The 112,746-nt window shown below is 72.2% G+C and carries 102 protein-coding genes (1 of these 102 only partly in view); 43 read left to right on the top strand and 59 right to left on the bottom strand.

The window, feature by feature from the left end; all coding sequences use genetic code 11:
• Positions 1–174: 174 nt before the first annotated feature.
• Positions 175–2,268 carry a RecQ family ATP-dependent DNA helicase gene (locus AB0C87_RS35010; protein WP_345185673.1) on the bottom strand — a complete coding sequence of 698 codons (2,094 nt, stop codon included), beginning with the start codon at positions 2,266–2,268 and terminating at the stop codon, positions 175–177.
• 432 nt (positions 2,269–2,700) lie between these two features.
• Between AB0C87_RS35010 and AB0C87_RS35015 the strand changes: the two genes are divergently transcribed.
• From AB0C87_RS35015 to AB0C87_RS35025, 3 genes are read left to right on the top strand one after another with little or no spacing between them, the layout of a single operon-like run.
• Positions 2,701–4,029: a threonine/serine exporter family protein gene (locus tag AB0C87_RS35015; RefSeq protein ID WP_345185670.1), complete on the top strand. Its 1,329-nt coding sequence runs from the start codon at positions 2,701–2,703 to the stop codon at positions 4,027–4,029.
• Between the two features lie 58 nt (positions 4,030–4,087).
• A complete protein-coding gene (locus tag AB0C87_RS35020; protein WP_345185666.1) occupies positions 4,088–4,414 on the top strand; it encodes a hypothetical protein in 327 nt (108 codons plus the stop codon).
• Between the two features lie 9 nt (positions 4,415–4,423).
• On the top strand, positions 4,424–5,575 hold the full coding sequence (locus AB0C87_RS35025) for a DUF6745 domain-containing protein (protein WP_360581364.1): 1,152 nt from the start codon (positions 4,424–4,426) through the stop codon (positions 5,573–5,575).
• 60 nt (positions 5,576–5,635) lie between these two features.
• On the opposite strand, the gene AB0C87_RS35030 is transcribed toward AB0C87_RS35025, so the two are convergent.
• The gene (locus AB0C87_RS35030; protein WP_345185657.1) at positions 5,636–6,178 is read right to left on the bottom strand and encodes a YdeI/OmpD-associated family protein; all 543 of its coding nucleotides are present in this window, start codon (positions 6,176–6,178) and stop codon (positions 5,636–5,638) included.
• A gap of 88 nt (positions 6,179–6,266) precedes the next feature.
• On the opposite strand from AB0C87_RS35030, the gene AB0C87_RS35035 reads away from it, so the two are divergent.
• Positions 6,267–7,265, top strand: a complete 999-nt coding sequence (locus AB0C87_RS35035; RefSeq protein ID WP_360581365.1) for a WYL domain-containing protein — start codon at positions 6,267–6,269, stop codon at positions 7,263–7,265.
• Between the two features lie 7 nt (positions 7,266–7,272).
• Here the strand turns inward: AB0C87_RS35035 and AB0C87_RS35040 are convergent, their stop codons facing one another.
• From AB0C87_RS35040 to AB0C87_RS35095, 12 genes are all read right to left on the bottom strand, one after another.
• On the bottom strand, positions 7,273–8,127 hold the full coding sequence (locus AB0C87_RS35040; RefSeq protein WP_360581366.1) for an STM4011 family radical SAM protein: 855 nt from the start codon (positions 8,125–8,127) through the stop codon (positions 7,273–7,275).
• The gene (locus AB0C87_RS35045; protein ID WP_345185650.1) at positions 8,127–9,407 is read right to left on the bottom strand and encodes an STM4012 family radical SAM protein; all 1,281 of its coding nucleotides are present in this window, start codon (positions 9,405–9,407) and stop codon (positions 8,127–8,129) included. The genes AB0C87_RS35040 and AB0C87_RS35045 overlap by 1 nt, the downstream gene beginning before the upstream one ends.
• Positions 9,404–10,204 (bottom strand): STM4013/SEN3800 family hydrolase, encoded by an 801-nt coding sequence (locus tag AB0C87_RS35050; RefSeq protein ID WP_345185647.1) that lies wholly within the window; start codon positions 10,202–10,204, stop codon positions 9,404–9,406. Before AB0C87_RS35050 ends, AB0C87_RS35045 begins: the two co-directional genes overlap by 4 nt.
• Positions 10,192–11,262: an STM4014 family protein gene (locus tag AB0C87_RS35055; RefSeq protein WP_360581367.1), complete on the bottom strand. Its 1,071-nt coding sequence runs from the start codon at positions 11,260–11,262 to the stop codon at positions 10,192–10,194. The genes AB0C87_RS35050 and AB0C87_RS35055 overlap by 13 nt, the downstream gene beginning before the upstream one ends.
• A complete protein-coding gene (locus tag AB0C87_RS35060) occupies positions 11,259–12,212 on the bottom strand; it encodes an STM4015 family protein (protein WP_345185643.1) in 954 nt (317 codons plus the stop codon). Before AB0C87_RS35060 ends, AB0C87_RS35055 begins: the two co-directional genes overlap by 4 nt.
• Positions 12,209–13,201 carry an STM4015 family protein gene (locus AB0C87_RS35065; protein ID WP_345185641.1) on the bottom strand — a complete coding sequence of 331 codons (993 nt, stop codon included), beginning with the start codon at positions 13,199–13,201 and terminating at the stop codon, positions 12,209–12,211. The genes AB0C87_RS35060 and AB0C87_RS35065 overlap by 4 nt, the downstream gene beginning before the upstream one ends.
• 106 nt (positions 13,202–13,307) lie before the next feature.
• The gene (locus AB0C87_RS35070; RefSeq protein WP_345185638.1) at positions 13,308–14,123 is read right to left on the bottom strand and encodes a MetQ/NlpA family ABC transporter substrate-binding protein; all 816 of its coding nucleotides are present in this window, start codon (positions 14,121–14,123) and stop codon (positions 13,308–13,310) included.
• A 29-nt stretch (positions 14,124–14,152) separates the two neighbouring features.
• Positions 14,153–14,809, bottom strand: a complete 657-nt coding sequence (locus tag AB0C87_RS35075; RefSeq protein WP_345185634.1) for a methionine ABC transporter permease — start codon at positions 14,807–14,809, stop codon at positions 14,153–14,155.
• Entirely contained in the window at positions 14,806–15,864 is a 1,059-nt protein-coding gene (locus tag AB0C87_RS35080; RefSeq protein WP_345185631.1) for an ATP-binding cassette domain-containing protein, read from the bottom strand. The genes AB0C87_RS35075 and AB0C87_RS35080 overlap by 4 nt, the downstream gene beginning before the upstream one ends.
• Before the next feature lie 400 nt (positions 15,865–16,264).
• Positions 16,265–17,065 carry a DUF4097 family beta strand repeat-containing protein gene (locus tag AB0C87_RS35085; RefSeq protein WP_345185628.1) on the bottom strand — a complete coding sequence of 267 codons (801 nt, stop codon included), beginning with the start codon at positions 17,063–17,065 and terminating at the stop codon, positions 16,265–16,267.
• Positions 17,062–17,709: a response regulator transcription factor gene (locus AB0C87_RS35090; RefSeq protein WP_345185625.1), complete on the bottom strand. Its 648-nt coding sequence runs from the start codon at positions 17,707–17,709 to the stop codon at positions 17,062–17,064. The genes AB0C87_RS35085 and AB0C87_RS35090 overlap by 4 nt, the downstream gene beginning before the upstream one ends.
• Complete coding sequence (locus tag AB0C87_RS35095) at positions 17,697–18,956, bottom strand: sensor histidine kinase (RefSeq protein WP_345185621.1); 1,260 nt, start codon at positions 18,954–18,956, stop codon at positions 17,697–17,699. The genes AB0C87_RS35090 and AB0C87_RS35095 overlap by 13 nt, the downstream gene beginning before the upstream one ends.
• 181 nt (positions 18,957–19,137) lie before the next feature.
• Between AB0C87_RS35095 and AB0C87_RS35100 the strand changes: the two genes are divergently transcribed.
• From AB0C87_RS35100 to AB0C87_RS35120, 5 genes are all read left to right on the top strand, one after another.
• Positions 19,138–19,689 carry a hypothetical protein gene (locus tag AB0C87_RS35100; protein WP_353834115.1) on the top strand — a complete coding sequence of 184 codons (552 nt, stop codon included), beginning with the start codon at positions 19,138–19,140 and terminating at the stop codon, positions 19,687–19,689.
• A gap of 94 nt (positions 19,690–19,783) precedes the next feature.
• Positions 19,784–20,353: a hypothetical protein gene (locus AB0C87_RS35105; protein ID WP_345185615.1), complete on the top strand. Its 570-nt coding sequence runs from the start codon at positions 19,784–19,786 to the stop codon at positions 20,351–20,353.
• Between the two features lie 40 nt (positions 20,354–20,393).
• The gene (locus AB0C87_RS35110) at positions 20,394–20,975 is read left to right on the top strand and encodes a TetR family transcriptional regulator (RefSeq protein ID WP_345185609.1); all 582 of its coding nucleotides are present in this window, start codon (positions 20,394–20,396) and stop codon (positions 20,973–20,975) included.
• A 79-nt stretch (positions 20,976–21,054) separates the two neighbouring features.
• Positions 21,055–21,804 (top strand): glucose 1-dehydrogenase, encoded by a 750-nt coding sequence (locus tag AB0C87_RS35115; RefSeq protein ID WP_360581368.1) that lies wholly within the window; start codon positions 21,055–21,057, stop codon positions 21,802–21,804.
• A gap of 38 nt (positions 21,805–21,842) precedes the next feature.
• Complete coding sequence (locus AB0C87_RS35120) at positions 21,843–22,532, top strand: class I SAM-dependent methyltransferase (protein WP_360581369.1); 690 nt, start codon at positions 21,843–21,845, stop codon at positions 22,530–22,532.
• A 334-nt stretch (positions 22,533–22,866) separates the two neighbouring features.
• Here AB0C87_RS35120 and AB0C87_RS35125 read toward each other — a convergent pair whose 3' ends face one another.
• From AB0C87_RS35125 to AB0C87_RS35145, 5 genes are all read right to left on the bottom strand, one after another.
• Positions 22,867–23,472, bottom strand: coding sequence for a response regulator transcription factor (locus AB0C87_RS35125; protein ID WP_345185599.1), 606 nt, complete (start codon positions 23,470–23,472; stop codon positions 22,867–22,869).
• Complete coding sequence (locus tag AB0C87_RS35130; protein ID WP_360581370.1) at positions 23,469–24,596, bottom strand: histidine kinase; 1,128 nt, start codon at positions 24,594–24,596, stop codon at positions 23,469–23,471. Before AB0C87_RS35130 ends, AB0C87_RS35125 begins: the two co-directional genes overlap by 4 nt.
• 39 nt (positions 24,597–24,635) lie before the next feature.
• Positions 24,636–25,280, bottom strand: coding sequence for an ABC transporter ATP-binding protein (locus tag AB0C87_RS35135; protein WP_360581371.1), 645 nt, complete (start codon positions 25,278–25,280; stop codon positions 24,636–24,638).
• 91 nt (positions 25,281–25,371) lie between these two features.
• On the bottom strand, positions 25,372–26,655 hold the full coding sequence (locus tag AB0C87_RS35140; RefSeq protein ID WP_360581372.1) for an alpha-amylase family protein: 1,284 nt from the start codon (positions 26,653–26,655) through the stop codon (positions 25,372–25,374).
• Between the two features lie 63 nt (positions 26,656–26,718).
• On the bottom strand, positions 26,719–27,882 hold the full coding sequence (locus AB0C87_RS35145; protein WP_345185586.1) for a lactate 2-monooxygenase: 1,164 nt from the start codon (positions 27,880–27,882) through the stop codon (positions 26,719–26,721).
• Between the two features lie 166 nt (positions 27,883–28,048).
• On the opposite strand from AB0C87_RS35145, the gene AB0C87_RS35150 reads away from it, so the two are divergent.
• Positions 28,049–30,538 (top strand): DNA topoisomerase IV subunit A, encoded by a 2,490-nt coding sequence (locus tag AB0C87_RS35150; protein WP_345185583.1) that lies wholly within the window; start codon positions 28,049–28,051, stop codon positions 30,536–30,538.
• Between the two features lie 93 nt (positions 30,539–30,631).
• Here the strand turns inward: AB0C87_RS35150 and AB0C87_RS35155 are convergent, their stop codons facing one another.
• Positions 30,632–31,006 carry a hypothetical protein gene (locus AB0C87_RS35155; protein WP_360581373.1) on the bottom strand — a complete coding sequence of 125 codons (375 nt, stop codon included), beginning with the start codon at positions 31,004–31,006 and terminating at the stop codon, positions 30,632–30,634.
• Between the two features lie 427 nt (positions 31,007–31,433).
• Complete coding sequence (locus AB0C87_RS35160; RefSeq protein ID WP_345185575.1) at positions 31,434–31,796, bottom strand: nuclear transport factor 2 family protein; 363 nt, start codon at positions 31,794–31,796, stop codon at positions 31,434–31,436.
• A 52-nt stretch (positions 31,797–31,848) separates the two neighbouring features.
• Here AB0C87_RS35160 and AB0C87_RS35165 point away from each other — a divergent pair, with 52 nt between their 5' ends.
• Positions 31,849–32,415 carry a thioredoxin family protein gene (locus tag AB0C87_RS35165; RefSeq protein ID WP_360581374.1) on the top strand — a complete coding sequence of 189 codons (567 nt, stop codon included), beginning with the start codon at positions 31,849–31,851 and terminating at the stop codon, positions 32,413–32,415.
• Here the strand turns inward: AB0C87_RS35165 and AB0C87_RS35170 are convergent, their stop codons facing one another.
• The 5 genes from AB0C87_RS35170 to AB0C87_RS35190 all read right to left on the bottom strand — a co-directional run bounded on the left by AB0C87_RS35170 (position 32,416) and on the right by AB0C87_RS35190 (position 36,960).
• A complete protein-coding gene (locus AB0C87_RS35170) occupies positions 32,416–32,778 on the bottom strand; it encodes a hypothetical protein (protein WP_345185568.1) in 363 nt (120 codons plus the stop codon).
• Positions 32,779–32,851: 73 nt separating this feature from the next.
• Positions 32,852–33,511, bottom strand: coding sequence for a response regulator transcription factor (locus tag AB0C87_RS35175; RefSeq protein WP_345185566.1), 660 nt, complete (start codon positions 33,509–33,511; stop codon positions 32,852–32,854).
• 14 nt (positions 33,512–33,525) lie between these two features.
• The gene (locus AB0C87_RS35180) at positions 33,526–34,638 is read right to left on the bottom strand and encodes a sensor histidine kinase (RefSeq protein WP_360581375.1); all 1,113 of its coding nucleotides are present in this window, start codon (positions 34,636–34,638) and stop codon (positions 33,526–33,528) included.
• Entirely contained in the window at positions 34,635–34,790 is a 156-nt protein-coding gene (locus AB0C87_RS35185; RefSeq protein ID WP_360581376.1) for a hypothetical protein, read from the bottom strand. The genes AB0C87_RS35180 and AB0C87_RS35185 overlap by 4 nt, the downstream gene beginning before the upstream one ends.
• A gap of 79 nt (positions 34,791–34,869) precedes the next feature.
• A complete protein-coding gene (locus AB0C87_RS35190; protein ID WP_345185556.1) occupies positions 34,870–36,960 on the bottom strand; it encodes a DNA topoisomerase IV subunit B in 2,091 nt (696 codons plus the stop codon).
• A gap of 211 nt (positions 36,961–37,171) precedes the next feature.
• Here AB0C87_RS35190 and AB0C87_RS35195 point away from each other — a divergent pair, with 211 nt between their 5' ends.
• The 3 genes from AB0C87_RS35195 (at position 37,172) to AB0C87_RS35205 (ending at position 39,494) form a co-directional block, all read left to right on the top strand.
• Positions 37,172–38,074 (top strand): ABC transporter ATP-binding protein, encoded by a 903-nt coding sequence (locus AB0C87_RS35195; RefSeq protein ID WP_345185553.1) that lies wholly within the window; start codon positions 37,172–37,174, stop codon positions 38,072–38,074.
• Positions 38,071–39,144 (top strand): ABC transporter permease, encoded by a 1,074-nt coding sequence (locus AB0C87_RS35200; RefSeq protein WP_345185550.1) that lies wholly within the window; start codon positions 38,071–38,073, stop codon positions 39,142–39,144. The genes AB0C87_RS35195 and AB0C87_RS35200 overlap by 4 nt, the downstream gene beginning before the upstream one ends.
• A gap of 119 nt (positions 39,145–39,263) precedes the next feature.
• Positions 39,264–39,494 carry a hypothetical protein gene (locus AB0C87_RS35205; RefSeq protein ID WP_345185546.1) on the top strand — a complete coding sequence of 77 codons (231 nt, stop codon included), beginning with the start codon at positions 39,264–39,266 and terminating at the stop codon, positions 39,492–39,494.
• A 176-nt stretch (positions 39,495–39,670) separates the two neighbouring features.
• Here AB0C87_RS35205 and AB0C87_RS35210 read toward each other — a convergent pair whose 3' ends face one another.
• On the bottom strand, positions 39,671–40,390 hold the full coding sequence (locus AB0C87_RS35210; RefSeq protein WP_353834127.1) for a GNAT family N-acetyltransferase: 720 nt from the start codon (positions 40,388–40,390) through the stop codon (positions 39,671–39,673).
• 35 nt (positions 40,391–40,425) lie between these two features.
• On the opposite strand from AB0C87_RS35210, the gene AB0C87_RS35215 reads away from it, so the two are divergent.
• A complete protein-coding gene (locus AB0C87_RS35215; protein WP_360581409.1) occupies positions 40,426–41,169 on the top strand; it encodes a peroxide stress protein YaaA in 744 nt (247 codons plus the stop codon).
• A gap of 418 nt (positions 41,170–41,587) precedes the next feature.
• Here AB0C87_RS35215 and AB0C87_RS35220 read toward each other — a convergent pair whose 3' ends face one another.
• The 3 genes from AB0C87_RS35220 to AB0C87_RS35230 all read right to left on the bottom strand — a co-directional run bounded on the left by AB0C87_RS35220 (position 41,588) and on the right by AB0C87_RS35230 (position 46,532).
• Entirely contained in the window at positions 41,588–43,237 is a 1,650-nt protein-coding gene (locus AB0C87_RS35220; protein WP_353834129.1) for an RNA polymerase sigma factor, read from the bottom strand.
• Positions 43,238–43,490: 253 nt separating this feature from the next.
• Positions 43,491–45,569, bottom strand: a complete 2,079-nt coding sequence (locus AB0C87_RS35225; protein ID WP_360581377.1) for a SpoIIE family protein phosphatase — start codon at positions 45,567–45,569, stop codon at positions 43,491–43,493.
• 381 nt (positions 45,570–45,950) lie between these two features.
• Positions 45,951–46,532 (bottom strand): HhH-GPD-type base excision DNA repair protein, encoded by a 582-nt coding sequence (locus tag AB0C87_RS35230; RefSeq protein WP_360581378.1) that lies wholly within the window; start codon positions 46,530–46,532, stop codon positions 45,951–45,953.
• Between the two features lie 117 nt (positions 46,533–46,649).
• Between AB0C87_RS35230 and AB0C87_RS35235 the strand changes: the two genes are divergently transcribed.
• The 9 genes from AB0C87_RS35235 to AB0C87_RS35275 all read left to right on the top strand — a co-directional run bounded on the left by AB0C87_RS35235 (position 46,650) and on the right by AB0C87_RS35275 (position 56,762).
• Positions 46,650–47,354, top strand: a complete 705-nt coding sequence (locus AB0C87_RS35235) for a molybdopterin-dependent oxidoreductase (protein WP_345183067.1) — start codon at positions 46,650–46,652, stop codon at positions 47,352–47,354.
• The gene (locus AB0C87_RS35240) at positions 47,341–48,120 is read left to right on the top strand and encodes a cytochrome b/b6 domain-containing protein (RefSeq protein WP_353834133.1); all 780 of its coding nucleotides are present in this window, start codon (positions 47,341–47,343) and stop codon (positions 48,118–48,120) included. Before AB0C87_RS35235 ends, AB0C87_RS35240 begins: the two co-directional genes overlap by 14 nt.
• A gap of 587 nt (positions 48,121–48,707) precedes the next feature.
• Complete coding sequence (locus AB0C87_RS35245) at positions 48,708–50,246, top strand: hypothetical protein (RefSeq protein WP_345183213.1); 1,539 nt, start codon at positions 48,708–48,710, stop codon at positions 50,244–50,246.
• 97 nt (positions 50,247–50,343) lie between these two features.
• Positions 50,344–51,996: an SseB family protein gene (locus AB0C87_RS35250; RefSeq protein WP_360581379.1), complete on the top strand. Its 1,653-nt coding sequence runs from the start codon at positions 50,344–50,346 to the stop codon at positions 51,994–51,996.
• 60 nt (positions 51,997–52,056) lie between these two features.
• A complete protein-coding gene (locus tag AB0C87_RS35255) occupies positions 52,057–54,081 on the top strand; it encodes an SseB family protein (RefSeq protein ID WP_360581380.1) in 2,025 nt (674 codons plus the stop codon).
• On the top strand, positions 54,078–54,446 hold the full coding sequence (locus AB0C87_RS35260; protein ID WP_345183074.1) for a hypothetical protein: 369 nt from the start codon (positions 54,078–54,080) through the stop codon (positions 54,444–54,446). Before AB0C87_RS35255 ends, AB0C87_RS35260 begins: the two co-directional genes overlap by 4 nt.
• A 107-nt stretch (positions 54,447–54,553) precedes the next feature.
• On the top strand, positions 54,554–55,306 hold the full coding sequence (locus tag AB0C87_RS35265) for a 5-oxoprolinase subunit PxpA (RefSeq protein WP_360581381.1): 753 nt from the start codon (positions 54,554–54,556) through the stop codon (positions 55,304–55,306).
• On the top strand, positions 55,303–55,917 hold the full coding sequence (gene pxpB / locus AB0C87_RS35270) for a 5-oxoprolinase subunit PxpB (RefSeq protein ID WP_360581382.1): 615 nt from the start codon (positions 55,303–55,305) through the stop codon (positions 55,915–55,917). Before AB0C87_RS35265 ends, pxpB begins: the two co-directional genes overlap by 4 nt.
• Positions 55,914–56,762, top strand: coding sequence for a biotin-dependent carboxyltransferase family protein (locus AB0C87_RS35275; protein ID WP_360581383.1), 849 nt, complete (start codon positions 55,914–55,916; stop codon positions 56,760–56,762). The genes pxpB and AB0C87_RS35275 overlap by 4 nt, the downstream gene beginning before the upstream one ends.
• 24 nt (positions 56,763–56,786) lie before the next feature.
• Here AB0C87_RS35275 and AB0C87_RS35280 read toward each other — a convergent pair whose 3' ends face one another.
• Genes AB0C87_RS35280 through AB0C87_RS35290 form a run of 3 tightly spaced genes read right to left on the bottom strand, consistent with a single transcriptional unit; the run spans position 56,787 to position 61,211 of the window.
• Positions 56,787–57,482 (bottom strand): histidine phosphatase family protein, encoded by a 696-nt coding sequence (locus AB0C87_RS35280; protein WP_360581384.1) that lies wholly within the window; start codon positions 57,480–57,482, stop codon positions 56,787–56,789.
• Between the two features lie 27 nt (positions 57,483–57,509).
• A complete protein-coding gene (locus AB0C87_RS35285; protein WP_360581385.1) occupies positions 57,510–58,595 on the bottom strand; it encodes a winged helix DNA-binding domain-containing protein in 1,086 nt (361 codons plus the stop codon).
• A gap of 54 nt (positions 58,596–58,649) precedes the next feature.
• Positions 58,650–61,211, bottom strand: a complete 2,562-nt coding sequence (locus AB0C87_RS35290; protein WP_360581386.1) for an AAA family ATPase — start codon at positions 61,209–61,211, stop codon at positions 58,650–58,652.
• Between the two features lie 257 nt (positions 61,212–61,468).
• Here AB0C87_RS35290 and AB0C87_RS35295 point away from each other — a divergent pair, with 257 nt between their 5' ends.
• Together AB0C87_RS35295 and AB0C87_RS35300 are read left to right on the top strand one after the other, a co-directional pair.
• Positions 61,469–62,218, top strand: a complete 750-nt coding sequence (locus tag AB0C87_RS35295; protein ID WP_360581410.1) for a ribonuclease HII — start codon at positions 61,469–61,471, stop codon at positions 62,216–62,218.
• Between the two features lie 81 nt (positions 62,219–62,299).
• Positions 62,300–62,932, top strand: a complete 633-nt coding sequence (locus AB0C87_RS35300) for an endonuclease (protein ID WP_345183090.1) — start codon at positions 62,300–62,302, stop codon at positions 62,930–62,932.
• 16 nt (positions 62,933–62,948) lie between these two features.
• On the opposite strand, the gene AB0C87_RS35305 is transcribed toward AB0C87_RS35300, so the two are convergent.
• From AB0C87_RS35305 to AB0C87_RS35315, 3 genes are all read right to left on the bottom strand, one after another.
• The gene (locus AB0C87_RS35305) at positions 62,949–63,611 is read right to left on the bottom strand and encodes a nitroreductase family protein (RefSeq protein ID WP_360581387.1); all 663 of its coding nucleotides are present in this window, start codon (positions 63,609–63,611) and stop codon (positions 62,949–62,951) included.
• 96 nt (positions 63,612–63,707) lie between these two features.
• Positions 63,708–65,225 (bottom strand): TerD family protein, encoded by a 1,518-nt coding sequence (locus AB0C87_RS35310; protein WP_360581388.1) that lies wholly within the window; start codon positions 65,223–65,225, stop codon positions 63,708–63,710.
• A gap of 119 nt (positions 65,226–65,344) precedes the next feature.
• The gene (locus tag AB0C87_RS35315) at positions 65,345–65,980 is read right to left on the bottom strand and encodes a TetR/AcrR family transcriptional regulator (RefSeq protein ID WP_345183097.1); all 636 of its coding nucleotides are present in this window, start codon (positions 65,978–65,980) and stop codon (positions 65,345–65,347) included.
• 120 nt (positions 65,981–66,100) lie between these two features.
• On the opposite strand from AB0C87_RS35315, the gene AB0C87_RS35320 reads away from it, so the two are divergent.
• Positions 66,101–67,525: an MFS transporter gene (locus AB0C87_RS35320; RefSeq protein ID WP_360581389.1), complete on the top strand. Its 1,425-nt coding sequence runs from the start codon at positions 66,101–66,103 to the stop codon at positions 67,523–67,525.
• A 41-nt stretch (positions 67,526–67,566) separates the two neighbouring features.
• On the opposite strand, the gene AB0C87_RS35325 is transcribed toward AB0C87_RS35320, so the two are convergent.
• The gene (locus AB0C87_RS35325; protein WP_360581390.1) at positions 67,567–68,616 is read right to left on the bottom strand and encodes a biotin/lipoate A/B protein ligase family protein; all 1,050 of its coding nucleotides are present in this window, start codon (positions 68,614–68,616) and stop codon (positions 67,567–67,569) included.
• A gap of 115 nt (positions 68,617–68,731) precedes the next feature.
• Here AB0C87_RS35325 and AB0C87_RS35330 point away from each other — a divergent pair, with 115 nt between their 5' ends.
• The 3 genes from AB0C87_RS35330 to AB0C87_RS35340 all read left to right on the top strand — a co-directional run bounded on the left by AB0C87_RS35330 (position 68,732) and on the right by AB0C87_RS35340 (position 70,904).
• Entirely contained in the window at positions 68,732–69,067 is a 336-nt protein-coding gene (locus AB0C87_RS35330; RefSeq protein WP_345183103.1) for a helix-turn-helix domain-containing protein, read from the top strand.
• A 138-nt stretch (positions 69,068–69,205) separates the two neighbouring features.
• Positions 69,206–69,793 (top strand): carboxymuconolactone decarboxylase family protein, encoded by a 588-nt coding sequence (locus AB0C87_RS35335; protein ID WP_360581391.1) that lies wholly within the window; start codon positions 69,206–69,208, stop codon positions 69,791–69,793.
• 145 nt (positions 69,794–69,938) lie between these two features.
• On the top strand, positions 69,939–70,904 hold the full coding sequence (locus AB0C87_RS35340) for a pirin family protein (RefSeq protein ID WP_360581392.1): 966 nt from the start codon (positions 69,939–69,941) through the stop codon (positions 70,902–70,904).
• A gap of 17 nt (positions 70,905–70,921) precedes the next feature.
• On the opposite strand, the gene AB0C87_RS35345 is transcribed toward AB0C87_RS35340, so the two are convergent.
• The 3 genes from AB0C87_RS35345 to AB0C87_RS35355 all read right to left on the bottom strand — a co-directional run bounded on the left by AB0C87_RS35345 (position 70,922) and on the right by AB0C87_RS35355 (position 74,288).
• A complete protein-coding gene (locus tag AB0C87_RS35345; RefSeq protein WP_360581393.1) occupies positions 70,922–71,950 on the bottom strand; it encodes a hypothetical protein in 1,029 nt (342 codons plus the stop codon).
• 92 nt (positions 71,951–72,042) lie between these two features.
• A complete protein-coding gene (locus tag AB0C87_RS35350; protein ID WP_360581394.1) occupies positions 72,043–73,206 on the bottom strand; it encodes an alpha/beta fold hydrolase in 1,164 nt (387 codons plus the stop codon).
• A gap of 179 nt (positions 73,207–73,385) precedes the next feature.
• Entirely contained in the window at positions 73,386–74,288 is a 903-nt protein-coding gene (locus tag AB0C87_RS35355) for a LysR family transcriptional regulator (RefSeq protein WP_345183113.1), read from the bottom strand.
• A gap of 126 nt (positions 74,289–74,414) precedes the next feature.
• Here AB0C87_RS35355 and AB0C87_RS35360 point away from each other — a divergent pair, with 126 nt between their 5' ends.
• Both AB0C87_RS35360 and AB0C87_RS35365 read left to right on the top strand, forming a co-directional pair.
• A complete protein-coding gene (locus AB0C87_RS35360) occupies positions 74,415–75,311 on the top strand; it encodes a serine hydrolase (RefSeq protein WP_360581395.1) in 897 nt (298 codons plus the stop codon).
• Between the two features lie 98 nt (positions 75,312–75,409).
• The gene (locus AB0C87_RS35365; RefSeq protein WP_360347871.1) at positions 75,410–76,105 is read left to right on the top strand and encodes a DoxX family protein; all 696 of its coding nucleotides are present in this window, start codon (positions 75,410–75,412) and stop codon (positions 76,103–76,105) included.
• Positions 76,106–76,197: 92 nt separating this feature from the next.
• On the opposite strand, the gene AB0C87_RS35370 is transcribed toward AB0C87_RS35365, so the two are convergent.
• From AB0C87_RS35370 to AB0C87_RS35380, 3 genes are all read right to left on the bottom strand, one after another.
• Positions 76,198–77,133: an NAD(P)-dependent oxidoreductase gene (locus AB0C87_RS35370; RefSeq protein WP_360581396.1), complete on the bottom strand. Its 936-nt coding sequence runs from the start codon at positions 77,131–77,133 to the stop codon at positions 76,198–76,200.
• Between the two features lie 86 nt (positions 77,134–77,219).
• Positions 77,220–78,161, bottom strand: coding sequence for an RNA polymerase sigma-70 factor (locus AB0C87_RS35375; RefSeq protein ID WP_360581397.1), 942 nt, complete (start codon positions 78,159–78,161; stop codon positions 77,220–77,222).
• A gap of 113 nt (positions 78,162–78,274) precedes the next feature.
• The gene (locus AB0C87_RS35380; protein WP_360581398.1) at positions 78,275–78,874 is read right to left on the bottom strand and encodes a helix-turn-helix domain-containing protein; all 600 of its coding nucleotides are present in this window, start codon (positions 78,872–78,874) and stop codon (positions 78,275–78,277) included.
• A gap of 102 nt (positions 78,875–78,976) precedes the next feature.
• Between AB0C87_RS35380 and AB0C87_RS35385 the strand changes: the two genes are divergently transcribed.
• Positions 78,977–80,449 carry an MFS transporter gene (locus AB0C87_RS35385; RefSeq protein ID WP_360581399.1) on the top strand — a complete coding sequence of 491 codons (1,473 nt, stop codon included), beginning with the start codon at positions 78,977–78,979 and terminating at the stop codon, positions 80,447–80,449.
• Positions 80,450–80,626: 177 nt separating this feature from the next.
• Here AB0C87_RS35385 and AB0C87_RS35390 read toward each other — a convergent pair whose 3' ends face one another.
• The 3 genes from AB0C87_RS35390 to AB0C87_RS35400 all read right to left on the bottom strand — a co-directional run bounded on the left by AB0C87_RS35390 (position 80,627) and on the right by AB0C87_RS35400 (position 84,978).
• The gene (locus AB0C87_RS35390; RefSeq protein WP_345183129.1) at positions 80,627–83,443 is read right to left on the bottom strand and encodes a vitamin B12-dependent ribonucleotide reductase; all 2,817 of its coding nucleotides are present in this window, start codon (positions 83,441–83,443) and stop codon (positions 80,627–80,629) included.
• A gap of 118 nt (positions 83,444–83,561) precedes the next feature.
• Complete coding sequence (nrdR, locus tag AB0C87_RS35395; protein ID WP_141583086.1) at positions 83,562–84,035, bottom strand: transcriptional regulator NrdR; 474 nt, start codon at positions 84,033–84,035, stop codon at positions 83,562–83,564.
• 607 nt (positions 84,036–84,642) lie between these two features.
• The gene (locus tag AB0C87_RS35400) at positions 84,643–84,978 is read right to left on the bottom strand and encodes a LysM domain-containing protein (RefSeq protein ID WP_360581400.1); all 336 of its coding nucleotides are present in this window, start codon (positions 84,976–84,978) and stop codon (positions 84,643–84,645) included.
• Positions 84,979–85,154: 176 nt separating this feature from the next.
• On the opposite strand from AB0C87_RS35400, the gene lexA reads away from it, so the two are divergent.
• On the top strand, positions 85,155–85,841 hold the full coding sequence (gene lexA / locus AB0C87_RS35405) for a transcriptional repressor LexA (RefSeq protein WP_353832695.1): 687 nt from the start codon (positions 85,155–85,157) through the stop codon (positions 85,839–85,841).
• A gap of 1,047 nt (positions 85,842–86,888) precedes the next feature.
• On the opposite strand, the gene leuS is transcribed toward lexA, so the two are convergent.
• Both leuS and AB0C87_RS35415 read right to left on the bottom strand, forming a co-directional pair.
• The gene (gene leuS / locus AB0C87_RS35410; RefSeq protein ID WP_353832704.1) at positions 86,889–89,351 is read right to left on the bottom strand and encodes a leucine--tRNA ligase; all 2,463 of its coding nucleotides are present in this window, start codon (positions 89,349–89,351) and stop codon (positions 86,889–86,891) included.
• 228 nt (positions 89,352–89,579) lie between these two features.
• Positions 89,580–90,194, bottom strand: a complete 615-nt coding sequence (locus tag AB0C87_RS35415) for a hypothetical protein (RefSeq protein WP_360581401.1) — start codon at positions 90,192–90,194, stop codon at positions 89,580–89,582.
• A gap of 291 nt (positions 90,195–90,485) precedes the next feature.
• On the opposite strand from AB0C87_RS35415, the gene AB0C87_RS35420 reads away from it, so the two are divergent.
• A complete protein-coding gene (locus AB0C87_RS35420) occupies positions 90,486–92,030 on the top strand; it encodes an AMP-binding protein (RefSeq protein WP_353832693.1) in 1,545 nt (514 codons plus the stop codon).
• A gap of 21 nt (positions 92,031–92,051) precedes the next feature.
• On the opposite strand, the gene AB0C87_RS35425 is transcribed toward AB0C87_RS35420, so the two are convergent.
• Positions 92,052–92,894: a helix-turn-helix domain-containing protein gene (locus AB0C87_RS35425; protein ID WP_353832692.1), complete on the bottom strand. Its 843-nt coding sequence runs from the start codon at positions 92,892–92,894 to the stop codon at positions 92,052–92,054.
• Between the two features lie 114 nt (positions 92,895–93,008).
• Between AB0C87_RS35425 and AB0C87_RS35430 the strand changes: the two genes are divergently transcribed.
• Positions 93,009–93,740: an SDR family oxidoreductase gene (locus AB0C87_RS35430; protein WP_360581402.1), complete on the top strand. Its 732-nt coding sequence runs from the start codon at positions 93,009–93,011 to the stop codon at positions 93,738–93,740.
• Between the two features lie 6 nt (positions 93,741–93,746).
• Here AB0C87_RS35430 and AB0C87_RS35435 read toward each other — a convergent pair whose 3' ends face one another.
• Positions 93,747–94,994, bottom strand: a complete 1,248-nt coding sequence (locus AB0C87_RS35435) for a cytochrome P450 (protein WP_345183146.1) — start codon at positions 94,992–94,994, stop codon at positions 93,747–93,749.
• A 146-nt stretch (positions 94,995–95,140) separates the two neighbouring features.
• Positions 95,141–96,532: an aspartate aminotransferase family protein gene (locus AB0C87_RS35440; RefSeq protein WP_360581403.1), complete on the bottom strand. Its 1,392-nt coding sequence runs from the start codon at positions 96,530–96,532 to the stop codon at positions 95,141–95,143.
• A 162-nt stretch (positions 96,533–96,694) separates the two neighbouring features.
• On the opposite strand from AB0C87_RS35440, the gene AB0C87_RS35445 reads away from it, so the two are divergent.
• Entirely contained in the window at positions 96,695–97,576 is an 882-nt protein-coding gene (locus AB0C87_RS35445; protein ID WP_345183150.1) for an alpha/beta hydrolase, read from the top strand.
• Here AB0C87_RS35445 and AB0C87_RS35450 read toward each other — a convergent pair.
• Positions 97,557–99,113, bottom strand: coding sequence for a GMC family oxidoreductase N-terminal domain-containing protein (locus AB0C87_RS35450; RefSeq protein ID WP_345183152.1), 1,557 nt, complete (start codon positions 99,111–99,113; stop codon positions 97,557–97,559). The two genes, AB0C87_RS35445 and AB0C87_RS35450, sit on opposite strands and share 20 nt — an antisense overlap.
• 179 nt (positions 99,114–99,292) lie before the next feature.
• Between AB0C87_RS35450 and AB0C87_RS35455 the strand changes: the two genes are divergently transcribed.
• Entirely contained in the window at positions 99,293–100,783 is a 1,491-nt protein-coding gene (locus AB0C87_RS35455; protein ID WP_345183155.1) for a tetratricopeptide repeat protein, read from the top strand.
• Positions 100,784–100,813: 30 nt separating this feature from the next.
• On the opposite strand, the gene AB0C87_RS35460 is transcribed toward AB0C87_RS35455, so the two are convergent.
• Positions 100,814–101,386 (bottom strand): TetR/AcrR family transcriptional regulator, encoded by a 573-nt coding sequence (locus AB0C87_RS35460; protein ID WP_345183157.1) that lies wholly within the window; start codon positions 101,384–101,386, stop codon positions 100,814–100,816.
• 89 nt (positions 101,387–101,475) lie between these two features.
• On the opposite strand from AB0C87_RS35460, the gene AB0C87_RS35465 reads away from it, so the two are divergent.
• On the top strand, positions 101,476–101,847 hold the full coding sequence (locus AB0C87_RS35465; RefSeq protein ID WP_345183159.1) for a DUF4267 domain-containing protein: 372 nt from the start codon (positions 101,476–101,478) through the stop codon (positions 101,845–101,847).
• 34 nt (positions 101,848–101,881) lie between these two features.
• Positions 101,882–102,376, top strand: a complete 495-nt coding sequence (locus AB0C87_RS35470) for a cupin domain-containing protein (protein ID WP_345183161.1) — start codon at positions 101,882–101,884, stop codon at positions 102,374–102,376.
• 69 nt (positions 102,377–102,445) lie between these two features.
• Here the strand turns inward: AB0C87_RS35470 and AB0C87_RS35475 are convergent, their stop codons facing one another.
• From AB0C87_RS35475 to AB0C87_RS35490, 4 genes are all read right to left on the bottom strand, one after another.
• Positions 102,446–103,711 carry a class I SAM-dependent methyltransferase gene (locus AB0C87_RS35475; RefSeq protein ID WP_345183164.1) on the bottom strand — a complete coding sequence of 422 codons (1,266 nt, stop codon included), beginning with the start codon at positions 103,709–103,711 and terminating at the stop codon, positions 102,446–102,448.
• 89 nt (positions 103,712–103,800) lie between these two features.
• Positions 103,801–105,168 carry an FAD-binding oxidoreductase gene (locus AB0C87_RS35480; protein WP_360581404.1) on the bottom strand — a complete coding sequence of 456 codons (1,368 nt, stop codon included), beginning with the start codon at positions 105,166–105,168 and terminating at the stop codon, positions 103,801–103,803.
• Positions 105,169–105,396: 228 nt separating this feature from the next.
• Positions 105,397–105,915 carry a DUF1707 and DUF4870 domain-containing protein gene (locus AB0C87_RS35485; RefSeq protein WP_345183168.1) on the bottom strand — a complete coding sequence of 173 codons (519 nt, stop codon included), beginning with the start codon at positions 105,913–105,915 and terminating at the stop codon, positions 105,397–105,399.
• Positions 105,916–105,950: 35 nt separating this feature from the next.
• A complete protein-coding gene (locus AB0C87_RS35490; RefSeq protein ID WP_345183170.1) occupies positions 105,951–106,733 on the bottom strand; it encodes a polysaccharide deacetylase family protein in 783 nt (260 codons plus the stop codon).
• A gap of 200 nt (positions 106,734–106,933) precedes the next feature.
• Between AB0C87_RS35490 and AB0C87_RS35495 the strand changes: the two genes are divergently transcribed.
• On the top strand, positions 106,934–107,305 hold the full coding sequence (locus tag AB0C87_RS35495; RefSeq protein WP_345183172.1) for a hypothetical protein: 372 nt from the start codon (positions 106,934–106,936) through the stop codon (positions 107,303–107,305).
• A 133-nt stretch (positions 107,306–107,438) separates the two neighbouring features.
• Entirely contained in the window at positions 107,439–108,308 is an 870-nt protein-coding gene (locus AB0C87_RS35500) for an alpha/beta hydrolase (protein WP_345183174.1), read from the top strand.
• A gap of 137 nt (positions 108,309–108,445) precedes the next feature.
• Here AB0C87_RS35500 and AB0C87_RS35505 read toward each other — a convergent pair whose 3' ends face one another.
• Positions 108,446–109,432: a DUF4192 domain-containing protein gene (locus AB0C87_RS35505; protein ID WP_345183177.1), complete on the bottom strand. Its 987-nt coding sequence runs from the start codon at positions 109,430–109,432 to the stop codon at positions 108,446–108,448.
• Positions 109,433–109,612: 180 nt separating this feature from the next.
• Here AB0C87_RS35505 and AB0C87_RS35510 point away from each other — a divergent pair, with 180 nt between their 5' ends.
• The gene (locus AB0C87_RS35510) at positions 109,613–111,664 is read left to right on the top strand and encodes a helicase C-terminal domain-containing protein (RefSeq protein ID WP_353832703.1); all 2,052 of its coding nucleotides are present in this window, start codon (positions 109,613–109,615) and stop codon (positions 111,662–111,664) included.
• Here the strand turns inward: AB0C87_RS35510 and AB0C87_RS35515 are convergent.
• Positions 111,661–112,746 carry the 3' portion of a pyridoxal phosphate-dependent aminotransferase gene (locus AB0C87_RS35515; RefSeq protein ID WP_345183179.1) on the bottom strand. 126 nt of this gene lie beyond the right edge of the window, so only the last 1,086 of its 1,212 coding nucleotides appear in the window; the start codon falls outside the window, past its right edge — the gene reads right to left on this strand; it ends in the stop codon at positions 111,661–111,663. The two genes, AB0C87_RS35510 and AB0C87_RS35515, sit on opposite strands and share 4 nt — an antisense overlap.

The raw sequence follows: 112,746 nt of genomic DNA on the forward strand, positions 1-112,746 counted from the left end.
GGCCCGTGCGCGGGGCCGCGCGCACGGGCCGGCCCGAGAACGTCCCGCCCGCGCCCACGGGGGCGCGCGGGCGGCACACCCCCGCCGGGCCGGCATCGGGGCCCCGAGGGCCCCGATGCAGCCACCGCAAGACCCGCCTACGCGACCGGGCGGGCGTGGGGGTTCGGGTGCGGGTCAGGTGGGGGTGGCCAGGGTCAGGGGGAGGGTCGAGCGGGCGCCGGACTCCTTCAGCAGGCGGGTCGCCACGGTCATCGTCCAGCCGGTTTCCATGCGGTCGTCCACCAGGAGGATGTGGCCGGGGTTGTCGGCCAGGGCCTCCGCCAGGTCGGTGGGGATGGTCAGGCTGTGCCAGACGGAGCGGAGCCGCTGGGCGCTGTTGTGCCGGCGCGGCACGGGCTCGCCGACGGGGACCAGTTCGCCCAGGTAGGGCAGGCGGCCGATCTGGGCGATGCGCTGCCCGAACGTCGTGACCAGGCGGGGGCGGGAGCGGGAGCCGATGGTGACGACGCCGGTGGGGCGGGCCGCCCAGTCCCAGGCGGCGAGGACCTGGACGACGGCGTCCACCAGGTCGGCGGGGACCTCGGTGTCGCCGGCGGCGAACAGGTCGCGCAGGCGGTTGCCCCAGCCGATGTCGGTGAGGCGGCCGAGCGCCCGCCCCGTCTCGGCCTGGAGCTCGGGCTTGATGCGGCCGGAGACGCCCAGGTCGTCCTTGACGCCGGTCGGCCACATGCGGCGGGGGGCGATGTCGACGCCGGGACGGTGCAGGCGGTCGCGGGCCCGGTCCGCGCTCTCCCGGGTGACGTCGGTGGGCCGGTGGCGGCCGGTGCAGTTGTCGCAGCGGCCGCAGGGGCCCGCGTCGGGGTCGTCCAGCTGGCGGCGCAGGAACTCCTCGCGGCAGCCGGTGGCCGCGATGTAGTCGAGCATCGCCTGCTGCTCGCGGCGGCGTTCGGCGGTGACGCGCTCGTAGCGCTCGCGGTCGTAGGACCAGGGCTCGCCGGTGGACGTCCAGCCGCCCTTGACGCGGCGGGCGGCGCCGTCCACGTCGAGCACCTTGAGCATCATCTCCAGGCGGGCCCGGTTGAGGTCGACCAGCGGTTCCAGGGCCGTGGTGGAGAGCGGGCGGCCGGCGGAGTCCAGGACGTCCAGCGTGCTGCGGACGATGTGCTCCGGCGGGAAGGCGAGGCTCGCGAAGTAGGCCCAGATGTCGCGGTCCTCCCGGCCGGGCAGCAGGATCACCTCGGCGCGGTCGACGCCGCGGCCGGCGCGTCCGATCTGCTGGTAGTAGGCCACCGGGGACTGCGGGGCGCCCACGTGGACGATGAAGCCGAGGTCGGGCTTGTCGAAGCCCATGCCGAGGGCGCTGGTGGCGACGAGGGCCTTGAGCTTGTTGTCGTGGAGGTCGCGCTCGGCCTGGAGGCGCTCGGCCTGCTCGGTCTGGCCCGAGTAGGCGGCCACCTCGTAGCCGCGGTCGCGGAGCCACGCGGTGATCTCGTGGGCCGCGGCGACCGTGAGGGTGTAGATGATGCCGCTGCCCGGGAGGTCGCCGAGGTGCTCGCCCAGCCAGGCGATGCGCTGCTCGGCGGTGGGGAGGCTCACCACGGCGAGGTGCAGCGAGTCGCGTTCGAGGGGGCCGCGCAGGACCAGCGCGTCGTCGCCCGCGAGCTGCTCGGCGACGTCCTTGGTGACGCGGGCGTTGGCCGTCGCGGTGGTGGCGAGGACCGGGATGCCGGGCGGCAGCTCGGCCAGCAGGGTGCGCAGCCGCCGGTAGTCGGGGCGGAAGTCGTGGCCCCAGTCGGAGATGCAGTGCGCCTCGTCGACCACGACCAGCCCGGCGCCCGCGGCGAGCTTGGGGAGGACGAGGTCGCGGAAATCGGGGTTGTTGAGCCGCTCGGGGCTCACCAGCAGGACGTCGACCGCGCCCTCCTCCACCTCGGCGAAGACCTGGTCCCAGTCGCCGGTGTTGGAGGAGTTGATCGTGCGGGCGCGGATGCCCGCCCGCTCGGCGGCGTCGATCTGGTTGCGCATCAGCGCCAGCAGCGGCGAGACGATCACGGTCGGGCCGGCGCCGCGCTCGCGCAGCAGCCGGGTCGCCACGAAGTAGACGGCGGACTTGCCCCAGCCCGTCCGCTGGACGACGAGGGCGCGCCGCCGCTCGACGACGAGCGCGCTGATCGCCGTCCACTGGTCGTCGCGCAGGCGCGCGTGGTCACCGGCGAGGGCGCGCAGGCACCGCTCGGCCTCGTCGCGCAGACCGTCCGAAGAACTCATGCGTCCTTGCTACCAGTGCTTCGGAGCACACCACACCAGAATCGAGTTCTGTGGAAAACAGCGGAGGCCCTCTTGGGGGGTCGGCGCCCGGCGCCCGCGCGGTGACGCCGACGAGTGCGGAACCGTGCGGGTCGTGCTCACCGATCGGGGAACCAACACCCTGGAGCGCCGGCCCACGTCCACGGACGGGCGCCGGACGGCGAACCAGCCGGTCACTCTTCTGGTTCAGCAGGTGGACGCGGCGGCACCCGGCGTCCCGGCCGCCGCCCGCGCGGGCGGTCGACCTCTGCGGAAGGGGTGGGACGCAGGCCACGGATTGGGGACACCGGGCTGGTGGGTAGCCTGCCAGTCAAGATCGGTTCATGGGCGGGAAGGGACACCGGCGGGGGTATGGGCGCGGCTGATCGCTTGCGGCGGACATGGCAGGTCCTCATGGACGGGTCGCCCCCGGAACCGCCCGAAGACGAGCCCGGCGAGGTCGTCGACCCGCGGGCCATCGACCTCGTCCTGCGGGTGGGCGAGCTCCTCCTGGCCAGCGGCGAGACCACCGAGCGCGTGAACGAGGCCATGCTCGGCCTGGGCGTGGCCTTCGAACTCCCCCGGTGCGAGGTGCAGGTCACCCTGACGAGCATCCTCGTCTCGGCGCATCCGGGAGGGGGCGCGGCGCCGATGACCAGCGCGCGTTCCATCCGGCGGCGGACCCCGGCCTACTGGCGGCTCACGGCGCTGCACCAGCTCGTCCAGGACGCCTCCATCGGCATGCTCGAACTGGAGGAGGCCCACAAGCGGCTCGCGGAGATCAAGAGGGGCGGCCCTCCGTACCCGACCTGGCTGCTGGTGGTGTCCCTCGGCCTCATCGCCGCCTCGGGCAGCGTGCTGTCCGGCGGCGGACCGCTGGTGGCGACCACCGCGTTCGTCGCCACGATGCTGGGCGACCGCACGGCCGCCGCGCTGGCGCGCCGCGGCATCGCGGAGTTCTTCCAGTTCGCGGTGGCCGCGGCGATCGGCGCGGCGGCGGCCGCGGGGGTGGTGGCGCTGGGCAACCCCGGCCAGGCCGCCACGATCGTCACCGGCTCGATCCTGGCGCTGCTTCCGGGGCGCCCGCTGGTGGCGAGCATCCAGGACGGCATCACCGGCGACCTGGTGAGCGCCGGCGCGCGGATGCTGGAGGTCTTCTTCATGATCGCGGCGATCGTCGCCGGGCTGGGCGCCGTGGTGTACGCCGCGGTCAGCATGGGCGTGCCGATCGACGTCCGGCACCTGCCCACCCCGTCGGCGAGCCTGGAGCCCGTCGCCGTCATCGCCGCCGCCGCCATCTCGCTGTCGTTCGCGGTGTCCCTGGCCGCCCCGCGGGACGTGCTGACCACCGTCGCCCTCGGCGGCGCGCTGATCTGGGTGCTCTTCGTGCTGGCCCGCGGATGGCACGTTCCACCGGTCCTGGCCGCCGCCGTGGCCGCCACCATCGTCGGCGTGATGGCGAGCTGGCTCGCCCGCAGGCACGGGGAGCCCGTCATGCCGTTCGTCGTCCCCGCCATCGGCCCGCTGCTGCCGGGGACCGCGCTCTACCGGGGCATGGTCGAGCTCAACACCGGTTCGCCGCAGGCGGGCGTGCTGAGCCTCATCGGAGCGGTGTCCGTGGCGCTCGCCCTCGGCGCCGGCGTGAACCTCGGCGGCGAACTCGTCCGCGCGTTCCAGCACGTCGGGCTGAGCGCGTCCGGCCGCTGGGCCCGCCCCGCCGCCCGCCGGACCCGCGGCTTCTGACCCCCGCCGCCCTCGTCGGGGGGCGGGTTCTGTCGGTGGCGGGCGTTACGTTCGCCGCATGTACCGACAGGGAGACGTCCTGATCCTGCCCGTGCCCGAGGAGACGGTTCCGCAGTCCGTCCGCGAGCTGCCGCCGTCCCCGCGCGACGGCCGGGGCCGCATGGTGCTCGCCCTCGGCGAGGCCACCGGGCACGCGCACGCGCTGGCCGCGCCCGGCACGCTGCTGCGCACCCCCGACCCGCTCGTGCCGGACCACCTGCACCTGCCGTCCGGCGGGCGCCTGGTGCACGAGGAGCACGCGGCGATCACCCTGCCCAAGGGCTGGTACCGGGTGATCCGCCAGCGCGAGTACGTGCCCGGTTCCGTCCGCGTCGTGGCCGACTGAGGAGGCGGGATGCTCACCGGAACGGTACGCGAGACCCACTTCGTCGTCGGCGACTGGCAGGCGGCCGGGTTCGCCACCGGCCCCGCCGACCGGGCCCGTGCCGAGGCGGGCGTGGCCGCGGCCTACGCCTCCGCCGGGCTGAAGCCCCCCGAGCGGTACCTGTGGGTGCCCTCCCCCGCGCGCGGCGCCGTCGCGGCGGCCGTCATCGCCGGGCACGGCGAGGCGCTGGAGGCGGCGGGGCTCGACGACCTCCTCGAACAGGCCCGCGCCGACCTCGGTGACCTCGCGGCCGGGCCGAGCGTCCTGACGGACGTGCGCACCCGCCCCTGGGAGGCCGAACGTGCGGCGGCGTGCTCCGAACAGGGGCCGGAGCAGTGGCCGCGCACGTGGGCCGACACCGGCGGGCTCCTGTGGGACCAGGTGCAGGCACTCGTCGCGCGCGTGCGCGGGGCGTGCGGCGAGCAGGCGACCGGCCGGTCCCTCGGTGCGCGGAGGAGGCGGTCGCCCCAGGAGAAGCGCGAGGCCGAATCGCTGCTGCGCGCGGCCACGCTCGACGCCGTCCTGGGCCAGCACGACGCACCGTGGCTGGCGTTGTTCGAGTCGCTCGGACGGCTCGACGGCCGGCTGGCCGGCCTGGCGGAGGTGGCCCGGTCCGCCGGCTGGTGGTGGCCCTACGAGCGGCTGGTGATCCTGTCGGAGAGGCCGAGCGAGCTGTACCGCGACGAGCCCGGGCGGCTGCACCGCGGGGACGGCCCCGCCCTCGCCTACCCGGACGGGTTCGCGCTGCACGCCTGGCGCGGCATGCCGATCCCGGCGGGCTTCGTCGCGTCGCTGAAGAACCTGACGCCCGACCGCATCTCCTCCGAGCAGAACGCCGAGCTGCGCCGCGTGATGCTGGAGATCTTCGGCTACGACCGGTACCTGGCCGAGACCGGCGCGCGTCCCCTGCACCGGGACGAGACGGGCGTCCTGTGGTCGATCGAACTGCCGGGCGACGAGCCGGTGGTCATGGTGGAGGTGGTCAATTCGACCCCCGAACCGGACGGGACCCACCGCACCTACTACCTGCGCGTCCCGCCGGACACCCGCACGGCGCGCGCGGGCGTCGCGTGGACGTTCGGCGTCGACGAGGCCGACTACCACCCCGAGAAGCAGACCTGAATCCGGCAAGCGGTTCCGGCCGGACACCGGTCGAAACCGCCACGGTTCCGGCGATCGGGCTTAGCGGTCCTGCAACTCGGAGAGCGCCCTGTTCAGGCGGGTGGCGCGCCCGGCCGGGGTCCGGGCCTTGAGCAGCGGCAGGATCATCAGGTAGCGGGACGTCTTGTCGAGCGCCTCGAAGCGGGCGGCGGCCTGCGGGCAGGTCGCGAGCGCTGCCGCGAGGTCGGGCGGGACGGTGGCGTCGTGCTGGGCGGTGTAGGCGGCCGCCCACCGTCCGTCCGCCTGGGCGGCGGCGACTTCGGCCAGGCCGGGCGGGCGCATCCGCCCGGCGGCGGTCAGCGCCTCCACCCGCTCGACGTTCTTGCGCGACCAGGAGCCCCCCTTGCGGCGGCGCGAGTACCGCTGCAGGTAGAAGCGCTCGTCGTGGGTCCGGCGATGGCTGTCGATCCAGCCGTAGCACAGCGCGATCTCCAGCGCCTGCGTGATCGTGACGGAGGCGGCGTCCGACCCCTTCTTGGCGATCTTCAGCCAGGCGCCGTCCCCGCTCTCGTGGTGCTCGGCCAGCCACGCCTCCCACTCGGCGGCGTCCGCGAAATGCATCATCGGTGGTTCCCCTCTCGGTGGGCGACGCCTTCCATGCTTCCGGGTAAAGTGCTCATCCTCTGAGCACTTTCTGCGGAAATCCGGGTTCATGCGCGCTGACCGCCTCGTCGCCGTCCTGCTGCTGTTGCAGGTCCGCGGCCGTGTGACCGCCGCCGACCTGGCGGCCGAGCTCCAGGTGTCGGTCGCCACCGCCCGCCGCGACCTGGAGGCGCTCGCGTCGGCCGGCGTCCCGGTCTACCCGCAGCCGGGCCGCGGCGGCGGCTGGCAGCTGGTCGGCGGCGCCCGCACCGACCTCAGCGGTCTGACGGCGGCCGAGGCGCGGGCCCTGTTCCTGCTGGTCGGCCCCGCCGCCGCCGTCTCGCCCGAGGCCAGGGCCGCGCTGCGCAAGCTCATGGGAGCTCTGCCGCGGACCTTCCGCACCGATGCCGAGGCCGCCATGGACGCGACGTTCGTCGACCCCGTCCGGTGGGGCGAGCGGGACCGTCCCCGGCCCGCGATGGTCGACCTGCTGCAGACCGCCGTGATCCGCCGCCTCAGGGTCCGCCTGACCTACGCCGGCCGCACCGGGGAACCGTCGGAACGCCTGGTCGACCCGTGGGGCCTGATCGACAAGGACGACGTCTGGTACCTGCTGGCGGGCACCGAGCGGGGACGGCGGACCTTCCGCGTCGACCGGATCACCCGGGCCGAGCCGACCGGCCTTCCCGCCGAACGCCCCGACGACTTCACCCTCGCCACCGCCTGGCAGGAGGTCACCGACGAGATCGAGAGCCGACGCTCGCGGACGTGGGCGACCGTGCTCGTCGAGGAGCGGTTCGTGCCCGTCCTGCGCGACCAGTTCGGGCGGCATTGCCACACCGACGGCGAGGCGGGCGACGGGCGTGTCCGGGTGCGTCTCGCCGCCCCGACCCCACTGGACATCGCCCGCCACCTCGCCGGCTGGGGCACGCTGCTCGACGTCGTTGAGCCGTGCACCGTCCAGCGCGAACTTGCCCGGATCGGCGCCGAACTCGCCGGCCGCTACGCCGCCGGTCCGGACGGGCGGAGCGGGCAAGACCAAGCTCCGGGTCAGGGCCGGGGGCGCTGAACGGCGGTCAGGGCTGGTCGAGCAGGGCGGGGATGCGTTCGAGGATGCCGCCGGCGAAGGTGTCGTAGAGGCCGAGGGGTTCGAGGTGCACGTAGCCGATGTGGCAGTCGCACGTGTCGAGGGGGCACGGGCGGGGCGCCAGGGCGGCACGGAACGAGCCGTCGTAGAGGTTGCCCAGGACGGACGGGACGAAGTGGCAGCGGCGCACCGTGCCGTCGCCGTCCACCGAGACGACCGTGTCGCCCGTCCGGCAGGAAAGGCCGCGGCTGGCGTGCGGGTGGCGGCTCACGGGGAACAGCGGGTCGATCTCGGTCCAGGAGGCGGCCTCGGCGTCGTCGTAGGTGCGCCCCTCGGCCGCGTTGACCCAGAGATAGGTGCCGGCGGGAAGGTCGGCCCGGAGGCGGCGGGCGGCGTCGAGGTGCTCCGGCTGGCCGACGATGCCGACGCTGAAGCGGACCCCGCGCTCCGCCAAGTCATGGCATTTGCCCAGGAACCGCTCGTAGGGGACCTGGCCGGGGTGGTAGGTCGCCCACAGCGCCAGCCGTGAGAGGTCGGCGTCGGCCGTCCAGGAGACGCGGTGGCTGAGGTTCGTCTGGATCGCGACCCGGTCCACATGCGGAAGGCGGCTGAGGCCGGTCAGGGCGCGCCGGTACCAGGAGCGGACGAGCCCTTCGCCCCACGGCGTGAAGAGGACCGAGACGCGATGGTCGCAGCCCGACACCCACTCCGTGAACCGTTCGAGCGCGGCGCGGTCGGCGCGGAGCTGTTCCGGGGTGTCGCGACGCTTGGCGAACGGGCAGTACGGGCAGTCGTAGTCGCAGCTGGCGAGCGGCCCCCGGTAGAGGATCGTCAGATGGTCCATCACCGCGCCTCGTAGGACGCCATCAGCGCCTGCACGCTCGAGGAGAAGAGCGCCGGGCCGACGGCGTCGGAGTAGGCGAGCCCTTCGGGGGTCAACCGGAGGACGTCTTCGGAGGTCTCCAGCCATCCCCGCTCGGCGAACGGCTTCAGGTCGGCGGGGAAGTCGTCCATCGGGTCGCTCCCGAAGCGCGCACGGTAGGCGCGCAGGTCGACGCCGGCCGCTTGCAGAAGGGACTGGACGAGATGCCGCCTGCGGCGTTCGTCGTCGTCCAGGGTGAATCCGACGCGGGCGGTGGTGAAGTCGGTCTCGCGCACGTAGTCGTCGATGATCGAACGGACCTGCCCGGCTCCGACCGCGTACTCGAACGAGTAGTGGAGGCGGGAGGTGTAGGAGCGTGCACCGCAGCCGAGGCCGACCATGCCGTCGGTCTGGCAGCAGTACTCCGTGCCGCCCGCGCCCGATGACGGCAGCCGGAACATCCGCATCGACACCTGCTCGTAGCCTTCGCCGAGAAGGTGGTCGCGGCCGAGCCTGTAGAGGGTGAGGCGCTGGTCGTCCCAGTCCTGGGCGCGGCGTCCGAGGCCGGTCAGCGGGCGGACGTAGAGCGGGTACAGGTAGATCTCCTCCGGACGCCATGTGAGAGCGGCGTTCAGGGAGTGCAGCCACGTCGCGGGTGTCTGGCCGTCGATGCCGTAGATGAGGTCGATGTTGAGGATCGGGAACCCCACGGCGCGGATGCGGTCCAGCGCGGCCTCCACTTCGGCGCGCTTCTGCGGCCGGACGGCCGCGCGCGCCTCCTCGTCCAGGAAGCTCTGCACACCGATGGAGACGCGGGTGGTGCCGTGTTCGGCGAGGACGGTCAGCCGGTCGGTGGTGGCGGTCGCCGGGGACGTCTCCACGCCCAGCGGGATCGACCCGAATCCGGGGAAGCGTCCGGCGATGCCGCAGAGCCGTTCCAGCTCGGACGCGGTGAAGTAGGTCGGCGTCCCTCCGCCGAAGGCCGCGGTGGCGAAGGCGGCGCCGTCCAGGGCGTCCAGGACGGCGGTCGCCTGGCGGTCGAGCGCGTCGAGGTAGGCGCCGGTCAGCTCCTCGGGCGCGCCGGTGCGGGTGAAGAGGTTGCAGAAGCCGCACCGCATCTCGCAGAAGGGGACGTGCAGGTACAGGAAGAGCGCGTCGAGCGACTCCCCCGCCCATACGTCGCGCAGCCCGGGCGCCGGTCGCAGCGGACGGTAGGCGGTCTTGTGCGGGTAGGCGTACACGTACGCCTGGTATGGATTCACGACAGAACGAACTCCCCGTACGGAACGGTCCAGACGACTTCATGGCCGATGCGGTGGCCCGTGTGGCCGTCCTCGCCGTACGCCGTTCCGTGGTCGGAGCAGACGATGACGAAGCACGGCCGGCGCATCAGTGCGAACAACCTGCCCATGTGCGCGTCCACATGCCGGAGGGCGGCGGCGTGACTCGCACGGGTGTCTCCGTTCGAGCTTGTGGCGCCGTCCAGGTAGAACCAGTTGGGCTGGTGCAGGGACGCGACGTTGAGCAGCAGGAACAGGCGCCGTTCGGCAGGCAGCCGCGCCACGACCTCGGCGATCCGGTCGATCTGGTTGGGCAGCGACTCCGGGTCGGTCACGCCGAACCCGCGCTCCCAGTGGCTTTCGGCGAACAGGGACGGCAACGCCGACCCGAGCGGTGTCAGCTTGTTGAAGAACCCGACGCCGCCTACGCAGACCGTGTGGTAGCCAGCCGACGCAAGGCCCGTCGGCAGGTCGGCGGCGTCGAACGTCCACGTGCCGGGGGCGGTGGTCTCGCTGCCCGGGAAGGCTCCGGCGAACAGGCGCGGATGCGGGCCGGGCGACGCGGGCGTCGGCAGGAAGCCGGCCAGCATCGCCGCGTGCGCGGCGTAGGTGAAACTGCCGGGTGTGTGGCGGCGCTCCCAGCGGCCTTCTGGAAGCAGCCCGGCGAGCGTGGGGGTCTCCCCCGCCGCGGCCAGTTCGGCGGCCACGTCATAGCGCAGGGTGTCGAGGGTCACCAGCAGCACGTCGTGGCTGCCGATGATGTCGTTCATGTCGTGCATGCCTGCACCAGCGACCTGACCTGGGCGCCGTAGGTGTCCAGGCCCTCGGCGGAGCTTCCCGGCAGGCCGGTCAGCCCGGGGAGCAGGTCGCCGAAGGCGTTCACCTCGCACACCGCGAACCGCCTCAATCCGAAGCCCACGAGCAGGTCGACGCCGACCATCGGGCTGCCCGGGAAACAGGCGGCGGCCCGCGCGCACACGTCCAGGGCCCGTCTCCAGCCGTCCTCCCCGAGCGCGTGCCGCACCGCTTCCAGGTCTCCCCTGGAGCCGCCCAGGTGCAGGTTCGTCATCGGGGTCCGGCTGGTGCGGACGACCGCGTGCGTGGGCTCGCCGCCGATGACGACGACGCGCAGGTCGAACACGCGCCCGCCGAGCGCCGCCTTGGGCAGCCACCGCTCGACGTGCAGGCCGTCCGGCGCGAGCAGGTCGATCAGCGTCGCGACCTCGTCCTCGGTCTCGTACGAGCGGACGCGCAGCGAGTTGACCAGCCGGCCGCCGGTCAGCGACGCCGACGTCACGGCCCGCACGCGGCCCGGCGCGGTCTGGAGCGCGACCACCCCGGAGGCGGAGGACCCGTGCGCCGGCTTCACGAACACCCGCCGCTCGCCCGCCTCGTCCATCCGGGAGCGGAGTGCCGCGTACCCGTCGACCTCGGGCAGGGCGACCGGGACGGGGACACCCGCGGAGAGCAGCCGGGCATGGGTCAGCCGCTTGTCGAACATGACCGCGATCTCCTCGACGTCGCCGAGGACGCGGGCGCCGGCGGCGGAGGCCGCCGACGACAGCCGCCGCAGCGCCGCCGTGAACGTCCGGTGCCAGCGCGCCCCGCCGCCGACCCGCTCGGGCGCGCCGGGGCCGCGCAGCAGCGCGTCGGCCCCGGCGTCCTCACCGGGCGAGTCGACGCGGACCAGTTCGCCCGCCTCGAAGGAGAGCGGGAGGCCGCGCAGCACGTCCGTCCAGGGGACGAGCCGGGGTTCGGGCAGCCCGGCGGACCGGCACGCCGCGGCGAACAGCGCGGGACGCCGGTCGCCGGGCGCGCCGACCACGGCGAGCGTCATTCCGACACCGCGACGTAGGAGTCGCTGAAGAGCCATTCCTGGTCCCGCCACGCCGGCTCGCCCAGCGCGTCGGTGAGATCGAGGTCGACGCCCGGCAGCGCCGCACGGAGCCGCTCGGCCATCGGCTCGCTCAGGAAGGCGTGGTGCAGATCGAGGCTGCGCAGGTGGGTGAGGGGCTGCCCGGACAGCAGGGCCTCCGCTCCCTGGTCGGACAGCATCCCCATCGCCAGGCTGAGGGACTCCAGCCGGGCGACGACCGGCGCGCTCGCCAGGGCCTCCGCCAGCTCGTCCTGGAACGGGCCGTTCTCCAGGCCGAGGTGCTTCAGGGAGGGGAACCGCTCGCCGGTGAGGAAGGGCGCGAAGTCCTCGGCCGAGGACGACCCGCCGTGCTGCTCCGAACCGATCCACAGGTCCAGGTGCTCCAGCGCGGGCAGGTCGCCGCCCGCGACCGCCCGCACGACTTCGGCCGGCAGCCCGCCGGACTCGATCCGCAGGGCCTTCAGCCGCTCGTGGCGCAGGGGCTCGAACCGCAGGTCGGACGCGCCCCGGATCTCGAAGTGCTCCAGCCCTGGGAAGGCCGCGAACAGCGGCGAGATGTCGCCGTTCTGGATCCAGGAGATGTGGCATTCCCAGTCGAGGATGTCGCCGAGGAACAGCGCGCGCAGGCGGGGGAAGCGCCCGGCGTTGTCCACCAGCCACTGCACCGGGTCGAACTCCTCGCGGGAGAACCCCCAGAAGCCGATGACGAGGTGGGTGACCTTGGAGGTGTCGACCGTCTTCAGGAGGAGGTCGAGGTTCTCGGGGACCTCCGCGCCCCACGCGCCGTTGTCGTGGACGTGGTGGTAGACGCCCCAGGCCACCTCGCCCGGGTCCGGCAGCGGGCCGTCCGGCTCGCCGTCGAAGGTGTGGACGGGCAGCCCCGCGAACGTGGACAGGCGTTGCTGGATCATTCGGACACCGCGATGTAGTGCCAGTCGCCGTCCGGCTTCTCCTGGTCGTCCAGGTCGACCTCGACGCCGGGCAGCGCCGCCCGCACCCGCTCGATCATCGCGTCGGACAGGAAGTGGTGGTGCAGGTCCAGCTTGCGCAGGTGGGTGAGCGGCTGGCCGGCCAGCAGCGCCTCGGCGCCCCGGTCGGTCAGGACGCCCATCGCCAGGCTCAGCGACTCCAGCCGGGCGACGACCGGCGCGCCGGCGACCGCCGCCGCGACCTCGTCCTGGATCTCGCTGTCCTCCAGGCCGAGGTGGCGCAGCGCCGGCAGCCGCTCGCCGGACAGGAACGGCGCGAGGTCGGCGACGGTGGCGTCGCCGCCGTAGTTCGCCTCGCCGAGCCACAGGTCGAGGTGCTCCAGGTTGGGCAGCTCGCTCGCGCCGACGGCGCGGACGATCCGCGCCGGCAGCCCGCCCGACTCGAAGCGCAGCACCTTCAGCCTGTCGCTCTTGACCGGGTCGAGGACGAGCTCCTGCGCGCCGCGCACCTCCAGCCGCTCCAGGTCGGGGAACGCGGCGAACAGGGGCGTGATGTCACCGTGCTCGATCCAGGAGATCTCCGCCTCCTCGCCGGTGATGTCCCCGAGGAACAGCGACCGCAGCTTCGGGAACGACGCGGCCGCCCCGGTCAGCATCTGCACCGGGTCGGGGACGTTCTCCAGCTCGTAGGACGCGCCCCAGTAGCCGATGATGAGCGCCGTCACCTCGGTGGTGTCGACGGTCTCCATGAACCGCGCCCAGACGTCGCCGAACGGCTCCTCGTCGAAGGAGGTGCCGACGAACCAGGCGGCCTCGCCCGCGGGCGGGAAGTCCTCCCCGCTGACGGGATCGGTGCCCGCGCCGCGGCCGTCGTCGTCCTCGGTGCCGTCCTCCTCCTCGGTGCCGGTGTCCTCGTTGAACGTGGCCACCGGCAGGCCGACGTACTCCTCAAGGTGCTGATAAATGGCCATGAGTCCCCTTCGCCTGATCGTCGGCACTTGTCCTATCAGGACCGACGGACAGTCCGCGCCGCTTTCCGGGGTTCGGAGACCGGCCCGGGCCTGGGACGAAGCCGGGTCAGGAGGCGATCAGCACCGACCCCTTGTACTTGTCCTCGACGAACTTCTTCACCTCGGGGCCCTGCAGCAGCTGGACGAGCTTCTTCACGCGCGGGTCGTCCTTGTCCTCCGGCAGCGTCACGATGCCGTTGGCGTAGGGGTTGCCCTCGGCCTTCTCGGCGGCGAGCGCGTCCCTGTTCGGGGCGAGCCCCGCCTCGATGGCGTAGTTCCCGTTGATGACCGACAGGTCGACGTCCTCCAGCGAGCGGGGCAGCTGCGCGGCCTTGAGCGGCTTGAACTTCAGGCCCTTGGGGTTGCTCGCGACGTCCCGCTCGGTCGCGCTGGTCGGCGCGTCCGGCTTCAGCGTGATCAGGCCGTTGTCGGCGAGCAGCTTCAGCGAGCGGCCCTCGTTCGCCGGGTCGTTCGGCACGGCGACGGTCGCGCCCTGCGGGACGGCCTGCAGGCTCTTCACCTTCTTCGAGTACACGCCGAGGGGCTCCAGGTGCACGGGCGCGACGAACGCCAGCTTCGTCCCGGACTTCTTCTCGAACTCCTCCATGAACGGCACGTGCTGGAAGTAGTTGGCGGTGACCTGCTTCTCCTTCAGCGCGGTGTTGGGCTGCTGGTAGTCGCTGAAGGTGACGATCTCCAGCTTGAGCCCGGCCTTGCCCGCCAGGTCGTCCTTGACGTACTTGAGGATGTCGCCGTGCGGGACGGGGTTGACCGCGACCTTCAGCGGGGCGTCCGGGTCGTCGGACGCCGACGAGGAGCCGCAGGCGGTGAGGCCCGCGAGGAGGACGGCGGAGGCCAGCGCGGCGGTGAGTCTGCGAAGCACGAGGGGTGCCTTTCTCTGTGGGGTCGGTGCTACTTGTGGGTCAGGCGGCGGGCGACGAGGTCCCCCGCCGCCTGGATGATCAGGACGATGACGACCAGCAGCGCCACGGTGGAGACCATGACCTTGGTCTCGAAGCGCTCGTAGCCGTAGACGACGGCGAGGTTGCCGAGCCCGCCGCCGCCGACCGTCCCGGCCATGGCCGTGTAGCCGATGAGCGCGATGACGGTGACGGTCAGGCCGGACACCAGGCCCGGCCGCGCCTCGCGCAGCAGGACCTTGCCGACGATCTCGCGCCGGGTGGCGCCCATCGCGTCCGCCGCGGCGAGGACGCCCGGGTCGACCTCGCGCAGCGCGATCTCGACGAGCCGCGCGTAGAACGGGATGGCGCCGACCGTCAGCGGGACGATCGCGGCGGCGTTGCCGATGCTGGTGCCGACGACCGCCCGGGTGAACGGGATGATCGCCACCATCAGGATCAGGAACGGCAGCGACCGGCCGATGTTGACCACGACGCCGAGCACGCCGTTGACCGGCGGCGCGGGCAGCAGCCCGCCCCGCTCGGTGATCACCAGCAGCACCCCGAGCAGCAGCCCGAGGACGGCGGTGAACAGCGTCGCGACGCCGGTCATGTAGAGGGTCTCGCGGGTGGCGGGCCACAGCAGCGGCATGACCTCGTCCCAGCTCATCGGGTGTCCTCCTGTACGGGGTTCGCGGCCTGCACCGGGTTCGCGGCCTGCACCGGGTTCGCCGCCCGCACCGGGTTCGCGACCTCCACGGCGAGGCCGGACTCGCGCAGGAACGCCAGCTGCGCGGCGTTGGCCTCCGGCTCGCCGGGCAGTTCGAGCTGTAGCCGGCCGAAGCGCTCGCCGCCGACCGTCTCCACCGCGCCGCCGAGGATGTTGACGTCCAGCGCGTACTTGCGGGCGAGCGCCGACACGAACGGCTCGTCGGTCGCGCCGCCGGTGAAGGTGACCTCGACCAGCGTCCTGCCCTCGCGGGGCTCGGCGGCGGGCAGCGGGAACAGGCCGCGCGCCAGCTCCGAGCCCGGACGGGCGAGCAGCGCGGGCACCGGCCCGGACTCGGTGAACCGGCCCTCCCGCATGACCGCGGCCGAGTCGCAGATGCGCTTCACCACCTCCATCTCGTGGGTGATGAGCAGGATCGTGAGGCCGAGCCGGCGGTTGAGGTCGCGCAGCAGCTCCAGGATCGAGGCGGTCGTCTCGGGGTCGAGCGCCGAGGTCGCCTCGTCCGACAGCAGCACCTTCGGCCGTCCCGCGAGCGCCCGGGCGATGCCGACGCGCTGCTTCTGCCCGCCGGAGATCTGGGCGGGGTGGGCCTTCGCGTGCTCGGTGAGCCCGACGAGGTCGAGCAGCTCGGCGACGCGCCCGGTCCGCTCGGCGCGCGGGACGCCCATGACCTCCAGCGGGAACGCGACGTTCCCGGCGACGGTCCTGCTGCCGAGCAGGCCGAAATGTTGGTGGATCATGCCGATGCCCTGGCGCGCCCGGCGCAGCTCCCCGCCGCGCAGCGCGAGCAGGTCCCGGCCGCCGACCACCACGCGGCCCTCGTCCGGGCGCTCCAGCAGGTTGACGCAGCGCAGCAGGGTGCTCTTTCCGGCGCCGCTGCGGCCGAGCACGCCGAAGACCTCGCCCTCGGCGACGGTCAGGTCGACGCCGTCGACGGCGGTCACCTCGCGGCCGCGGCCGCGGTAGACCTTTCGAAGTTTTTCGATCTGAATCACAGGGAATCACCCATGCGGACGGGGGCCGCCGGACGGGCGGCGGCGTTCGGGACGGGTCGGCGATCGGGACGCGCCGGGCGTCAGAGGACGCGCCGAGGAGGCGCCGCGCGGGTCAGGAGCGACCGGGCGGGTACGGCGCGTGGCTCAGCAGGTGGCGTTGGAAGAACATGCGCGACTCCAGGGGGTTCGGAGTTCGCTCGCTTCGGGGCGCGAGTCTCAGGCGGGGGCCCTCAGCGGTCACACATTCGCCGGCAACACGTACGCCGCATGGCCCGCCGCATCGGCGGGCGGTGCTCACGGCACGGGCGTACGGAAGGCATGCCAGCAGTTAACCGGCCGCACACCGATGACGCAAATCCGCCCGGTGTGATGCTCATCGCTCCGGATCGTCCCGTTCGCCCTAGTCATCGCGGTAGTCGACCCAGGTCTCGCCCGAACCGCTGCGGACGGAGATCAGGCGGGGCGAGCGGTCGTCGTAGACGGCCGGGTTGAGGTGGGCGTTGCCCGCGCCCGTCCACCCGGCGACCCGGTAGCGCGAGCCCGGCGGAACGATGATCTTCACGGTGCCCGAGCCCGCGGAGGCGTCGACCGAGCCCGGCGGCTCGGCGTAGCGGAGGTCGAGGGTGCCCGACGACACGTCGGCCTGCGTCTTCGTCGAGGCGAGCGCGCGGCCGTTGATCGTCCCGGACCTCGCCAGCAGCCGCAGCCGCCCGCGCGCCCCGGTCACGTCGATCTCCCCGGACCCGGTCCGCAGGTCGAGGTCGCCGGTCACCCCGCGCACGTCGATGCTCCCGGAGCCGGCGACCGCCGACACGCGCGCCCCGGCCGGGACCTGGACGTCGATGTCCGCCCCGCACCCGACGCCCAGCCGGTCGGGACCCGGGCAGCGGAAGGTGACGAACAGGATGTCGTCCACCAGCGACTCGGTGAGCTCGGGCTTGCTCAGCCCCCAGTGGAGGTCCTTGTAGACGCGCGTCCCGCCGTCCGATCCCGGACCGACCGAGATCTCCGCGTTGCCCACGTCCAGCCGCACCTCCCGGATCGGCTGCGGGTAGGGGGTCATGGACGTCGCCGTCCGCTTGACGGCGCGGCCGAACGCCGTGAGGCCGATCGGCGCGGCCACGACCAGCGCCGTCGCGATCGCCAGCGCGATCCAGACGCCGCGGCGGCGCGGCCGGTCCGGGGCGGCCGGGGCCGTCACCCCTCGCCGTCCAGGAAGCGCAGCACGGCGAGGACGCGGCGGTGGTCGCCCTCGGCATGCGGGAGGTCGAGCTTGGCGAAGATGCTGTTGATGTGCTTGGCGACCGCGCTCTCGCTCACCACCAGCGCCGCGGCGATGCCCGCGTTGGAGCGTCCCTCGGCCATGAGGGCGAGCACCTCCTTCTCGCGCGGGGTGAGCCGGTCGAGCGGGTCGCGGTGCCGGCGCAGCAGCAGCTGCGAGACGACCTCGGGGTCCAGGGCGGTGCCGCCGGAGGCGACCCTGCGCAGCGCGTCGAGGAACCCCGACACGTCCGCGACGCGGTCCTTGAGCAGGTAGCCGACCCCGCTGGTGCTGGTCGACAGCAGGTCCGCCGCGTACCGCTCCTCGACGTACTGCGACAGCAGCAGCACCGCGGTCTCGGGCGTCTCGCGCCGCATCACCAGCGCCGCGCGGACGCCCTCGTCGGTGAAGCCGGGCGGCATCCGGACGTCCACGATCGCCGCGTCGGGGCGGTGCTCGCGCACGGCGGCCAGCAGCCCCTCGGCCTCGCCGACGGCCGCGGCGACCTCGAACCCGGAGGTCTCCAGGACCTTGATCAGCCCGGCCCTCAGCAGGACCGAGTCCTCGGCGATCACAATGCGCACGGCAACTCCACGGTGACGGTCGTCGGGCCCCCCGCGGGGCTGGTGATCCGGAACGTACCGTCCACGGACCGGACGCGGCGCGCGAGCCCGGTCAGTCCGGTCCCGGCGGACGGGTCGGCGCCGCCCGCGCCGTCGTCGCGGACGGTCACCCGCAGCACGTCGCCGAGGCGGGCGACGCGGACGTCCACCTCTTTCGCGCGCGCGTGCTTGACCACGTTGGTGAGGGCCTCGGAGACGACGAAGTAGGCGACGGCCTCGACGGTGGAGGAGGCGCGCGGCTCGATGTCGACGCGGAGCCGGACGGGCAGCGGCACCCGCGCGGCGACGCCGGACAGGGCGGCGTCCAGGCCGCGGTCCTCCAGCACGGCCGGGTGCAGGCCGCGGATCAGGTCGCGCAGCTCGGTCAGCGCCGCCTTGGCCTCCTCGTGCGCCTCCACGATCACGCGCATGGCCTCGTCCGGGACGCCGCCGAGCGTCTCGCGCGCCAGCCCGAGGTTGAGCGCGAGGGAGACGAGCCGCTGCTGGGCGCCGTCGTGCAGGTCCCGCTCGATGCGGCGGCGCTCGATGTCGGCGGCGTCCACGACGCTGGCGCGCTTCTCGGCCAGGTCGTCGACGCGCCGCTGGAGCTCCTTCGCGCGGTCGGGGCCGAGCAGCGCGGCGGCGGCGCGGGCGTCCAGGCGCCGGACCCCTGCCGCCGCCCACGGCGCCGCGGCCAGGAGCAGCACGCCGGCCGCGGTGAGCACGGCGACGCGCTGCGGGTGGTCGGACAGCGGGTCGCCGGGGTGCACCGCCCACGCGTAGGTCCCGGACGTGGCGAGGGCGAGCCCGGCCGTCCACGCCACGGTGACGGCCAGCCCGCCGAGGGCGAGGAGCGGCCCGACCAGCAGGTGGTACTGGAGCACCCGCCACAGCTCCGGCGAGCGGAGGTCGCGCAGGACGTCCCAGGCGCGCCCGCCGTCGAAGTCGGGCATGCGCGGGATGTCGAGGCCGAGCATCGCCCAGCACCGCTCCCGCTGCCAGGACGTCAGCGGGCGCAGGGCGAGCAGCAGCAGGATCGCCGACACGCAGGTGAGCACGAGGATCGGCGTCACCCGCACCGGCGTCCAGAGCGTCCAGAGGGATCCGAGGATCAGCCAGCCGGCGAGCTGCAGCGGCACCCCGGAGACGACGAAGACCGTGTCGCGCCACGCCGCGGCCGACCACGGAGCGCGCACGCGGACACGCCGGGCCGCGGAGAGGGATGCCATGGGGAAACCGTATTGCCCCACTTCGGGCGCCGCCATGAGCCAGAGTGCAGGGCCGGGGGTGAACCCAGTGCCACCCCCGGTCGGAAGGGTGCGCTACTGATCCTGCGGCCGATCCCGGCGAGGCTTTGATCAGGCATCCGGACCGCGGATGCGCACCGATCACCGTCCGCAGGAGCCCCCCATGGTCGCCGTCCTCACCCGCCCCGGTCCCCCCTCGCCCCGTCCCGCGATCAGCGTCCGGCGCCGTCCGCGTCCCGGACGGTACGGGCCGCCGGGCGCCGTCGCGCGGCGCAGGGAGGGAGGACGGCGGCTCGGCTGGGCGTTCATCGGGGGCGCCGCCGCGCTGGTGCCCTGGATGTGCATGCTCGCCGCCACCATGCCGTCCACCGCCACGGTGTCGAACTGGTCCGCCGCCTGGGTGGGGCTGGACGCGATGGAGGCCGCCGCGCTGCTCGGCACCGGCGTGCTGCTCGTCCGCCGCGATCCGCGCCACGGCCTCGCCGCCGCCGCGGCCGGGGCGCTGCTGGCCGTGGACGCGTGGTTCGACGTGACGACCTCCGCGCCCGGCGCGGAGCGGACGGTGGCGATCGCCCTGGCGGCGGGGGTGGAACTGCCGCTGGCCGCCCTGTGCGCCGTCCTCGCCTCGCGGGCGCTCAGGCCGCGCGGGCCGGCGATCGACCATGAGATGAAGGACGGATGGCAAAGGCTTGTCGGGAGTACGCCAGACGGGTGAAACCAGACGAGCCGGACCTCTAGAGTGAACCTCACGTGGGGCCCTCTCGCGGGAGGGCCCTTTGCCCTGCCTGCACGATCAAAGGTCCCCCATCATGAACGACCACGAGGTGCACGAGGAGTGCCTGCGGCTCCTCCGGGACGGCCTTCCCGTCCCCGCTCCCGCCGCCTTCGCCGAAGGCCGGGACTACCTTCCGCTCGGGCTCGACAAGGACGGCGACATCGCCGTTGTCACGTTCCTGTACCAGTGGGGGGACTCCGCGTCCTCGTTCATCGAGGGCTGGACGTTCCACCGCCGCGACGGCGAGTGGATGGAGCTGGGCGGCGCGGGCGGATCGGCCCCCGAGGAACCGCTGGCGCGCCGCTCGTCCGGCGAGATGGGGCGCCACCTGCTCAAGTACGGGTCGGGCCGCACGGTCCGCAACGCCAACCGGCTGCTGCCGTGGGGCGCCAAGTGGGTGAACGAGGCGCGGCTGCGGGCCTCGGCCGAGGTCGCGCGGGTGCGGGTCGGCAAGCGGATCCTGGACGTCCCCGAGCACGGGCACGTCGTCGTGGTCTGGGGCGCCCGCCGGGGACCGGTCGTGGAGGCGCTCGCCGCCGACGGCGCGGTGCTGGACGTCATGGACCTGGACCGCCCGTCCCTCCCGATGCCGTCGCGGGCCTGATATTTGACCGCTCGTTCTTGAACGCTCTATCGTCGTCGGCATGGCACGGGCGAAGGAGTTCGATCCGGACGCCGCGCTGCGGCGCGCGCTGGAGCTGTTCTGGGAGCGCGGCTACGAGGCGACCTCCATGGCCGACCTGGTGGCTCATCTCGGCATCGCCCGGGCCAGCCTCTACGCCACGTTCGGCGGCAAGCGCGAGCTGTACCTGAAGGCCCTCGAACGCTACGTCCGCGACACCGACCCGAAGATCGCCGAGGCGCTGTCGCAGCCCGGGCCCGTGCTGCCCGCGGTCCGCGCGCTGATCGAGCGTTACGCCGCGGAGTCGGCGCGCGACCGGCCCCGGCTCGGCTGCCTCGTGGTGAACACCGCGGTCGAGCTGGCCGGGCGCGACCCCGAGGCCGCGCGCCTGGTCGAGGCGAGCTGGAACTTCCTGGAGGCCTCGCTCACCACGGCGCTGACCCGGGCGCGGGCCCAGGGCGAGCTGCCCCCGGACAAGGACCCCCGCGCGCTGGCCCGCCTCCTGCTCGTCCTGTTCCAGGGCATGCGCGTCCTCGGCCGCGCCCCCGCCGACGACCACCGCCTCCGCGACGCGACCCGCCAGGCCGCCGCCCTCTTCGCCTGACCCCGCCCTCTCTCCCCGAAGGCGGGCTTCTCTCGGCCCTTATTCAAGACCGTTCGTTCTAATATTCTGGGAGCTCGGCATGCGATTCGACAACAAGATCGTTCTCATCACCGGCGGCGCGGGCGGCATCGGCCGCGCCGCCGCGCACGCGTTCGCCCGCGAGGGCGCGACCGTCGTGCTGGCCGGACGCGACGAGGCCGCGCTGACCGAGGCGGTGAAGGAGATCGGCTCCGGCCGTGCCGACCACGTCGTCGCGGACGTGACCGACCCCGCTTCGGCCGCCGGGATGGTCGAGGCGGTCGCGCGCCGCCACGGCGGCCTCCACGCCGCCGTCAACAACGCCGGGATCTTCGGCGCCGCGGGCCCCGTCGCCGACATCGACGACGCCGCCTGGAACGAGGTCCTGGCGGTGAACCTGACCGGCGTGTTCCTGTCGATGAAGCACGAGATCGCCCACATGCGCGCCCACGGCGGCGGGACCGTCGTGAACGTCTCGTCCAACATCGGCGTGCACGGGCGCCGTCCCGGCCTCGCGGCCTACGCGGCCTCCAAGGCGGCGGTCAGCATCCTCACCCGCACCGCCGCCCTCGACCACGTCGCCGACGGCGTCCGCGTCAACGCCGTCAGCCCGGGCGCCACCGACACGCCGATGTCGCTGCTCCCGGGCGAGACGCCCGCCGGGCGCGCCGAGCGGATGCGCGCCTCCGCGCCGTCCGGCCGGGTGTCCGAAACCGCGGAAGTGGCCGAGACCATCCTCTGGCTGGCCTCCGACGCCTCGTCCCACGTCATCGGGCACGACCTGGTCATCGACGGAGGCGTCACCGCCTGACGACGCTTTCGGGGCGGCACACCGGGCAGACTCTCTGCATGGCCCTCACGCCCGACCACGACACCGGCCCCGAGCGCTTCCGCCTGGCCGCCAGGGTCATCAGGAAGTACCTGATCGGGGCGCGGAGCCTGCACGACCACATCGCCACCAAGCTGCTGGGCTCGGGCGCGTCCCGCGTCCTGGACATCGGCTGCGGGGAGGGCGCCCTCAGCGACGCCCTCCCCCACCCGCCGCCGTTCCGGCTCGTCGGGCTGGACGCCTCCGCCGAGCTCGTGTCCGCCCATCCGGCGCCCCGCCTGCGGGCCGACGCGCTGCGCCTGCCGTTCCGGGACGGGACGTTCGACGCCGCCGTGGCCGTGAACCTCCTCCCCCAGCTGGACGACCCCGACCGGGCGCTGCGCGAGGCCCGCCGCGTCCTCGCCCCGGGCGGCCTCCTGCTGGTCACCGCGATCTGCCGGACCGACAGCCCCGAGCTGTCGCCGGTGTGGCGCCCCGAGCCGACCACGTTCGACGCCGAGGAGGCCCCGGCCCGCGTCGGCGAGGTCTTCGGCGAGATCGAGGTGGAGCGCTGGGACGCCCCGCTGATCACCCTCCCCGACGAGGCCGCCGTCCGCGACTACCTGATCGCCCGCCAGGTCCCCCGCCCCCAGGCCACCGAGGCGGCCACCCACCTGAACACCCCGCTCCCGGTGACGAAACGAGGCTCCCTGGTCCTGGCCCGCCGCTGACCCCCCCGCCACCACCGCAACCAAGCGACAGCCTCCACCCATGCGATCGCACCCAAAGGCAGATTCGAGCGAAGCAAGAACCTGACCGCGCACCGACCCGCCAAACGAGCCGAAACGATCCCAGCGATCACCAACCTTCATCCACGACCCCAGCCACCACCGCAACCACACAACAACCTCCACCAATGCGATCGCGTCCGAAGGCAGGTTCGAGCTTGCGAGAACCTGATCGCGCAGCGAGCCGCCAGGCGAGACGAAGCGATGCCAGCGATCGCCCGCGTTTATCGACGATGGAGGGCCGCCAGGCCCGAAGAAGGAGAAAAACGCAATAAAACTAGAGCCAGCCGAGGTCTTTGGCGGTGCGGGCGGCGGTGTGGCGGTTGTCGGTGCCGAGTTTGGTGACGGCGGCGGAGAGGTAGTTGCGGACGGTGCCCTCGGAGAGGCCCAGGGTGCGCGCGATGCGGGAGACGGGGGCGCCGTCGGCGGCGGCGCGGAGGGTGTCGAGTTCGCGGGGGGTGAGGGGGCACTCCTCGGCGGCGAGGGCGTCGGCCGCGAGCTGGGGGTCGATGTAGCGGGCGCCGCCGGCGACCTGCCGGACGACCTCGGCGAGACGGCGGCCGGGGGCGTCCTTGCCGAGGAAGCCGCGGACGCCGGCGGCCATGGCGCGGCGCAGGTTGCCGGGGCGGCCGTGCGCGGTCACGATCACCAGGCGGCAGTCGGGCAGCTCGCGGGCCAGGCGCTCGGCCGCGGCGAGGCCGTCCAGGCCGGGCATGTCGATGTCGAGGACGGCGACGTCGGGCCTGAGGGCGAGGGCGCGCTCGACGGCCTCGTCGCCGCGCCCGACGTCGGCGGCGACCTCGATGCCGTCCTCGGTCTCCAGGAGCAGGACGAGCGCCTCCCTGATCAGGAGGTGGTCGTCGGCCAGCAGCACGCGGATCATGCGTCTCCCTTCGCGGGGACGGCGGCCGTCACCCGGAACGTCCCGTCGCCCTCGGGGCCCGCCCGGAAGCGGCCGCCGGCGGCCGCGATCCGTTCGGCGAGCCCGGCCAGGCCGCTGCCGGCGTCCGCGGCGGCGCGGCGCGCGGCGCCGTCGTTGACGATCTCCAGCTGGACGCGGTCGCGGCCGGCCCGGACGGTGATCCGGCACCAGGTGGCGCTGGAGTGCCGCAGGACGTTCGTGGCGGCCTCGCGGGCGACCCAGCCGAGCGGCTCGTGGACGTGGGCGGGCAGTTCCGGCGACACCTCGGGGCGCTCGCAGCGGATCCCGGCGGCGCGCAGGACGGCGGACATGCCGTCCAGCTCGGTGCGCAGGGAGGTGGCGCGGTAGCCGCGGACGACCTCGCGCACGTCCCGCACCGCGTCCCGCGCCATCGTCTGGATCTCGGTCAGCTCCTTGCGGACGCGGCCGTCGTCGCGTTCGACGAACCGTTCGGCCACCTCGGCGCGCAGCGCGACGGCCTGGAGGCTGTGGCCGAGGACGTCGTGCAGGTCGCGGGCGAACCGGAGGCGCTCCTCCCCCACCGCGGACCGGGCCAGTTCGGCGCGCGCCTCCCGGAGCTCCTGCACGACGTGGAACAGCCAGACCGTGACGTATCCGGAGAAGGCGGCGAGCGGCACGGCCGCCGTCTCGTACAGGACGGTCAGCGCGGGGAGCCCGAGGAGCACGCCGTAGGCGGGGGTCAGGACGGTCGCCGCCGCGATCACGGCGACCGCCTCGCGCACGGGGAGCACGACGGCGAGCAGCCCGGCGGGGACCAGGAGGGCGTTGCCCCAGCCCTGACCGGTGCCGAGCAGAGGGGGCAGCGCCCAGCAGACTGCCGCGACCGCAGCGAGCCCCAGCCTGTGCGCCGGGGCGGTGCGGCGCATCAGGTTCTGCCACAGGAGGCGGGCGTAGAGGGCGAAGGCGCCGCCAGTGCCGGCGAGGGCCAGGAGCAGGCGTCCGGCGTCCCGGCGGTCGACCGCCTCGTACCAGAGCGCCTGCAGCAGGGACCCGGCCAGCGTCAGCACGGTCATCCCCACGATGATCGCGGCGATGACGGTGGGACGGGGGATCCGGGGCTGCACGCGCCCAGCGTATGCGGCCGTCAAGGGGGGCGCGGGGGCTCAGGCGGCGCGGAGGCGGGCGGCGTCCCGTCCGGTGACCAGGCGGCCCTCGTCGAGGATCCCGACCCGGTCGGCGCGGCACGCCTCGCCCGGGTCGCGGGTCGCGACCACCACGGCGGCCCCGTCCGCGGCCACCCTCGCCAGGACGGACCACACCTCGCGCGCGGCGGCGGCGTCGAGCCCCGCGGTGGGCTCGTCGAGGACGAGCACGTCCGACCGTCCGACCAGGGCCAGCGCCAGGTCGAGCATGCGGCGCCGCCCCGCGGTCAGCCGCTCGAACGGCACGTCGGCGAGGCGGCTGAGGCCGACCAGCCGCAGCGCCTCGTCCCGGGTGAGCGGATCGAGGGTCCAGCGCCGCCAGGCGTCGACCACCTCGGCGACGGTCAGTCCCGGGAAGAGGCCCCCGTCGCGCCAGACGGCGGCGGCGCGCGCGGTGTCCCGGTCGGTGTAGGGGTCGGCGCCGCGGAGCCGGACGGTTCCGCCGGTGGGCCGCCGCAGCCCCGCGAGGATCTCCAGCATGGCCGTCTTGCCGGAGCCGTAGCGGCCCAGCAGCGCGTAGACCTCTCCCCGCGCCACGGTGAACGAGACGTTGCGCACGGCCTCGTTCAGGTCCAGGTCGCGTACCTCGATCACAGGTGCCCTCATGGCCTCCATGCTGTCCGGCGGCGGCGCGGGCGTGCAGTCACGGACGTCAGGAAACGATCATGAAGTTCTCAGGGGCGGCCCATGACAGATGTCATGGTTCGGCGATCGCCCAGCCGGCGGGCGGGACGACGGCGCCGTCCCCGGTGAAGGCCGCGTCACCAGCCACGCACGTCCAGCCGGCGGCGGGCAGGGACACCTTCGCGGGCTCGCCGCCCGTGTTCAGCACGACGCCCAGCCGCTCCGGACCGTCCTCCACCGTGTAGGAGAAGGCCGTGTTGGTCAAGGTGTGCGCCGTGGTCCGCGCCCGGACGAGCCAGGGGTGGCGCCGTCTCACGCCGATGAGGTCCTGGTGGAGGCGGTGGTGGGCGCCGCCGTGGCCGGGGACGTCGCCGGGCCGGGCGGGGAACGGCGGCCGTATGGCGTCGTCCCCGCCCTCGCGCTCCTCCTTGACGCCTTCGAAGGCGAACTCGTCACCGGCGTAGATGGACGGGACACCGCCGACGGTCATCAGGATCACCAGCGCGTGGGCCAGATCGCGCCGTTCGGTCAGCCGGGTGGCGATGCGGGTCACGTCGTGGTTGCCGAGGAAGGTCTGCGGGGCGAAGGTCGCCAGCATCCCGTTGTGGCGGTCCAGCGCATGGGCGAGCTCGAAGAAGTTCCGGTCGTTCAGTGAGCTCCAGATGGCCTTCCACAACTCGTACTGGGTGACGGAGTCGAATCCGGTCCGTTCCACAAGGCCCGCGTAGTCGCCGTGGATGACCTCACCGACGAGCCAGGCATCGGGGAAGCGCGCGCGGACGCGGTCTGTGACAGTCCGCCAGAAGTCCGCCGGGACGGCGTAGGCGGCGTCGAGGCGCCATCCGTCTACGCCGCGCTCCAGCCAGTGGGTCATGACGTCGGTGACGTAGTCGGCGACCTCGGGTTCGGCGTGGTTCAGGGTCACGAGCCGATCGTGGCCCTCGAACGTGCGCAGGTCGTCGTGAAACCACTTCCTGTACGCCGAGCCCTCACCCTTGGCGGCCACATCGGCGAACGGAGGGAACCCGCGCCCGACGTGGTTGAAGACACCGTCGAGCAGCACACGGACGCCCTTGCCGGACGCCTCGTCGATCAGCCGCCGCAGGTCGCCCTCGCCGCCGAGCCGGGGATCGACCCGGTAGTGGTCGACGGTGTCGTAACCGTGCGTCTCGGACGCGAACACCGGCCCGAGCGCGAGGCCGTTGCAGCCGAGGCCGACGAGATGGTCGAGCCATCCGGCGATCCGGCCGAGCCGCGGTTCCGGGGCGGAGGCGTCGCGTTCGGCAGCCTCGCGTTCGGCGCCGACGAAGCCGAGGGGATAGACGTGCCACCAGATGGCGTGATCGGGCCAGCGCATGCGCGTCTCCCTACCCGCAATCGCCTGTGAAAGTCCGGCGGGCGGACCTCGCCCTCGCGCGGGCTAAGCGCGAACGAGAACCTCCGGGTGCAGTTCGTCCGGACGCTTGACGCCGGAAAGCGCCATCGTGAGCTCCAGTTCGGCCTGGAGGCAGCGCAGGACGTGCTGGACGCCCGCCTGGCCGCCCAGGGCCAGCCCGTAGGCGTACGGCCGCGCGACCAGGACGGCTTCGGCGCCCAGGGCGAGCGCCTTGACGATGTCGGCCCCGGTCCGGATCCCGCTGTCGAACAGGACCGTCGCCTGGTCGCGGACGGCCTCGACCACGCCGGGGAGCGCGTCCAGCGACGCGACCGCGCCGTCCACCTGGCGCCCGCCGTGGTTGGAGACGACGACGGCGTCCATCCCCTCGTCCACGGCCTGGCGGGCGTCGTCGGGATGCTGGATGCCCTTGAGCGCGATGGGCCCGTCCCAGTGCTCGCGCAGGAAGATCAGGTCGTCCCAGGTCAGGCTCGGGTTGCCGAAGTTGGCCACCCAGTGCAGGAGCGCCATGTCGCGGTTGGCCTCCGTCACCGGCCCGCCGACGGCCTTCTGGAAGACCGGGTCGCTGAAGTAGTTCGCGACGCCGATCCCCCGCAGGAACGGCAGATAGGCCTGGTCCAGATCGCGCGGGCGCCACGCCAGCGTGAACGTGTCGAGCGTGACGACCAGGGCGGTGTACCCGGCCGACTTCGCCCGCTCCAGGAAGCTGACGGCGAGCTCCCGGTCCTTCGGCCAGTACAGCTGGTACCAGCGCGGCCCGTCCCCGTTCGCCTCCGCGACCTCCTCGATGCCGAACGAGGACGCGGTGCTCAGCACCATCGTCAGCCCCTCGGCCGCGGCCGCCCGCGCGACCGCCAGCTCGCCGTCCGGATGGAGGATCGACTGCACGCCGATGGGGCCGAGCAGGACCGGCGACGGCATCGGGGTGCCCAGCACGGTCACCGACAGGTCGCGCTCGGCGACGTCCCGCAGCATGCGCGGGACGATCCGCCACCGGTCGAACGCGGCGCGGTTCGCCCGCGCGGTCGCCTCGCTGCCCGCCGACCCGGCCACGTAGCCGAACGCCCGCGCCGACAGCGACCGCTCGGCGAGGCCCTCCAGTCTCGTCAGGTCCGTGGGCAGCGCCGGCAGGACGTCTCCGAGCCCCTGCAGATAGATCGAGTTCTGGAAGTCGGCCAGCCCGCTCAACGAAACCTCCACCTGCTCGACGAACTTCCCCCGGAGAAACCGGCAGGGTTCCCACCCAATCTGCCAGGTCCGCGGAGGTGACGAAACGGGATCGATCCGCCGACTCGGCCGGATCACCCGGTGAGGCGGGCGAAAGATGTCCCCGGGACCGGCCACAATGTGGGGCATGGCACGACGCGGATCCCAAGCCCCTCCACCTCCGCCGGACTTCGAGGAGAACATCGTCGACGTCGACGTCTCCGACGAGATGCGCGGCAGCTTCCTCGAATACGCCTACTCGGTCATCTACCAGCGGGCCCTTCCCGACGCGCGCGACGGCATGAAGCCCGTCCAGCGGCGGATCCTGTACTCGATGAACGAGATGGGGCTGCGCCCCGACCGCGGGCACGTCAAGTGCGCCCGCGTCGTCGGCGAGGTCATGGGCAAGCTGCACCCGCACGGCGACAGCGCCATCTACGACGCGATGGTGCGGATGGCGCAGCCCTGGGCGATGCGGATGCCGCTCGTGGACGGGCACGGCAACTTCGGGTCGCTCGGCGGCGACGACATGCCCGCCGCCATGCGGTACACCGAGGCGCGGCTGTCCCGCGAGGCGATGCTGATGGTCTCCTCCATCGACGAGGACACCGTCGAGTTCCGGCCCAACTACGACGGGCAGGAGCAGGAGCCGGAGGTGCTGCCCGCCGCGTTCCCGAACCTGCTGGTCAACGGCGCGTCCGGCATCGCGGTCGGGATGGCCACGAACATGGCGCCGCACAACCTCGGCGAGGTCGTCGCCGCGGCCCGGCACCTGATCGACCATCCGGACGCCACGCTGGAAGAGCTGATGCGCTTCGTGCCCGGCCCCGACCTGCCCACCGGGGGCAAGATCGTCGGGCTGGACGGCATCCGCGACGCCTACGAGCGCGGCCGGGGGACGTTCCGCACCCGCGCCACGGTCTCCATCGAGAGCGTCACGCCCCGCCGCAAGGGCATCATCGTCAGCGAGCTGCCCTACGCCGTCGGCCCCGAGCGGGTGAAGGCCAAGATCAAGGAACTGGTCAACGCCAAGAAGATCCAGGGCATCGCCGACCTGAAGGACCTCACCGACCGCACCGTCGGCCTCCGCCTGGTCATCGAGATCAAGAACGGCTTCAACCCCGAGGCCGTCCTCGCCGACCTCTACCGGCTGACGCCGATGGAGGAGACGTTCGGCATCAACAACGTCGCCCTGGTCGACGGCCAGCCCCGCACGCTCGGGCTGCGCGACCTGCTCCAGGTCTACATCGACCACCGCATCGACGTCGTCCGCCGGCGCTCCCTGTTCCGGCGCAGGAAGCGCGAGGACCGCCTGCACCTGGTGGAGGGCCTGCTCGTCGCCCTGCTGAACATCGACGAGGTCATCCAGGTCATCCGGCAGAGCGACGACGCCGCCCAGGCCAAGCAGCGCCTCATGCAGATCTTCGAGCTGTCGGAGATCCAGGCGCAGTACATCCTCGACACCCCGCTGCGCCGCCTCACCCGCTTCGACCGGCTGGAGCTGGAGAAGGAGAAGGAGCAGCTCGCCAAGGAGATCGCCAAGCTGACCGCGATCCTCGACTCGGAGCGCAAGCTGCGCGGCGTCGTCTCCAAGGAGATGGGCGAGGTCGTCAAGGAGTTCGCCACCCCGCGCCGCACCATCCTGCTGGAGTCCTCGGGCCAGACCGCCGCGAACGCCGTGCCGCTGGAGGTCGCCGACGACCCGTGCACGGTGCTGCTGTCCGCCACCGGCCTCATGGCCCGCACGCACGACGCCTCGCCCCTGCCCGACAGCGGCCCCCGCGCCGCGCACGACGTGCTGGCCTCGGTCGTGCCCGCCACCGCCCGCGGGCAGGTCGGCGCGGTGACGTCCCTGGGCCGGATGATCCGCGTCGACGTCCTCGACCTGCCGACGCTGCCGCCGTCCGCGACGCCCCCGTCCCTGGCGGGCGGGGCGCCGGTCACCGAGTACGTCGATCTGGAGCCCGACGAGACGGTCGTGGGCATCGCCTCCGTCGGCGAGGAAGGCGGCGGCCTGGCGCTGGGCACCGCCCAGGGCGTGGTCAAACGGGTGGTCCCCGACTTCCCCGCCAACCGCGACGAGTTCGAGGTCATCGGCCTCAAGGACGGCGACCGCGTGGTCGGCGCCGTCCAGCTGACGTCCGAAGAGCAGCACCTGGTCTTCATCAGCACCGACGCCCAGCTCCTGCACTTCCCCGCGTCCGTCGTCCGTCCGCAGGGACGGGCCGCCGGCGGCATGGCGGGCATCAAGCTCGGCTCCGGCGCGAGCGTCCTGTGGTTCGGCGCCCTCGACCCGTCCCGCGAGGCCCGCGTCATCACGGTCTCCGGCTCGTCCTCGGCGCTGCCGGGCACCCAGACCGGCGGGATCAAACTCGCCGACTTCGCCGACTTCCCGTCCAAGGGCCGCGCCACCGGCGGCGTCCGCGCCCACCGCTTCCTCAAGGGCGAGGACGTGCTGCTCCAGGCCTGGGCGGCCCTGACGCCCCTGCGGGCGGCGGGCGCCGGCGGCAGGCCCGCGACGCTCAACGTCACCCTGGGCCGCAGGGACGGCTCTGGCGAGCCGCTGGACACGCCGCTGACCGCCGTCAGCGGTCCGATCGGCCCGGCCCCCGAAGAAGCGCCCCCCGAAGAGGAATGACGCGAAAGGCCCCGGGCGGTCGCCCGGGGCCTCCGCCCCTCACTCACCGTCCGGCGGCTCGGAGGCGGCCGGGACCGGCGGAAGGGGTCGACGTCAGTCGGCGCAGATCGCGTAGACGCTGATGCCGACGTCGTTGTAGCCGATCTGGCGGCCGAGCGCGATCCAGCCGCGACCGTCGTCGGTGGGGAACGAGCCCACCAGGATGGCGCCGTTGCCGCGCGCCTCCCCGCCGCCGCCGAGGACGTGCTTGGTGCCTGGGCAGACGACGACCCGCCGCTGGAAGTTGGGGACGTTGGCGTTCGGCAGGGCCACGATCTGATAGCCCGGCGGAACGGCGGCGGTCCGGGCCGCGGCGGGCTTGGCGGGGGTCTGGGCGGGGGTCTGGGCGCTGGCGACTCCGGCGGTGACCAGGCCGGTCACCGCGGCGGTCGCGGCCAGGGCCAGAGCCGTGGTCTTGATCGACGACATATGTTCTCCTTCGACGGTGGCTCCCCACCGCCGGTGCCCACGCGCACCCCGAGACGCGGGGTGTGTCTGAGGCGTGAGCGGCGGCAGGTGAGCCAGGGGGACCGAACACAAGGAGTGTTCATCACGTCACGCTCGGCTGCTAGACGTCTCGGCGACTCACTTGATTACGGAGCGTGCACGTACCGGGATTGAGAGCGGACCCTACCCGCCCTTTCCGGCTCTCACCTGCAGTGAGCGATGAGTTACAGAAAGCGCGCGGCCGGATGCGGCCACTCGCAGTCCATGCCTTCGAGGTCACCAGGCCGCCGGACACGGCGCCATAAGGCTCGGCACGGACACGGTTCCCGCACCTTCGTCGGCGGGCGCGCCGATGGCGACAAGGTCGCTCCACCCCCGGCAGAGACGCGGCGACGCCTTCCCCAGGCCGTCAGGTCTCGATGTCGTCGGGGCCCCAGTGGGCCTCCATCCGGACGATCTTGCCTTCGGCGTTGAAGGTCATGACGTCGATGGCGTGGACGCGCAGGCCCGGGACGTCGACGGTGAAGGCCATGGCGGCGCGGTCGCCGTGGGAGCCGCGGATGGGGGCGTCCAGGGTGAGCTTGGCGCCGCCGGCGATGGCGTTGGCGTAGAACTCCTCGATGGCGGCCCGGCCGCTGATCGGGGGGTGGCCGACCGGGTCCTCGATGACGGCGTCGTCGGCGTAGAGGCCGGAAACGGTCACCGCGTCGGCGGCGTTGAAGGCGTCGACGTAGGTCTGGAGCGCCTGCTTCATGTGGTCCTGGGAGGGCATGCCCGAAGCCTAGCAAGCGATCGCTTGGTCACCGGTGGGCCATGATGGGGGCATGGCCATCGCATCGTTCATGGTTCCGCTCGGCTCCCCCGTCCCCGCGTTCCGGCTCCCCTCCGTCGAGGGCGGGTTCGTCTCGGACGGCGACTTCCCGGACGCGGCGGCCCTCCTCGTGGTGTTCCTGTCCAACCACTGCCCCTACGTGCGGCGGATCGAGGACGGGATCGGCGCTCTCACCGCCGAGTACGCGACCAGGGGGCTGGCCACGGTCGCCGTGTGCAGCAACGACGTCTCCAACTATCCCGACGACGGCGCCGACCACCTCCGGGAGCAGGCGAAGAGGGCCGGGTTCGGCTTCCCGTACCTGGTGGACGAGTCGCAGGAGACGGCCAAGGCGTTCAAGGCCGCCTGCACGCCCGACTTCTTCCTCTACGGACGAGAGCGCACGCTCGCCTACCGGGGCGAGTTCGCCGGGGCGAGGCCGAGCAACGACGTCGTGGCGGACGGCGCCGCGCTCAGAGCCGCGCTCGACCTGGTCCTGGCCGGAGAGGACGTCCCCGAGCCCCACACGCCCAGCCTGGGGTGCGGCATCAAGTGGAGGCCCGGCAACGAGTCGGCCTGATCACACAGGGGCGGTCTGGCCCTCGCGGGGATGCGGCACCGTCGTCCGCAGGCCGCGCTCGGCGCAGTCCGCCAGGATCTCCAGGAGGTCGGCCGGGCCGCCGGAGGCGTCGTCGTAGTGCCAGAACCGGATGACCTTCTCCCCCTCCGCGCCCGGGTTGAAGCGGCCCAGGGTGAAGCAGCCGGCGATGGCCATGCGCACGATGACGCGTTCGCTGTCGTCCAGCTCGTTCACGTAGGCGGCCGCGTCGATGAGGCCGATCGCGGCGCGGGCGTTCCGGCCGTCGTCGCAGGGGTCGGGGCGGTTGATCCGCCATTGCGCGTAGGGGCGCAGGTAGTCCGCGATCATGCAGGTTCTCAGCACGGTCCCATGCTGGGGCCGCGCGGGCGCGCGCGACGGGGGCTTGACCCGGCCCTTGCCGGACCCTGACCGAAGATCATCCGCCGAGTCCGTGCCGGAAGGCGTAGGTGACGGCCTGGGCCCGATCGCGAAGGTTCGCCTTGGCGAACAGGTTGTTGATGTGCGTCTTGACGGTCGCCTCGGAGATGAACAGGTCGCCCGCGATCTCGGCGTTGGAGCGCCCCCGGGCGATGAGGGCCAGCACCTCCGCCTCGCGCCTGGTCAGGCCGTCCGGCAGCCCGGAGCCCGAAGCCCGGCGGGGGGCCTCGCCGGCCGCCACGGCCTCGACCAGCCGGCGCTGGACGGCCGGGTCCAGCCGCGACGCGCCCCCGCGGACGGCGGCGACGGCGCGGGCGATCTCGTCGGCGTCGGCGTCCTTGGTGAGGTAGCCGCGGGCCCCGGCGCGCAGCGCGGCGAAGATCGACTCGTCGTCGGCGTAGGTGGTGAGGACGACGATCCCGACGTCCGGGTGCGCCTCCCTGATCCGGCGCGTCGCCTCCACCCCGTCCATCCGCGGCATGCGCAGGTCCATCAGGACGACGTCGGGACGCAGCTCGGCGACCATCGCCACGGCCCGCTCGCCGTCGCCGCACGCCCCCGCGACCTCGATGCCCGGCAGCAGTTCCAGCAGGAGGACCAGGCCCTCCCGCACCACGGTCTGGTCGTCGACGACCAGGATCCTCGCCGTGTCGCTCACCGCTCGCCCTCCCGTCAGGCCGGCACGCTGAGGGACACGCGGAATCCCTTGCCGTCCGGTCCGGTCACCAGCGTCCCATCGATCAGCTCCGCGCGCTCCCGCATGCCCACGAGGCCGTAGCCGCCGCCGTCCGGCTTCTCGACGGGCTCGGTGCCGCCCGTATCGGTCACTTCGAGCTCCACCCTGCCGGCGAGGTACCGCAAGGCGACGTGGGCGCGCGCGCCGGGAGCGTGCTTGCGGACGTTGGTGAGCGCCTCCTGCGCGGTCCGGACGACCGCGAGCCCGGCCTGCGGCGGCAGCTCGCGCGGTGCGCCCGTCACGTGCACGTCGCAGGGGCGCCCGGTGCTGGCGTGGAACTCCTCCGCGAGCTCTTGGATGACCTCTTTGGGCTGCGGGATCTCCCCGCGCAGCGTGGCCAGGGCCCGCCTCGTCTCCTCCAGGCCGGACCGGGCGAGGTTCCGCGCGCGCTCCACCCGATCCAGGGCCTGGGCGCGGTCGCCGTCCCGCGCCAGCAGCAGCCGCGCCCCCTCCAGATGGACGATCTGCGCCGACAGCGAGTGGGCCAGGATGTCGTGGATCTCCCGCGCGAGGTGCGACCGCTCCGCGAGGACCGCGTTGGCCGCCTCCGCGCGGCGGGTCGCCTCCTGCGCGGCCTTGCCCCGGCGGCTCGCGAGCGCGCCCAGCGTGATGCCCGCGACCGCCGCCATCTGACCGACGTCGGCGCCGCCGGAGCCGAACGCCTCCCCCAGACCGCCGATCGCGGCGACCGTCAGCGCGCTCACCGCGATGCCCCCCGGCATCGGCAGCCACATCAGCAGCATCCAGAGCCCGGCCATGGAGAAGAAGAACCCGGTGCCGGAGTCGGGGGCGAGCGCGTACAGCGCCAGCGCCGAACCGATGGCCGCCAGCAGAAGGGCCACGCCCGCACGCCGGTGCCGCGTCTCGCTCTTGCGCCCGACCCAGATGCCGCTCCCCAGCAAGGCGAACATGACCACGTTGAGCACGACGAGTGCCAGGCCGGCGCCGTGCAGCGCCGGAGCGGGATCGGCCCTGAGCATCCCGCGTACGTAGGCGGTGAGGACCCAGGTCACCAGGCCCCCGGCGATCACGACACGGGTGATCCTCATGGCGCCACGCCGACCGGCACGGCGACAAGGGGCACGGCGACAAGGGGCACGGCGTGCGCGCGGCGCGCGTCGGCGAGACCCGCCCGCCACCGCCGGCACGGGACCGAGGGGGCGGCGACGGCGGCGGGGAGGACGTCGTCCAGCGTGTTCATGCCCCGAGGGTAGGACGGGACGGCCCTCGCGCGGATCGCCGCACGGCTGGACTTCCCGCACTCCACCCCAGGGTGGAGATCAGGTGTCGATGCGCTCCACGTCCAGCTCGGTGGCCCCGGCGGTGATGAACGCGCGGCGCGGGGCGACCTCGCTGCCCATGAGCAGGTCGAACACCTTGCCCGCCTCCTCGGCGTCCTCGATGCGCACGCGGCGCAGCACCCGGTGCCGGGGGTCGAGCGTCGTCTCGGCCAGCTGGTCGGCGTCCATCTCACCGAGGCCCTTGTAGCGCTGGATCGGCTCCTTCCAGCGCTGGCCCTTGCGCTCCAGCTCGACGAGCCGCTGCCGCAGCTCGGCGTCGGAGTAGGTGTAGATGTACTTGTCCTGCCCCTTGCGCGGCTTGACCAGCTCGATGCGGTGCAGCGGCGGGACGGCGGAGTAGATCCGCCCGGCCTCCAGCATCGGCCGCATGTAGCGGTGGAAGAGCGTGAGCAGCAGCGTGCGGATGTGCGCGCCGTCGACGTCGGCGTCGGCGAGGATCACCACGCGCCCGTAGCGGGCGGCCTCGACGTCGAACGTCCGCCCCGACCCGGCGCCGAGCACCTGGATGATCGCGGCGCACTCGGCGTTCTTCAGCATGTCGGCGACGGACGCCTTCTGCACGTTCAGGATCTTGCCGCGGATGGGCAGCAGTGCCTGGAACTCGGAGTTGCGGGCCAGCTTGGCGGTGCCGAGGGCCGAGTCGCCCTCGACGATGAACAGCTCGCTGCGGTCGTCGGCGGAGCGGCAGTCGACGAGCTTGGCCGGGAGGGCGGAGTTCTCCAGGGCGTTCTTGCGGCGCTGGTTGTCGCGCTGGGTGCGGGCGGCGATGCGCGTCTTGGCCGCGCCGACCACCTTCTCCAGGACGGCGCGCAGCGGCTGCTTCTGCCCGCGCGACGGGTTCTCGAAGATCGCGCGCAGCTCGCGCTGCACGACCTGGGAGACGATGCGCGTCGCCGCGGAGGTGCCGAGGATCTCCTTGGTCTGGCCCTCGAACTGCGGCTCGGGGAGGCGGACCGTCACCACGGCGGTGAGGCCCTCCAGGACGTCCTCCTTGATGACGTCCTCGTCGCCGTTCTTGAGCAGCTTCACCGCGCGGAGCTGCTCGTTGAGGACCTTGAGCACGGCGCGGTCGAAGCCGCGCACGTGCGTGCCGCCCTTCGGGGTAGCGATCACGTTGACGAACGACTTGGTGATCGTGTCGTAGCCGTTGCCCCAGCGCAGCGCGACGTCGACCTCGAGATCGCGCTCGACGTCGGTGGGCGTCAGGTGGCCCTGCTCGTCGAGGACGGGGACGGTCTCGGTGAAGTGGCCGCGCCCCTGGAGCCGCAGCACGTCGACGATCGGGGCGTCCTTGGCGAGATAGGAGCAGTACTCGCTGATGCCGCCGTCGAACCGGAACGTCTCGTCGACGACCTCCTCGCCGCGCTCGTCGCGGACGTCGATGGTCAGGCCCGGGATGAGGAACGCGGTCTGCCGCATCCGGTCGAGGACGAGGGACTGCTCGACCGTGGCGTCCTTCAGGAAGATCTGCATGTCGGGCCAGAACCGGGTGCGGTTGCCGGTGGTCTTCTTGGCGACCTTGCGGATCTGCCGCAGGCCCGACTTCTTCTTGAACCGGGCGTTCGGGCGGCCGTCCTCGGCGAACTCGCCGGGCAGGCCGCGCCGGAAACTGATGGCGTGGGTGTGGCCGTCGCGGTCGACCTCCACGTCCAGCCGCGCGGACAGGGCGTTGACGACGGAGGCGCCGACGCCGTGCAGGCCGCCGGAGGCGGTGTAGGACACGCCGCCGAACTTCCCTCCCGCGTGCAGCCGCGTCATGACCAGCTCGACGCCGGGCAGGCCCGTCTTGGGCTCCAGGTCGACCGGGATGCCGCGGCCGTTGTCGCCCACCTCGAAGGAGCCGTCGGCGTGCATCGTCACGCTGATGTGCGTGCAGTAGCCCGCGAGGGCCTCGTCGACGGAGTTGTCGACGATCTCCCACAGGCAGTGCGCGAGGCCACGGCTGTCGGTGGACCCGATGTACATGCCGGGTCGCTTGCGCACGGCCTCCAGCCCCTCCAGCACCGAGAGGTGCCGGGCGGAGTAGCCGTGCGGGTCTTCGGTTGTCGCTTCGGCGGTCGCGGCGGTCAACGTGCGTGTGCTCCTCGGGGGTAGGACGGTCGGCAGCAGGGTACCCCCGGCCGCCGACAATCCACCGAAAGGCTCGCCGCCGCCGACGTTCCGCACGCCGGCGCGGGAGGGCCCGTACGGTTCGCCAGGCTACCCGCACTCCGACTTCTGGACCCGGACCTCCACCCGAGGGTGGGTGCGCGAAAGCCCGATTAATCCCTACTGTCCTCGCATGGCGCAAACGATCGAGGTCTCGGGCCTCCGCAAGCGATACGGGGACGTCCGAGCCGTGGACGGGGTGACGTTCTCCGTCGAGGAGGGCGAGTTCTTCGGCATCCTCGGGCCGAACGGCGCGGGCAAGACCACCACCCTGGAAATCATCGAGGGCCTGCGGGAGCCGGACGAGGGCGACCTCACCGTGCTCGGTATGTCCCCCTGGCCGCGCAACTCCAAGCTGCTCCCCCGGATCGGCGTCCAGTTGCAGGCGTCCTCCTTCTTCGAGCGGCTGACCGCGCGCGAGCAGCTGCGGACGTTCGGCTCCCTCTACGGCGTCCCCGCGAAGAAGGCCGACTCGATGCTCGAACTGGTCGGCCTGGACGACAAGGCCGACACCCGCGTCGAGAAGCTGTCGGGCGGCCAGGCGCAGCGCCTGTCCATCGCGTGCGCGCTCGTGCACGACCCCGAGCTCGTGTTCCTGGACGAGCCCACCGCCGCGCTGGACCCGCAGGCGCGCCGCAACCTGTGGGACGTGCTCCGGTCGATCAACACCGAGGGCCGCACCATCGTCCTGACCACGCACTACATGGACGAGGCGGAGAGCCTGTGCGACCGCGTCGCCATCATGGACGCGGGCAGGGTCCTGCGGCTCGGCCCGCCCGCGGTCCTGGTGCGCGGGCTGGACGCCCCGGCCAGGATCAGCGTGGCCAGCGGCGTCCTGGACGTGGCCGACGCGCGGCTCCTGCCGGGCGCGGACGAGGCCGAGGACGACGGCGTCTCGCTCACCATCTCCACCCGCGACCCCTCCGCGGTGGTCGCCGCCATGGCCGCGAAGAACGCGCTGGACGGCGTCCAGATCCGCGGCGCCACCCTTGAGGACGTCTTTCTGGAGCTCACCGGACGGGAGTACAGGGCGTGAGCACGTTCGAGAGTTTCAAGAGCCTGTCCAGAGCGATGTTCCTGGGCTTCCGGCGCGACCGCACGGCGCTGTTCTTCACGGTGCTGTTCCCCCTGATGTTCCTGGTCGTCTTCGGCGGGATCTTCGGCCACCAGTCCACGTCCAAGGTGAAGATCCTGGAGGTGGGCAAGGCACCGGTCCTCGACCAGGCGGTGGCGCAGGCAGGGGGCGAGCTCGGCAAGGTCATGAAGGTCGAGAAGGCCGCCGACCGCGCCGCCGCCCTGCGCACGGTGGAGAAGGGCGACGCGGACGCCGTCGTGGAGCAGCGCGGGGGCGAGCTGGTCGTCCACTACTCGGCGGCCGACCAGGTCAAGTCCGGGACCGTGCGGGGGCTGATGAACTCGGTCGTCCAGTCGGCGAACCTCTCGGCCTCCGGCAAGCCGCCTGCCTACCGGCTGACCGACCAGCGGGTGGAGGACGACTCGCTCAAGGCCATCCAGTTCTTCACGCCGAGCCTGCTGGGCTGGGCGCTGGCGTCGGCGGGCGTCTTCGGGGCGTCCCAGACGCTCGTCACGTGGCGGACCAAGGGCATCCTGCGCCGCCTCCAGCTTTCCCCGGCCCCCATCCCCACCGTGTTCGCCGCGCGCGTGGCGGTCAGCCTCGCCGTGGCGCTCGTCCAGTTCGCGCTCTTCGTGCTCGTGGCGCAGCTCCCGATGTTCGGCCTGAAGCTCAGTGGCGCCTGGTGGATGGCGATCCCGATGGTCATCGCGGGCGTGCTGGCCTTCCTGTCGATCGGGATGCTGATCGGCGCGTGGGCCAAGACGCAGGAGACCGCGCAGGCCGTGACCCAGCTGATCGTGCTGCCGATGGCGTTCCTCGGCGGCTCGTTCTTCCCGCTGGACGCCTCGCCGACCTGGATGAGGACGCTGTCGTACATCTTCCCCCTGCGCTATCTCAACGAGGGCATGCTCAATGTGATGGGCAGAGGACTCGGGCCGACCTCGGCGTTGCCCCAGATCGCCGTTCTGCTGGGGGTCGCGGTCGTCGGAGCCTTGATCGCCGTGCGCCTGTTCCGGTGGGACGCGGCCTAATGTGACCTCGGTCACTTATTGGGCCATTCTGCTGTGGGCGTACGAAGAACCAGGTTGGGAACGCCCACGTCGGGTTAGATGTTGTCCTAAGTACCGACCCCGAGCATGAGGAAGGTGCCGTGACTGGAGCCCTTGCCCCAACCAAGCCGCTGACCGTCGCCGACCGATGCGACCGCTGCGGCGCTCAGGCCTACGTCCGTGCGGTCCTTGTAGGCGGCGGCGACCTTCTGTTCTGCGCCCACCACGGTCGCAAGTACGCAGAGGCGCTCCGCTCCAACGGGGCCGACATACAGGACGAGACCGACCGGCTTACCGAAACCCCGACTGTCGCTCCGGACGAGGAGCGGTAGACCTCCAAATAGAGCGAGCCAAGGACGGCGGCCACCGGAGACGGTGGTCGCCGTTCCCTTTTCCTCCATTGGCCCTCCCCGCAGCGCGATGCGGCGATAACTGCGGAGAGTATATGAGTGACTGCATAACGTAACCATATTGGGACAGTGCCCTGATGCGCTCGCCCCCGCGGTTCTCACCTCGCGGTGACATTCCTTACGCGGTAGTGATATGCGGCCGCCGGCACGAACCCCTCCGATTCGTACAGCGCCCTGGCGGCGGCGTTCCGCTCGACGACGACCAGGTACGCCCGCTCGCATCCCCGCTCGCTCCCCCAGCCGAGAAGAGCCCGCAGGACGCGCCGCCCCAGGCCCCGCCGTCGCGCGTCCGGCGCGACGGCCATGGCGTAGACGCCGAGCCACTTCCCCTGGATGACGCCGCGCCCCACGGCGAGGCCGTCCACCCCGGCGTAGCCCGCGCCCACCCCCGTGAGGATCTTCTCCGCCATCGGCAGCTGATGGTCGTGGCGACCGTCCACCGACCACCACAGATCGAGCCACTCCCGCGACGGGGCGTCCATGACGTCCACGCCGCCGCGCTCGCGGGGACCGCTCAGGTCCGTCGTCATCGCGATCGTCGGTTCGACCAGCTCGTAGCCTCGCCGCTCAAGGACTCCGTCGAGCCCCTCGGGCCGCGCCTGGGCGTCCATCAGGAACACGGTCGGCAGCCCGAGCTCGGTGTAGAAGCGCTCGGCCCGCCCGATGGCCAGGTCCACGTCCCCTGGGTCGTGCACGGGCAGGACGGAGTTGGCCCGCTTGGTCACACCGTCGGCGTGGCGCAGCAGCCAGCCGCCCATATCCTGGGCGAACGGCGCGGGCCACGCCTCGGCGACCAGTTCGCCCAAACGCCTGTCCAATGACCGCGCCATCCGTCACCGCTTTCGGGGGGATCGTGCACATCCTGCTGCCGCCGTCGGAGAAGAAGGCTACCGAGGGGGACGGTCCGCCCCTCGACCTGGCCTCACTGAGCTTCCCCGGCCTGACGCCGACGAGGCGGCGCGTCCTGGCGGCCCTGGCGAAGGCGTCCCGGGGCGCCGACGCGGCGGAGGTTCTCGGGCTTCCCCCCGGACAGGCCGACGAGGCCCTCGCTCGCAACAAGGCTCTCCGCAAGGCCCCGACACTGCCCGTGGCGCAGCTCTACACCGGCGTCCTCTACGACAACCTCGACCTGGCCGATCTGGACACCGAGGCCGCCGCCCGGCAGATCATCGTGTTCTCGGGGCTGTGGGGCGCGCTGAGGCTCACCGACCGCGTCCCGCCCTACCGGCTGTCCATGGGCGTGTCACTGCCGCCTGGAAGCGGCCTGGGGGCGTCGTGGCGCCCGGCGATGCGCAGGACCCTCCGCCTGGACGACGACCTGGTCGTGGACATGCGGTCCGGACCGTACGCATCGGTGTGGAAGGCGCCCGGCCCGGCGGTCTCCGTCCGGGTGTTCCGGGAGCGCCTCGTCGGCGGCGTCCCCAAGCGCACCGTCGTCAGCCACATGGCCAAGGCCACCCGCGGACGCGTCGCCCACGACCTGATCAAGTCGGGCGCCGCGCCGCGCACCCCGGAGGAGCTGCTGAAGGCCGTCGCCGGCCTCGGCCACACCGTCGAACTGAACGGCGCGAACCTCGACGTCATCCTCCACGACTGACGCCCCGCGGCCACACCTGGCCACCCCAACGCCCCAAGCACCCCAAAAACCACCCCCGCCACCGCTCCGGCCCCGCACAGGCCAGCACCACGCGGTTGGTCTTGGAGCGAACACAGGCCGGGCCCCTCAAACGGCCCCGGCCACGCGAACGGTCTCGAAGCACGAATTGCCAGGCCGCGCGAACAGGCCACCACGCGAACGCCCCTGGCCACGCGAACGGGCCAGCGGCACGTGGACGGCGTCGGTGGCACGCGGACGGCGTGTCGGCGGCGTGTCGGCGGCACGCGAACGGCGTCGGTGGCGCGTGGGTGGTTTGAAGCGCGCGGGGCGCGCGGAGCCAGTGGGGCAGGGCGCGGGGCGGCAGGGCCCCGGCGCGATCGCCGGGGCCCTGCCGTCGGTCGGTCCGCGGTGCGGCCGGTCAGTCCAGGTAGTCGCGCAGGACCTGCGAGCGGGACGGGTGCCGCAGCTTCGACATGGTCTTGGACTCGATCTGCCGGATGCGCTCCCGGGTCACCCCGTACACCTTGCCGATCTCGTCCAGCGTCTTCGGCTGCCCGTCGGTGAGGCCGAACCTCATCGACACCACGCCCGCCTCGCGCTCGCTGAGCGTGTCGAGAACGGAGTGGAGCTGCTCCTGCAGCAGCGTGAAGCTGACCGCGTCGGCCGGGACGATGGCCTCGGAGTCCTCGATGAGATCGCCGAACTCGCTGTCGCCGTCCTCACCGAGCGGCGTGTGCAGCGAGATGGGCTCGCGGCCGTACTTCTGGACCTCGACGACCTTCTCCGGGGTCATGTCGAGCTCCTTGGCCAGCTCCTCCGGGGTGGGCTCGCGGCCCAGGTCCTGGAGCATCTGCCGCTGCACGCGCGCCAGCTTGTTGATGACCTCGACCATGTGCACCGGGATGCGGATGGTGCGGGCCTGGTCGGCCATGGCGCGGGTGATGGCCTGCCGGATCCACCAGGTGGCGTACGTGGAGAACTTGTAGCCCTTGGTGTAGTCGAACTTCTCGACCGCGCGGATCAGGCCGAGGTTGCCCTCCTGGATCAGGTCGAGGAACAGCATGCCGCGGCCGGTGTAGCGCTTGGCCAGCGAGACCACCAGGCGGAGGTTGGCCTCCAGCAGGTGGTTCTTGGCGCGGCGGCCGTCCTCGGCGATCCACTCGAAGTCCTCGAGGTCCTCTTCGGACATCGAGGGGCCGGTGACGGCGAGGCGCTCCTCGGCGAACAGGCCGGCCTCGATCCGCTTGGCGAGCTCGACCTCCTGCTCGGCGTTCAGCAGCGGCACCTTGCCGATCTGCTTGAGGTAGTCCTTGACCGGGTCGGCGGTGGCGCCGGCGGCCGCGATCTGCTGGGCGGGCGCGTCCTCGTCGTCGTCGCCGAGGGTGAACCCCTCCTCCTCGGAGGTCGGGGTGTCGCCCTTGGCGCCCGGAGCGGCCTTCGCGACGGGCGCGGCGGCGGGCTCCTCCTCGGCCTCGGCCTCGGGCTCCTCGGCCTCGGCCGTGTCGTCCACGAGCTCGGCCTCGAGGTCGGTCAGGTCCTCGTCGAGGTCGACGTCGACCTCGTCGTCGACCTCGGGGTCCTCACCCTTGTCGGCCCTGTCGGACGGGGCGGCCTTGACCGGCTGCGCGCCCTTCTTCGCCGGTCCGGCCTTCTTCGCCTTGGCGCCCTTGGCCGGCGCGGCCTTCTTCGGCGGCGCGGGCTTGGGAGCCGCCGGGCGCGGCGCGGCGGCGGCCTCCTCCGGCGCGTCGTCGCCGACGACGGCGGTCACCGTGTCGGGCTGCTCCTTGGCGGCGGCGGCGGTCTTGGGCCTGCGTGCCGGCGGCGTCGCGCGCTTGCGCGGACGCTTGGGCGCCGCGGAGTCGGCAGCGCTCACCATGACGGTCACACCCTCCTTGCTGAGGCTCCGCAGAATGCTGGAGGCCTTCGACACGGGGATGTCGGCCTCCTCGAACGTACGTCGTACGTCGTCGGCTTCGAGGTAACCCTGGGACCGTCCACGCTCGATCAGTTGCGCGATGACGTGATCGTGCAGATCTGACGCTTTCGAGGTCGAGCTAGCAGGCGACACAAATACCTCTCGAACGAACGTGTGGCTTGGTTGACCCAAGTGCCCTGACGGGCTCGGCCTCACACTGGGTGGGACCACACACGGAGCGGACCTCCCGGTGCGGGACCGCAGCGTACCCGCTCTCTCTGGGTCAAGCATTCTGGCACTGCTGCGCATTCCGCCTTGGAGTCCTACCCGGTAACACTCCACCTTAGAGGGCGCGGGGCGGTCCTTCGAACGTCGCGGACCGTCTCGGCGCCGTCTTCGGCGGGGTTCACTCGGACTTGGGCGGGACGTGCAGCGCAAGCACGGTCACATCGTCTACCTGCTCATATCCGGCAAGCATCCGATCGACCAGGAAGTCGACGAGTCTCTCGGGATCTCCTACCACTTCAGGTGGGGCGTCCGCCGCGACGGCGACGAGCTCCTCAAGCCCGGCGTCCACCCCACGCCTACGGTTCTCCACAAGTCCATCGGAATAGAAGACCACAGTGTTGCCGGTCCTGATGGAAAAACTTGTCTGCTGCCGCTGGCTCGGCCAGCCGAGGGGGGTTCCGGGTTCGCGCTTGCTCACACGCGCGGGCGTGTCGGGCGAGATCAGCAGGGCCGGAGGGTGGCCCGCGTTGCTGAGCTCTCCCTGCCCGGTCTCAGGATCGATGACCGCGTAGACGACGGTGGTGAACTGCTCCTCGTCCTCCGTGGCGCTGAACAGCCGGTCGAGGCCGGCCAGGACCGCGGCGGGGCGCGGGTCGTTCAGCGCGAGGGCGCGCAGGGCGTTGCGCACGCGGCCCATTCCGGCCGCGGCGAGGACGCCCTTGCCCATCACGTCGCCGACGGCCACGGCGAGCCGGTTGTCGGCGAGGCGGAAGACGTCGTACCAGTCGCCGCCCACCTGCACGTGGCGCGTCGCGGGGTTGTAGCGGGCGGCGAGCGCCATGCCCGGCAGCTGCGGCAGGTCGCTGGGCAGCAGGCTCCGCTGTAGCTCCTCGGCGGTCTTGTGCTCGCGCTCGAACAGCAGGGCCCGCTCCACGGCCAGCGCGCACTGGCCCGCGAGCGCCTCCAGGAAGACCCGCTCCTCCTCGGTGATCTCCCTGGGCCGGGTGAAGGAGAAGCGGAGCGCGCCGATCGGGGCGCCGGCCGCGAGCAGCGGCAGGCCCACCCAGGCACGCTCCTCCGTGTGCTGGGCGAACAGGTCGCGCTCGCCGTGGCCCAGTTGCAGGCGCAGGCTGTCGGGGTGCTCGGCCAGGAACGGCCGGCTCTCGCGCACCGCCACCGACATCACGGTCTGGTCGCTGACCTTGATCCCGTCGCGGGACGGCGACGGCGTCTCGCTCTCCGTCCCCGGCTGGGACGGTGCCACGATGCTGAGCCGCAGCTTGTCGTCGTCCAGCAGCGCCACCGCGGAGTAGTCGGCGCCGATGGCGGACCGCCCGACCTCGGTGATGACCTGGACCACCTGGGAGACGGTCAGGGCCTCGGCGAGCATGGACGTGGCCTGCTGGAGGCGCGCGGTGCGCAGCGCCGCCGCCGAGAGCTGCTCGGTCAGCCGGCCGCGCATCTCCTCGGCCTCGCGCTGCCCGGTGACGTCGGTGTTGGCGCCGACCCACTCGATCACCGCGTCGCCGCGCCAGATGGGCACGGCCCTGACGTCGAAGTGCCGGTAGGTGCCGCTCTTGGTGCGGATGCGGTAGTTGGTCTCGAAGACCCGGTTCTCTGCCACGCAGTCGCGCCAGTGCGTCTCGATGCGGGGCCGGTCCTCGGGATGCACGACCGACAGCCAGCCGCCGACCGCGTAGTCGTCCGGCGTCTGGCCGGTGATGGCGCGCCACTCGGGCGCGTCGTCGATCGCCCCGCCGGCCGGCGCGGCGACCCACACCACCTGGGCGCTGGCCTCCACGAGCGAGCGGTAGCGCTGCTCCTTGCGGCGGATGACCTCCTCGGCCCTGCGCCGCTCGGTCACGTCCAGAGCGGTCAGGACGACGCCCGGCCGCTCGTCGCCGCCGCCCTTGGCGGGCAGCCACGTGCACGCCAGGATGCGCTCCTCGACGGCGGTGGCCACGCCGGGCGCATCGCCGGTCGCATCGGCATCCCGGACCGGGACGACGAGTTCGAGGTCGGTCACCGGGCGGTCGTCGGCGATCACCTTGCGGAGCGCCGTCTCGAACGCCGCCGCCAGCGCCTCGGGCAGCACCTCCGACGGCCGTCGCTGCTGGAGATCGCGGACGCGCACGTCCAGCAACTCCGCGAGCGCGTCGTTGGCCCGGCGGCAACGCAGATCGCGATCGAAGAACGCCAGCCCTTCGGGCGCTTCCCGCAGCAAGGTCGCGTACAGCGCGGCGTCGGACGCATCCATGGGCTGCCCCTCCACCCCTGAGACGCGGGGATGCGGAACGGACGTCTCGGTGCTCAACGACAACACCTCCGCCCCAGAGGGTCCCGTACCGCGCGGCAATTATTCATCACTATGAGTGAATGGGAGCAGGTTAACGCTCCCGCCTCCATCACAACACCGGTCGGAGTCAGGTCTTCATCATCCCGATGGTTCGCCGCGTACGGAAGCCCTGATGAACATCCTTGCCCCTTCGGCCCCGGACGAACTCGTCGGTTTCGGACACCGTCGTGTGAGGGCGCGCGCGGCGGCCCGGCATGGACGGCAAGTAGGAGATGTTACGGCGTACATGCGTCACGGGGTGTCAACTCGCCCCGTTCGGCGAGTTCCGTCCTGCTCGCGACCTCACCCGGCCGCCTTGGCGGCGGCCTTCATCTCCTGCTTGAAGGCCCGCACCCTGGCGAGGGAGTCGGGTCCGGTGATGTCGGCGACGGACCGGTGCGAGCCCTCCTCGCCGTAGTCGCCGGCGGCCTCGCGCCAGCCTTCCGGCCGCACTCCGTACTGCTTGCCCAGCAGGGCCAGGAAGATCTGCGCCTTCTGCTTGCCGAAGCCCGGGAGGCCGTTCAGCCGCTTGTAGAGCTCCTTGCCGCTGTCGACGCCCTTCCACACCTTCTCGGCGTCACCCTCGTAGTGGTCCACGAGGTACTGGCACAGCTGCTGGACGCGCTTGGCCATCGAACCGGGATACCGATGGACGGCCGGCTTCTCCGCCAGGAGCGCCGCGAACCGCTCCGGGTCGTAGGCGGCGATCTCGTAGGCGTCCAGATCGTCCGAACCGAGCCGCTGCGCGATGGTGTAGGGGCCGGAGAACGCCCATTCCATCGGGATCTGCTGGTCGAGCAGCATGCCCACAAGAGCGGCCAGCGGACTGCGTCCGAGCAGTTCGTCGGCCTCTGGACGCTGCGCGAGGTGAACCTTCGTGGCCATGGGGTCAGCTTAGGGCGGCGCCCGGAGCCGGTCGGAGGCGACGCCGGGATCTGTCAGAAGTCTTACGAGGTCCTCCGCCCCCTGGCGAGCCGCAGGCCGGGGTGCTCGAATGGAGCGGTGAGCGAGGACGAACGACTGGAAGGCAGCCCGGTGGGGCGGAGGGTCGTCCTGGGGATGCTCGGCCTCGGCGTGGCGGGGGCCGCCGTGGGCGCGTCCGTCCAGGACAAGGTGAGCCGGACCCTGGCGCCGGTCGGGCCGATCGGGGACGTCCTGCCTGCTGCCGGCGGGTTTCGCTACTACTCGGTCACGCCCGGTGTGAAGCGGCACAGCGCCGCTACGCACCGGGTGACCGTTTCCGGTCTTGTGGACAAGCCGCAATCATTTGGGATGGCCGATCTAGCGCATTTTCCGCAGACAGCGCTCGACAGGGACTTCCAGTGCGTCACGGGCTGGCGGGTGCCGGATGTGCGGTGGGTCGGCGTGGCACTGCCCGACCTGCTGGACGCGGTCGGAGTGTCCGCCCGAGCCCGCGCCGTGCGGTTCACGTCGTTCGACGGCGTCTACACCGAGTCGCTGACGCTGGAGCAGGCGCGACGGCGGGACGTCCTGGTCGCGACCCAGATGGACGGCAAGCCCGTCACCCACGATCACGGCGGTCCCACGCGGCTGTACGTCGCGCCCATGTACGGCTACAAGTCGCTGAAATGGCTGGGCGGCATCGAACTGACCGACCGGGTGAAGCCCGGCTACTGGGAGGAACTCGGTTACGACGTGGACGCCTGGGTGGGACGGTCGAACGGACGCAGCGATGCACCGACCTGAGCCGCCGGGACGGCTCGTGCGCTTCACCCGGGCCGAGCGTTCGATCCACCATGTCACCGCACTGCTGATGCTGGTCTGCCTGCTGACCGCCGCCGTGCTCTACCTGCCGCCGCTCTCGACGCTGGTGGGCCGCAGGGAGATGGTCAAGACCGTCCATGTCTGGTGCGGGTTCGCCCTGCCCGTGCCGATCGTGCTCGGTCTGCTGTCCCGGGCGTTCAGGACCGACCTTCGCAGGCTGAACAGGTTCGTGCCCGCGGACTGGGAGTGGCTAAGGCGCGGCGACCGCAGGGCCGTCCGGGACGGGCGCGGGGTCCTGCCAGTAGGCAAGTTCAACGCGGGCCAGAAGCTGAACGCGGCGTTCACGGCGGGCGCGATCCTCGTCATGCTCGGCACCGGCGAGATCATGACCTTCCCCGGCCCGTGGGAAGACCGGTGGCGCACGGGCTCCACCTTCGTCCACGACTGGCTCTTCCTCGCCGTCCTCGCGGTGACCGCCGGGCACCTGTGGGAGGCGCTGAGGGATCGCGAGGCGCTGACAGGGATGCTGACCGGGCGGGTGGACCCCGGCTGGGCCGCACGGCATCACGCGAGCTGGGCCGACGCCGCGCGCAGGTCCCCGGACGCGGCTGGACGGCCGACCGCCGCCGAAGCGAACCCGCAGGTGGACGGGGCCGGCGCGGAGACAGGCGAGGCACCGGCCGGTCCTCGGGGAACGCCCGGTGAACGGGGTCCAGAATTTGCGAAACGACCCCCCGGAACGTCTTGACTCTCTCCGCGTCGGGGCCTGGAATGTGACATCGAGGCAGGGTTCTCGCTGAAGCTCCCAGGCATGGGCCGTCCGAGGGAACTCCGTCTCACCGGCGGCGTCCCCGCCCGCCGGTACCCCGTGCGCGGAGGTGTGCGCTGATGCCTGCACTGGCCGATCACCGGAACGAGACACGTGATGCTCTCGCACAGCGGCTTTGCGACGAGTTCGCGTCCTTCCCCTCAGACGCGGTGCACCGGTGTGTGGCCGACGTCCAGGCCTGCATGGCCCATCTGGGTCTGGAGACCACTCCGGACAGAGTCGAGCGGATGGCCCGGGAGCAGCTCACCGGGATCCTGAAATCGCAGCCGCCCTCTAGGCACTCACCCACCGGCGACGTTTCCGGCTGAACAGACCGCTGAGCGGCCGGACGAGGCGGAGTGGGTGCGGTGGCGGCCCATTCCGGCCTTCGCCGGTGTCCGGGCCACCGTACGCGCCGGATCTGAGAGGCTAGAGGGGTGAGTCCCCGCAGCCGCAGCCGCTCCTCCGGGGACCCGGCCCGGGACGGCCCGAAACCCCCGGACGAGGTCTCGGCGATTTTCGACGGCATGCTCCAGCACGCCCGCGAACTGCTGGCGGTGCGCAGTCCCCTGGACGCGGAGCTCATCGTCAGCGAGATCCTCGGCTCCTGGTGGGGGCAGCGCGTCCCGGACGGCGACGTGGAGGAGGTCATCGGCGAGGCCCTGGTCGGCTACGCCGCGGCCGCCGCCACGCCGGCGGCGCTGGCGCTGCTCACCGGCATCGCCTACATGGGCACCCCGCGCCAGGCGGCCAAGGCCGAGCGCGCGGCGCTGCAACTGATGAGCGACGGCGTCGCCAGGCCCGGCTGGGCCGACCGCGTCGGCATGGTCGAGCCCGAGGCGTGCTTCGCGTCCAGGGACGTCTACGGCGACCAAGACTCCATCATCTGCACCTACACCTACGGGGGCTCCGAAAGGCACGCCCTTGTCATCCTGGTCGACCGCAACAGGGCCGGGGTCGTCCAGCCGCGCGTCGGCCCGTTCGCGCCGGCCGCGCCTGCGGGGCGCCCGCCGGCGAGCGGGATGGTCCGGGACGCCTGGGTCTCCTCCCGGGTGGACCGGCTTCTCGACCACTGCCGCCGCGAAGGCCGCGAGAACCCGCTGATGCGGTTCGAGGAGCTCGACCCGCGCGACACCAAGGCGTTGCTGCAGAGCGCCCTGGATCTCACCGACGAGACAGACGACCCGCCGGTGAACGAGAACTTCGGCTCCTATCACGCGTTCGTCCGCGCGCGCGTGGACATCCTTCCGCCGGGCGGACGCCTGCCCCAGCCCCCGGTGTACGGCCGCGACCGGCGCGCCACGATCGCGACGCGGTTCCTCGCCTCGGACGAGGCGGGAGAGCTGTCGGACATCTCCGCGGCGATCCGGTGCGTGGACCGGATCATCGACTACGGCTGCGCGCACGACTTCGGACGGCCCCTGCGGGTCAGCCCGATCAAGTGCGAGATGTTCCTGCTCGACTGGCTGCCGCGCAAGGTCCTGCTCTCCCCGTCGGAGCAGGAGGCCGTCCCCCACGTCCTGGCCGCGTGGATCCGCTGGGCCGGACGGCGGACGGGGCTGCCGGAAGAGGGGATCAGGGCGACCCTGGACGCCCTCTGGGACGCCACCGCGAAGTTCTCCGCGGCCTACCGCGATCCGGCCGCCTTCGGCCTCGACCGGGGCCTGGTCGACCGGCTGCTGCCCGACGGCGACCTGGAGGCCCTCCCCCGCCGCGCGTTCGCCCTGCCGTTCCTGTCGGGCACGCACCGGCGGGCGGGGCGCGACGACATCCTCGACCTGTCGGAGCTCGACCCGGCCGACCCGGGCGACCGCCGCGCCCTGCTGGAGTTCGAGCACCCCGGCGGCGACGAGGAGCACCTCGACGCGCACATGCGGCTCGCGGCGATGCTGTGGGACGGCGAGCCGCCCCACCTGTGGGACACCGCGCAGTCGCTGCTGGACGTCGGCTACGAACGCCACGAGATCCTGCACAGGCTCATCGGCGTTCTGGACCGCTGCGGGGGCGACCCTGAGGCCCTCCGGGAGGCCCTGCGTGTGCTTCGTCACGAACCGCCGCCCGACTGAACTCCCGGTTTGCGCGTCGCGCTCCCGGCGACAATCATCGGGTCCCGGGCGCGGTCTCGCGGGGGTCGGCACCGGCCCCTGGTCGTAGGGAGTGATCTTGTTGGAGTGGTCCGAGTTCGCCCGGCGGCTGGGACGTGAGCTGGCAGGTCTCGAACGGGACACGATCCTGATCGTGCGCGAACGCGACGAGAGCCGTCACTACGTCCAGGCCATGCGCGAGCCCGACCGGCTCTACGCCGAGGCCGTCAGCAACAACTTCCTCGAAGGCCCCCTCCTGCTCACCCTGGCCGACGAGGAGGTCATGAGCGAGGTGGGCTGGCGCCCGCCCGCCGACCCCGCGCCGCGCAACTGGTGGACCGAACTGCCCGAGGCGGGCATGCCCGGCGGGATGCTGAGCGTGACCGAGGCCGACTTCTCGCGCCTGGCCGACGTGATGGTCACGGCGCTGCGGGACGTCCAGGGCGTCCGGCGCCCGTCCGATCTCGTGTACGAGTCGTTCCACCGGCACGGGTCGGGCCTCATCGAGCTGCTCGACTTCGGGATCGAGGTGGCCGACCCGTCGCGGGTGAGCAAGCGCCGCGCATCGTCCGGCGGAGCCCGCCCTGGTGTCGACCCCCTGTCCGGCGCCGATCCGCTGTCGGGCGCCGATCCTCTTCCGGCGGGCGCCCCTCCGGCGGGGACGCGGCTGCCGCTGCCGGATCAAGCGCTGCCTGGTATGGACGCGGAACTGCTCGAACCACGTCTCGCCGAAGCCAAGGCGAACGGCGACAACACCGCCTACTTCAAGCTCCTGGAGAACGCCGACCTGGTCCTGCCGGCGACCGCCTCCGCCGTGGAGGACCCCGACCGCGCCGAGTTCCCCACCATCACCATCGGCAGCGGCACCTACGTCACGGTGTTCACCTCGCCCGGGGCACTCGCGCGCACCGGCGACCGGCATCCCGGCCTGTACCGGCGCACCTCGTTCGCCCGGCTGGCCGCCGGCTGGCCCGATCCCGCGTGGCGGCTGGCCATCAACTGGGGCCTGCCCAGCGAAGTGCTCCTGGACTCGTCGGTCATCGGGCGGTTGCAGGGCGGCAGAGTCGGAGCGCCCGATCTCCAGTACGACCCTCTGTCGAACGAACCCAACCCTTACGGAACGGTCGACCCCAACGCGCTCTCTGGGCCGAACCCCGTCGCCGGCGGCTCGACTCCTCCGGTCAACGGTTCGGCCCCTGGGGCGCCCGCTCCGGGCGGGGCGGCTCCGGGCGGGGCGGCGGACGTCCCCTACGACGACGCTCACACGGCGGTCGACCCGTACTCGGCGGCCGATCTGCGGGCGGCCCTGGAAGCGGGCGGCGCACCGCCGAGGGCACCGGAGCCGGCCGCGGCGGCGCCTCTCGGCGCACCGACCGACGACCCGCCGGCCGACATTCCGCCGGTCAAGACCCCTCCGGCCGAGACCCCGCCGGTCAAGGACCCGTTGGCGAGCAACGGCCCTGCCGAAGACCCGCCGGCCCCGCCAACCCCGTCGGTCCCGCCAGCCCCTTCGGTCCCGCCGGCCCCGGCGACCCGGGCGGCGCGGCGGGCCCGGCAGGCGCCCGCTCATGCGCCGCGTCCCGTCGGCGTCCCGATGCGGCCCCCGCACGGCACGCGCCTGTGGCGCTCGGCGGGCGAGGGCGGGCAGGAACCGGTCGCGGTCTACGACGCCATCGGCGGCGTCTGGACACCCGTGCGGGCCGACGCGGTCCCGTCTCCCTGGAGCGAGTGACGCGCCCTTCGGCTACCGTCGAGTACGGAATCCCGCCCCGCACGTGAAAGTGGATCCCCAGTGGACTGGAACGACTTCGCCAGACGGCTGACACTGGAGCTTTCACGGCTGCCGGTCACCTCGTTCCTCATCCTGCAAGGTCCGAGCGGTCTGCCCTACGTGCAGGCGATGCGCTCCGAGGGGACGCTCGACGCCGAGGCCGTCGGCAGCGCGTTCCTGCCCCGCCCCCTCGCCTCGCGTCAGGAGCGGCGGCTGAGGGCGCTCGGCTGGGAGCCGCCAGACGAGGAGGACCGCAAGAACTGGTGGGACCGGTTCACCTTCCGCGAGCGCGGCGGCCGCAGCGGGCGCGCCTCCTCGGAGCTGCTGGAAGCGTGCGCCCTGCTCGCCGGGCAGATGACGGGCGCGTTCCGCGACGTCTACGGCATCGAGTCCCCGCTCGAACTCGTCTACCAGGCGAGCAAGGCCGGGTCCGGCGGCGGGCCCCTGGCCCTGCCCGGTCTCGGCATCGCGCTCGCCGTCCCCGAGGACGAGCGTCCCGCCCAGGCCGCGGCGCGTCCGGCACGCCCGTCCGGGTCGGCCCTGGAGGCGGCGCTGGCCGAGGCCCGCGAACGCGGTGACCAGCACGGCTACCTGGAGCTGCTCGCGCGCGCCACGCTGTACCTGCCCGCGCCCGGCGATCCGGAGGGCGGCGAGCACCAGTTCGCCACGGCGCGTTTCGGCGACGGCACGTTCGTGCTCGCCTTCACTTCGCCCGAGGCCATGGACCGCTCTCTGCAGGGGCAGGCGGTCCACCACCGGCAGGCCTCGCTGGCGGAGCTGTCGCGGCGCTGGCCGCACCCGGAGTGGCAGCTCGCGGTGAACCCCGGCCTGCCGAGCGCGTGCTACCTGGACGCCAACGCGCTCCTCGAACCCGAGGAGCCCCGGACGCCCACGCCGCCGGTGCCGACCGACGTCCACGTGGCCGGTCAGTCGTCGCGCCGCTCGTCGCGCGGCTCGGCGTCCCGCGCCGAGGGGCGCGGTGCCCGGCCGGGCGGCCGCCGGGCCTCCAGGCCGCCTCAGCGCCCCGAACCGGCGCGGCCCCGGACCGACGCACCCCCCGCGCCGCCGGCGCCCGCACAGGCGAGCACAGCGCCACCGGACGGTCCGCCCGCGCCCGGGGTCCGCACGCCCGTCCAGCGTCCGCCCGCTCCGCCCGCCCCGCCCCCGGCGCCGCCCGCCCCGCCGCGGCCCGAGGTCCCCGCCGCCGGGCAGGCCCCGCCGACCAGGGAGACGCCTGTCCCCAGGGAAAGACCGGTCGCGAAGGAACCATCGACGGCCCGGGAGACGCCTGCCGATCCGCAGGGTCTTCCTGTCGCGCCGCTTTACGGCCAGCGCGAGCGGGCACGGGCCGAAGCCCCGCACCCGCGCACAGACCCAAGGCCCCCCAGCACAGATACTCGGAAGCAGAGCGTCCCGGCCGCGGCCGCGCCGCCCTCCCCTGGAAGCGCGCAGACCCGCGTAGAGAGAGCACCCAGCATCGTCGAACGCGGGGCCCGGGCCCCGTCAGGCGCCCGGGGCATGGGGCCTCAGACGCAGGGGCCCGCTGACGCGTCCCAGGTCGTGGTGATGCAGAAGGTCGTGCGGCCCGAGCATGTGCAGCACTATCTGGAAGGCGGTTACGACCTGGTCGCCGGTTACGTGCACCGCTTCCAGGACGTTCAGGAGCTGAAAACCCCCGCCGCGCTGATCCGGGCTCTGGGGCTGGTGTACGAAGGGTCGCCGTTCGCGCCCGCCGATGAGCAGATCTTCGTGATCCGCTGGCCGGCCGTGAAGCCCGACCTGTTCCGGCGTCCGCTGGGCGGAATCGACGAGTGGAGCATGGGCATCATCGCGGGCGGATGGGTCATCGAGAAGGCGCCGTTCCCCGGGTCGGGGTACGCGCCGGGCGACGGGCCCGCGATCCCCGAGTTCAAGGTCGAGAGCCAGCGCCTGCCCCACAAGGCCGAGATGCATCGGCTCGACGCGCAGGGCAGGGTCTCCCTCGTGGCGAGCTACGACGCCGACCTGCGCAGGTGGCTCGTGAAACTGCCGGGAGGCCAGGGGTGAGCATCCGGCACGGCTACTACGCGGGCTGGCGGGGCGCCGAGTACGAGGCGAGCCCTGACGGCGACCGGGTGCGCATCTACGCCACACGGGACGCGGAGGGGTTCAGGCAGGTCTCTCCTGACCGGTACGTCCAGGTGGTGCCCCTGGCGGACGTCGACCGCCTCCAGTACGTGACCACCCACTGCACGTGGCGCGGCGAGCCGTTCGTGGTCCTCGGCGAGCACGAGGGCTGGCTGCGCGTGGAGTACAGCGGCGGCAAGGTCCCGGTGGCGGAGCGGCTCGGCCTGGAGCCGTTCGACCGGGGCGTGTACCAGGCGTGGGCGTCCCGGCACGAGATCGAGGATCTGCGCGAGGAGACCGTCTGAGCACGGGAATCGGCGGCAGCGGCTCTGACGGGACGCGGGGCATGAGGTTGCAGAGCATGACGGGTAGTGGGGCATGACGGGTAGTGGGGCATGACGGGTTGTGGGGCATGACGGTCATCGACGTCAACGCCGACCTCGGCGAGGGGTTCGGGGTCTGGAGGCTGGGCGACGACTCGGCACTGCTCGACGTCATCACGAGCGCGAACGTGGCGTGCGGGTTCCACGCGGGCGATCCGCTGATCATGCGCCGGGTGTGCGCGGCGGCCGTCGAGCGCGGGGTGACGATCGGCGCCCAGGTCTCCTACTGGGACCTCGCCGGCTTCGGCCGCCGGGAGATGGACGTGGCCGCCCCGGAACTGACCGCCGAGATCCTGTACCAGCTCTCGGCGCTCGACGGCATCGCGCGCGCGGAAGGCGGGCGCGTGGCGTACGTGAAACCGCACGGCGCCCTCTACAACAGGGTCGCGCGTGACCCCGTCCAGGCGCGCGCCGTGGCCGACGCGGTGCGGGCCTACGATCCGTCACTCCCCCTGCTCACCCTTCCGGGCTCCGCGGTGCATGACGTCGCCGACGGCCTCACCGTCGTCGCCGAGTGCTTCGCGGACCGCGCCTACACGCCGTCCGGCGCGCTCGTGTCCCGACGCGAGCCCGGGGCGGTCGTCCACGACCCCGACACGGTCGTGCAGCGCGCTGTGCGGATGGCCGTGGACGGCACCGTCGTCGCGGTGGACGGCACCGAGGTCGCGTTGAAGGCCCGTTCCATATGCGTGCACGGCGACACCCCCGGGGCGGTCGTCCTCGCCAGGTCCGTCCGGTCCGCGCTGTCCGCAGCGGGCGTCATCCTGGAAGCGTTCGCGTGAAGGTGCGGCGGGTCGGCGACACCGCCTTGCTCGTGGAGACCGGAGACCTGGCGACCGCCCACCGGATGGACGCCGCCCTCAGAACCGTCCCACTGCCCGGTGTCGTGGACGTCGTCCCAGGCGAACGGACCGTCCTGGTGGTCGCGGACCGCTCCGCCGACCTGAACGGTCTGGCCGCGCGCCTCCCGCGGCTGCGCCTGGCCGACGACGTGGTGAGCGACGCCGAGCCACTGGAGATACCCGTCGTCTACGACGGTGAGGACCTCGACGAGGTCGCCTCCCTCACCGGACTGTCGCGCGAGGAGGTCGTCCGGCGGCACTCCGCCGCCTCGTACACGGTCGCCTATCTGGGCTTCTCCCCGGGCTTCGGCTACCTGTCGGGGCTGGATCCGGCGCTGCACGTGCCGCGCCGCGCCTCACCGAGAAAGGCCGTCCCGGCCGGTTCGGTCGCGATGGCGGGTCCGTACGCGGCCGTGTACCCGTCCCGGTCGCCGGGCGGCTGGCGGCTGCTGGGCCACAGCCGCCTGCCGCTGTGGGACGTGTCGCGCGATCCGCCGTCCCTGCTCCGGCCGGGGACGCGGGTGCGGTTCGTCCCTGAGGAGCGTCCTTGATCGAGGTCGTGCGGCCCGGCCCGCTGGCGACCGTCCAGGATCTCGGCAGGCCCGGTCGCGCGCATCTCGGCGTCCCCCGGTCCGGAGCCGCCGACCAGCGCGCGTTCAGGCTGGCCAACCGTCTCGTGGGCAACCCGGAGGGCGCGGCGGGCGTGGAGTTCACCTTCGGCGGCGCCGCCCTGCGCTTCCACCGCCGCGCCTGGATCGCGGTAACCGGGGCTCCGGTGACGCTGCGCATCGACGGCCGCCCTCACGGGATGAACGCGCCCTGCTTCGTGGGGGGAGGCGCCGTCGTCGAACTCGGCGCACCCGCGTCCGGGCTCCGTAGCTACGTCGCCGTGCGAGGCGGCATCGCCGTAGACGAAGTGCTGGGCAGCCGTTCGACCGACCTACTGTCCGGCCTCGGGCCGGCGCCGCTCGCGCCAGGTGACCGCCTGCCGGTCGGCTCTGCGGCGGGTCTACGGCACATCAATGTGGATGTCGTGCCCACAGTGGTCATGCCGGAGACCCCGATCCTGCGGATCCTGCCCGGTCCGCGTGACGACTGGTTCGCCCAAGACGCATTGGCCACGCTCACGTCCGCCCTCTACGAGGTGTCGCCGGACAGCAACCGCGTGGGGGTCCGCCTGAACGGGCCGCCCCTCGAACGGGCGCGCGACGGCGAACTCGGCAGCGAGGGCATGGTCATCGGTTCGCTCCAGGTGCCGCCCAGCGGGCTGCCCATCATCTTCCTGGCCGACCATCCGACCACTGGCGGCTACCCGGTGGTCGCGGTGCTCGCTTCGGCCGCCGTGGCCGACGCCGCGCAACTGCGCCCGGGGCAGAGGCTTCGCTTCCGGCTCTAGCCCCGCCTCCGTGTCGCCCGGTGTCTAGGTCAGCGGTGCGGGGACGGACCAGTCCAGGTGCGAGACGTCGTTGAAGCCGCGCAGCGACGACAGGGCGCCGATCCTGACGAGCCGTGAGATCGAGCCGTTGTCCGCGCCGAGGAACGCGAACGGCCTGGCGCCGGTGGCGGCCGCGAGGGCCTGGGCGATGACCCCGCCGTGGGTGAACACGGCGATCCGTCCACCCGCGTGGGCCGCCGCTAGACGGACGAGCCCCTCCTCAATGCGCGCGGCGAACGCCTCGTTCCTCTCCGCCCCAGGGATGACGTCCCAGCGTTCCTCGGCGAACATCCGCTGCGCCACCGGATCGTTCTCGGCGACCATCTTCCGGAAGAGACCGCCCTCCCACTCGCCGAGGTGCACCTCGCGCAGGTTCCGCTCGACCCGGGGCTCCAGCCCGAGGCGGCGGGCCAGCGGCGCCGCCGTCTGGGACGTGCGGCGCAGGGGCGTCACGTAGATGGCGTCGAGGCGCTCGCCGGCGAGCCGCTCACCGACCAGCTCCGCCTGCTCCCGCCCCTCGGGCGCGAGTTCGGGGTCGCCGTGGCCGTCCACGAGCGGGAACGGCCTGTCGGGGCGCGCCGGCGCGGACGCGCCGTGCCTGATGAGAAGGACTTCGGTGGCGCCGTCCGGCGCCTTGTACGGCGTCTGCCGATACTCGGTCGGCTCATCCCGCTGGTCCACTCTGCGCACCCTAGACGGAGACGCTCGTCAGCCCAGCAACGGGGCCAGCCGGTTCAGTTCCTCCTTCAACGGCCCAGCCGGGATGTCCTCGAACGGGGTCACGGTCACGTCGCCTCCGGCGGCTTCCCAGACGCCGGCGACACGGCCCTCGCGCAGGACGACCGGAGAAATCCATCCCGCCGCTCGGCTCACCTGGCTCTTGTGCTCGGGCGGCACCAGGTAGGGCGAACCTGTCCCGGCGCCAAGGATGTACTGGTCGAACCCACCGAGCAGCCGGACGGACGTGGTGGGCGCGGTGTCGAGGAGTTCGTCCCTGTGCTCGTCAAGGACGAACATGGAGACGCCTTCGACCTCAACAGAGGACAACCCATCCTCGGCGGCGGCGAACCACGCCCTGACGTCCTTCTTCCGGCTCTGCTTGCGCATCAGCCAGTTGTCGAACATCTCGGGGGTCGCGGGCCCGTGGGCGCCCAGATAGGCGCGGATCACGGTACGGGCCGCCTCCTCCATGGAGGGCAGACCCGTCCAGCCCGGAAGCCATCGCGCCGGAGAGGTGAAAGTGACCTTGGTGCCCTGGGGCGGCCCGTAACAGAGCACACCCCACCAGGCCAGCGGCTTGAGCAGTGTGCCCCAACCGGACCCGAGCACCTCGGCGAGATGCCGTGAACCCGTCTCGTCCACGACGGCCCGGGTGAGCTCCTCGCGCGTGAGCGCCGCCCCGTCCGACAACGCGTCGGCGGCGGCAGCGGCGATCGCCTCAAGGTCGGCCGGCGTGGCGCCGAAGGTCCGCTGCCAGGTCCCCTTCTCCCAGTTGCGGATGGACGAGCACAGCATGAGATGGGCGGCGGCCTCGTCGGCGGGCAGGAGATGCAGGGTGCCGCGCGCGGCCCACGTCTTGACGAGCGTCCGATCGTCCAGCAGGGCCCGTGTCACCTCGCCGGAGACGGGCGTCCGCCGGCGCACCGCGACGGCGAACTCGGCGGCGGACGCCACCTGCGCCTGCACGCCCGCCAGCCGCCGGGCGATCTCCGGGGCGGGCACGTCCTCCGGCTGCTCGACGAACTGCCGCCGCATCCGCCAGGCGAGGATCTGCTTCCACGTCACCGAGGCCATGCGCCGATTACATCGCGGCTCACCGACATTCCACGAGGCGCCCCCGGCGGTGGGTCAGGCGAGGCGGTGGGACAGCTCGGCGAAGGCGTCCCGGACGTCGTCGGTGGTGAGGAGCGTGAGGTCGGCGGCGGTCGCCGCGGACCCGAGCCGTGCCGCCCGAAGCGCCCGGCACGCGCACGCCTTCTCGTACATGGAGCGAGCGAAGCGTCCGTTGCCCAGTTCGTCGATCCGGCCCGTTCCGCATGCGCGCTGGAACACGAGGGCCAGATCGTCCAGGGCGCGCTCCTCCCACTGGTCGCCGCCCTGCTCGGCCATGAGCTGGGCGATGCGGAGCAGTTCGTCAGGCCCGTAGGAGGGGAAGTCCACGCGCACGTCGAACCGGGAGGCGAGCCCAGGGTTGGAGGCCAGGAACCGGGTCATGTCGGCGTCGTATCCGGCCAGGATGACGACGAGGCGGTCGCGGTCGTCCTCGGCCCGCTTGAGCAGCGTCTGCACCGCCTCCGCCCCGAACGCGTCGCCGCCCGAGTAGCCGGAGTTGCTCAGCGCGTACGCCTCGTCGACGAACAGGACGCCTCCGAGGGCGGAGTCGATGATTTTGTTCGTCTTCAACGCCGTCGCGCCGAGGTGCTCGCCGACGAGGTCGGCGCGCTGTGCCTCGACCACCTCCGGGCGGGCGAGGAGCCCCGACGCGGCGAAGATGCTGCCGAGAACACGCGCGACGGTGGTCTTGCCCGTGCCCGGCGGCCCCGTGAACACGAAGTGGCGGGTCGGCGGGCGCGTGACCAGGCCCTGCTCCTGCCGCATCCGGGCCACCTGCAACTGGGCGGCGATCTCACGGACCTGCCGCTTCACCGGCTCCAGCCCGATCATCGCGTCGAGGGACCCGAGCGCCTCGTCCAGGGTCGGGGTCTCGGCGTAGCCGCGGAACCGCTCGGTGACCTCGGCGAAGGCGGTCTCCACGTCCTCGGCGCGCACGGTGACCAGGTCGTCGGCGGTGGGCCTGGCCGGTGCACCCGACGACGAGACGGCTTCGACCACGCGCACGTCCCGCGCGCGCGCCGCCGCCTCGGCCAGCGACCTGACGAACCGGCCGTTGCCCAGGTCGTCGATGATGCCGCGCCGTTCGACCTCCTCGAATCGGGCGGCGAGCCTCCGGCGGGCCTCCGGGTCGAGCCTGTCCTCGCGCAGGGCGATGTGGAAGTCGGCGATCTGCAGCAGTTCCGAGGGGCGGTAGGACGGGAAGAGCACGCGCGTGCCGAAACGGGAGGCCAGCCCAGGGTTGGAGTCGAGGAACTCCGCCATCTGTGTCTCGTACCCCGCCAGGATGATGACGAGGTTGTCGCGGTCGTCCTCAGCTCGCTTGAGCAAGGTCTGGACGGCCTCGTCGCCGAACCGGTCGGGCTGCCCCTCCGCGGAGTTGACCAGGCTGTACGCCTCGTCGATGAACAGGACCCCGCCCAGAGCGGAGTCGACGAGCCGGTTGGTCTTGATGGCCGTCGCACCCAGGAACTCACCGACGAGGTCAGCGCGGTGGGCCTCGACCAGGGCGGGTTCGGGCAGCAGCCCGAACGCGTAGAAGATCTTGGCGAGCACGCGGGCGACGGTGGTCTTGCCCGTGCCGGAGGGCCCCACGAAGACGAAGTGCCGCATGGGCTTCTCGGTGGGGACCCCGGCGGCGGCGCGCATGTGCGCCGCCTCGATGGACGCGGCGATGGAGCGGACCTGCCGCTTGACCGGCTCCAGCCCGATCATGCTCTCCAGCTCCGCGAGCGCGTCCGCCACCGAGATGTCCGGCGACTCCGTCCGGCGCTCGGGCGGCGCCTTGCGCTCGGGGGCGGCGCCCGGGTCGGCGGCCTGCGCCGCGGCGCGCTGGTCGTGCGCCGCCTGCGCGGAGGTGGCGGCGCCCCCGTCCTCGCCGGAACCCCGCCGGTCGGGCCTGCTCGGCCTGTCCGTCCGCTCCCGCTTCTCCGGACCAGAGGAGTTCTTGCGCGGCCCTGCCATGGCGTCCCCCTTCGGGCTCGCCTGCTCCTGCACCCAGCCCGTTTCGTAAGCCTCCGCCGGAACGGCTCGCCTCGCCCGGTCCCAGCGGTAGGCGAGAACGGCCAGTGCCGCGAGCCACCCTGGCGTGACGCTGGCCTGCGGCAGCGGGTGGGCGCACGCCGCGGTCGCCACACCCGCGGCGACCAACCCCAGAAGCGTCGTGCTCCACGGCGCGTATCCGCGCAGGCGGAAAGCGATGAATGCGACGGGCACGGCGAGCAGGGCGAGAAGCAGCGACGGGTTCAGATAGGGCGGGTGCCCATCGTCCGGGTAGAGCCTGCCCAAAGGCACCGACAGCGCCAGCCAGGCCAGAATCACCGTGACGACGGCCATGCCCGTGGGCGAGCGCAGTGTCAGATGGACGACGACCAGCAGGAACACCGTGAACGCTGCCGCGCCGAGGATCGGCCCGTCCAGGAGGACCGTCGCCACCAGCACAAGCGCGATCAGCAGGACCGCCCCCAGAAACCTCAGCCCGGGAGCGACCTGGAAGTAGCGCCATCTCAGGCGCTCGAAAAGATCCCGCGCCGCGGCGTTCTTCGCCGGGCGGGAGCGAGACCTGCCGAACAAAGCCATCAAGAGCGAGTAAAGCGCAGGACCGCCCGGAACGGGACTACCCGCGCCCTGTTCGTTGACTTACATCGACCCCTGCCTGGTGCGAAGCAGAGCCCACGCCGCGCCTGGGAGCAGGACATTCGTCCTGTCCAGAAGTCGATGTTCTGCTCTGCTTCCGCTTCCGGGCGCGCGGGACGGCGCGCCCCTACGATCGGTGGCGCAGTCCGTTCCCGCTCTAAGGAGACCCCTTGACCGACCCCACCGGCGCCCTGCCCGGGCTGGTCCCCTCTCCCGCCGCAGCCCCGAGCGCGGCGCGCGCCGCAGGTTACGAGATCGAAGAGGAGCTGCGGGCCGCGCCGTCCGGAAGCGGCCGCCCGGTCGTGATCGCGGGAGTGGACGAGGTCGGACGAGGCGCGTGGGCGGGGCCCGTCGTGGTGTGCGCGGCAGTGACGGACGCGAGCCCGCCACCCGTCCTGCCTGGGCGCGGGAAGAAGACGGTCGCGCTGACCGATTCCAAGCTCCTCACGCATGCGCATCGCGGGGCATTCGCAGAAATCCTCCCTGACTGGCTGGCCGGGCACGCCATTGGCGCGTCCAGCCCAGAAGAGATCGACGAGCTGGGCATGACCGCCGCTCTGAGGCGCGCCGCCATCCGCGCGTTGGAATCGCTGCCCGTCCAGCCAGATGTGGTCATCCTCGACGGCAAGCACGATTTCCTCAGCCGTCCTTGGCGCGTCCGGTGCGAAATCAAGGCCGACCAGAGATCGGTCACCGTAGCGGCCGCGTCCGTCCTGGCCAAGGTCTATCGAGACCGTCTCATGGCGGATCTGGACGGCGAGTTCCCCGGCTACGGGTTCGCCGACAGTGCCGGGTATCCCTCCCCCGTCCATCAGAAGGCGTTGGAGGAGCATGGGCCCACGCCGCACCACAGGCTGTCGTGGTCGTACCTGGACGACCTCCCACGCTGGCGCCACATGAAGAAGCACCGCGATCCGCTCGCCGGCGAAGGACAGCTCAGCCTGCTGTGATCCCCTGTGAGCCCTCTCGCGCGCGTGCATGAGTCATCCCCGACGGCCCGGGTAGAGCGGCAGACACGGGAGGTGGATGCCATGGACACCGTCGTCAAGAAGCTGCTGCGGGAATCCGGCGGGACGTTCGCCGAGGAGGCCGGCATAACCCTGAAGGACCAGCCGGCCGCGCTGTTCAAGCTGCTCGTCCTGGCCAACCTGCTGAGCGCCCGCATCTCCTCGGACATCGCCCTCGCCGCCGCCCGCGAGCTGTTCGAGGCGGGAGGCGGCACGGCACGCGGCATGGGCCGGCTCACCTGGCAGGAGCGCGTCGACGCGCTCGGCAGGGGCCACTACGTCCGCTACGACGAGAGCACCGCGTCCCGCCTAGGCGACGTGGCGCAGATCGTCGAGGACAGGTACAAGGGCGATCTGCGGCGGCTCGCCATCGAAGCCGGACGCGACCCCGAGAAGGCCGCGGAGCTGCTGCGGGAGTTCCCCGGCATCGGCCCCACCGGAGTGGACATCTTCTGCCGCGAGGCGCAGGCCATCTGGCCGTGGCTCCGCCCCTACGTCGACGACCAGGTGAAGAAGGGCGCCGAACGCCTGGGACTGCCCAGCGACGCCGAGAAGCTCGCCTCGCAGGTGCCGGAGAAGGACCTGGCCCGGCTCACCGCGGCGCTCGTCAGGGTGGCCCGGGACAAGAAGCTGGCCGAGCATTTGAAGGCCGCGTAGGCGAGGCGCGCACACGTCACATCCAGACGACGACCTCGTCCATGTGCTTGCGGGTGATGTCGGGCACCATCGCGTCGTCCGCCGGGTAGCCGACGGGTATCACGACGTAGGCGCGTTCTTCCCGCGGACGGTCGCACACCTCGTTCAGGAAGCGCATGGGGCTCGGCGTGTGCGTGAGGGTCGCCAGGCCCGCCTGGTGGAGGCCGGCCAAGAGAAAACCCACGGCGATGCCCACGGACTCCTTTACGTAGTACGGTCGCGGCGTCTCAGGGCCTTTGTGCACTTCGAAGACGATGATGACCGCGGGGGCGTCCTCAAGGAACGGCTTGCGCCAGTCGGTGCCGAGCGGAGCCAGCGCGTCCAGCCACTCCTGAGAGGCGCGCTGCTCGTAGAACTCCCGCTCCTCCCGCTCGGCGGCGTCCCGGAGGCGCCTCTTGCGCTCCGGGTCGGTCACCACCACGAAACGCCACGGCTGCAGGTTGGCCCCGCTGGGCGCCGTCGCCGCGGCCCGGATCGCGTGCTCGATGACGGCGCGCGGCACCGGACGGTCGGAGAAGTCCCGGACGGTGCGGCGCAGCTTCATCGTGTCGGCGAACGTCTGGACGCGCTCGACCGACTGCTCGGGCGCGACGTCGAAACGAGGCGCCGGCACGACGGGGTACTGCGGCTGGGTGCTCATGTGACCGTTCCTACCGTCGGCCCCGGGCCCGGGACAATCGGCAGCATCAGCCAACGTTCCCGGGCCCGTTCCGGCACTCCGCGCGTCGTGGGGTGCTCAGTCCTTGCCGCGCGAGGCGACCCACTCCAGGTTCCAGCCGTACGCCTGGTCGACCGTCATCTTGCCCCAGCGCGGACGGCCGGGCGGCGGCAGGACGTACCGGCCCTCACGGCGGACGACCAGTTCCCCGTTCACGTTCTCGATGAGCGCCAGAACCGCGTCACGGGAGGCGTCCATGCAGTCGTTCATGTGCATCTCGATCGGCGGCGCGCCCACCGGGAACAGCGTGGCGACCGCGTCCATGCCCCGGAAGTCGTCGGCGCCTTCGTAGATCTCGGCGAACACCAGGATCCGCTTGAACTCCGCCGTGTGGTCGAGGTTGATGTGGAGGTTCTCCCCCGTCTCGATCGCGCCGGTGCGGTCGTCCTTGTCGAGCTTGATGTAGGGCGGGCGGTCGAGCGCGCCCATGTCGCCGAGGGCGTGGATGATGCCCTTCCGGCCGTCCTTCAGCTCCCACAGGCAGCACAGGTCCAGGTCGAGGTCGACGCCGCGGCGGCGCTTGCCGAGGAGCCCCTTGGCCGCGCCCTCGCGCGCCGTCCAGTTGAGGTTGACGCGCATGTGGCCGCCCGTCGCCCCGTGCTTGGTGAGCGACACCGACGGCGCGTTCTTCGTCAGAGAGATCTTGCCGCCCTGCTGTTGCGGCGGCGTGGCCCCGGCGGGAGGCGTGGCCCCGGCGGGGGGCGGCGGCGCGTACTGGCCGGGCGGCGGGTACTGGCCGGCGGGCGGGGCGTACTGCTCCGCGGGCGGCTGGTACTGGCCGGGCGGCGGCGGGGGCGCGTACTGACCGGGCGGCGGCGGATACTGCCCGGGCGGGGGCGCGTACTGCCCGCCGGCAGGCGGCGGCGGAGGCGTGTACTGGCCGCCGGGCGGCGGCGGCACGTACTGCCCGCCGGGAGGCGCGTACTGCTCCTGCGGCGCGGGCTGCTGCGGCTGCGGAGGGGCGGGCGGCGGAGCCTGCGGCTGCGGGGGCGCGGGAGGCGCCGCCTGGCCGGGGTCGTCGACGCTGATGCCGAAGTCGGTGGCCAGCCCGGCGAGCCCGGAGTCGTATCCCTGGCCGATCGCACGGAACTTCCACGCGCCCTGCCTGCGGTAGAGCTCGCCGAGGACGAACGCGGTCTCGGTGGTGGCGCCCGGGCTTTCGAACCGGGCGACCTCGGCCCCGCCCGCGGCGTCCAGCACGCGCACGTAGAGCCCCTGGAACTTGGAGAACGTCCCTCCGTCGGAGGACGCGGCGATGACGATCTTGTCGACGGCGGGCTCGACCCTGTTCAGGTCGACCGCCAGGACGTCACGGACGGTCGGCCCCTGCTGCTTGCCCTCGTGCCTGACGGCGCCCGACCCGTGCACGGGCTGGTTGTAGAAGACGAAGTCGTCGTCCGACCGGACCCGGCCGGTCTCCGCCAGCAGGAGCGCAGAGGCGTCCGCGTCGGGCACGCCGGGGCCGCCCTGCCAGCCAAGCTCGACCCGCACCGAAGGAACCGGAACCGCCGTGTTGGCGCCCTTCTGCATCGACATGAACGCTCCTCGTCATCGACCGACTGTCACCAACCTACGGGCAGCCGCCCGGCCCCGCGACTCGCCATGAGAGGAGGACGCTCGGCGCCGCGGGGGAGTTCCGTTTCGCTCGCGCGGCCTCACCCGGACGAGTCGGTGGGCGGCGCCCCCGGCAGCGGCGCGGGCTCGGGCGTGCGCAGGCCGTCCAGGACGATCCGCAGATTGCGGTCCCACTGCTGGTCACCCGCTTGCAGGCCCACCGTGTGGTCGCCGGTGGAGACGGACACCAGCAGGAACGCGACGTCCTGCCACGTGATGTCGGCGCGCATGGCGCCGGCGCCCTGCGCCCGCTCCACCAGAAGGCGGATGCGCTCGCGCAGTTCCGCGCGCGCGTGGTCGATGCCACCGCCCAGCGCGTAGTTGATGTCGCACAGTTCGTTTCGAAGCCGGGTGTAGGACGCCGCGAAGTCGCAGAAGCCCTCCCATGGGTCGGGATCGGCGAGGCCCTCGTCGCCCTTGGCGACGATCTCACCGAGCACCTCGGCGAGGACCGCCTCGAGCAGCGTCTCCAGGGTGCTGACGCGCCGGTAGAACGTACCGACGCCCACCCCGGCGCGGCGCGCGATCTCGTGGGCCGTGACCTCTCCGCCGATCTCGCCGGTCGCCTCGCGCGCCGCCGCGACGAGACGCTCCACGTTGCGCCGGGCGTCGGCCCGCGGGCGGCGGCCCGTGCCGTCGTCCAGCAGCCGGTCCACCGCGCTCCTGGTACCGCTCATGAATCGGATTCTAGCCACAAGCGGACGCTACTGGTCCGATTTAAGTGGACAGCTCGCGTCCGGTTGCGCTAGCTTCTCCGGAAGCGGACGCGACCCGTCCGCTTGACGAAGGGACTGGTCATGGCATCCGGACACGGAGGCTCCCCCGCCATGAAGATCACCGCGCTCGCCGCGGGCTTCGTGATGGCGAGCGTGGACGCCACGGTCATGCAGATAGCGGGGGCTACCGTGCAGGAGCGCCTCCACGCTCCGCTGAGCCGCCTGACCTGGGCCGTCGACGGCTACGTGCTGACGTTCGCGGCCCTGCTGATGCTGGCGGGCGGCCTCGCCGGCCGGCTCGGGGCCCGGCGCGTCTACCTGGCGGGCATGGCGGTGTTCCTCGCCGCCTCGCTGGCCGCCGCGCTCGCCCCCGCGATCGAGGTCCTCATCGCGGCCCGGCTCGTCCAGGGCGCGGGCGCCGCGCTGTTCATGCCGAGCTCGCTCGCCCTGCTGGTCGAGGCGTTCCCCGACCCGCGGCGCCGCACGCGCGTGCTCGGCCTCTGGTCGGCGATCGTGTCGTCCTCGATCGCGCTCGGCCCGACGCTCGGCGGCGTCCTGGTGGGCACGCTCGGCTGGCGCAGCATCTTCCTGCTCAACCTGCCGCTCGCGATCGCGGGCATGGCGCTGGCCCGCCGCCACATCGCCCCCGTCCCCGGCCGTCCCGGCCCGCTCGCCCTCCCCGGCCACGCCGCGCTGGCCGCCGGCCTCGGCGCCCTGAGCTTCGTGCTGATCGAGGGACCGCACCGCGGCTGGACCTCCCTCCCGGTCCTCGCCGCGATCGCCCTGGTGCCGGGCGCCACCGCCCTCCTCCTGCTGCGGGAACGCCGCGCCCCCGCCACCGTGATGCCGTGGGCGCTGTTCCGCGACCCGCGCTTCACCGGCGCCAACACCGTGGGCTTCCTCTTCAACGCCGCCTTCTTCGGGACGCTCTTCCTGGTCGGCCTGTACTTCCAGCACGGCACGGGCGCCGGCCCGATCCGGGCGGGCCTGATGGTCCTCCCGATGACGGTCTTCCTGCCGCTGAGCAATCTGGCGTTCGCGCACCTGTCCGCCCGCATCGCGACCGGCCTTCTGCTGACCGCCTCCCTCGTCCTGGCGGCCGCAGCGGCGTTCGCCCTGACCGCGCTCACCCCGTCGGGCCCCTACTGGACGACCGCGGCGGCCCTGGCGACGACCGGCATCGCGGGCGGCATCGTCTCCCCCGCCATGACGGCGGTCATGGTCGATGCCGCGGGCCCGGGCAACGGCGGCGTCGCGGGCTCCGTCCTCAACACGGGACGCCAGATAGGCACGCTCATCGGCGTAGCGGTCATCGGCGCCGTACTGGGCACGTCCACCGACTGGACGGCCAGCGCGGCCATCGCGTTCTCACTGGTCGGAGCCGCCTACCTCGCCGCGGCCCTGGGGGCCTGGCGCCTCATAGCCCACCCCGAACGAGCCGCCGGGCGCGAGCAGCAGCACCCCGTCCAAGAATCCACCCCCTGCACGCACACCCAACCCGCCTGACCGCACCAGAAAGGAACGATGTCGTGAGAGGCGTCGGAGTGTCAGGGGACTCGGGCGGTCCAGTCGGGGGTGGCGAACTTGCCGGTCACGTACTTGTCGGCGAGGCGCCGCTCGTCGTCGGTCACGCGGTCGTCGGTGAGGCCGTAGCGGCCGCGGAAATGGGCGATCATGCGACCGATGATCTCTTCGCGGGGCAGGCCGGTCTGGCGGCGGAGCGGGTCCACGCGCTTGACCGCGCTGGCGATGCCCTTGTCGGAGATCTTCTCCCGGCCGATGCGGAGGACCTTCAGCATCTTGTCGGCGTCGATGTCGTAGGCCATGGTCACGTGGTGCAGCACGGCGCCGGCGGCCAGCCGCTTCTGCGCGGCCCCGGCGATCTTGCCGTGGTCGGAGGTGATGTCGTTCAGCGGCTGGTACCAGGCCCTGATCCCGAGCTCGCCCAGCGCGCCCAGCACCCAGTCGTCGAGGAAGGCGTAGCTCTCGGCGAAGGACATCCCCGCCACCAGGCTCTCCGGGGCGTAGAGCGAGTAGGTGATGGTGTTGCCCGGCTCGATGAACATCGCGCCGCCGCCGCTGATCCGGCGGACCACCTCCACGCCGTGCCGCTCGGCCTCCGCGGCGTCGACCTCGTTGCGCAGCGACTGGAAGCTGCCGATGACCACCGCCGGCGACGCCCACTCCCACACCCGCAGCGTCGGCGGGCGCCGTCCCGCGCCGACCTCCTCGGCGAGAACCTGGTCGAGGGCCATGTGCAGCGCCGGGTCCTGCGGCGGCTCATGGACGAGCCGCCAGTCGTGCTCGCGCCAGTCGGACGCGCGCGCGACGGCCCGCCGCACCGCGATCCCCACGGCCTCGGCGGTGATGCCGAGCATCACGGTGTCCCGCGGAAGGGCCGCCTGGACGCGGGCCCCGAGCGCCCGGGCGTCGAGCCCGGCCGGCAGCCCGTCCAGGGCCGCATTGATCGTTTCGAGGGCGTCGTCCGGTTCCAGGAAGAAGTCGCCGCTGATCCTCGGGCCGCGCAGCACCCCGTCCACGACGTCGACGTCGGCGACGACCAGCTTGCCGCCGGGGACCTTGTACTCACCGTGCATCACGTAGACCTGAACCCCGCGGACCCGCACCGGATTCCGCCGCGTGCGCGACGACGGCGCGGCGGCGGGCGGCCACTGCGGCTAGTGTTCCGGGAACCCGACCACAGGAGGGGGCATGCCGAAACCGGGAAGGCCGGTGCGCGGCTCGTCCGGGGGCCGCCCGCTGATGGCGGCCCTCGACCTGTTCGGCCGCCGCTGGACCCTGCGCATCGTCTGGGAACTCCAGGACCAGCCCCTCGGCTTCCGCTCCCTCCAGCAGCGCTGCGACGCCATGTCCTCCAGCGTCCTGCGGCAGCGGCTCCTCGAACTGATCGACGCGGGCCTCGTCCGCCAGACGCCCGAGAACCTCTACGCCCTGACCGAGCTGGGCCGCGACGCCCGGGAGGCTCTCCGCCCGCTGTCGCGATGGTCCGACCGATGGGCCGCCGCGCTCGACGAAGGGCCCGGCTGACACCGCGCCCCGTCCTGCGGCAGCTGATCCCGGCCCGGGGGCCCCGACAGCCGCCTCGACGTCCTCCGCACGCTCCCTTGCGTTTCTTTTTCCGAAGCATCAGACTGCTTCTAAAACCGAAGCATTCCGGAGGTCGCCGTGCCCCGCATCGCGCCGCTCGATCCCCCGTACACCCCCGAAGTCGCCGCCGCCCTGGCCAGATGGATGCCGCCGGACGTCGCCCACGACCCTCTGGTGCTGTTCCGCGTCCTGCACCGGAACCCCGAACTGGCGTCCCGCATGCGCGTGCTCGGCGCCGGCCTGCTCGCCCACGGCCGCCTGCCCGCCCGCGACCGGGAGATCATCATCGACCGGACCTGCGCCCGCACCGGCTGCGAGTACGAGTGGGGCGTCCACGCCGCGGCGTTCGGCGAGGCCGCCGGGCTCGGCCGGGAGCACCTCCGGGCGACCGTGTCCGGCGACGGCGCCCCCTGGTCGCCGAAGGAGCGCCTCCTGATGAGCGCGGCCGACGAACTCCACGACTCGGCCCGCATATCCGACCGGACCTGGAGCGCCCTCGCCGAGCACTACGAGGAGCCTCAACTGCTCGAGATCCTGGTGCTCGCCGGCTGGTACCGCACCATCGGCCAACTGATCAACACACTGGAGATCGACAACGAACCCTGGGCCCCGCCCTTCCCCGCCCCGCACCCCCCGCCGAAGGCGCCCCCGCCCTCCCTCACATAAGGCACCACCACCTCGCCACGACACCCGCTCCCGAGAACCTCGGAACAACTCGCGCACCGGTGCGGTGACGCGCTTCCTGGCAGGTCGGTTCGATGGGCGGGGCGGGGGCGTTGTTGAATGGCGGCGTTGCGGGGAGGGTGGTCTGGTGAGCAATCTTGACGTCAAGCCGAAGCCGGTCGAGTGCGGAGGGCGGGAGGACGTCCCGGGAGGGCCGGTCCGTGAGCTGCTGCCGCCCCGGCGGGTGCCGCTCGGCGAGAGCACGGTCGTGCGGCGGCTGCTGCCCAGCCTGGGCCGCCGGATGGTCGGCGCCTGGTGCTTCGTCGACCACTACGGGCCGGACGACATCGCCGATGAGCCGGGGATGCAGGTGCCGCCGCATCCGCACATCGGCCTGCAGACGGTGAGCTGGCTGCACGGCGGCGAGGTGCTCCACCGCGACAGCCTGGGCAGTCTGCAGACCGTCCGGCCGAAGGAGCTCGGGCTGATGACGTCCGGACGGGCGATCTCGCATTCGGAGGAGTCGCCGCGCGGGCACGGCCCCGTCCTGCACGGGGCCCAGCTCTGGGTGGCGCTGCCCGATTCGGACAGGGACACCGACCCGGCCTTCGAGCATCACGCCGACCTGCCCGTCGTCGACGGTCCGGGGTTCGGCGCCACCGTGATCCTCGGGGAGCTGGACGGGGCCGCGTCGCCCGGCACGGTCTTCACGCCCATCGTCGGGGCGGACGTCGCCCTGGCGGACGGCGCGGACGTGCGCCTGCCCGTGGAACCGGACTTCGAGTACGCCGTGCTCACGATGTCCGGCGTCACGGAGGTCGACGGCATGCGCGTGGACCCCGGGTCGATGCTGTACCTGGGATCCGGCCGCCGCGAGCTGCCCCTGAGGGCCGACGTGGCGAGCGGGCTCGTGCTGCTCGGCGGCGAACCGTTCGAGGAGAAGCTCGTCATGTGGTGGAATTTCGTCGCCCGGACGGGTGAGGAGATAGCCCGCGCCCGCGACGACTGGATGGGAGGCGACCGCTTCGGCAGCGTGCGCGGCTACGACGGCTCCCCCATCCCGGCGCCCGCCATGCCCGCGACGCCTCTGAAGCCGAGGGGCCGGACTCGCTGAACGGCCGCGCGCCGCTCTCAACTCTTGCCGGCCTGCGCGTCGCCGGTCTGCGCGTTGCTGGCCTGCGCATTGGCGGCCTGCGCGTTGGCGGGCGGCGCGTTGGCGGGCGGCGTGTTGGCGGGCGGCGCTTCGGAGGCGCGGAGGGAGGCCAGGAGGGTGCTCAGCATCAGCAGGCCTCCTGCGGCGGCGAGGCCGTTGAGGGCGATGGCCGCGATCGGATACTCGGCGGACGTGTAGCCGCCCGGGCGAAAGACCGCGACCGCGAGTTTCCAGCCGCCCCAGGCGAAAAGGGAGCCGGACGCGGTGAATCCGATGGCCGTCGGCAGCCAGGCGGGCATGTTCGGACGTGCGGAGCTGACGGCCAGGACGCTCCAGACGCCGAGGAGCGCCCACAGGGCCGAGTCGCCCAGGAGGAGGCGGGTGTTCACGTCGACGAGGTCGCGGTGCGCGGGGTCGAGGCCGAGTTCCGCACCCGCCGACCACAGCGTCCAGAAGGCGGCCGGCACGGCGGTGAGCACGGCGGCCGTGCGCGCGCGTCCGACGGCGGTCCGGTTGCGGTCGGAGAGACGTCCGAGGAAGGCGGCCGGCCATCGTTCCCGCATGTAGATGGGGAGCGCGATGGCGAGGCCGATGGCCATGCCGGTGAATCCGATGCCGATGAAAGTCATCTCCCACGAGGGCGCCGCGTCGCCGCCGGCGTCCTCCCCACCGCCGCCCAGGAGGGCACTGACCAGGCTGTAGGGCATGAGGGGGATCAGGAAGCCGCCGCCCACCCATGTGAGGAAGACCAGAGGCGCGGCCGGGATCCGCCACCGCATGCCCCGCGCCAGGACGAGCCCCAGCGCGATCCCGGTCGCGGACATGCCGACCGTCACCACGTTGAGCACGATCCAGTCCGCGCCGCCGAAATGCGCTGGAACGTGGCCGAACGCCGCGGCCGCTACCCACACGACCTTGACCGCCAGATAAAGCGACAACGACGCGGCGGCGCCGTACCCGCCGAGCCGTCGCGCCGCCGCCCATCTCGTCCCGATCATTCCGGACATCCCCGTCATGATCGAAGCCTGCCGTCCGCCGGGCGGGCGCTCCTCCCCCGCGCGGGGCGTTCGCCTCACCCGGGGGAGGGAGGGCGACGGCCCTAGCGATCGGCGGGAAGGAACTCGTCGAGGGCTTCGGCGACCAGGTCGGAACGTTCGAGGGTCTGCATGTGCGGCGTGCCGGGAAGCTCCCGGTAGGTCGAGCCCGGGATGCGCCCGGCGATCCCCGCCATGATCTCCGGGGTCGTCGAGGCGTCCAGTTCTCCCGCGAGCACCAGGGTCGGGAAGTCCTTCCCTGCCAGCCGGCCCTGGACGTCCAGGCCCTTGAAGGCCCGCCAGGCCGCGGCCCAGTCGGCGGGGTCGAAGCGCCGGATGCGCTCCCGCGCGTACCGGACGCCCCAGGGGTCGGTGGCGAGCGCGGCGGGCGTGAACCAGCGCGTCAGGGTGGGGACGATCTGCGCTTCCATGCCGTCGGCCTCACCGGACCGGGCTCGGTCCTCGAAGGCGTCGAAGGCGTGGTCGGTGGTGGCGAGCAGGGCCAGCGACGCGACGCGTTCGGGTGCGCGGACGGCGGCGGTCTGCGCGATGCCGCCGCCCATCGACAGGCCGACGACGTGCCCCCGGTCCACGTCGAAGGCGTCGAGGACGCCGAGCAGGTCCGCGGCGAGGTCGTCCATGCTGAACGGGCGGGGCGCCCCGGCTGCGCCGCCGTGTCCGCGGAAGTCGTAGGCGAAGACCCGCCGGCCGTCCGCCAGCCGCTCCATGACGGGCTCCCACATGCGCCAGTCCACGCCCAGGGAGTGCGAGAGGATCACGGCCGGTCCGCGGTCGCCCTTCTGCGCGACGACGGTCTCATGGTCGGCGAGCGCGATGCGGTGCATGCGCGGCGGCTTGGCCATGCCCTGCTCTTCCAGAACGCCGTTGACGACGGCGAGCGCGTCGAGCGCGCGAGGGAAGCCCGCGTAAACCGAGACGTGCTCGCACAGGGCCAGCAGTTCGGACGGTTCGACGCCCTGCCGCAACGCTCCCCGCACATGGCTGGCGAGGCGGCGGTCGGCGCCGCCCAGGGCCGCGATGATGGCGACGGAGGCCAGCTCGCGCGCCCGGCGACTCAGTTCGGGCCGGGCCAGCGCCCCGCCGAACGCCCCCTCCACCACGGCCTCGAACATCTGCGGGGACGTCTGGAGCACCTCACCGAGCGCCTCTTCGGGCCTGCGCCCCATCAACCCTTCATATTCGCGCCGTCCGCGCTCGCCACGGTTCATGTCCTGCTCCTCTGTAGAAGTCCGCGTTCTGTGGGACGCCTCCATGCTCGTGCCGATAGCGGCAAGATGTCCAAGACCTAGTAAGGCTCATCGTCATATCTCAGCCTTATTACTCTCGTGTCAGCCGCCCGCGTCGCGGACGTCTCGTCATGCCGCTCCGGTTCCCCGGCGGTCTGCGGTCACGGTCCGATCGAGGCGAGGTCCGGACGGCGCGCCGCGAAGTCGATGAACGCGGCCAGCGCGGGACTCGGACGGCGTCCGGCGGGCCAGGCGAGGGACGGCGCCCAGGTCGGTTCGGGCTCAAGCCGCACGACGCTCACCGGCTGGCCCGGCTCCTCGGCGACCGAGCGGGGGACGACGGCCGCGGCGAGTCCCACGCTCGCCATCGCCCTGGCCGTGCTGTACTCCCGCGTCTCGAACCGGATGCGCGCCGTCGCGCCGGCGGCCGCCAGGGCGGACAGGACGATCTCGCGGATCACCGAGCCCGGCGAGTAGCAGACCAGGTCGACACCGTCCAGCGCGGCGACGGGCACTCTGTACCGGCCCGCGAGCGGCGCCGACTCCGAAGTGATGAGGACGAGCGGCTCCTCGCCGAGGGGGAGGGACTCCAGCCGCCGCCCTTCCTCCTGCGGCGGCATCCGGACGACGGTCGCCGCGTCGAGGCGTCCTCCGCCGAGGCCCGCGACCATCTCCTCGGTGTTCATCTCCCGGAGTTCCACGTCGACCGCCGGGAACTCCCCGGAGAACTCCGCCAGCAGGCGCGCGAGCCGGGCCGTCAGGCCGCGGGCGCCGCCGAGGCGGATCCGGCCCCGCGTCCCCTCCGCCCAGCCGCGCATCTCGTCCTCGACCGCCGCGATGTCGGACAGGATCCGCTCGGCGTGCTCCAGGAGCGCCGACCCGGCCGGTGTCAGCTCGACCCTGTGGTTGTTGCGCTCGAACAGGGTGATGCCGAGCTGCCGCTCCAGCTTGCGGATCTGCTGGGACAGGGCGGGCTGCGCGATCTGCAACGTCTCCGCCGCACGAGTGAAGTGCAGCTCACGCGCCACCGCCCTGAAGTACTCCAGCTGACGAGAACCCATCATGCGTACATGTTCTCACCACGACGTCGCTCATGTGCCGCACCTATTACGCCGTCTCAAGTGTTAACGCAGGGGTAACAGCCCGCTCCCGACACTCCCGATCATGGATCCCGACGCAGGACGGCGTCGATGAGACGGGCCGTGCTCCTCGCCGCCGCGGTGCTCGCCGCGACCGCGACCCTCGTGGCCGGTTCGACGGCGTTCGTCTACGAGCCCCCCGCCGTCCCTACGATGGCCCCGACGACCCCGACGGCCCCGGCCCAGAGGCGGCATCCGACGACGCCCACCCTCACCCGATCGCAGCGCGATGAACTCACCCGCGCGCTCCGCCGGTACCTGGACGGCAGGACCGGCGATCTGTCGATCTCGGTGCGCGAGGCGTCCACCGGCCTCTCGTACTCCTACGGCGACGGCCTGCGGACGGCGACGGCCAGCATCGTCAAGGTCGACATCGTCATGGCGCTGCTTCTCCGGGCTCAGCACGAGCGGCGTGCACTCACGTCCAGCGAGAAGGCCCTCGCCGAGCGGGCCATCAAGGTCAGCGACAACGACGCCGCCAGCGCGTTGTGGCGTTCCGTCGGCGGCGCGCGCGGTCTGGCCTCCGCCAACAGGAAGCTCGGCCTGCGCGACACCGAGCCCGGTCCCGGCGGCTCCTGGGGGTCGACGACGACGAGCGCCGCCGACCAGATCCGGCTGCTGACCGCCCTCACCTCCGCGGACAGCCCGCTGAGTTCCGCGAGCCGCCGCTACGTCCGCCGCCTGATGGGGGACGTGGCGCCAGAGCAGGCATGGGGAGTCAGCGCGGCGGGGACCGGCGCCGAGGTGAAGAACGGCTGGCTGCCCCGCGAAAGGCACGGCGGCGCCTGGACGGTCAACAGCATCGGAATCGTCGCCATCGCGGGCCGCACCTTCCTGCTCGCCGCTCTCTCCGAACGCGACTCCACCCTGCGGGACGGCGTCGAGACCCTGGAGCACGTTTGCGGAACCGTCGCCGCGGCCCTCGTCCGCGCCTTCATCGAAACCTGAGCGGTCCGTTCACCTGCGATGTTCGCGATATCCGCCCCGGGGCCGTCATACTCTCCGTCAACCAGGGCCCGTCCCCCCGCGCCGAAGGAGCCGCTGGCATGCGCACTCGTCCGCTGTACGACGTCGCCGCCGTCCTGGCGCGGCTGGGCGTGGGCATCGTCTTCATGGCACACGGCTGGCAGAAGATCGAGGCGGGGGTCACCGCGACGGGCCGCTCCTTCGACGCCCTCGGCGTGCCGCTGCCGACCGCCGCGGCCGTCTACTCCGCGTTCGTCGAGCTCCTCGGCGGGGCCGCGCTGATCGTCGGGCTCGGCCTGCCGATCGCCGGTGCCCTCCTCTTCATCGACATGGCCGGCGCGTTCGTCTTCGTCCACGCGGACCAGGGCCTGTTCCTGGTGGACGGCAAGACCGTCCAGAACGGCTACGAGCTGGTCCTCGCGCTGGGCATGGCCGGCCTGCTGTTCGCGGCGGGCGGCGGCGGCCGCCTGACCCTCGACCAGTGGATCGTCGCGAAGCGCTTCCACCGCCCCCATCAGGGCGACGAGGACGAGGAGGACGCGGCGAGCTTCGTGGAGTCGCTGCGGCAGGCCGAGACGAAGCCCGCGAAGAAGCCGCGCCGCTCCCCCAAAGCGCCCGCGGCTCCCGCCCCGGACCCGTCCGAGAAGCCGGACAAGCCCGCCGACGACCCCGACGACGTGCTGGTGGCCGGACGCCGGAAGCCGTCCCAGCGCCGCCGCGCCTCGTCCACCCAGCCGACCAAGCGCCCCGCCGACGACACCGGCACACCGACCTGAGCCAGGCGAAGGGACCGACCGAAGCCGGTCCCTCGCTCCGTGAGCACCGGCTGCTCCGCCCGCTCGTGGAGGCCGGGGCGGCGATCACCAACTCACGCCTTGACCTGGAGGCCCTGACGCCAGCTGGGGTGCGCCGGGTTCCAGCCCAGTTCGCGCTTGGCCTTGGCGTTGGACGCGCCACGCAGTTCGGTCATGAGCACGACTCCGGCCTCTCCGGCTGCCAGCCGTCCGATGAACCGCGGCACGCGCAGCGGCTTCTTGGCGCCCAGCATCGCCGCCAGTTCCGGCAGCCATTCGGCGACCGGGGCGGGGTCGTCGTCCACGATGTTGTAGACACCGCGGCCGCCGTTCTCCACCGCCGCGACCGTGGCCTCGGCGGCGTCGGCGATGTGGACGAACGACCACACGCCGCCGCCGTCGCCGACGACCGGGAACTTGCGCTTGCGGATCATCTCCAGCTGCTCCGAACCCGGCGCCATGGAGGTGCCGGGTCCGTAGAACGCGCCGTAGCGCAGCACGATCCCCTCGGTCCAGTCGGCGCTCAGCACGGCCTTCTCCAGGTGCCCGACCGCGGCGATCATCGAGGCCATCTGCGCGACCGGTGAGCGGTCCAAGGGGTCGTGCTCGCTCTTGACCCGCCCGCCGGTCCGATCGTAGGTGAACGCGCCGTTGCTCTGGGCGACGAAGCGCCGTACCCCGGTGGCGCGGGCGGCGGCGAGCAGATTGTCGTTGCCCTCGATCCGCAGCCGGTCGGTCGCGGCGAAGCTGCGTTCGAAACGGCGGGTGTCGATGTGCCCGATGGCGGTCAACTGGTTGACGATCACCTCCGGGGCCGCCTCGCGCACGGCCGCCTCGACCTGGGAGCGGTCGAGCGCGTCGGCGATGACCGGTACCGCGCCCAGCCGCGCCGCCCCGGCCTTGCCGGCTTCGCCGCGGACCATGGCGAACACCTCGTGCCCCGCTTCGACCAGACGAGGCACGAGCTCCTTGCCCATCGCTCCGGTCGCTCCTGCCACCAGTACTCTCATCGTCGGCTCCCTTGCTCTCCGGTCCGGGTTCGCCACTTGAACCGGATGGCCCGCCGATTGCTGACAGAAGTCGAACGTGTCCTACGTCACACCGCGAGCAGGGGCTCCCCATGCTCGGCCGCCGCCCATTGCGCGGTCGCGCGTTCGAGCTTGTCGGGGTTCGCCTGAGTACGGCAGGCGGTGATGCCCTCGGCCGTCACCTCCAGGCACATGACGGCGACGACCCGGCCGTCCACGACGGCCACAACGGCGGGCTCGCCATTGGCGACCCAGGCGTAGATCTCGGACGAGCCGCCGACGATGGCGCGTTTGGCCTCCGCGGGCTTGAAGAGCGCCCGCACGAACGTCGCGACCGCGACGGCCCCCTCGAACGCCTTGGTGCGCGCCGGGACCTTCCCTCCCCCGTCGCCGACGGAGACGGCGTCCTTGGTGAGCAGGCGCACGAGCTCATCCGTCCGGCCGCTGGTGGCGGCCGCGAGGAACTCCTCGACGATCCGATGGGCGGCCGCCTCGTCGATCGCGCCGCGGGCCTTCCCGTGCGCGACATGCTTCTTCGCGCGGTGAAAGATCTGCTGGCAGGCGGCCTCGGTGATGTCGAGGATCTCGGCGATCTCCCGGTGCGGGTAGTCGAAGGCCTCCCGCAGCACGTAGACGGCCCGCTCGTTGGGGGTCAGGCGCTCCATGAGGGTGAGGACCGCGTACGACACCGATTCCCGCTGCTCGGCCGTGTCGGCGGGCCCGAGCATCACGTCCCCTGCGAGCAGCGGCTCGGGGAGCCATCGGCCCACGTAGGTCTCGCGGCGCGCCCGCGCGGAGGTGAGCTGGTTCAGGCACAGGTTGGTGAGCACCTTCGTCAGCCAGGCCTCGGGGACCTCGATGTGGGCGACGTCGGCGGCCTGCCAGCGCAGGAACGTCTCCTGCACGACGTCCTGCGCCTCGTCCGCCGAACCGAGCAGACGGTAGGCGATGGCCTCCAGGCGGGGCCTCGCCAGCTCGAACCGGTCGACGTCCGTCCCCGTCAAAGGCATGATCCGATCCTAGTCTCCCGCAGTTCCACCTGGTCGCGGCCCGTCTCGTGTGCTCGTGCACTAGAGCAGTGCGCTTGTTCGAAGGGTGCGGTATTCCCGCCCGAATCTCTGTCTCAAGCGCCGCCGTCATCACGTACGGGGCCCCCAGCAGGGCGAAGTCCGTCGAAGAAGACGGCCAGGATCTGCTCACGGTCCTCAGGTCCTCGTTCCACGGCCCAGGCGACCGCCGCGACGAGCGAGAACAGCGCGGAGGCGTTGACGTCCGGCCGGACTGCTCCGGCCTCCTGAGCGCGCGCCAACAGTTGCGCCCCACCCGCTTTCATGGCCTGGCAACTGGCGTGCAGGTCCGATTCCGGATCGGCGAGGCTGTCAACGAGGGCGTCGACCAGGCCGCGATAGGTCATCGCATGCTCCACCGCGGCCTCGAACCACTCGACCAGTGCGTCGCCAGGCATGGCGGCGGTGAGCAGTGCGTCTGAGCGCACGCGCAGCCCGCGCAGGCTCTCACCGAGTAGTGCCTCCAGAAGCGCCTGGCGGTTCGGGAAGTGCCGGTAGAGGGTCACGTTCCCGACGCCGGCTCTGCGCGCGATGTCGTTCAATGACGCGCCGACGCCCTGCTCGGTGAACGCCGCCCGCGCCGCCGTCAGCAGCCGGTCGTAGTTGCGCTGCGCGTCCTTGCGCGGCGCCCGCTCGGTCGCCCGCCCAGTCGTCATGAACCCTCCGCCGGTTGCTAAACGAGGAACCTCCTCATATCGTACCGGACTTGAAGCGAGGAGCCTCCTCGTTTAACTCTCATCGCCGCAGCGAGGAGCACCATGACCGAAGAGATCCTGCCCGCGCCGACGACGGGGGCCGCCCGTGTGCCCGATCCGCCCGGACCGCGGCGCCGACCGGGCCTCGTGCTGGCGATCGTGCTGATCTGTCAGACGATGTTCATCCTCGACACCAGCGTGGTGAACATCGCCCTGCCCCACATCCAGCGAGACGTGGGGTTCTCCCCCGCCGATCTGTCGTGGGTGCTGAACGCCTACATGCTGGCGTTCGGCGGGCTGCTCCTGCTCGGCGGACGCGTCGGCGACATCTTCGGCCAGCGGCGGGCGCTCATCGGCGGAGTCGCCGTGTTCACCGTCGCCTCACTGGCCGGGGGGCTGTCGACCTCGGCCGGAATGCTGCTCGCCGCCCGCGCCGGGCAGGGGATCGGCGCCGCCGTCGCCGCACCGACCGTGCTCGCCCTGATCACTATCGGCTTCCCCGACCAGGCCGCGCGAGGGCGGGCGCTCGGCGCCTACGCGGCCGTTTCCGGCTCCGGCGCCGCGCTCGGTCTGATCGCCGGCGGAATGCTCACCGACTGGATCTCCTGGCGCTGGGTCCTGTTCATCAACGTGCCGGTCGGCGCCGTCCTGCTCATCTCGGCCCCGCTGTTCATCGCCAGGACCGACCGCCGTCCAGGACACTTCGATCTCACCGGCTCGCTGACCTCGACCCTGGGCGTGACCGCACTCGTCTTCGGCTTCATCCGCGCCGCCGAACAGGACTTCGGCGACCCGCTCGCCCTCGGCGCGCTCGGCGCGGCCGTCATCCTGCTCGCGCTGTTCGTGGCCGTCGAGGCCCGTGCCCGGCAGCCGATCACTCCGCTGCGGCTGTTCGCCGACCGCAACCGGGCCACCGGCTACCTCGGCCTGCTGTTCGTCATGGCCGCGGGCAACGGCATGTTCTTCTTCCTCACCCAGTTCCTGCAGCAGATCCGCGGCTACGCCCCGCTGAAGGCCGGCCTCGCGTTCGTGCCGCTGACCCTCTTGATCCTCGTCTCCTCCAACGCTTCCGCTCGGCTGCTGCCCCGCCTCGGCTCGAAGACGCTCACCGCCTCCGGCGCCGCGGCCATCACCGTGGGCCTTCTCTGGCTGGCCCGGCTCACACCGTCGGCCGACTACGCGGGATCGCTGCTTGGCCCGACACTCATCGCCGGTCTCGGCATGGGCACCCTGCTGGTCGGGATCACCACCGTGCTGACCTCAGACGTCCGCGCGGAGGACGCCGGCGCCGCCTCCGGCCTTCTCAATGTCATGCAGCAGATCGGCGGCGCACTGGGGCTGGCCATCCTCGTCACCGCGTTCGGTGCCGCAACCCGCACGGCACACGGAACAGGCCACCACGTCTTCACCAAGGGGGCGACCACGGCCTTCACCGTCGGAGCGGTTTTCACCGCCTGCACCATCCTGCTGGCCCTGACCATGAAGACCCGCCAAGCCCCCGCGCGCGAACCCCTGCCTGGCGAGGAGCCCATCTGATGGCGGTCGCATAACCCAGTCGAAGCTTCGCCCCTGCCCCCGGCAAAGGCCGGTCACGACAGGCCGCAGGTCGAATGCCGAGTCGCACCCAACGCAACGAACGCTCATGCGAAAGGGAGAGCGGGGTACCGGCTCATCGCCGATACCCCGCTCTGACCAGGCACTACACAGCCGAGATCAGCTGCAGCCGCTGGTGGAGCCGCAGCCCTCGCAGACGTAGCAGCTGCCCGCCGGGCGCATCTTGGTGCCGCAGGTGAGGCAGAGCGGCGCGTCGGCCGTGCGGCCCTGGCGGCTCTCGATGACCTCCATGGACGAGCGCGCCTCGCCGCCCGCGGCCGGGGCGGGCGCCGCCGGCCGGGCGATCTCGGCGGACTGCGCCAGGGACTCGCGGTCGACCTCCTCCTCGACGTGCAGGGCGGCGGGGTCCTCGCCGTTGGCCTGCATCGCGCGCTCCTCGGCGGTGAAGATGCCGAGGCCGGCGCGCTCCTCGTACGGGAGGTGGTCCAGCGCCAGGCGGCGGAAGATGTAGTCCATCACCGAGGTCGCCATGCGGATGTCCGGGTCGTCGGTCATGCCCGCCGGCTCGAACCGCATGTTGGTGAACTTCTCCACCCACGTCTCCAGCGGGACGCCGTACTGGAGGCTGATGGAGATCGCCATGGAGAAGGCGTCCATCACGCCGGCGAGCGTGGAACCCTGCTTGCCGAGCTTGAGGAAGACCTCGCCGACGCCGTCGTCCGGGTAGGACGAAGCGGTCATGTAGCCCTCGGCGCCCGCCACGGAGAAGCGGGTCACGGTCGCGGGACGCTGCTTCGGCAGGCGCCGGCGGACCGGACGTGGCGCCGTCTCGGCGGGCGCCGCCGCCTTCGGCTCCTCCTTCTTGCCCGCGACGGACAGCGGCTGGCCGACCTTGCAGTTGTCGCGGTAGATCGCCAGGGCCTTCAGGCCGAGCCGCCAGCCCTCGAAGTACACCTTCTCGATGTCCTCGATGGTGGCCTGCTCCGGCATGTTGACGGTCTTGGAGATCGCGCCGGACAGGAACGGCTGGACGGCCGCCATCATCCGGACGTGCCCCATCGGGCTGATCGCCCGCTCGCCCATCGCGCAGTCGAACACCTCGTAGTGCTCGGGGCGCAGCCCGGGCGCGTCCACGACGTGGCCGTGCTCGGAGATGTACTCGACGATCGCCTCGATCTGCTCCTGCTGGTAGCCGAGCTGCTTCAGGGCGCGCGGCACCGTGTGGTTGACGATCTGCATGGACCCGCCGCCGACGAGCTTCTTGAACTTCATCAGCGCGAGGTCCGGCTCGATGCCGGTGGTGTCGCAGTCCATCATCAGGCCGATCGTCCCGGTGGGGGCGAGCAGGCTGGCCTGGGCGTTGCGGTAGCCGTTCTTCTCGCCGGCCTTCAGACAGTCGGTCCACTGCTTGGCCGCGGCGGCGTGGATCGCCTTGCCCATCGCGTCCAGCGTGCGGACGTCGTCGTTGGCGGCGGCGTGCTTGCGCATGACGCGCTTGTGGCCCTCGGCGTTGCGCGCGTAGCCCGCGTACGGCCCGACGACGCCCGCGATCTCGGCCGAGCGCCGGTAGGCGACGCCCGTCATCAGCGACGTGATCGCCGCCGCGAGGGAACGTCCGCCCTCGGAGTCGTAGGCGTGCCCGGTCGCCATCAGCAGCGCGCCCAGGTTGGCGTAGCCGATGCCGAGCTGCCGGTAGTCGCGGGTCGTCTGCGCGATCTTCTCCGTCGGGAAGTCGGCGAACGTGATGGAGATGTCCATCGCCGTGATGATCAGCTCGGTGAGCTTGACGAACCTGGCGACGTCGAAGGCGTCCTCGGGGGTGAGGAACTTGAGCAGGTTGATGCTCGCGAGGTTGCAGGACGAGTTGTCCAGGCTCATGTACTCCGAGCAGGGGTTGGACGCGGTGATCCGCCCGGTCTCGGGGTTGGTGTGCCAGTCGTTGATCGTGTCGTCGTACTGGATGCCCGGGTCGGCGCACTCCCACGCCGCCTTGGCCATCAGCCGGAACAGCTCCTTGGCCTTGATCGTCTCGACGACCTCGCCGGTCATCCGGGCGCGCAGCGCGAACTCGCCGTCCGACTCCACGGCGTGCATGAACTCGTCCGACACCCGGACGGAGTTGTTGGCGTTCTGGTACTGGACGCTGCCGATGTCCTTGCCGCCGAGGTCCATGTCGAACCCGGCGTCCCGCAGCGCGCGAATCTTGTCCTCCTCGCGCGCCTTGGTCTCGATGAACTCCCCGATGTCGGGGTGGTCGACGTCCAGCACGACCATCTTGGCGGCGCGGCGGGTCGCACCGCCCGACTTGATCGTCCCGGCGGACGCGTCGGCGCCGCGCATGAACGACACCGGGCCGCTGGCCGTCCCGCCCGAGGACAGCAGCTCCCGGCTGGAGCGGATGCGGGACAGGTTCAGGCCGGCGCCCGAGCCGCCCTTGAAGATCACGCCCTCTTCCTTGTACCAGTCCAGGATCGACTCCATCGTGTCGTCCACGGACAGGATGAAGCACGCCGAGACCTGCTGCGGGGACTTGGTGCCGACGTTGAACCACACGGGGGAGTTGAAGCTGAACATCTGGTGGACCAGCGCGTACTTCAGCTCGTGGTCGAAGATCTCGGCGTCCTCGTCGGAGGCGAAGTAGCCCTCCTTGAGGCCCGTGTCCACGTACATCCGGACGACGCGGTCGACGAGCTGCTTCAGGCTCCACTCCCGCTGCGGCGTGCCGACCGCCCCGCGGAAGTACTTCGACGTGACGATGTTGACGGCGTTCAGCGACCAGAAGTCGGGGAACTCGACGCCGCGCTGCTCGAAGTTCACCGAGCCGTCGCGCCAGTTGGTCATGACGACGTCACGACGCTCCCAGCGCATCTCGTCGTACGGGTGCACGCCGGGCGTGGTGAAGATGCGCTCGATCTTCAGCCCTTTGCGGCCCCCCTTGCCGCGCCGCGCCGTCGAGCCGCTCACCGTCTCCGTCATGACCTTCCCCCTCTCGGACCCTCCCGCCGGGCCCTGTCCAGGAACAACCACGCCGCCGCGCGAACGATGCCCGCGCGGAGACGCCTTTACTTGTGCTGATGTGTTTCCGGAACCGTCCCTAACGGGACGGGCCGGGCTCCCCCGAGGAACCGGCCTTCCGCAGTGCTTCGATCTCCTTGGCGAAGTCGTCCAGCGACTCGAAGCTCCGGTAGACCGAGGCGAATCGCAGATAGGCGACCTCGTCGAGTTCGCCGAGCGGCCCCAGGATCGCGAGGCCGATCTCGTGCGAGGGGATTTCCGCGGATCCGGACGACCTGATCGCCTCTTCGACCCGCTGTCCCAACTTCGCGAGCGCATCCTCGTCGACCGGGCGGCCCTGGCAGGCCCTGCGCACCCCGGCGATGATCTTTTCCCGGGAGAACGGCTCGGTGACCCCGCTGCGCTTGGCCACCATCACGAGCACATTCTCCTGCGTCGTGAATCGCTTGCCGCATTCCGAGCACGACCGGCGGCGCCTAATGGCGCCGCCGTCATCGGTCGAACGGCTGTCGATGACTTTGGTGTCAGGGTTGCGACAGAACGGGCAGTGCACGTCCAATCCCTCCCCTGTCGTAAACGAGTTACACCGATGGTAGCGCCATATATAGGGAACTACATCGATGTGACTACTAGATGTTGTGGTCAACCGTAGGGCTCGCCGGACTGCTTCGCAACCTGCTCCCGCGTCCCCTCCGTCACATCCGCCGCGTCCGCGCAGGTCATCTCCGAGACCCGGATTTTCCGTCCGGGCGTGTCGTCACACACCGCCTCCGGCAGGCCCCTCCCGGTAACCCCCATCACGGCAAAGTCCCAGCAAGAGGCCCCTCTCCCCCACCCGCCGCCTCCAGCAAGGCCCACCGCCGACAGGCGTCGCCCCCACCACTCACACGCACGCCCCACCGCCTCTTGCCGCTACGGGCGCGACCCGCCACCCCCACCCCAAGAACAAGGCCCACCCAGGCCGCCATGCCGCACCCGGCGCCCCCTATCGATCGCGACGAGACCCGCGTGACATCCAGAACGGCGGACGACGCGGCGACGGCGCGCATGATCAACAGGAGCCCGGACCGCTCCTGCAGCCGTCGAGCGAGAGGAAGGAACGTTCGACGGGTGTGACGGGTGGCCGCAGCCGTGGTGACCGAGCGTGTCGGGCGCGCCGGTCAACTTGAGGGCAGCCGGAGCTCCTGGCCCGGGTGGACGGTCGCGTCGCCCGCCAAGCCGTTGAGGTCGATTATGCGCTGCACCACGAGGCGAGGATCGCTGCCAGGATCGGCGGCGGAGGCGATGTCCCAAAGGGTCTCGCCGGGCTCGACGACGACCGTTTCAGAGGGACGCGACGGGCCGCCGTGGCTTTCCCGGGAACCGGCGAAGGCGCCCGAGCCCACGTTGAGCCAGAGCAGGATGAGCGTGACGGTGGCGGCGAAGGCGACCAGGACGGCGCGGCCCCGGCGGGTCAGGCGGATCGGGGGATGGTCACTGCGGGGTGAACCCGGCATCTCTCCCCTCCTCGACTTCGAATGCATTTTCGATCGAACGCCTGTACGATGTTCTACCAGGGGCCCTCCCGAAAAAGCGAGCGCATCTTCGAACAATTGTTTGATCATCGGGCCTGGACGCGATAGCGTTCATGACAAGGAGTGACGGATCCGAGGCGCCCGGGAGGCGACGAGCGATGAGCAAGGTCCGGGAGCTGCCCGACGGGCCGATGGACGAGACGGGCCTGACCCAGCGACAGCGCATGGTGCTGGAGGTGATCCGTGATTCGGTCCAGCGCCGCGGGTACCCGCCGTCGATGCGCGAGATCGGCGAGGCCGTGGGGCTGACCAGCACCTCCAGCGTGTCGCACCAGCTCCGGGCGCTGCAGCGCAAGGGTTTCCTGCGGCGCGACCCCAACCGGCCGCGCGCGGTCGAGGTGCGGGTGCCGGGCACGACGCCGGTGCGCACGCACGAGGAGACCTACGAGCCGGCCTCGGGGCAGCCCGCGCCCGCCTACGTGCCGCTCGTCGGCCGCATCGCCGCCGGTGGCCCGATCCTCGCCGAGGAGGCCGTCGAGGACGTCTTCACGCTGCCGAAGCAGCTCGTCGGCGAGGGCACCCACTTCCTGCTGAAGGTCACCGGCGACTCGATGATCGACGCCGCGATCGCGGACGGTGACTGGGTGGTCGTGCGGCAGCAGCCGGTGGCCGAGCAGGGCGACATCGTGGCCGCCATGATCGACGGCGAGGCCACGGTCAAGACGTTCAAGCGCCGCGACGACGGCCACATCTGGCTGATGCCCCAGAACCCCGCCTACGAGCCGATCCCCGGCGACGAGGCCTCGGTGCTCGGCCGGGTCGTGGCGGTCCTCCGCAAGATGTGACGCCGGCCCTCAGCGGCCGCCGGACCACCTCCGGCGGCCGCCCACGCACGCCCAGCTCCCCCGCCCCCAGCCGCAGTCACCAACGCCAAGACGGCCCCCCTGGCACCACCCCAGGGCGCAACGAGCGCTCTACCCCATGCCGCACGTGTGCCCCCGCCCAGCGCCCCACCCGGCAAGCGCCATCTATGCCCGCACTCGCCTGGCGCGCAACCTCAATGGCACACGCCCCGGCACAAGGCACACCCCGAGGCGTCGCATCACCCCGCCGGGCCCACCACCTCCGGCAGCGCACCCAACCCAATCCACGCATCACCCCCAAGCAGCGCACCCCCCGCATAGCGCCCAGCTGTGACGCACAACCCGCATGGCGCACCACCCCAGGTGGCACATGACCCGGCAAAGGGCAGGGGCCGAGGCGGCGCATTACCAGCCGACACACCACCTCAGGCAAGGCACCCAGCCAAGCGGCACATGGCCCTCAGTCGGCGCACTACTCGGCATCTCAAGCAGCGCACTACCTGGCTTGACGCACCGTCTCCCATGGCGCACGCCTCCGAGCCGCGCGTGCCCTGGCACAGGACGTGGCCCGATGAAGTGCGCCTCGCATTGCGCGCCACCTCAGGCAGCGCACCCGACCAAAGCAGCGCATCACCCTCAAGCGGCGCACCACCCGCAACGCCCCAACTCTGACGCACAACCCGTATGGCACCCACCCTGAGCAGCCAAGACCGGCAAAGGCCCGGTCCGAGGGAGCGCATTACCCCAGCGGGCACACCACCTCATGCGAGGCGCCCGGCCAGGCGCACAGCGACCTCAATCGGTGGCTGCACGACCCGCATGGCGCTGGAGGCGGGCTGGCTGGGTGGCGCGCCTGGTTCGGGTGGCGCCTCGCTTGCTAGCTCGTGCCAAGGGGCATTGGAGCCTGTCTCTGGCGCATGAGCCGCAGGGGGCACGATCGGTGGCTTGGTTGGACGTGGCGGCGCGCCGGCCGGACACTGCTTGGGGCAGGGTGCAGTGTCCGGGCGGCGTGCTCGTGTCGGGTCGGGGTCAGCGTTTGGGGACGATGTTGACGATCTTGGGGGCGCGGACGATGATCTTGGCGATGTCGGCGCCGGCCAGGGCGTCCTGGACCTTGGGCGAGGCCAGGGCGCGGCGCTCCAGTTCCTCCTCGGCGATGCCGGGCGGGACGTCCAGGCGGTCGCGGACCTTACCGGCGACCTGCACGACGCAGGTGACCGACTCCTCCACCAGCAGGGCGGGGTCGGCGGACGGCCAGCCCGCGCGGACCACCGGCGCGGTGCGGCCCAGCAGCTCCCACGTCTCGTCGGCGGTGTAGGGGGCGAACAGCGACAGCAGGACCGCGATCGTCTCAGCGGCCTCGCGGACGGCCGGGTCGGCGGCGCCGGGGCCGGAGTCGACGGCCCTGCGGGTCGCGGTGACCAGCTCCATGATCCGCGCGATGGCGACGTTGAACCGCTGCGTCTCGACCAGCGTGGTGACCTCGTCGACCGTGCGGGCCGTGGCGCGGCGCAGTGTCGTGTCGCCGGAGGTGACGTCGACGCCGGGCTCGGAGGAGACCTCGGTGGCGATGCGGTGCACGCGGGACAGGAACTTCGACATGCCGTGCGGGGACACGTCGGCCCAGTCGATGTCGTCCTCGGGCGGGCCGGAGAACAGGATCGCCAGCCGGACGACGTCCACCCCGAACTCGCCGATCTGCTCGCCCAGGTCGACGCCGTTGCCCAGCGACTTCGACATCGCCTTGCCCTGGTTGATCACCTGGCCCTGGTTCAGCAGCCGGGTGAAGGGCTCGGTGAAGTCGACCATGCCCATGTCGTGCAGGACCTTGGTGAAGAACCGGCTGTACAGCAGGTGCAGGATGGCGTGCTCGACGCCTCCCGTGTACTGGTCGACCGGCATCCACTTGCGGACCTGCTCGACGTCGAACGGGCCGCCCTCGTAGCCGGGCGAGCAGTAGCGGAAGTAGTACCAGGACGAGTCGACGAACGTGTCCATGGTGTCGGTGTCGCGGGTGGCGGCGCCGCCGCACTTGGGGCACTCGGTGTTCACCCAGTCGGACGCGGCGGCCAGGGGCGAGGTGCCCTTGGGGGCCAGGTCGGCGCCGCGCAGGCCCTCGGGCAGGGTCACGGGCAGCTGGTCGTCGGGGACGGGGACCTCGCCGCACGCCTCGCAGTGCACGATCGGGATCGGGCAGCCCCAGAACCGCTGCCGGGAGACCAGCCAGTCGCGCAGCCGGAAGTTCACCGACGCGCGGCCGGTGCCGCGCTCCTCCAGGATCGCGGTGATGCGGGCGATGCCGTCGCCCTTGGTCAGCCCGTCGATGGGGCCGGAGTTGACGATCGCGCCGTCGCCGGGGGTGGCGACGCCGGTCTCGGCGGGGTCGGCCAGGCCGGTCTCGACGACGACGCGGACGGGCAGGCCGAACTTCAGCGCGAAGTCCAGGTCGCGCTGGTCGTGGGCCGGGACGGCCATGATCGCGCCGTGCCCGTACTCGGCCAGGACGTAGTCGGACGCCCAGACGGGCAGCCGCTCGCCGTTGACCGGGTTGACCGCGTAGCGGCCCAGGAACACGCCGGTCTTCTCGCGCTCGGTGGACAGCCGCTCGATCTCGCTCTCGCGGGAGACCTCGTCGCGGTAGGCCTCGAACGCGGCGCGGTGGTCGGGGTGGCAGATCTCCTCGGCCAGCGCGGCGTCGGCGGCCACGACCATGAAGGTGGCGCCGTACAGGGTGTCGGGGCGGGTGGTGTAGACGGTGACGGGCTCGTCGCGCCCCTCGATCACGAAGTCGACGTCGGCGCCGGTGGAGCGGCCGATCCAGTTGCGCTGCATCAGCAGGACGCGCTCGGGCCACTTGCCCTCCAGCTGCGCCATGTCGTCCAGCAGCCGGTCCGCGTACTCGGTGATCTTGAAGTACCACTGGGTCAGCACGCGCTTCTCGACCAGCGCGCCGCAGCGCTCGCAGTGCCCGCCGACGACCTGCTCGTTGGCCAGGACGGTCTGGTCCTTCGGGCACCAGTTGACGTGGCCGCCCTTGCGGTAGGCCAGGCCCCGCTCGTAGAAGCGCAGGAACAGCCACTGCGTCCACTTGTAGTACTCGGGGTCGGAGGTGTGCAGGCGCCGCGTCCAGTCGAAGGACGGGGCGTAGCGGCGGAAGGAGGCCGCCTGCGTCTCGATGTTGGCGTAGGTCCACTCGGCGGGGTGCGAGTCGCGCTTGATGGCGGCGTTCTCGGCGGGCAGGCCGAAGGAGTCCCAGCCGATCGGGTGCAGGACGTTGAAGCCGCGCTGGAACCAGTAGCGCGCGACGACGTCGCCGATGGCGAACGCCTCCGCGTGGCCCATGTGCAGGTCGCCGCTGGGGTAGGGGAACATGTCCAGGGCGTAGCGGCGCTCCTCGGCGGGGCCCTCCTCGTCCGCCTTGAACGGGTCGAGCTCCTCCCAGCGGGCCTGCCACTTGTCCTGGACCGCCCGTGGGTCGTACCCGTCGTTCAGGGGGGACGCCCCCCCTGCACCCCCCGGCGTTGCGCGGTGGGGAACGTCGCTGCTCACGCTTCTGACTCCGGTTCCTGCTGCTGGGTCGTGGCCGTCCGCCGACATGAAACGGCCCCTCGCGCAGGAGGGGCCACCACGCTGACGTCAGTGCGTCAACGCGGTCCTTCGAGGAGCAGCCTGGCTGGCATACCTCAAGAGTAGCGCAACCGCAACCCCGCCCGCCGCGACTTAGTGCCCCGACTCCTGGCGGGCCATGGACACGACGCCGGTCACCTGCACGCGGGTCAGCTCCAGGTCGGCGCCCACGGCGGACAGCGTCTCCTCCTCGGAGACGGTCAGCGGGCCGTCGACCAGCGCGATCTCGGCGGCGGCGCGCAGGATGCTCTCCCGCGCCTCGGGGGCGAGGGCGGAGGCGGCGCGCCCCATCTCGACGCGGACCTCGTCGAAGGGGCGGCCGAGGTCGGCGTTCAGGGCGGACTCGTCGAACCCGGGCTCGCCGGCCTGGCGGACGACGGCGACCGCGCGGGAGCGGGCGGCCGCGTTGGTGTAGTCGCCGGAGCGCAGGACCTGGGCGATCGCCATGCGCAGCAGCATCGCGGGCATCTGCGCGAGCTGCGCGGTCGTCGGCACGTCGAGCACGGCGGGGTTCCAGCGGCCGTGGCAGGTGTCGCACTCGACGAACTCGCCGCCGGCCTTCGTCAGCGGGATGACCGGGATGAAGAACAGCGTGAAGAAGTTGCGCCCCTGCCTGCGGCGGTACTCGCGGTCGCCGCCGCATCCGGGGCAGTGGAAGGTTCCCCTGGTCAGGGTGAAGAACACCACGCGCCAGCCGAAGATGATCAAGATCGCGCACCCTTTCTCGCTGCAGCGGCACATGCTAGCGCCGCGGGGTGACGGGCATCCGGCGCGGGCCCGGCGTCCGTCCGAACCGTCCGGATCCGGTCACAGAGCCGGGAACCCGACGAAGACGGCCCCTCATCCTGCCCGCGGAGGCGCCGTCACGACAACGAAAACGCCACGTCAAGGCCTGCGAACGATGGCGCCGGACGCGTCCCGTGCAGCAGGATGTGCGGAACGGTTTCATACACTCGCCGGTAACTAACCGGCCGGTCACCTTTCCGCGCGAGGAGTGCCATGCTCAACCTGTCCGTGCTGCTGGAGGACGCCGCCCGGGAGACGCCCGACCGCGACGCCGTCGTGTTCGGCGACCTCCGGCTCTCCTACTCCTTCCTCGACCAGGTCGCGAACCAGGTCGCGAACCTGCTGCGCGAGCGCGGCGTCGGGCCGGGCGACAAGGTGGCGCTGTCCAGCCCGAACCTCCCCTACTTCCCGATGGTGTACTTCGGGGCGCTCAAGGCGGGGGCGGTGGTCGTCCCGCTGAACGTGCTGCTCAAGCCGCGGGAGATCGCCTACCACCTCGGCGACTCCGGCGCCAAGGCGTTCTTCTGCTTCGAGGGCACGCCGGAGCTGCCGCTCGGCGAGATGGGGCGCGCCGGGTTCGAGCAGGCGGAGGGGTGCGAGCACCTCTTCCTGCTGCCCGCCGACCCGTCCGCCGCCGAGTCCCCGGTGGAGGGGGCCGAGCTGTTCTGGGCCGCGCTCGCGGGGAAGCCGGGCACCTTCGAGACGGCGCGGACCGGGCCGGACGACACCGCCGTGATCATCTACACCAGCGGGACGACCGGGCAGCCGAAGGGCGCCGAGCTCACGCACAGCAACCTCCTCATGAACGCCATGGTGGACGACACGCTCTTCTACCGGACGCTGCACGACACGTCGCTGGTCACGCTGCCGCTGTTCCACATCTTCGGGCAGACGTGCGTGATGAACGTCGGCCTCTACCGGCGCGCGACGCTCGTGATGCAGGCGAGGTTCGACGCCCGGCAGGCCGTCGAGCTGATGGTCAAGGAGAAGGTGAACATCTTCGCGGGCGTCCCGACGATGTACTGGGGCCTGCTGACCGACGAGACCTCCGACGAGGAGATCGCGGCGATCCGGGAGAACCTGCGCGTCGCGGTCTCGGGCGGGTCGGCGCTGCCGATGGAGGTCCTCAAGGGGATCAAGACCAAGTTCGGCGTGGACGTCCTGGAGGGCTACGGCCTGTCGGAGACGTCGCCGGTGGCCTCGTTCAACCGCCCGGACCGCCCGACCAAGCCCGGCTCGATCGGCCTGCCCGTGTGGGGCGTGGAGATGAAGCTGATCGACGACGACTGGAAGGAGATCGAGGGCGAGGGGCCCGGTGAGATCGCCATCCGGGGGCACAACATCATGAAGGGCTACCACGGGCGGCCCGAGGCGACCGAGGCCTCCGTCAGGGACGGCTGGTTCCGCACCGGCGACGTGGCCCGCCGCGACGAGGACGGCTACTACTACATCATCGACCGCTCCAAGGACATGATCATCAGGGGCGGGTACAACGTGTACCCGCGGGAGCTGGAAGAGGTCCTGATGACCCACCCGGAGGTCTCGCTGGCCGCGGTGGTGGGCGTCGCGCACCCCTCGCACGGCGAGGAGGTCAAGGCGTACGTGATCCGCACGCCCGGCGCGACCGTCACCGAGGACGAGCTGGTCGCGTGGGGCAGGGAGCAGTTCGCCAACTACAAGTACCCGCGGATCGTCGAGTTCCGCGACGAGCTGCCGATGACCGCCACCGGCAAGATCCTCAAGCGCGAGCTGCGCTGACCGCGCGCGGGCCCCGGGGCCTCAGCGGACGCTGAGGTCCTGGGTCCCGACGACGCGCAGCAGTTTCATCGCCTCGTGCGAGGGCGTGCCCGGAGTGGTCGTGTAGAGGACGACCCGCTGGTCGCGTTCCGGCACGTAGAGGACGTCGCAGTGCATGTCCAGCTCGCCGACGACGGGATGCGTCATGCGCTTGCGGCTGCCGCGCCTGATCTCGACCTCGCCCTCGTCCCAGAGCCGGGCGAACAGCGCGCTGCGGCCGGCGACCTCGGCGACGAGCCCGGCGATGCCGGCGTCGCCCGGATACCGGCCGAACGCCGCCCGCAGGTCGGCCACCAGCCCGCGGGCGAACCGCGTCAGGTACTCGTCGGCGCCGTACCGCTCGATGTCGGAGCCGGTGAACAGCCAGCGGACGACGTTGCGGTCACCGGGCGCCATCGCGGCGATCTCGGTCATGAGCGCCGCCGCGAGCGGGTTCCAGGCGATGATGTCCTGCCGGGCGCTCAGCACGTAGGCGGGCGTGTCGTCCAGCCGTTCGAGCAGGTGCACGATCCCCGGCGGGACGTCCCGCGAAGGGCCGCTCGGCGGTTCCGGCGCCTCGCCGGCGAGGCCGTAGAGGTAGGCGCGCTCATCGTCGGTCAGCCTCAGCGCGCGCGCCAGCGCACCGAGGATCTGCCTGGACGGGCGAGGCCCGCGTCCCTGCTCCAGCCGGATGTAGTAGTCCACCGACATGCCCGCCAGTCGCGCGACCTCTTCCCGGCGCAGACCGGGGGTCCGGCGGCGCGTCCCTCCCGGGAGCCCGACGTCGGCGGGCTGGATGCGGGCCCGCCGGGAACGCAGGAACGCCGCCGTCTCTTGTCTGTCCATGGCCTCCAGCATGTCCGATACTCCGGAGCGGCCGCCGGGCCGAGGGTGGTACGGCCGATCCCAGCTTCGGCCGGTCTCTCCTCAGCCCGGACGCCGCCGGTGAACCTGGACGGCATGACGACACAGATCGCACTCATCACCGGAGCCAACAAGGGCATCGGCTTCGAGACGGCCCGCCTCCTCGGCCGCGGCGGCGTCACCGTCCTGCTCGGGGCGCGGTCGGCCGAGCGCGGCGAGCCGGCCGCCGCCGCGCTCGCCGCCGAGGGGATCGACGCCCGTTTCGTCCGGCTGGACGTCACCGACGACGACACCGTCGAGGCCGCCGCCAAGGGGATCGACGCCGAGTTCGGCCGACTCGACATCCTGGTCAACAACGCCGGGATCACCACGACGGGGGCCACCGGCTTCCCGCCGAGCCGGACGGCGCCGGACCTGGTCCGGACCGCGTTCGAGACCAACGTGTTCGGCGTCGTCGCGGTCACCAACGCGATGCTCCCGCTGCTGCGCCGCTCCCCCGCCGGGCGGATCGTCAACGTCTCCAGCGAACTCGGCTCGCTGACGTTGCACGGCGACCCGTCCAGCCCGGTGCACGGCGTCAACCTGCTGCCGTACAACGCGTCCAAGTCGGCGCTGAACGCCGTCACCGTCGCCTACGCCAAGGAGCTGGCCGGCACCTCGGTCACGGTGAACGCCACCACGCCCGGGTACTGCGCGACGGATCTCAACGACCACGCCGGGCACCGGACGCCGGAGCAGGGAGCGTCCGTGATCGCCGGGGTGGCCCTCCTCGGCGACGGCGGCCCGACGGGCGCGTTCCTCGCCGAGGACGGCCCCCTGCCCTGGTAGCCGGGCTCAGATCGTGTAGGGCAGGCGCTTGATCCCGTTGATGAAGTTGGACTCCAGGCGGTCGGGGTCGCCGGAGGCGCGGAGGGCGGGCGTGCGGCGCAGCAGCTCGCGGAACATCACGGTGATCTCGCGCCTGGCCAGGTGCGCGCCGAGGCAGAAGTGCGGCCCGGGCCCGCCGAACCCGACGTGCGGGTTCGGGTCGCGCAGGATGTCGAACCGGTCCGGGTCGGTGAAGACCGACTCGTCCCGGTTGGCCGACCAGTAGTAGAGGACGAGCTTGTCGCCCTCCTTGATCTCGTGCTCGTTCAGCACGGTGTCGCGGGTCGCGGTCCTGCGCATCCAGATGACCGGCGAGACGTACCGGACGATCTCCTCGACCGCGCCGGGCATGCGGCCGTCGAAGTCCTCGGTGAGCAGGGCCCGCTGGTCGGGGTTGCGGGTGAACAGGTCGAGGCCGTGGGCGATCGCGTTGCGGGTGGTCTCGTTGCCGGCGACGACCAGCAGGATGAAGAACGACCCGAGCTCCTGGTCGGTGAGCGACTCGCCGTCGAGGTTGGCGTTCACCAGGGCGGAGGTGAGGTCGTCGGTGGGGTTCGCGCGGCGCTGCCGCCCGAGGTCCTCGACCAGGCCGCGCAGCGTCTCGCCGGCGCCGAGCAGCGCCATCGCCATCTGCTCCGGCTCCGCCGTCGGGATGAACTCGGGGTCGTTGCCCGCGAGGATGACGTTCGTGGCGTCCAGGACGGTCCTGTACTGCTCCTCGGCGATGCCCATCATGTCGCAGATGATCTTCAGGGGGAGCCGGGCGGCGACGTCGGCGACGAAGTCGCCCGTCCCGCCGCCCGCCGCCACGTTCTCGACGATCTGGCCCGCGACCGCCTCGACCCGGTCCTCGAACCGCTGGATCATGCGCGGCGAGAACGCCCGGGACACGATCCGCCTGATCTTGGCGTGCCGGGGGTCGTCCATGCTGATCATCGAGCCGAAGTACTCGTGCATGTCGCCCGGCATGTCCGGGATGCTGATGGCGCCCCTGCCGGAGCAGAAGTCCTGCGGGCGGCGGGACGCCTCGACGACGTCGGCGTGCCGGGTCAGCGCGTAGTAGCCGGGGCCCTGGGGGGCGATGACGATGTCCGGCTCCTCGTAGCGGATGAGGCCGGCGTGCCAGCGCAGCGCCTTGAAGGCCTCGTGCCGGTAGTCGTGCGGCCGCCGCCAGAAATCCCAGTCGGTCAGGTTGATGTCGTCGACCTTGAGCACGCGCCCACCACCTCGTCATGTCCGAACCCGATTCGGTTTACATGCACCCTCTCAAAGTAAAGATGCAAGCGCACACTGATCGGCGGGGTGACGCGCCTCACACCGGTTCGCCGGGGGCGCGGCGCGCCCGCGCCCCCGGCGTCCGGTCACAACCGTGTCCACGCCTCCTGGAGGACGGAGCGCAGGATCTGCTCGATCTCGTCGAAGTGCCCCTGGTCGCAGATCAGCGGCGGCGCCAGCTGGACGACGGGGTCGCCGCGGTCGTCGGCCCGGCAGTACAGGCCCGCCTCGTAGAGGGCCTTGTCGAGGAACCCGCGCAGCAGGCGCTCGGACTCCTCGTCGTCGAACGTCTCCCGCGTGTCCTGGTCCTTGACCAGCTCGATGCCGTAGAAGTAGCCGTCGCCGCGCACGTCCCCGACGATCGGCAGGTCGCGCAGCCGCTCCAGCGTGCCCCGGAACGCGTCCCGGTTGCGCATGACGTGCCCGTTCAGGTCCTCGCGCTCGAACAGGTCGAGGTTGGCCAGCGCGACCGCCGCCGACACCGGGTGCCCGCCGAACGTGTAGCCGTGCGCGAACATCTCCGTCCCGCCCTTGAACGGCTCGAACAGGCGGTCGGCCACGAGCATCCCGCCGAGCGGCGCGTACCCGGACGTCACACCCTTGGCGAAGGTGATGACGTCCGGCGTGTAGCCGAACCGCTCCGCGCCGAACGTCGTGCCGAGACGGCCGAACGCGCAGATCACCTCGTCCGACACCAGCAGGACGTCGTGCCGGTCGCAGATCTCCCGGACGCGCTCGAAGTAGCCGGGCGGCGGCGGGAAGCAGCCGCCGGCGTTCTGCACCGGCTCCAGGAACACGGCGGCGACGGTGTCGGCGCCCTCGAACTCGATGACCTCCTCGATCCGGTCGGCGGCCCACCGGCCGAACGCCTCGGGGTCGTCGCGGTGCTCGGCGGCCCGGTAGATGTTGGTGTTCGGCACCCGGAAGCCGCTCGGCACGAGCGGCTCGTACGGCGCCTTCAGGCCGGGCAGGCCGGTGATCGACAGCGCGCCGTGCGGGGTGCCGTGGTAGGCGACCGCCCGGCTGATCACCTTGTGCTTGCCCGGCTTCCCGGTGAGCTTGAAGTAGTGCTTGGCGAGCTTCCACGCGCTCTCCACCGCGTCGCCGCCGCCGGTGGTGAAGAAGACGCGGTTCAGGTCGCCGGGCGCGAGGGCGGCGAGCCGCTCGGCCAGCTCGACGGCCTTCGGGTGCGCGTACGACCAGATCGGGAAGTAGGCCAGCTCGGCGGCCTGCTTGGCGGCGGCCTGCGCCAGCTCCTCGCGGCCGTGCCCGGCCTGGACGGTGAACAGCCCGGCGAGGCCGTCCAGGTAGCGGCGGCCCGCCGAGTCGTAGACGTAGGGGCCCTCCCCGCGGACGATCACCGGGATCTCGCCGCCGTCCGGGGCCGCCGAGTGCCGCGCGAAGTGCATCCACAGATGGTCGCGCGCCGCCCTCTGCATCGCGTCGTGCTGCTGGCTGGTCACGTCCGACTCCGTCATCACGATTCCCTCGGTGCGATCGATCCAGTTGCTCTGATGCTATGTGACTGCGGATTCCGCTGTAAATACATGGTGATACGCCGATATCCGAAGAGAGAGGGCCCTGCCGGTCCGGCGCCGCGGAGCCGCGGGTACCGTTCGCCGCGAACCGAGGAGGCGTACATGGGCGACATCACGACCGGATCGGTCAACGCGAACGGGCTCGACTTCGGATACCTCGCCGCCGGCCCCCAGGACGGGCCCCTGGCGCTGCTGCTGCACGGCTTCCCCGACTCCCCGCACACCTGGCGGCACCTCATGCCGGAGCTGGCCGCCGCCGGCCACCGCGCCGTGGCCCCCTTCATGCGCGGCTACGCCCCCACGTCCGTCCCCGCGGACGGCGCGTACCAGAGCGGCGCCCTCGCCGCCGACGCCATCGCCCTGCACGAGGCGCTCGGCGGCGGCCCCGACGCCGTGGTCGTCGGTCACGACTGGGGCGCCTTCGCCACCTACGGCGCCGTCAACGCCGCCCCGGAACGCTGGCGCAAGGCGGTCGCCATGTCCGTTCCGCCCATCTCGGTGATGGCGACCTCGTTCTTCGACTACGAGCAGCTCAAGCGCTCGTTCTACATCTTCGTCTTCCAGACGCCGCTGGCCGAGCTCGCGTTCGGCCGGTCGTTCGTCGAGGGGCTGTGGCGCGACTGGTCCCCCGACGACGGCCGCGACCGGTCCGCGGACGTCGACCGCGTGATGGAGTGCCTCGCCGCGCCGGACAACGCCGCGGCGGCGATCGGGTACTACCGCGCGATGCTCGACCCGTCCCGGCTCGTCGACCGGTACGCGGCCGAGCAGCAGGCGACCACCATCGTGGGCGAGCGCCCCGTGCTCTACCTGCACGGCGCCGAGGACGGCTGCGTCGCCGCGGACGCGGTGGACCTCGACGCCGTCCGGGCCGCCCTCCCGCCCGGATCGCGGGCCGAGCGGATCGGCGGCGCCGGCCACTTCCTCCAGCTGGACCGCCCCGCCGAGGTGAACGAGCGCGTGCTCAGCTGGCTGGCGTCCTGACCAGGTCGGCGGCCTTCTCTCCGATCATGATGGCGGGGGCGTTGGTGTGGCCCCGGGTGATCTGCGGCAGGATCGACACGTCCGCGACCCGGAGCCCCTCGACGCCGCGGACGCGCAGGTCCGGGTCGACGACCGAGCCGGCGTCGGTGCCCATCCGGCACGTGCCGGTGGGGTGGTAGAGCGTCTCGGAGTGCCCCCGGACGTAGGCGGCCAGCGCGTCCTCGTCGTCCGCCCCCACGTAGGGCTGCATGACGTCGCCGACGAAGGGCCTGAGCGCGTCGGCGGCCAGCAGCTCCTCCGCGCGCCGCACGCCGTGCATCAGGCGCCGCAGGTCGCTCTCCTCCGTCAGGTAGGCGGGGTCGATCACCGGCGGCGCGGCCGGGTCGGCGGACGCGAGCGAGACGCGCCCGGACGACTCGGGCCGCAGCAGCACGACGCCGAGCGTCACGCCGTGCTCGGTCGGCGGGGTGAGCCCGTGCGCGACGTAGGGGGCCGGCGCGAAGATGAGTTCGAGGTCGGGGGCGTGCAGGGTGGGGGCGCTCTTGGTGAACACGACCGCCTCGCCCACGTTGGAGGTGAACGGCCCGCGCCGGGCGAGCAGGTAGCGGGCGATGTTCGGCAGCGACTCCGCGCCCGCGAGCGTGACCTTCCTCGGGCAGTGCCGGACGACGCCGACCGACAGGTGGTCCTGGAGATGGCGCCCCACCTGCGGGGACTCCACGACCGGCTCCACGCCCGCGCTCCGCAGGTGCTCGGGGTCGCCGACGCCGGACAGCATCAGCAGGTGCGGCGACCCGACCGCGCCCGCGGCCAGGATCACCTCGCGGCGCGCCGTGACGCGCCCGCCGCCGTACTCCACGCCGGTCGCCCGGCCGTCCTCGATCAGCACCCGCGACACCTGCGCGCCCGTCACGACGGTCAGGTTGGGACGCTTCCGCGCGGGACGCAGGTAGGCGTCGGCCGCGCTGCACCGCCTCCCGCGCCGCTGGCTGACCGGCGTGAGCGCGTACCCCTCGTTGGACGGGCCGTTCAGCTCCGGCAACCTGTTGAGGCCGGTGGCGGCGCACGCCTCCAGGAACGCCCGCGTGGTCACGTTCGGACTGCGCTGCTCGGAGATCGTGACCGGGCCGGAGGTGCCGTACACGTCGCCCTTGTTGCTGCCGACGCGCCCCTCCACGCGCTTGAAGTACGGGACGACGTCCTCGTACGACCAGCCGGGGACGTCCCAGTCGTCGTAGTCGTCGTAGTGCCCGCGCACCCACATCATCGCGTTCAGCGATGACGACCCGCCGAGCGTCCTCCCCCGCGGCCAGTACAGCTCGCGCCCGTCCAGCTCGGGCTGCCCGGCGGTGCTGTAGTCCCAGTCGTACTCGGTCTTGAAGAGCTTCGGGAACGCGGCCGGGATGTGGATCTCGCTCTTGTCGTCCGGGCCGCCCGCCTCCAGGAGGGCCACGGTGACGGAGGCGTCCTCGGAGAGGCGAGCGGCCAGGGCGCACCCCGCGGACCCGGCGCCGACGATGACATAGTCGTGTTCCATGGGGGCTCCAGCACTCCACGGGCCGCGGCACGGCCCGTTCTTCCCCCGGGCTTACCACCGGGAGGGGCCGCCCGTCCATGCGTGCGGAGCGGTTTCGGACGCATGGACGCCGGCGGGAACCCGGATCGGGCGCGCAGCGTCGATCCCGTGAACCTGTGATCACTCAGAGGGGGCGTGCGATGACCGAGTACCCGGCCGGATCAGTCGAACCGTACGAGCGCGGCCTGGAGGCCAGGCGCGGCGGGAACCTCGCGGAGGCCGAGGAGCTGCTGCGGGAGGCGTTCGAAGCCGGGCATCCGGGGGGCGCCCACGAGCTCGGGTCCCTCGCGGCGGAGCGCGGCGACGACCGGGAGGCCCTGGCGTGGTGGCGGCGGGCCGCCGAGGCGGGGCTTCCCGAGAGCGCCTTCGAGGTCGGCTACGGCGCGGAGCGGGACGGCGACCTGGAGACCGCCGAACGCTGGTACCGGCGGTCCGCCGAGGGCGGCTTCTCGGGCGGCGCCCTGAACCTGGGCATCCTGCTGGAGAACAGGGGCGACGTCGAACAGGCCATGGACTTCTTCCGCCGGGCCTGGGAGCTCGGCTCGGACAAGGCCGCGTTCAACCTCGGCCGGCTGTGCGACGACGACGGCAAGGGCGACCTCGAAGCGGCGGAGACCTGGTACCTCCGCGCCGCCGAGCGCGGCAACGGCGGCGCCGCGTTCAACCTGGGGTTCGTGCGCCAGGACAGGGGCGATCCCGCCGGGCGGCTCCAGGCGTGGCGGCTGGCCGCCGATCTCGGGCATCCCAAGGCCGCCTTCTGCCTCGGCGACCACGCGCAGAAGGCGGGCGACGAGAACGCCGCCATCGGCTGGTTCCGCAGATCGGTGCAGGAGGCCGGCGTCGAGCACGCCGCGCGCAGGCTCGGCGACCTCTACCGGCGCCGGGGCGACGAGCGCAGTGCCCGGTTCTGGTCGGAGTTCCTGAGCGGGCTCAGCTGCTACAGCCCGGAGTTCGAGGCGTTCGCCAGTGCGGGGTCGGCCGCGGCGATCCAGCGCCAGAACGTCCTCAACACCGCCGTCGGTGACGGCGACATCGCCTTCGACGTCGACGCGCGCACCATCACCGCGGGCGGACGCACCCTCCACGGCATGACGTTCCTCGGCAGCTTCTCCCACGTGAGCGACACGTGGCTGTGGGCGTGGGCCAACCCGCACTACGGCGTCGGCGTGCCCGCCGTCGCCCCGCTGGCCGCGGTCCGCGAGCACGGCGCGCGCCGCGCCGTTCCGGAACTGACGGCGGGACGTCTGGACCTCTCCGGCTTCCCCGACCCGCACCAGGCCGCGACCACCATGGCCATCGCCGCCGCCGCGCTGCTCGGCGGCAACGGCGTGCAGAGCTGCCGCGTGAACGACGGGCAGGGCTCGTTCTACTTCCACGTCGACGACCCGGCCCTGCCCGCGGCCGAGTTCGACCCGCTCTCGGCGACGCGCCTGATGATGACCGCCGCCGAGGTCTTCCCCACCGAGCAGCGCCGCGTCGTGCGCGGTTTCCTCACCCACCACGGGTGCCGGATCCGAGAGAGCGAGGAGATCATCGAGGGCGTCGCCCCGCAGGGCGGCCAGGTGACGGTCGCCTTCACCCCCGACGGCGCCATCAAGGCCACCAGCGCGGGCCGCACGGCCGCCGGCTGACCGGCCCGCCTCCGGCCGCGGCGGGCGGGGTCAGGCGGAGAAGCGGCGGAGCAGGACGGCCGTGCGAAGCTCGTGGTGCTCGCGGTGCATGCGCCCGTCGCGCATCAGGATGAGCAGGCCGTGCAGGCCGCTCCAGAGCGTCTCGGTGAGCACGTCCACGTCGTCCCCGCCCGCGAACGGCCGGACGGTCTCGCGCAGCTCGCCGAACGCCTCCTGGAGCGCGGGCGGCGCCTCGGGGGTCGCGAACGGCAGGTCGACGTCCCTGACGAACATCACGTCGTAGAGGGCGGGCCTGCGCTCCGCGAAGTCGGTGTAGGCCGCCGCGACCCCCGCCAGCGCCTCGGCGGGCCCGGACGCCGCCGTGCGCGCCCGCCGCAGCTCGTCCGCGAGCTCGGCGCACCCCTCGACCGCGACCGCCGCCATGATGGCGCCCTTGCCCTTGAAGTGGCTGTAGAGGACGGGCTGGCTGTACTCGATCTCCGCGGCGAGCCGGCGCGTCGTCACCGCGTCCCAGCCCTCGCTCTCGGCCAGCTCCCGCGCCGCCGTGATGATCAGCTTTTCGCGTTCCGCCCGCTCTCGCTCCCGGCGTCCCTGGATCGACATGGCAGTGATCCTAGCATTGCTAGCCATCCTGTCGGCGCTATGCTAGCGTCGTTCTCGTTCCTAGCACTGCTAGCACTAACGGAGACGCCATGCTGACCCCCATCGCCTACGGACTGGCCGTCGTGCTCGCCCTGTTCTGCGTTCTCATCGGCGCGCGGTTCCTCACCGCGCCGTACCCGGCGGCCGCCGGCTACGGCGTCCCCGCCAAGGCCGACGGCGACATCGCCTACCTGAGGATCAAGGGGCTGCGCGACCTGACGACCGGCCTCCTCGGCCTCGCCCTGATCGCTTTCGCCGGCGCCCACGCCGCGGGCTGGTACATGCTGGTCGTGGCCATCGCACCGCTCGGCGACACCCTGATCGTGCTGCGCCACGGCGGCACGAAGGCCGTCGCGTTCGGCATTCACTTCGCCACCGCCGTGGCCGTGCTCGCCAGCGCGGTCCTGCTGTTCGCCGTCTGACCCCCTCCCCTGTCCCGGACAAGGAGCCCCTCGCATGTCGCTGATCTCACCGGACTTCGACGAGTCCGTGATCGTCCGTTCCGCCGAGGCCGAGGTGATCGGCCGCTCCCCCGTCACCATCAGGCTGCTGGCCGACAGCGGCTCGACCGGCGGCGCCCTCTCCACCCAGCGCGTCACCCTGGCCACCGGCGCGGACGGCGCCAAACCGCACCGCCACGACGGTTCCGCCGAGATGTTCTACATGCTGGACGGCGCCGCCCAACTCCTCTCGGGCGAGCAGGTGGTGACCGCGGAACGCGGCGACCTCGTCGTCGTCCCGCCCGGCCTGCCGCACGCCTTCGCAGCGGCCCCCGGGGAGAGCGCCGACATCCTCATCGTCATCACCCCCGGCGTCGAGCGCTTCGAGTACTTCCGCCACCTGGAGCGCATCGCCTACGGGAAGGTCCCGCCCGAAAGCCTCCTGGACGTCCAGGAGATCTACGACACCTACTTCCTCACCAGCGCGGCCTGGGAGAAGGCGCGCGCCTGACGGCCCCGAAACGGCGACGAGCCGACCGGAACGTTCCGGTCGGCTCGTCGCCGTCTGAAGCGGCCGTCGTCACGATCCCCAGTCGGGGCGCAGCGGCATGCGGCTCGTGCCGTCGTCCTCCAGCTTCACGCCGAGCGTCTGGTGCAGCTGGATCCAGTTCTGGTTGAAGCCGAGCACGCAGCCCGCCATGTAGACGCGCCACACGCGGGCGGTTCCCTCGCCGACCTCGGCGACGGCCTCGTCCCAGTGCGCGTCGAGGTTCTCGCACCAGCCGGTGAGCGTGCGCGCGTAGTGCTCGCGCAGGTTCTCCTGGTGCCGGATCTCGAACCCCGCGTCGTTCATCTGGCTCTGGACGTAGCCCGGGCCCTCCAGTTCGCCGTCCGGGAACACGTACCGGTTGATGAACCCGTTCTCCTTGCGGGAAGGAGACGTGTTGTCCGGACGCGTGATGGTGTGGTTCAGCATCCGACCGCCCTTCTTCAGCTTCCCGTGGAGGAAGGAGAAGTAGGCCGGGAGGTTCTTCTTCCCGATGTGCTCGGTCAGGCCGATGGAGCTCACCGCGTCGAAGCCGGTCTCGGCCACGTCGCGGTAGTCCATGTGCCGGACCTCCGCGAGGTCGGACAGGCCCCGGTCGGCGATCGCCTTCTGCGCCCACTCGGCCTGCTGCTTGGACAGCGTGACGCCGAGCGCCTTGACCCCGTACTCCTTCGCGGCGTGCATCACCATGCCGCCCCAGCCGCAGCCGACGTCCAGCAGCCGCATCCCCGGCTTCAGCCCGAGCTTCTTGGCCACCAGGTCGTGCTTGTTGAACTGCGCCTCTTCCAGAGTGGCGCCCTCATGCGGGTAGCACGCGCAGGTGTAGGCCATCGAGGGGCCGAGCACCCACTCGTAGAAGGTGTTGGACACGTCGTAGTGGTGGGAGATGGCCCGCGCGTCCCGCTTCTTGGAGTGCCGGAGCCACGACGGGATGCGGCTGAACGGCGCCTCCTGCGGCGGCGGGTCCAGCCGGCGCGACGCCGCCGCGCGCAGCAGCGGATCGCGCAGCACCCCGCCGGCGATCCTCGCCTTGTCGCGCGGTGTCACGTCGCTGAGCACCTGCTGCATCGTGGTCAGCGCCGTGATCATGTCGCCGTCGACGTCGATCATGCCGGTGACGTAGGCGCGGGCGAGCCCCAGCGCGCCCGGCGAGTGCAGCAGGTACGAGACCGCGTACGGTGAGCGCACGTCGAAACGGATGTCGGCGCCGGGCACCCCCGCCCGAGATCCGTCGTAGGCCGTGAACTCCACTGGCGCCTCAGCCCCGGCGAGCTGCTCGAAGACCCTGGCCAGCGTCATTGTGGTTCCTCCTGTCTCTCCGCCCCGGCCCGGGCGGCGGCGGTCGGGCCGCCTCCCGCGCGGGGCTCCCCCGAACTGCGGGCGCCTGGTCAGCGTCCGCGCACGCACTTGTCGTAGAGGTCCAGCAGCCGCCCGCGCGGATCGTAGACCCCCTTGAGCCGCCGGTAGGTCTCCCCGTCGTAGTACCGCCAGAACTCGTCCCGGCTGTAGAAGGCCGTCGAGTACAGGGACTTGTGGCCGTCGAGGGCGGCGACCTTACGCTCGATGAGCCGGTTGTGGTACTCGGGGATCTGCCCCGGCGGGATCCGCACCGTCCCCCAGAAACCGGCGTTCACGTAGGGGCGGCCCACGTCGAGCGGGTACAGCGGCCACCGCTCCTTCGCACGCAGCGGGCACAGCCAGATCGGGCTCATGCCCACCTTGTCGTGGAAGAACTCCAGGAACTCCGGAAGCCGCTCGACCGGCACCTCGATGTCCTGGATGACGTCCTCGCGGGGCCGCAGCCCCCGCCACCGCTCCGCGCGCGCGACGATCTGGTACCGGCGGTCGTAGGCGACCAGCTTGCGGTACACGTCGGAGCGCTTGAACTTGTCGGGCCACAGCCGCCGGACCGTCGGGTTCTGCACGCCGAACGCGCCCGAGCACCAGAACCAGTCGGTGTCCCAGCGCCAGATGTAGTCGCGGATCGTGAGGAAGTCGACCGACCGCTGCTGGATCGACCGGTAGTAGATCTTCTGGCCGGTGTAGTCGGAGGTGTAGGGCGCGGAGTCGGCGAAGAAGCCGAGCGTGATGTACTGCTCGTCCGCGCCGAAGACCGTCCCGTCCATGAAGTCGACGGTCTCGTCCTCGAACGTCCCGGACTCGGTGATCTCCCCCAGGACGCGGGCGAGCTCCGCCGCGTCGGTGAACCGCAGGTGCCGCAGCCGGACGTAGGGCCGGACGGGGCGCAGCTCGATCTTCAACCGGAGGCTGTAGCCGAGCGTCCCGTAGGAGTTCGGGAAGCCGTAGAACAGGTCCTTGTGCTCGTTGTCGCGCGTCGCCGTGACGACCTGCCCGTCGCCGGTGAGGACCTCCAGCTCCAGGACGCCCTCGTGCGGCAGCCCGTCGCGGAACGACGTCGACTCGATGCCGAGCCCGGTCACCGCCCCGCCCAGCGTGATCGTCTTCAGCTGGGGGACGACCGTCGGCATCAGCCCGTGCGGCAGCGTCGCGTCGACCAGGTCCTCGTAGGTGGTCATGCCCTGGACCTGCGCGGTCCGCTCGTCCGGGTCGACGCTCAGCACCTTGTCGAAGCCGGAGACGTCCAGGCCGGGCGCCGCCGAGGGGTCGCGCCACCGGAACAGGTTCGAGGTCCGCTTGGCCAGCCGCACCGGCGTGCCCTCCGGAATGGCCTGGTAGGACCTCCTGAGCGCCTCCACCGCCCGCTGGTGATCGCCCTTGATCGCAAGCTCCGTCATCTACCCCTCCCTCGCATAGTTAATCGATCATCCCATGCATGGTCCACATAACTCGGACGTTAAAGGAGTCACAGGTAGAGAGGGGAATAAACCCACGGGCGTGCGCATAGGCGTCGTTCCATCTCCTGGAGGCGGCCGGTCGCGCTCGACGCGACCACGTCAACCCTCCCCGGAGGGATCCTCCGACAAACCCGAGCCGCGTTCAACGTCAGGCCCGCGCGCCCCGCGTCACTTCACCAGGCGCAGGATCCACGGATAGCGGAACGTCTGGCCGGTCAGCGCGAAGACGGCCGCGATCGCCGACAGCACCCACGCCACCGCGTACACGACCCCGCCGACGCCGAAGGTGACGATCGTGAGCAGCAGCAGCGTCACCTGGAAGTTCACGGCCTCCGCCGCCTGCCGCCGGACGTAGGGCGACCGCTTGCCGCTCAGCAGCATCAGCACCAGCGGGCCGACGAACAGCGTCGGGACGGCGACCGCGTGCGCGGCGGCGGCCAGCATCCGGTCCTCGCCCGTGGCGGCCTCGCCCCCGGCCGGCGCGGGCGCCGCCGGAACGGGCACCAGATCGAGGAGGACGGCGCCGAGGTCGTTGCGCGTCTTGGCCGTCATCGCCAGCTGCACGCGCATGTCGAACTCGTCCTCGTCGAGCCGCCCCTCGGCGTAGGCGTCCTGAAGCCGCTGGATGACCGGTTCCCGCTCGGCGTCCGAGACCCGCAGATCCCCCACCGCGTAGCTGCTGTTCATACGCCCATGCTCCGCGCGGCACCGCCGCGGGGCCATCAGGGAAGACCCTGAGGATCCCCTGAATTCCGCTGGACGTACTCCTTCCCGGGGGTCAGGCGCCCGCCGAACAGCTCGGGCACCGTGACGAACACGTACCCTTCGGCCGCCAGCCGGTCGATGATCTTCGGGACGGCCTTCACACTCGTCGGATGGATGTCGTGCATCAGCACGATGTAACCCGGCCGCGCCGCCTTCAGCACCCGCTTCTCGACGTAGGCGGTGTCGCGGTGCTCCCAGTCGAGGGGGTCGACCGACCACAGCACCTGGGCCATCCCCAGCTCCCGCGTGATCTTCGTCAGCCGCTCGGAGGTCGACCCGTAGGGCGGCCTGAGCAGGGTGGGCGTGACCCCGGACGCCCGCCGGATCGCGTCCTGCGTCCGGGTCAGCTCGTCCATGATCTTCTTGTGGGACGCCCGCCCGAGGTCGGCGTGGGTGTAGCTGTGGTCGGCGATCTCGTGCCCGGCCTCCAGCTCGCGCCGCACGAGCTCCGGATGCTTCGCCGCGTTCTCCCCCACGATGAAGAACGTCGCCCGGACCTTGCGGGCGGCGAGGATGTCGAGCAGCTCCGCGGTGCTCTCCGCGGGCCCGTCGTCGAACGTCAGCGCCAGGCACTTGGCCCGCGCGCAGTCGGGCGGCGGCGGCTTCGGAGGCGCGGCCGGTCGCGGCGGGGTCTTCGCCTTCGCGGGCTCGGCGCGGGCGATGGGTCCCACCTGGCCCTGGGCCGGGGTGAGGGTGCTCAGGAGCCCGAACACCGCGACCGCGAGCACGGCTCCGGCCACCCGCCGAACAAGGTTCGGCCCGTTCATCGACACCCCCGCGTGATGATCCCCCGAAGGCGCCAGTCTAGGGCGCGGCCCCCCGGCCCGCCGGGGTCGTCGCCGCTGTGTCGGGAACCAGGGCGCCGCCGGTCTCGTTATCGTCGTACACCGCAAGCCCGCTCCGGAGCTCCTCCGGGCGGGACCCGACGACGGGGTGAGGGATGAGGTTCCGGGACCGGTTCGGGATCCGCAGGCACCGCGGGTCCACGGTGACCAGGCTCGACAGGGAGGCGACGGACTCCGACATCGAGGCGCTGATCGCCTTCGCCCGCGCCCGCCGCGGCGTCGAGTTCTTCGTCGAGCCCGAGACGTACGCCACCGACACCACGGCCGTCGCCGTCGCCCACGACGGCGAGTGGACCCGCCGCCGCGTCGGCTCCCCCAAGGTCATCGGCAAGGTGGCCCGCGACCTCGGCCTGCCCGTCTACGACGTCCAGATCGTCGGCTACCCGCCCCGCATGCGCGCCTGGAACGACCGCAACCGCGACCGGCGCATCGACCCCGGCACCCCGGGCCAGGCCGTCTCCTCCTGACCCGCCCGCGGAGTCCCGGAGGCCGGAGGCCGGGGGCCCTCGGGTGGCGCGGGTCGCGGGCTCGTCCCCGTGCTCGGCGTCCTGGTCGATCCGGGGCCGATGAGTCTTGGTAGCGGCCGGAGTCAGTTTGGTCATGACTACGCAGGTACTCGAGACTCCCGAGGTCGACCTCGTCTACGACGTCCACGGGCCGCCGCCGGCCGCCGGCGGGCGCCCGCCGCTGTTCATGGTCGGCCAGCCCATGGACGCCGGCGGCTTCGGTGCGCTGGCGTCGCACTTCCCTGACCGCACCGTGGTCACCTACGATCCGCGCGGTCTCGGCCGCAGCATCCGCAAGGACGGCCGCGTCGACCAGGTGCCCGAGACCCAGGCCGGCGACCTGCACGCCCTCATCGAGGCGCTCGGCGCGGGCCCGGTCGAGATGTTCGCGAGCAGCGGCGGGGCGGTGACCGCGCTCGCGCTCGTGACCGCCCACCCCGAGTGCGTGACCACCCTCGTGGCGCACGAGCCGCCGCTCATCGCGGTGCTTCCCGACGCCCGGGCCGCCGAGCGCGCCCGGGCCGGCGTCCGCGACGCCTACGAGGACGCGGGCTCGGGCGCCGGCATGGCGGCCTTCATCGTGATGACGTCGTGGCAGGGCGAGTTCACCGACGCCTACTTCGCCCAGCCCGCGCCGGACCCCGCCGCGTTCGGGCTGCCGACCGAGGACGACCGGTCCCGTGACGATCCGCTGCTGTCCGACCGGTCGTGGGCGATCAGCGACTACCGGCCCGACGTCGACGCGCTGACCGCGGCAGCGGCAAGGACCGTGATCGCGGTGGGCGAGGAGTCCGGGGATACCTTCACCGCACGCACCTCGGTGGCGATGGCCGAGCTGCTCGGTCAGCGACCGGCCGTCTTCCCGAGTCACCATGGTGGCTTCGTCGGCGGCGAGTCCGGCTACGCCGGGCAGCCCGAGGCCTTCGCGCGCAGGCTCCGCGAGGTGCTCGACGACGCCGGCTGACAGTGGTCCTTCAGAACCCGGCGCCCAGGTGCTCGGCATGCTCACGCTGTCCGCCGCCCTCGCGGCTGCGGTCACCCACGACGCCGCACGCGCCACCGACCTCCGTCTGCACCATGGCTTTCCTCCCGGTAGTCCGGTCACCAGGCCGCTCGCGCTCCGCCGTTCGCCGAACGGTCCAGGTTCTGCGGACGGGCCATGCCCGTCCGCAGTTTGGCGGGTGCGATGCCTGCGTTGACCACTTCGCGGAGGATGACGGCCATGGAGTAGGCGGGGTCGGCGTCCAGGGCGCGCTGCAGGGCGACGTTGGCCAGGCCGCCGTCGCCGGCGGAGTAGGCGGCGAAAGCCAGCAGGGACGCGGGCGCCGGGACGCGGGCGGGGTCGACGCGGCGGACGATGTCGCGCCAGAACGCGATGTCGGCGGCCGATGCGTCCTCTTCGAGGCGGATCCAGGTCTCGTCGCGGACGCGCGGGTCGGTGAGGACGAGGCCGAGCCAGGCGACCTCGTCGTCGGTCGGGCGGGAGCCGGTGCGGGCGCGGGCCGTCAGCGCGAGGACGAAGGCGAGGTCGTCTTCGGCGGACGAGATCGGCCGGGCCAGGTAGCGCCGCTCGGCGCGCTCGGCGGCGCGGCGCATAGCGGTGCGGGCAGGGCCCTCGGGCGGCCGGACGGAGGCGATCAGCTCGGCGCGGTCGGCCAGGGCCACGTGGCCTCCGAAGGTCGCCTCGGCGGCGACGGCGCTGGCGGAGATGTCGTACGGGGTGCCTTCGGGTGGGCAGCAGACGTCGTCGCAGGTGAGCGACCACCAGCGGCCGTCGGCGACGCGGATGGCCTCGGCGACGGGGACGCCGGCGGCGGCCAGGGCCGCGCGCATGGGCCGGGCGGCCTCCGCCACCTCGCCCGGCGGGCCGTACCCGAGCAGGAGCGAGCGGGCGAAGCCGTTGCCGGCCAGGACGGCGGCGACGCGTTCGGCGGCGCCCGGCGCCGGTAAGTCGAGCCGGATCGCGCATGTGCCGCCGGATCGTCCCTCGAAGCCGATGACGACGAGGCTGCGCGAGGGGTGGAAGCCGAGCAGGTAGGGGACGGCCGCGATGGCGTCCTGGGCGGAGCGGATCACCAGTGATGTCATGGGTCGAGGTTGTCAGGGGCGGCGGAGGCGCCGCCGCGACTCTCGGAACTGTGGATAACTCCCGGGTGATTCGGGGCGCGGTCGTGCGGGACGGGACGCGGGTGTCGGCCGCGGGCGGTAGCGTTGGGCGACGTGCCCGCCCCTGATCTGCTGACCGGCAGCGAGACCCAGATTCCCGACATGGCGACCCTGCTCGCCGCGGCCGTCGCGTCCGTCGGGGGCGCCGAGCGCCCCGGGCAGGTGGCGATGGCGCGGGCGGTCGAGAAGGCCATCGACTCCGGGGAGCACGTCGCCGCGCAGGCCGGTACGGGGACGGGCAAGTCGCTCGCCTACCTGGTCCCCGCGATCCGCCACGCCGTCAAGGAGAAGACGACCGTGGTGGTGTCCACGGCGACGATCGCGTTGCAGCGCCAGCTCGTCGACCGCGACCTGCCGCGGCTCGCGGAGGCCCTCGGCCCGCTGCTCGGGACGGAGCTGAAGTTCGCGATCCTCAAGGGGCGCCGCAACTACCTGTGCCTGCACCGGGTGCAGACGGGCGTGCCGGAGGAGGAGGACGGCGGGCCGAGCCTGTTCGACCCGCAGCAGCTGTCCACGCTCGGACGGCAGGTCAAGCGGCTGAACGAGTGGGCCGAGGAGACCAAGACCGGCGACCGCGACGAGCTGGTGCCGGGGGTGGGCGAGCAGGCGTGGCGGCAGGTCGCCGTGACGGCGAAGGAGTGCCTGGGCGCGCAGCGGTGCCCGCAGGGCAGCGAGTGCTTCGCCGAGCTGGCGCGGGCGGAGGCCGGCGAGGCGCACATCGTCGTCACCAACCACGCGCTGCTGGCCATCGACGCCCTGGAGGAGTTCCAGGTCCTGCCCGAGCACGACGTGGTGATCGTCGACGAGGCCCATGAGCTGGTCGACCGGGTCACCTCGGTCGCGACCGGGGATCTGAGCGCGGCCGGTGTGGAGACGGCCGCGCGGCGGTGCGGGCGGCTGACCGAGGAGCACCTCGCCGACCGGCTCAAGGAGGCCGCCGAAGGGCTCGGCCTCCTGCTGGAGGAGATGCCCGCGGGCCGGATGGACGTCCTGCCCGGCGGCCTGGGCAACACGCTGGCGTCCGTCCGGGACGCCGCGCACGCCTGCGTCACGGCGCTCGGGCCCGAGAAGAAGGACGCCGACCCCGGCGACATGGCCGCGCGGAAGGCGGCGCGGTCCTCGCTCGAGGAGCTGCACGACACGGCCGTGCGGATCCTGGAGGCGTTCCAGCCCGAGATGGCGCAGCGCTTCGACGTGGTGTGGCTGGAGAAGCCGTTCGTCCCGGAGGGGCGCCCGAAGCGGCCGCCGGCGCTGCACGTGGCGCCGATCGGTGTCGGCGGGCTGCTGCGCGCGACGCTGTTCGAGCAGCGCACCGCGGTCCTCACGTCGGCGACGCTCACGCTGGGCGGGTCGTTCGAGCCGCTCGCCCGCCAGTGGGGGCTGCCGCCACTGGACGAGGGCGGCCCGAAGGACGCCAAGACCGCCGCCGAGGGCCTCGCGCGGACCGCGACGGAGAAGGGCGAGGAGACCGAGGTCGTCTGGTCGGGGCTCGACGTCGGTTCGCCGTTCGACCATCCGAAGGCGGGCATCCTCTACGTCGCGCGGCATCTGCCGCAGCCGGGGCGGGACGGCCTCGCCGACGCCTACCTGACCGAGATCACCGAGCTGATCGAGGCGGCGGGCGGGCGGACGCTCGGCCTGTTCTCCTCGATGCGCGCCGCGCGCCAGGCCGCCGACGAGCTGAAGGACCACCTGTCCCACCCGCTGCTGTGCCAGGGCGACGACTCCACGTCCCTGCTGGTGAAGCAGTTCGCCGAGGACGAGCGCACCTGCCTGTTCGGCACCCTGTCGCTCTGGCAGGGCGTGGACGTCCCCGGCCCCTCGCTGCAGCTCGTCATCATGGACCGCATCCCGTTCCCGCGCCCGGACGACCCGGTGTCGTCGGCGCGGTCCCGGGCCGTCGCGGCGCGCGGCGGCAACGGGTTCATGGCGGTCGCGGCGACGCACGCGGCGCTGCTGCTCGCGCAGGGCGCGGGCCGGCTGCTGCGGTCGATGGACGACCGCGGCGTGGTCGCCGTCCTCGACCCGCGGCTCGCCACGGCCCGCTACGGCGGCTTCCTCAAGAACTCGCTGCCGCCGTTCTGGGCGACCACGGATCCCGCCGTCGTCCGCGGCGCCCTCCGCCGGCTGGACGCCGCCGCGACGCCGTCCTAGCCGCGGTAGGCGGAGAGGAACTCGCCGATGCGCCCGACGGCGTCCTCCAGGTCGTCGGCGTACTGGAGGGTGACGATGCGGAAGTGGTCGGTGGACGGCCAGTTGAAGCCCGTCCCCTGGACGATGAGCAGCTTCTGCTGCTCCAGCAGGTCGAGGGCGAAGCGCATGTCGTCCTCGATCGGGTACATCTCCGGGTCCAGGCGCGGGAAGACGTAGAGGGCGCCCGTGGGCTTGACGCAGCTGACGCCCGGCAGGTCGTTCAGGAGTTTCCAGGCGCGGTCGCGCTGCTCGCCGAGGCGTCCGGTCGGCAGGACGAGGTCGTCGATGCTCTGGTAGCCGCCGAGCGCGGCCTGGATGGCGTGCTGCCCCGGGACGTTCGGGCACAGCCGCATGTTGGCGAGGATGTCGAGGCCCTCGATGTAGGACTCGGCGTGCTCCTTCGGCCCGGACAGCACCACCCATCCCGAGCGGAACCCGGCGACGCGGTAGTTCTTCGACAGGCCGCCGAAGGTGAGGCACAGCAGGTCGGGGGCCAGGGACGCGATCGGGACGTGCTCGGCGTCGTCGTAGAGGATCCGGTCGTAGATCTCGTCCGCGAAGATGATCAGGTTGCGGCGGCGGGCGACCTCGACGATGCGCGCGAGCACCTCGCGCGAGTAGACGGCGCCGGTCGGGTTGTTCGGGTTGATGATCACCAGCGCGCGGGTGCGGTCGCCGATCTTGGACTCGATGTCGTCCAGGCTCGGCTGCCACCCGTCGTCCTCGTCGCACAGGTAGTGGACGGGGGTGCCCCCGCACAGCGACACCGACGCCGTCCACAGCGGGTAGTCGGGCGTCGGGATGAGCACCTCGTCGCCGTCGTTGAGCAGCGCCTGCAGCGTCATGACGATGAGCTCGGAGACGCCGTTGCCGAGGTAGACGTCCTCGACGTCGACGCCGGTGACGCCGCTGTCCTCGAAGCGCTGCACGATGGCGCGGCGGGCGGGGAGGATGCCCTTGGAGTCGCTGTAGCCGTGCGCCTCCGGCAGGTTGCGGATCATGTCCTGGAGGAGCTCGGGCGGGGCCTCGAACCCGAAGGGGGC

The organism is Actinomadura sp. NPDC048021 (assembly GCF_040653135.1).
Lineage (GTDB): Bacteria > Actinomycetota > Actinomycetes > Streptosporangiales > Streptosporangiaceae > Spirillospora > Spirillospora verrucosospora.

Excerpts from the sequence above, each read along its gene's own strand:
- AB0C87_RS35010 (WP_345185673.1), bottom strand. The coding sequence starts at position 2,268 with ATGAGTTCTTCGGACGGTCTGCGCGACGAGGCCGAGCGGTGCCTGCGC.
- AB0C87_RS35015 (WP_345185670.1), top strand. The coding sequence starts at position 2,701 with ATGGACGGGTCGCCCCCGGAACCGCCCGAAGACGAGCCCGGCGAGGTC.
- AB0C87_RS35020 (WP_345185666.1), top strand. The coding sequence starts at position 4,088 with ATGTACCGACAGGGAGACGTCCTGATCCTGCCCGTGCCCGAGGAGACG.
- AB0C87_RS35025 (WP_360581364.1), top strand. The coding sequence starts at position 4,424 with ATGCTCACCGGAACGGTACGCGAGACCCACTTCGTCGTCGGCGACTGG.
- AB0C87_RS35030 (WP_345185657.1), bottom strand. The coding sequence starts at position 6,178 with ATGATGCATTTCGCGGACGCCGCCGAGTGGGAGGCGTGGCTGGCCGAG.
- AB0C87_RS35035 (WP_360581365.1), top strand. The coding sequence starts at position 6,267 with ATGCGCGCTGACCGCCTCGTCGCCGTCCTGCTGCTGTTGCAGGTCCGC.
- AB0C87_RS35040 (WP_360581366.1), bottom strand. The coding sequence starts at position 8,127 with ATGGACCATCTGACGATCCTCTACCGGGGGCCGCTCGCCAGCTGCGAC.
- AB0C87_RS35050 (WP_345185647.1), bottom strand. The coding sequence starts at position 10,204 with ATGCACGACATGAACGACATCATCGGCAGCCACGACGTGCTGCTGGTG.
- AB0C87_RS35055 (WP_360581367.1), bottom strand. The coding sequence starts at position 11,262 with ATGACGCTCGCCGTGGTCGGCGCGCCCGGCGACCGGCGTCCCGCGCTG.
- AB0C87_RS35060 (WP_345185643.1), bottom strand. The coding sequence starts at position 12,212 with ATGATCCAGCAACGCCTGTCCACGTTCGCGGGGCTGCCCGTCCACACC.
- AB0C87_RS35065 (WP_345185641.1), bottom strand. The coding sequence starts at position 13,201 with ATGGCCATTTATCAGCACCTTGAGGAGTACGTCGGCCTGCCGGTGGCC.
- AB0C87_RS35075 (WP_345185634.1), bottom strand. The coding sequence starts at position 14,809 with ATGAGCTGGGACGAGGTCATGCCGCTGCTGTGGCCCGCCACCCGCGAG.
- AB0C87_RS35095 (WP_345185621.1), bottom strand. The coding sequence starts at position 18,956 with ATGGCATCCCTCTCCGCGGCCCGGCGTGTCCGCGTGCGCGCTCCGTGG.
- AB0C87_RS35100 (WP_353834115.1), top strand. The coding sequence starts at position 19,138 with ATGGTCGCCGTCCTCACCCGCCCCGGTCCCCCCTCGCCCCGTCCCGCG.
- AB0C87_RS35105 (WP_345185615.1), top strand. The coding sequence starts at position 19,784 with ATGAACGACCACGAGGTGCACGAGGAGTGCCTGCGGCTCCTCCGGGAC.
- AB0C87_RS35110 (WP_345185609.1), top strand. The coding sequence starts at position 20,394 with ATGGCACGGGCGAAGGAGTTCGATCCGGACGCCGCGCTGCGGCGCGCG.
- AB0C87_RS35115 (WP_360581368.1), top strand. The coding sequence starts at position 21,055 with ATGCGATTCGACAACAAGATCGTTCTCATCACCGGCGGCGCGGGCGGC.
- AB0C87_RS35120 (WP_360581369.1), top strand. The coding sequence starts at position 21,843 with ATGGCCCTCACGCCCGACCACGACACCGGCCCCGAGCGCTTCCGCCTG.
- AB0C87_RS35125 (WP_345185599.1), bottom strand. The coding sequence starts at position 23,472 with ATGATCCGCGTGCTGCTGGCCGACGACCACCTCCTGATCAGGGAGGCG.
- AB0C87_RS35135 (WP_360581371.1), bottom strand. The coding sequence starts at position 25,280 with ATGAGGGCACCTGTGATCGAGGTACGCGACCTGGACCTGAACGAGGCC.
- AB0C87_RS35140 (WP_360581372.1), bottom strand. The coding sequence starts at position 26,655 with ATGCGCTGGCCCGATCACGCCATCTGGTGGCACGTCTATCCCCTCGGC.
- AB0C87_RS35150 (WP_345185583.1), top strand. The coding sequence starts at position 28,049 with ATGGCACGACGCGGATCCCAAGCCCCTCCACCTCCGCCGGACTTCGAG.
- AB0C87_RS35155 (WP_360581373.1), bottom strand. The coding sequence starts at position 31,006 with ATGTCGTCGATCAAGACCACGGCTCTGGCCCTGGCCGCGACCGCCGCG.
- AB0C87_RS35160 (WP_345185575.1), bottom strand. The coding sequence starts at position 31,796 with ATGCCCTCCCAGGACCACATGAAGCAGGCGCTCCAGACCTACGTCGAC.
- AB0C87_RS35165 (WP_360581374.1), top strand. The coding sequence starts at position 31,849 with ATGGCCATCGCATCGTTCATGGTTCCGCTCGGCTCCCCCGTCCCCGCG.
- AB0C87_RS35180 (WP_360581375.1), bottom strand. The coding sequence starts at position 34,638 with ATGAGGATCACCCGTGTCGTGATCGCCGGGGGCCTGGTGACCTGGGTC.
- AB0C87_RS35185 (WP_360581376.1), bottom strand. The coding sequence starts at position 34,790 with ATGAACACGCTGGACGACGTCCTCCCCGCCGCCGTCGCCGCCCCCTCG.
- AB0C87_RS35195 (WP_345185553.1), top strand. The coding sequence starts at position 37,172 with ATGGCGCAAACGATCGAGGTCTCGGGCCTCCGCAAGCGATACGGGGAC.
- AB0C87_RS35225 (WP_360581377.1), bottom strand. The coding sequence starts at position 45,569 with ATGGATGCGTCCGACGCCGCGCTGTACGCGACCTTGCTGCGGGAAGCG.
- AB0C87_RS35230 (WP_360581378.1), bottom strand. The coding sequence starts at position 46,532 with ATGGCCACGAAGGTTCACCTCGCGCAGCGTCCAGAGGCCGACGAACTG.
- AB0C87_RS35240 (WP_353834133.1), top strand. The coding sequence starts at position 47,341 with ATGCACCGACCTGAGCCGCCGGGACGGCTCGTGCGCTTCACCCGGGCC.
- AB0C87_RS35245 (WP_345183213.1), top strand. The coding sequence starts at position 48,708 with ATGCTCCAGCACGCCCGCGAACTGCTGGCGGTGCGCAGTCCCCTGGAC.
- AB0C87_RS35265 (WP_360581381.1), top strand. The coding sequence starts at position 54,554 with ATGACGGTCATCGACGTCAACGCCGACCTCGGCGAGGGGTTCGGGGTC.
- AB0C87_RS35285 (WP_360581385.1), bottom strand. The coding sequence starts at position 58,595 with ATGGCCTCGGTGACGTGGAAGCAGATCCTCGCCTGGCGGATGCGGCGG.
- AB0C87_RS35290 (WP_360581386.1), bottom strand. The coding sequence starts at position 61,211 with ATGGCTTTGTTCGGCAGGTCTCGCTCCCGCCCGGCGAAGAACGCCGCG.
- AB0C87_RS35300 (WP_345183090.1), top strand. The coding sequence starts at position 62,300 with ATGGACACCGTCGTCAAGAAGCTGCTGCGGGAATCCGGCGGGACGTTC.
- AB0C87_RS35305 (WP_360581387.1), bottom strand. The coding sequence starts at position 63,611 with ATGAGCACCCAGCCGCAGTACCCCGTCGTGCCGGCGCCTCGTTTCGAC.
- AB0C87_RS35310 (WP_360581388.1), bottom strand. The coding sequence starts at position 65,225 with ATGTCGATGCAGAAGGGCGCCAACACGGCGGTTCCGGTTCCTTCGGTG.
- AB0C87_RS35315 (WP_345183097.1), bottom strand. The coding sequence starts at position 65,980 with ATGAGCGGTACCAGGAGCGCGGTGGACCGGCTGCTGGACGACGGCACG.
- AB0C87_RS35320 (WP_360581389.1), top strand. The coding sequence starts at position 66,101 with ATGGCATCCGGACACGGAGGCTCCCCCGCCATGAAGATCACCGCGCTC.
- AB0C87_RS35325 (WP_360581390.1), bottom strand. The coding sequence starts at position 68,616 with ATGCACGGTGAGTACAAGGTCCCCGGCGGCAAGCTGGTCGTCGCCGAC.
- AB0C87_RS35330 (WP_345183103.1), top strand. The coding sequence starts at position 68,732 with ATGCCGAAACCGGGAAGGCCGGTGCGCGGCTCGTCCGGGGGCCGCCCG.
- AB0C87_RS35345 (WP_360581393.1), bottom strand. The coding sequence starts at position 71,950 with ATGTCCGGAATGATCGGGACGAGATGGGCGGCGGCGCGACGGCTCGGC.
- AB0C87_RS35350 (WP_360581394.1), bottom strand. The coding sequence starts at position 73,206 with ATGAACCGTGGCGAGCGCGGACGGCGCGAATATGAAGGGTTGATGGGG.
- AB0C87_RS35355 (WP_345183113.1), bottom strand. The coding sequence starts at position 74,288 with ATGATGGGTTCTCGTCAGCTGGAGTACTTCAGGGCGGTGGCGCGTGAG.
- AB0C87_RS35360 (WP_360581395.1), top strand. The coding sequence starts at position 74,415 with ATGAGACGGGCCGTGCTCCTCGCCGCCGCGGTGCTCGCCGCGACCGCG.
- AB0C87_RS35365 (WP_360347871.1), top strand. The coding sequence starts at position 75,410 with ATGCGCACTCGTCCGCTGTACGACGTCGCCGCCGTCCTGGCGCGGCTG.
- AB0C87_RS35370 (WP_360581396.1), bottom strand. The coding sequence starts at position 77,133 with ATGAGAGTACTGGTGGCAGGAGCGACCGGAGCGATGGGCAAGGAGCTC.
- AB0C87_RS35375 (WP_360581397.1), bottom strand. The coding sequence starts at position 78,161 with ATGCCTTTGACGGGGACGGACGTCGACCGGTTCGAGCTGGCGAGGCCC.
- AB0C87_RS35380 (WP_360581398.1), bottom strand. The coding sequence starts at position 78,874 with ATGACGACTGGGCGGGCGACCGAGCGGGCGCCGCGCAAGGACGCGCAG.
- AB0C87_RS35385 (WP_360581399.1), top strand. The coding sequence starts at position 78,977 with ATGACCGAAGAGATCCTGCCCGCGCCGACGACGGGGGCCGCCCGTGTG.
- AB0C87_RS35390 (WP_345183129.1), bottom strand. The coding sequence starts at position 83,443 with ATGACGGAGACGGTGAGCGGCTCGACGGCGCGGCGCGGCAAGGGGGGC.
- AB0C87_RS35400 (WP_360581400.1), bottom strand. The coding sequence starts at position 84,978 with ATGCCGGGTTCACCCCGCAGTGACCATCCCCCGATCCGCCTGACCCGC.
- lexA (WP_353832695.1), top strand. The coding sequence starts at position 85,155 with ATGAGCAAGGTCCGGGAGCTGCCCGACGGGCCGATGGACGAGACGGGC.
- AB0C87_RS35420 (WP_353832693.1), top strand. The coding sequence starts at position 90,486 with ATGCTCAACCTGTCCGTGCTGCTGGAGGACGCCGCCCGGGAGACGCCC.
- AB0C87_RS35425 (WP_353832692.1), bottom strand. The coding sequence starts at position 92,894 with ATGGACAGACAAGAGACGGCGGCGTTCCTGCGTTCCCGGCGGGCCCGC.
- AB0C87_RS35430 (WP_360581402.1), top strand. The coding sequence starts at position 93,009 with ATGACGACACAGATCGCACTCATCACCGGAGCCAACAAGGGCATCGGC.
- AB0C87_RS35440 (WP_360581403.1), bottom strand. The coding sequence starts at position 96,532 with ATGACGGAGTCGGACGTGACCAGCCAGCAGCACGACGCGATGCAGAGG.
- AB0C87_RS35445 (WP_345183150.1), top strand. The coding sequence starts at position 96,695 with ATGGGCGACATCACGACCGGATCGGTCAACGCGAACGGGCTCGACTTC.
- AB0C87_RS35450 (WP_345183152.1), bottom strand. The coding sequence starts at position 99,113 with ATGGAACACGACTATGTCATCGTCGGCGCCGGGTCCGCGGGGTGCGCC.
- AB0C87_RS35455 (WP_345183155.1), top strand. The coding sequence starts at position 99,293 with ATGACCGAGTACCCGGCCGGATCAGTCGAACCGTACGAGCGCGGCCTG.
- AB0C87_RS35460 (WP_345183157.1), bottom strand. The coding sequence starts at position 101,386 with ATGTCGATCCAGGGACGCCGGGAGCGAGAGCGGGCGGAACGCGAAAAG.
- AB0C87_RS35465 (WP_345183159.1), top strand. The coding sequence starts at position 101,476 with ATGCTGACCCCCATCGCCTACGGACTGGCCGTCGTGCTCGCCCTGTTC.
- AB0C87_RS35470 (WP_345183161.1), top strand. The coding sequence starts at position 101,882 with ATGTCGCTGATCTCACCGGACTTCGACGAGTCCGTGATCGTCCGTTCC.
- AB0C87_RS35475 (WP_345183164.1), bottom strand. The coding sequence starts at position 103,711 with ATGACGCTGGCCAGGGTCTTCGAGCAGCTCGCCGGGGCTGAGGCGCCA.
- AB0C87_RS35480 (WP_360581404.1), bottom strand. The coding sequence starts at position 105,168 with ATGACGGAGCTTGCGATCAAGGGCGATCACCAGCGGGCGGTGGAGGCG.
- AB0C87_RS35485 (WP_345183168.1), bottom strand. The coding sequence starts at position 105,915 with ATGAACAGCAGCTACGCGGTGGGGGATCTGCGGGTCTCGGACGCCGAG.
- AB0C87_RS35495 (WP_345183172.1), top strand. The coding sequence starts at position 106,934 with ATGAGGTTCCGGGACCGGTTCGGGATCCGCAGGCACCGCGGGTCCACG.
- AB0C87_RS35500 (WP_345183174.1), top strand. The coding sequence starts at position 107,439 with ATGACTACGCAGGTACTCGAGACTCCCGAGGTCGACCTCGTCTACGAC.
- AB0C87_RS35505 (WP_345183177.1), bottom strand. The coding sequence starts at position 109,432 with ATGACATCACTGGTGATCCGCTCCGCCCAGGACGCCATCGCGGCCGTC.
- AB0C87_RS35510 (WP_353832703.1), top strand. The coding sequence starts at position 109,613 with ATGGCGACCCTGCTCGCCGCGGCCGTCGCGTCCGTCGGGGGCGCCGAG.